At 38.0% G+C, this 115343-nt stretch carries 109 protein-coding genes and 3 pseudogenes (2 of these 112 only partly in view); 67 read left to right on the top strand and 45 right to left on the bottom strand.

Annotation, left to right across the window (positions count from 1 at the left end; genetic code table 11):
- A protein-coding gene (locus tag FTV50_RS05510) for a phosphodiester glycosidase family protein (protein ID WP_257223860.1) crosses the window boundary here: on the top strand, positions 1-473 show its 3' portion. Its footprint begins 304 nt before the window's first position; 473 of the gene's 777 nt are visible here — the last part of the coding sequence; the start codon falls outside the window, past its left edge; the stop codon is at positions 471-473.
- A 56-nt stretch (positions 474-529) separates the two neighbouring features.
- Here the strand turns inward: FTV50_RS05510 and FTV50_RS05505 are convergent, their stop codons facing one another.
- The 4 genes from FTV50_RS05505 to putA all read right to left on the bottom strand — a co-directional run bounded on the left by FTV50_RS05505 (position 530) and on the right by putA (position 6562).
- Positions 530-778 carry a hypothetical protein gene (locus tag FTV50_RS05505; RefSeq protein ID WP_180023780.1) on the bottom strand — a complete coding sequence of 83 codons (249 nt, stop codon included), beginning with the start codon at positions 776-778 and terminating at the stop codon, positions 530-532.
- A 263-nt stretch (positions 779-1041) separates the two neighbouring features.
- On the bottom strand, positions 1042-1266 hold the full coding sequence (locus FTV50_RS05500) for a hypothetical protein (protein ID WP_078188679.1): 225 nt from the start codon (positions 1264-1266) through the stop codon (positions 1042-1044).
- 252 nt (positions 1267-1518) lie between these two features.
- Positions 1519-2601, bottom strand: coding sequence for a tRNA (uridine(54)-C5)-methyltransferase TrmA (gene trmA / locus FTV50_RS05495; RefSeq protein WP_180023779.1), 1083 nt, complete (start codon positions 2599-2601; stop codon positions 1519-1521).
- Between the two features lie 229 nt (positions 2602-2830).
- Positions 2831-6562: a trifunctional transcriptional regulator/proline dehydrogenase/L-glutamate gamma-semialdehyde dehydrogenase gene (gene putA, locus FTV50_RS05490; protein ID WP_180023778.1), complete on the bottom strand. Its 3732-nt coding sequence runs from the start codon at positions 6560-6562 to the stop codon at positions 2831-2833.
- Between the two features lie 133 nt (positions 6563-6695).
- Here putA and FTV50_RS05485 point away from each other — a divergent pair, with 133 nt between their 5' ends.
- Complete coding sequence (locus FTV50_RS05485; protein ID WP_168378610.1) at positions 6696-7193, top strand: Lrp/AsnC ligand binding domain-containing protein; 498 nt, start codon at positions 6696-6698, stop codon at positions 7191-7193.
- A 415-nt stretch (positions 7194-7608) separates the two neighbouring features.
- Here FTV50_RS05485 and putP read toward each other — a convergent pair whose 3' ends face one another.
- Entirely contained in the window at positions 7609-9111 is a 1503-nt protein-coding gene (gene putP / locus FTV50_RS05480) for a sodium/proline symporter PutP (RefSeq protein WP_168378609.1), read from the bottom strand.
- 423 nt (positions 9112-9534) lie between these two features.
- Here putP and aspA point away from each other — a divergent pair, with 423 nt between their 5' ends.
- The 5 genes from aspA (at position 9535) to FTV50_RS05455 (ending at position 17508) form a co-directional block, all read left to right on the top strand.
- On the top strand, positions 9535-10983 hold the full coding sequence (gene aspA / locus FTV50_RS05475; protein ID WP_180023777.1) for an aspartate ammonia-lyase: 1449 nt from the start codon (positions 9535-9537) through the stop codon (positions 10981-10983).
- A 335-nt stretch (positions 10984-11318) separates the two neighbouring features.
- Entirely contained in the window at positions 11319-11675 is a 357-nt protein-coding gene (locus tag FTV50_RS05470; protein ID WP_078193486.1) for a hypothetical protein, read from the top strand.
- Between the two features lie 179 nt (positions 11676-11854).
- The gene (gene mfd, locus FTV50_RS05465; RefSeq protein WP_180023995.1) at positions 11855-15322 is read left to right on the top strand and encodes a transcription-repair coupling factor; all 3468 of its coding nucleotides are present in this window, start codon (positions 11855-11857) and stop codon (positions 15320-15322) included.
- Between the two features lie 223 nt (positions 15323-15545).
- Positions 15546-15980: an HIT domain-containing protein gene (locus FTV50_RS05460; RefSeq protein WP_067762788.1), complete on the top strand. Its 435-nt coding sequence runs from the start codon at positions 15546-15548 to the stop codon at positions 15978-15980.
- 61 nt (positions 15981-16041) lie between these two features.
- A complete protein-coding gene (locus FTV50_RS05455) occupies positions 16042-17508 on the top strand; it encodes an adenylate/guanylate cyclase domain-containing protein (protein ID WP_180023776.1) in 1467 nt (488 codons plus the stop codon).
- Positions 17509-17684: 176 nt separating this feature from the next.
- Here the strand turns inward: FTV50_RS05455 and fdx are convergent, their stop codons facing one another.
- The 8 genes from fdx to FTV50_RS05415 form a co-directional block, all read right to left on the bottom strand.
- Positions 17685-18023 (bottom strand): ISC system 2Fe-2S type ferredoxin, encoded by a 339-nt coding sequence (gene fdx, locus FTV50_RS05450; protein ID WP_078193483.1) that lies wholly within the window; start codon positions 18021-18023, stop codon positions 17685-17687.
- 16 nt (positions 18024-18039) lie between these two features.
- Positions 18040-19899 (bottom strand): Fe-S protein assembly chaperone HscA, encoded by a 1860-nt coding sequence (gene hscA / locus FTV50_RS05445; RefSeq protein ID WP_180023775.1) that lies wholly within the window; start codon positions 19897-19899, stop codon positions 18040-18042.
- A 39-nt stretch (positions 19900-19938) separates the two neighbouring features.
- Positions 19939-20454 (bottom strand): Fe-S protein assembly co-chaperone HscB, encoded by a 516-nt coding sequence (hscB, locus tag FTV50_RS05440; RefSeq protein WP_180023774.1) that lies wholly within the window; start codon positions 20452-20454, stop codon positions 19939-19941.
- 104 nt (positions 20455-20558) lie between these two features.
- Positions 20559-20879, bottom strand: a complete 321-nt coding sequence (gene iscA, locus FTV50_RS05435; protein WP_180023773.1) for an iron-sulfur cluster assembly protein IscA — start codon at positions 20877-20879, stop codon at positions 20559-20561.
- Positions 20880-20916: 37 nt separating this feature from the next.
- Positions 20917-21303 (bottom strand): Fe-S cluster assembly scaffold IscU, encoded by a 387-nt coding sequence (iscU, locus tag FTV50_RS05430; protein ID WP_078188667.1) that lies wholly within the window; start codon positions 21301-21303, stop codon positions 20917-20919.
- Positions 21304-21407: 104 nt separating this feature from the next.
- Positions 21408-22625 (bottom strand): IscS subfamily cysteine desulfurase, encoded by a 1218-nt coding sequence (locus tag FTV50_RS05425; protein WP_078188666.1) that lies wholly within the window; start codon positions 22623-22625, stop codon positions 21408-21410.
- Position 22626: 1 nt separating this feature from the next.
- Positions 22627-23100, bottom strand: a complete 474-nt coding sequence (locus tag FTV50_RS05420; protein ID WP_078188665.1) for an Rrf2 family transcriptional regulator — start codon at positions 23098-23100, stop codon at positions 22627-22629.
- A 112-nt stretch (positions 23101-23212) separates the two neighbouring features.
- Positions 23213-23860, bottom strand: coding sequence for a hypothetical protein (locus FTV50_RS05415; RefSeq protein ID WP_078188664.1), 648 nt, complete (start codon positions 23858-23860; stop codon positions 23213-23215).
- Positions 23861-24067: 207 nt separating this feature from the next.
- Between FTV50_RS05415 and FTV50_RS05410 the strand changes: the two genes are divergently transcribed.
- The 4 genes and pseudogenes from FTV50_RS05410 to FTV50_RS05395 all read left to right on the top strand — a co-directional run bounded on the left by FTV50_RS05410 (position 24068) and on the right by FTV50_RS05395 (position 28155).
- Positions 24068-24538, top strand: coding sequence for a phasin family protein (locus FTV50_RS05410; protein ID WP_111883718.1), 471 nt, complete (start codon positions 24068-24070; stop codon positions 24536-24538).
- Between the two features lie 166 nt (positions 24539-24704).
- Positions 24705-24977: an HU family DNA-binding protein gene (locus FTV50_RS05405; RefSeq protein ID WP_078188662.1), complete on the top strand. Its 273-nt coding sequence runs from the start codon at positions 24705-24707 to the stop codon at positions 24975-24977.
- 132 nt (positions 24978-25109) lie between these two features.
- On the top strand, positions 25110-26975 hold the full coding sequence (locus tag FTV50_RS05400; protein WP_180023772.1) for a SurA N-terminal domain-containing protein: 1866 nt from the start codon (positions 25110-25112) through the stop codon (positions 26973-26975).
- A 263-nt stretch (positions 26976-27238) separates the two neighbouring features.
- Positions 27239-28155: pseudogene (locus FTV50_RS05395) on the top strand (alpha/beta fold hydrolase).
- A 79-nt stretch (positions 28156-28234) separates the two neighbouring features.
- Here the strand turns inward: FTV50_RS05395 and FTV50_RS05390 are convergent.
- Positions 28235-29104, bottom strand: coding sequence for a DUF2797 domain-containing protein (locus FTV50_RS05390; RefSeq protein WP_180023994.1), 870 nt, complete (start codon positions 29102-29104; stop codon positions 28235-28237).
- A gap of 34 nt (positions 29105-29138) precedes the next feature.
- Between FTV50_RS05390 and FTV50_RS05385 the strand changes: the two genes are divergently transcribed.
- Both FTV50_RS05385 and FTV50_RS05380 read left to right on the top strand, forming a co-directional pair.
- Positions 29139-29609 (top strand): DUF6231 family protein, encoded by a 471-nt coding sequence (locus FTV50_RS05385; protein ID WP_078188659.1) that lies wholly within the window; start codon positions 29139-29141, stop codon positions 29607-29609.
- A 111-nt stretch (positions 29610-29720) separates the two neighbouring features.
- The gene (locus tag FTV50_RS05380; RefSeq protein WP_180023771.1) at positions 29721-30347 is read left to right on the top strand and encodes a YidB family protein; all 627 of its coding nucleotides are present in this window, start codon (positions 29721-29723) and stop codon (positions 30345-30347) included.
- Positions 30348-30443: 96 nt separating this feature from the next.
- On the opposite strand, the gene FTV50_RS05375 is transcribed toward FTV50_RS05380, so the two are convergent.
- From FTV50_RS05375 to FTV50_RS05365, 3 genes are read right to left on the bottom strand one after another with little or no spacing between them, the layout of a single operon-like run.
- The gene (locus FTV50_RS05375) at positions 30444-31052 is read right to left on the bottom strand and encodes an OB-fold-containig protein (RefSeq protein ID WP_180023770.1); all 609 of its coding nucleotides are present in this window, start codon (positions 31050-31052) and stop codon (positions 30444-30446) included.
- A 16-nt stretch (positions 31053-31068) separates the two neighbouring features.
- Positions 31069-31395 carry a Rieske (2Fe-2S) protein gene (locus FTV50_RS05370; protein ID WP_078188656.1) on the bottom strand — a complete coding sequence of 109 codons (327 nt, stop codon included), beginning with the start codon at positions 31393-31395 and terminating at the stop codon, positions 31069-31071.
- A complete protein-coding gene (locus FTV50_RS05365) occupies positions 31395-32399 on the bottom strand; it encodes an adenosine kinase (RefSeq protein WP_180023769.1) in 1005 nt (334 codons plus the stop codon). The genes FTV50_RS05370 and FTV50_RS05365 overlap by 1 nt, the downstream gene beginning before the upstream one ends.
- Before the next feature lie 277 nt (positions 32400-32676).
- Here FTV50_RS05365 and FTV50_RS05360 point away from each other — a divergent pair, with 277 nt between their 5' ends.
- The 4 genes from FTV50_RS05360 to FTV50_RS05345 all read left to right on the top strand — a co-directional run bounded on the left by FTV50_RS05360 (position 32677) and on the right by FTV50_RS05345 (position 38324).
- Positions 32677-33126: a GNAT family N-acetyltransferase gene (locus FTV50_RS05360; protein ID WP_180023768.1), complete on the top strand. Its 450-nt coding sequence runs from the start codon at positions 32677-32679 to the stop codon at positions 33124-33126.
- 173 nt (positions 33127-33299) lie between these two features.
- Positions 33300-34067: a hypothetical protein gene (locus FTV50_RS05355; RefSeq protein ID WP_180023993.1), complete on the top strand. Its 768-nt coding sequence runs from the start codon at positions 33300-33302 to the stop codon at positions 34065-34067.
- 141 nt (positions 34068-34208) lie between these two features.
- Positions 34209-37148, top strand: coding sequence for an insulinase family protein (locus FTV50_RS05350; protein ID WP_180023767.1), 2940 nt, complete (start codon positions 34209-34211; stop codon positions 37146-37148).
- Between the two features lie 18 nt (positions 37149-37166).
- Complete coding sequence (locus tag FTV50_RS05345; RefSeq protein ID WP_180022830.1) at positions 37167-38324, top strand: phospholipase A; 1158 nt, start codon at positions 37167-37169, stop codon at positions 38322-38324.
- A 64-nt stretch (positions 38325-38388) separates the two neighbouring features.
- Here FTV50_RS05345 and FTV50_RS05340 read toward each other — a convergent pair whose 3' ends face one another.
- From FTV50_RS05340 to ilvA, 4 genes are all read right to left on the bottom strand, one after another.
- The gene (locus FTV50_RS05340) at positions 38389-39726 is read right to left on the bottom strand and encodes a TrkH family potassium uptake protein (RefSeq protein WP_180023766.1); all 1338 of its coding nucleotides are present in this window, start codon (positions 39724-39726) and stop codon (positions 38389-38391) included.
- A gap of 51 nt (positions 39727-39777) precedes the next feature.
- Positions 39778-40437: a TrkA family potassium uptake protein gene (locus FTV50_RS05335; RefSeq protein WP_078188649.1), complete on the bottom strand. Its 660-nt coding sequence runs from the start codon at positions 40435-40437 to the stop codon at positions 39778-39780.
- 199 nt (positions 40438-40636) lie between these two features.
- Positions 40637-41029, bottom strand: coding sequence for a hypothetical protein (locus FTV50_RS05330; protein ID WP_180023765.1), 393 nt, complete (start codon positions 41027-41029; stop codon positions 40637-40639).
- Between the two features lie 173 nt (positions 41030-41202).
- On the bottom strand, positions 41203-42741 hold the full coding sequence (gene ilvA / locus FTV50_RS05325) for a threonine ammonia-lyase, biosynthetic (RefSeq protein WP_180023764.1): 1539 nt from the start codon (positions 42739-42741) through the stop codon (positions 41203-41205).
- A gap of 107 nt (positions 42742-42848) precedes the next feature.
- Here ilvA and rpiA point away from each other — a divergent pair, with 107 nt between their 5' ends.
- From rpiA to FTV50_RS05285, 8 genes are all read left to right on the top strand, one after another.
- Entirely contained in the window at positions 42849-43520 is a 672-nt protein-coding gene (gene rpiA / locus FTV50_RS05320) for a ribose-5-phosphate isomerase RpiA (RefSeq protein WP_180023763.1), read from the top strand.
- Positions 43521-43649: 129 nt separating this feature from the next.
- The gene (locus tag FTV50_RS05315) at positions 43650-44324 is read left to right on the top strand and encodes a SprT family zinc-dependent metalloprotease (protein ID WP_180023762.1); all 675 of its coding nucleotides are present in this window, start codon (positions 43650-43652) and stop codon (positions 44322-44324) included.
- A gap of 147 nt (positions 44325-44471) precedes the next feature.
- A complete protein-coding gene (locus tag FTV50_RS05310; protein ID WP_180023761.1) occupies positions 44472-45098 on the top strand; it encodes a PDZ domain-containing protein in 627 nt (208 codons plus the stop codon).
- Positions 45099-45290: 192 nt separating this feature from the next.
- Positions 45291-46337, top strand: a complete 1047-nt coding sequence (gene argC, locus FTV50_RS05305) for an N-acetyl-gamma-glutamyl-phosphate reductase (RefSeq protein ID WP_180023760.1) — start codon at positions 45291-45293, stop codon at positions 46335-46337.
- A gap of 79 nt (positions 46338-46416) precedes the next feature.
- Entirely contained in the window at positions 46417-47166 is a 750-nt protein-coding gene (locus FTV50_RS05300) for a hypothetical protein (RefSeq protein ID WP_180023759.1), read from the top strand.
- Between the two features lie 18 nt (positions 47167-47184).
- The gene (gene clpS / locus FTV50_RS05295; RefSeq protein ID WP_078188641.1) at positions 47185-47598 is read left to right on the top strand and encodes an ATP-dependent Clp protease adapter ClpS; all 414 of its coding nucleotides are present in this window, start codon (positions 47185-47187) and stop codon (positions 47596-47598) included.
- 12 nt (positions 47599-47610) lie between these two features.
- On the top strand, positions 47611-49887 hold the full coding sequence (gene clpA, locus FTV50_RS05290) for an ATP-dependent Clp protease ATP-binding subunit ClpA (RefSeq protein ID WP_180023758.1): 2277 nt from the start codon (positions 47611-47613) through the stop codon (positions 49885-49887).
- Positions 49888-49963: 76 nt separating this feature from the next.
- The gene (locus FTV50_RS05285; RefSeq protein WP_180023992.1) at positions 49964-50317 is read left to right on the top strand and encodes a YnfA family protein; all 354 of its coding nucleotides are present in this window, start codon (positions 49964-49966) and stop codon (positions 50315-50317) included.
- Positions 50318-50364: 47 nt separating this feature from the next.
- Here the strand turns inward: FTV50_RS05285 and FTV50_RS05280 are convergent, their stop codons facing one another.
- The 3 genes from FTV50_RS05280 to FTV50_RS05270 form a co-directional block, all read right to left on the bottom strand.
- Positions 50365-50841 carry a hypothetical protein gene (locus FTV50_RS05280; RefSeq protein ID WP_111883704.1) on the bottom strand — a complete coding sequence of 159 codons (477 nt, stop codon included), beginning with the start codon at positions 50839-50841 and terminating at the stop codon, positions 50365-50367.
- A gap of 90 nt (positions 50842-50931) precedes the next feature.
- Complete coding sequence (gene argF, locus FTV50_RS05275) at positions 50932-51852, bottom strand: ornithine carbamoyltransferase (protein ID WP_078193464.1); 921 nt, start codon at positions 51850-51852, stop codon at positions 50932-50934.
- A 112-nt stretch (positions 51853-51964) separates the two neighbouring features.
- Positions 51965-52618, bottom strand: a complete 654-nt coding sequence (locus FTV50_RS05270) for a TetR/AcrR family transcriptional regulator (protein ID WP_180023757.1) — start codon at positions 52616-52618, stop codon at positions 51965-51967.
- A gap of 239 nt (positions 52619-52857) precedes the next feature.
- On the opposite strand from FTV50_RS05270, the gene prpB reads away from it, so the two are divergent.
- Positions 52858-53742, top strand: a complete 885-nt coding sequence (prpB, locus tag FTV50_RS05265; protein WP_180023756.1) for a methylisocitrate lyase — start codon at positions 52858-52860, stop codon at positions 53740-53742.
- Between the two features lie 3 nt (positions 53743-53745).
- Complete coding sequence (gene prpC, locus FTV50_RS05260) at positions 53746-54882, top strand: 2-methylcitrate synthase (protein ID WP_111883699.1); 1137 nt, start codon at positions 53746-53748, stop codon at positions 54880-54882.
- A 64-nt stretch (positions 54883-54946) separates the two neighbouring features.
- Here prpC and FTV50_RS05255 read toward each other — a convergent pair whose 3' ends face one another.
- Positions 54947-55564: an aminotransferase gene (locus tag FTV50_RS05255; protein ID WP_180023755.1), complete on the bottom strand. Its 618-nt coding sequence runs from the start codon at positions 55562-55564 to the stop codon at positions 54947-54949.
- A gap of 78 nt (positions 55565-55642) precedes the next feature.
- Complete coding sequence (locus FTV50_RS05250) at positions 55643-56119, bottom strand: CinA family protein (RefSeq protein ID WP_180023754.1); 477 nt, start codon at positions 56117-56119, stop codon at positions 55643-55645.
- Between the two features lie 236 nt (positions 56120-56355).
- On the opposite strand from FTV50_RS05250, the gene FTV50_RS05245 reads away from it, so the two are divergent.
- The 8 genes and pseudogenes from FTV50_RS05245 (at position 56356) to FTV50_RS05210 (ending at position 61554) form a co-directional block, all read left to right on the top strand.
- Positions 56356-56586 carry a hypothetical protein gene (locus FTV50_RS05245; RefSeq protein WP_078190858.1) on the top strand — a complete coding sequence of 77 codons (231 nt, stop codon included), beginning with the start codon at positions 56356-56358 and terminating at the stop codon, positions 56584-56586.
- 1191 nt (positions 56587-57777) lie between these two features.
- Positions 57778-57986, top strand: a pseudogene (locus FTV50_RS05240) (cold-shock protein).
- A 932-nt stretch (positions 57987-58918) separates the two neighbouring features.
- The gene (locus FTV50_RS05235) at positions 58919-59140 is read left to right on the top strand and encodes a transposase (RefSeq protein WP_180023752.1); all 222 of its coding nucleotides are present in this window, start codon (positions 58919-58921) and stop codon (positions 59138-59140) included.
- 124 nt (positions 59141-59264) lie between these two features.
- Positions 59265-59480 (top strand): cold-shock protein, encoded by a 216-nt coding sequence (locus tag FTV50_RS05230; protein WP_180023751.1) that lies wholly within the window; start codon positions 59265-59267, stop codon positions 59478-59480.
- Between the two features lie 3 nt (positions 59481-59483).
- Positions 59484-59696 carry a hypothetical protein gene (locus FTV50_RS05225; protein ID WP_180023750.1) on the top strand — a complete coding sequence of 71 codons (213 nt, stop codon included), beginning with the start codon at positions 59484-59486 and terminating at the stop codon, positions 59694-59696.
- Positions 59697-60261: 565 nt separating this feature from the next.
- The gene (locus FTV50_RS05220) at positions 60262-60558 is read left to right on the top strand and encodes a hypothetical protein (RefSeq protein WP_180023749.1); all 297 of its coding nucleotides are present in this window, start codon (positions 60262-60264) and stop codon (positions 60556-60558) included.
- Between the two features lie 334 nt (positions 60559-60892).
- Positions 60893-61102, top strand: a complete 210-nt coding sequence (locus FTV50_RS05215) for a cold-shock protein (protein WP_111883687.1) — start codon at positions 60893-60895, stop codon at positions 61100-61102.
- A 314-nt stretch (positions 61103-61416) separates the two neighbouring features.
- Positions 61417-61554: a hypothetical protein gene (locus FTV50_RS05210; RefSeq protein WP_180023748.1), complete on the top strand. Its 138-nt coding sequence runs from the start codon at positions 61417-61419 to the stop codon at positions 61552-61554.
- A gap of 324 nt (positions 61555-61878) precedes the next feature.
- Here FTV50_RS05210 and FTV50_RS05205 read toward each other — a convergent pair whose 3' ends face one another.
- Positions 61879-62112 carry a DUF2171 domain-containing protein gene (locus FTV50_RS05205; protein WP_078190806.1) on the bottom strand — a complete coding sequence of 78 codons (234 nt, stop codon included), beginning with the start codon at positions 62110-62112 and terminating at the stop codon, positions 61879-61881.
- Positions 62113-62441: 329 nt separating this feature from the next.
- On the opposite strand from FTV50_RS05205, the gene FTV50_RS05200 reads away from it, so the two are divergent.
- Positions 62442-62639 carry a hypothetical protein gene (locus FTV50_RS05200; protein ID WP_111883685.1) on the top strand — a complete coding sequence of 66 codons (198 nt, stop codon included), beginning with the start codon at positions 62442-62444 and terminating at the stop codon, positions 62637-62639.
- A 138-nt stretch (positions 62640-62777) separates the two neighbouring features.
- Here the strand turns inward: FTV50_RS05200 and FTV50_RS05195 are convergent, their stop codons facing one another.
- Positions 62778-63338 (bottom strand): lipocalin family protein, encoded by a 561-nt coding sequence (locus tag FTV50_RS05195; RefSeq protein WP_180023747.1) that lies wholly within the window; start codon positions 63336-63338, stop codon positions 62778-62780.
- A 524-nt stretch (positions 63339-63862) separates the two neighbouring features.
- Between FTV50_RS05195 and FTV50_RS05190 the strand changes: the two genes are divergently transcribed.
- Positions 63863-65833, top strand: coding sequence for a choline BCCT transporter BetT (locus tag FTV50_RS05190; protein ID WP_180023746.1), 1971 nt, complete (start codon positions 63863-63865; stop codon positions 65831-65833).
- Between the two features lie 45 nt (positions 65834-65878).
- On the opposite strand, the gene FTV50_RS05185 is transcribed toward FTV50_RS05190, so the two are convergent.
- The 5 genes from FTV50_RS05185 to FTV50_RS05165 all read right to left on the bottom strand — a co-directional run bounded on the left by FTV50_RS05185 (position 65879) and on the right by FTV50_RS05165 (position 70270).
- Complete coding sequence (locus FTV50_RS05185) at positions 65879-67957, bottom strand: catalase (protein ID WP_180023745.1); 2079 nt, start codon at positions 67955-67957, stop codon at positions 65879-65881.
- A gap of 126 nt (positions 67958-68083) precedes the next feature.
- Positions 68084-68779 carry a DUF421 domain-containing protein gene (locus tag FTV50_RS05180; protein WP_078193447.1) on the bottom strand — a complete coding sequence of 232 codons (696 nt, stop codon included), beginning with the start codon at positions 68777-68779 and terminating at the stop codon, positions 68084-68086.
- Positions 68780-68822: 43 nt separating this feature from the next.
- Positions 68823-69119, bottom strand: coding sequence for a hypothetical protein (locus tag FTV50_RS05175; protein ID WP_078193446.1), 297 nt, complete (start codon positions 69117-69119; stop codon positions 68823-68825).
- 84 nt (positions 69120-69203) lie between these two features.
- Positions 69204-69608 carry a hypothetical protein gene (locus FTV50_RS05170; RefSeq protein ID WP_180023744.1) on the bottom strand — a complete coding sequence of 135 codons (405 nt, stop codon included), beginning with the start codon at positions 69606-69608 and terminating at the stop codon, positions 69204-69206.
- 188 nt (positions 69609-69796) lie between these two features.
- Positions 69797-70270, bottom strand: a complete 474-nt coding sequence (locus FTV50_RS05165) for a CinA family protein (protein ID WP_180023743.1) — start codon at positions 70268-70270, stop codon at positions 69797-69799.
- A gap of 247 nt (positions 70271-70517) precedes the next feature.
- Between FTV50_RS05165 and FTV50_RS05160 the strand changes: the two genes are divergently transcribed.
- Together FTV50_RS05160 and FTV50_RS05155 are read left to right on the top strand one after the other, a co-directional pair.
- Entirely contained in the window at positions 70518-71915 is a 1398-nt protein-coding gene (locus tag FTV50_RS05160; protein WP_180023742.1) for an iron-containing redox enzyme family protein, read from the top strand.
- Between the two features lie 262 nt (positions 71916-72177).
- Positions 72178-73338, top strand: coding sequence for an MFS transporter (locus tag FTV50_RS05155; RefSeq protein WP_180023741.1), 1161 nt, complete (start codon positions 72178-72180; stop codon positions 73336-73338).
- A gap of 24 nt (positions 73339-73362) precedes the next feature.
- Here FTV50_RS05155 and FTV50_RS05150 read toward each other — a convergent pair whose 3' ends face one another.
- Complete coding sequence (locus tag FTV50_RS05150) at positions 73363-74793, bottom strand: GGDEF domain-containing protein (protein ID WP_180023740.1); 1431 nt, start codon at positions 74791-74793, stop codon at positions 73363-73365.
- Positions 74794-75044: 251 nt separating this feature from the next.
- On the opposite strand from FTV50_RS05150, the gene FTV50_RS05145 reads away from it, so the two are divergent.
- Positions 75045-75527: a hypothetical protein gene (locus FTV50_RS05145; protein WP_078190792.1), complete on the top strand. Its 483-nt coding sequence runs from the start codon at positions 75045-75047 to the stop codon at positions 75525-75527.
- 70 nt (positions 75528-75597) lie between these two features.
- Here FTV50_RS05145 and accC read toward each other — a convergent pair whose 3' ends face one another.
- From accC to aroQ, 3 genes are read right to left on the bottom strand one after another with little or no spacing between them, the layout of a single operon-like run.
- The gene (gene accC, locus FTV50_RS05140; protein WP_180005521.1) at positions 75598-76959 is read right to left on the bottom strand and encodes an acetyl-CoA carboxylase biotin carboxylase subunit; all 1362 of its coding nucleotides are present in this window, start codon (positions 76957-76959) and stop codon (positions 75598-75600) included.
- A gap of 17 nt (positions 76960-76976) precedes the next feature.
- Complete coding sequence (gene accB / locus FTV50_RS05135) at positions 76977-77393, bottom strand: acetyl-CoA carboxylase biotin carboxyl carrier protein (protein WP_078190790.1); 417 nt, start codon at positions 77391-77393, stop codon at positions 76977-76979.
- Between the two features lie 15 nt (positions 77394-77408).
- Positions 77409-77864, bottom strand: a complete 456-nt coding sequence (gene aroQ / locus FTV50_RS05130; protein ID WP_078190789.1) for a type II 3-dehydroquinate dehydratase — start codon at positions 77862-77864, stop codon at positions 77409-77411.
- A gap of 1119 nt (positions 77865-78983) precedes the next feature.
- Here aroQ and FTV50_RS05125 point away from each other — a divergent pair.
- Together FTV50_RS05125 and FTV50_RS05120 are read left to right on the top strand one after the other, a co-directional pair.
- Positions 78984-79352, top strand: a complete 369-nt coding sequence (locus FTV50_RS05125; RefSeq protein WP_078190788.1) for a hypothetical protein — start codon at positions 78984-78986, stop codon at positions 79350-79352.
- A 3-nt stretch (positions 79353-79355) separates the two neighbouring features.
- Positions 79356-79748: a hypothetical protein gene (locus tag FTV50_RS05120; protein WP_257223857.1), complete on the top strand. Its 393-nt coding sequence runs from the start codon at positions 79356-79358 to the stop codon at positions 79746-79748.
- Between the two features lie 224 nt (positions 79749-79972).
- Here the strand turns inward: FTV50_RS05120 and FTV50_RS05115 are convergent, their stop codons facing one another.
- Complete coding sequence (locus tag FTV50_RS05115) at positions 79973-80164, bottom strand: hypothetical protein (RefSeq protein WP_180023739.1); 192 nt, start codon at positions 80162-80164, stop codon at positions 79973-79975.
- A gap of 167 nt (positions 80165-80331) precedes the next feature.
- Here FTV50_RS05115 and FTV50_RS05110 point away from each other — a divergent pair, with 167 nt between their 5' ends.
- From FTV50_RS05110 to FTV50_RS05090, 5 genes and pseudogenes are all read left to right on the top strand, one after another.
- Positions 80332-80592, top strand: a complete 261-nt coding sequence (locus FTV50_RS05110) for a hypothetical protein (protein WP_180023738.1) — start codon at positions 80332-80334, stop codon at positions 80590-80592.
- A 27-nt stretch (positions 80593-80619) separates the two neighbouring features.
- The gene (locus FTV50_RS05105; protein ID WP_180023990.1) at positions 80620-81351 is read left to right on the top strand and encodes a zeta toxin family protein; all 732 of its coding nucleotides are present in this window, start codon (positions 80620-80622) and stop codon (positions 81349-81351) included.
- A gap of 43 nt (positions 81352-81394) precedes the next feature.
- A complete protein-coding gene (locus tag FTV50_RS05100) occupies positions 81395-81556 on the top strand; it encodes a hypothetical protein (RefSeq protein ID WP_180023737.1) in 162 nt (53 codons plus the stop codon).
- A gap of 412 nt (positions 81557-81968) precedes the next feature.
- Positions 81969-82652, top strand: a pseudogene (locus tag FTV50_RS05095) (MBL fold metallo-hydrolase); the annotation flags it as partial.
- Positions 82653-82829: 177 nt separating this feature from the next.
- Complete coding sequence (locus FTV50_RS05090) at positions 82830-83591, top strand: alpha/beta fold hydrolase (RefSeq protein WP_180023736.1); 762 nt, start codon at positions 82830-82832, stop codon at positions 83589-83591.
- A 43-nt stretch (positions 83592-83634) separates the two neighbouring features.
- Here the strand turns inward: FTV50_RS05090 and FTV50_RS05085 are convergent, their stop codons facing one another.
- The 6 genes from FTV50_RS05085 to tssH are packed head-to-tail and all read right to left on the bottom strand — an operon-like array spanning position 83635 to position 91277.
- Positions 83635-84591: a M15 family metallopeptidase gene (locus tag FTV50_RS05085; RefSeq protein WP_180008112.1), complete on the bottom strand. Its 957-nt coding sequence runs from the start codon at positions 84589-84591 to the stop codon at positions 83635-83637.
- Positions 84588-85259, bottom strand: a complete 672-nt coding sequence (locus FTV50_RS05080) for a hypothetical protein (protein ID WP_180023735.1) — start codon at positions 85257-85259, stop codon at positions 84588-84590. Before FTV50_RS05080 ends, FTV50_RS05085 begins: the two co-directional genes overlap by 4 nt.
- A 12-nt stretch (positions 85260-85271) precedes the next feature.
- Positions 85272-86075: a type IVB secretion system protein IcmH/DotU gene (icmH, locus tag FTV50_RS05075; protein ID WP_180023734.1), complete on the bottom strand. Its 804-nt coding sequence runs from the start codon at positions 86073-86075 to the stop codon at positions 85272-85274.
- Positions 86076-86084: 9 nt separating this feature from the next.
- Positions 86085-87449, bottom strand: coding sequence for a type VI secretion system baseplate subunit TssK (gene tssK / locus FTV50_RS05070; RefSeq protein WP_078190777.1), 1365 nt, complete (start codon positions 87447-87449; stop codon positions 86085-86087).
- Between the two features lie 5 nt (positions 87450-87454).
- Positions 87455-88585: a type VI secretion system protein TssA gene (tssA, locus tag FTV50_RS05065; RefSeq protein WP_180023733.1), complete on the bottom strand. Its 1131-nt coding sequence runs from the start codon at positions 88583-88585 to the stop codon at positions 87455-87457.
- 19 nt (positions 88586-88604) lie between these two features.
- Positions 88605-91277 carry a type VI secretion system ATPase TssH gene (gene tssH, locus FTV50_RS05060; RefSeq protein ID WP_180023732.1) on the bottom strand — a complete coding sequence of 891 codons (2673 nt, stop codon included), beginning with the start codon at positions 91275-91277 and terminating at the stop codon, positions 88605-88607.
- 465 nt (positions 91278-91742) lie between these two features.
- On the opposite strand from tssH, the gene FTV50_RS05055 reads away from it, so the two are divergent.
- The 14 genes from FTV50_RS05055 (at position 91743) to FTV50_RS04990 (ending at position 110063) form a co-directional block, all read left to right on the top strand.
- Entirely contained in the window at positions 91743-92354 is a 612-nt protein-coding gene (locus FTV50_RS05055) for a hypothetical protein (RefSeq protein ID WP_180023731.1), read from the top strand.
- A 15-nt stretch (positions 92355-92369) separates the two neighbouring features.
- The gene (tssB, locus tag FTV50_RS05050) at positions 92370-92873 is read left to right on the top strand and encodes a type VI secretion system contractile sheath small subunit (RefSeq protein ID WP_078193364.1); all 504 of its coding nucleotides are present in this window, start codon (positions 92370-92372) and stop codon (positions 92871-92873) included.
- Entirely contained in the window at positions 92866-94350 is a 1485-nt protein-coding gene (gene tssC, locus FTV50_RS05045) for a type VI secretion system contractile sheath large subunit (RefSeq protein ID WP_111885474.1), read from the top strand. Before tssB ends, tssC begins: the two co-directional genes overlap by 8 nt.
- Before the next feature lie 48 nt (positions 94351-94398).
- Complete coding sequence (locus FTV50_RS05040; protein WP_078190771.1) at positions 94399-94902, top strand: type VI secretion system tube protein Hcp; 504 nt, start codon at positions 94399-94401, stop codon at positions 94900-94902.
- A 70-nt stretch (positions 94903-94972) separates the two neighbouring features.
- Positions 94973-95449, top strand: coding sequence for a type VI secretion system baseplate subunit TssE (gene tssE / locus FTV50_RS05035; protein WP_180012026.1), 477 nt, complete (start codon positions 94973-94975; stop codon positions 95447-95449).
- A gap of 15 nt (positions 95450-95464) precedes the next feature.
- Complete coding sequence (tssF, locus tag FTV50_RS05030) at positions 95465-97273, top strand: type VI secretion system baseplate subunit TssF (protein ID WP_180023730.1); 1809 nt, start codon at positions 95465-95467, stop codon at positions 97271-97273.
- On the top strand, positions 97237-98229 hold the full coding sequence (tssG, locus tag FTV50_RS05025; RefSeq protein WP_180023729.1) for a type VI secretion system baseplate subunit TssG: 993 nt from the start codon (positions 97237-97239) through the stop codon (positions 98227-98229). The genes tssF and tssG overlap by 37 nt, the downstream gene beginning before the upstream one ends.
- Before the next feature lie 2 nt (positions 98230-98231).
- Positions 98232-99677 carry a hypothetical protein gene (locus FTV50_RS05020; protein ID WP_180023728.1) on the top strand — a complete coding sequence of 482 codons (1446 nt, stop codon included), beginning with the start codon at positions 98232-98234 and terminating at the stop codon, positions 99675-99677.
- Between the two features lie 28 nt (positions 99678-99705).
- Positions 99706-103536, top strand: coding sequence for a type VI secretion system membrane subunit TssM (gene tssM, locus FTV50_RS05015; RefSeq protein ID WP_180023727.1), 3831 nt, complete (start codon positions 99706-99708; stop codon positions 103534-103536).
- Between the two features lie 57 nt (positions 103537-103593).
- Positions 103594-104553: a type VI secretion system-associated protein TagF gene (gene tagF, locus FTV50_RS05010; protein WP_078190765.1), complete on the top strand. Its 960-nt coding sequence runs from the start codon at positions 103594-103596 to the stop codon at positions 104551-104553.
- Between the two features lie 20 nt (positions 104554-104573).
- Complete coding sequence (locus tag FTV50_RS05005; RefSeq protein ID WP_249679969.1) at positions 104574-105320, top strand: OmpA family protein; 747 nt, start codon at positions 104574-104576, stop codon at positions 105318-105320.
- Between the two features lie 405 nt (positions 105321-105725).
- Positions 105726-107354, top strand: coding sequence for a long-chain-fatty-acid--CoA ligase (locus FTV50_RS05000; protein ID WP_180023725.1), 1629 nt, complete (start codon positions 105726-105728; stop codon positions 107352-107354).
- 241 nt (positions 107355-107595) lie between these two features.
- Positions 107596-108483: a DMT family transporter gene (locus tag FTV50_RS04995; protein WP_180023724.1), complete on the top strand. Its 888-nt coding sequence runs from the start codon at positions 107596-107598 to the stop codon at positions 108481-108483.
- Between the two features lie 281 nt (positions 108484-108764).
- Complete coding sequence (locus FTV50_RS04990) at positions 108765-110063, top strand: MgtC/SapB family protein (protein WP_180023723.1); 1299 nt, start codon at positions 108765-108767, stop codon at positions 110061-110063.
- Between the two features lie 23 nt (positions 110064-110086).
- Here FTV50_RS04990 and yddG read toward each other — a convergent pair whose 3' ends face one another.
- Entirely contained in the window at positions 110087-111010 is a 924-nt protein-coding gene (gene yddG / locus FTV50_RS04985; protein ID WP_180023722.1) for an aromatic amino acid DMT transporter YddG, read from the bottom strand.
- Between the two features lie 265 nt (positions 111011-111275).
- Between yddG and FTV50_RS04980 the strand changes: the two genes are divergently transcribed.
- The 6 genes from FTV50_RS04980 to FTV50_RS04955 all read left to right on the top strand — a co-directional run.
- Entirely contained in the window at positions 111276-111671 is a 396-nt protein-coding gene (locus FTV50_RS04980) for a hypothetical protein (RefSeq protein ID WP_180023721.1), read from the top strand.
- 959 nt (positions 111672-112630) lie between these two features.
- Positions 112631-113197, top strand: coding sequence for a hypothetical protein (locus FTV50_RS04975; RefSeq protein ID WP_180023720.1), 567 nt, complete (start codon positions 112631-112633; stop codon positions 113195-113197).
- Between the two features lie 96 nt (positions 113198-113293).
- Positions 113294-114256, top strand: coding sequence for an allantoinase PuuE (gene puuE / locus FTV50_RS04970; protein ID WP_180023719.1), 963 nt, complete (start codon positions 113294-113296; stop codon positions 114254-114256).
- Positions 114257-114399: 143 nt separating this feature from the next.
- A complete protein-coding gene (gene uraD, locus FTV50_RS04965; RefSeq protein ID WP_078190752.1) occupies positions 114400-114903 on the top strand; it encodes a 2-oxo-4-hydroxy-4-carboxy-5-ureidoimidazoline decarboxylase in 504 nt (167 codons plus the stop codon).
- Entirely contained in the window at positions 114900-115220 is a 321-nt protein-coding gene (uraH, locus tag FTV50_RS04960; protein ID WP_180023718.1) for a hydroxyisourate hydrolase, read from the top strand. Before uraD ends, uraH begins: the two co-directional genes overlap by 4 nt.
- Before the next feature lie 31 nt (positions 115221-115251).
- Positions 115252-115343 carry the start of a nucleobase:cation symporter-2 family protein gene (locus FTV50_RS04955; protein WP_180023717.1) on the top strand. Its footprint extends 1288 nt past the window's final position, so 92 of the gene's 1380 nt are visible here — the first part of the coding sequence; it begins with the start codon at positions 115252-115254; its stop codon lies off the right edge, out of view.

The raw sequence follows: 115343 nt of genomic DNA, 5'->3' as shown, positions 1-115343 counted from the left end.
ACGTTGAAAATGGGCTGCAGAAAAAAGCCTTGAATCGTGCAACACGAGGCTTTGGTAATTTTTTAATTCAGCCGAATGGTGTTCTAGCATGGAATGACAAGCAAGCGGTGATATTAACTACACAAAAATATGCTTCCACAAATTTTAATGCACGTTATGCGACGCAGTCAGGTCCAATGCTGGTGGTAGATGGAAAAATCAATCCAAACTTTATCCCACAGTCAGATTCATTGAAAATCCGCAATGGCGTGGGGATCAAGAACAGGAAGTTGTATTTTGTGATCAGTCGTGAAGGCGTGTCGTTTTATGCATTTGCACAATATTTTAAGCAGCAATTATCGATTAACAATGCCTTGTATTTAGATGGATCTGTGTCTAGTGCAGATATTCAAGCATTGAATAGACATGATTCAAGTTTGAAACCTTTAGGGCCAATTGTAGCGTACACAACAGCATCTCAGTGCGAATCATAAAAGCCCGAATATTCGGGCTTCATCTGTACAGTGTTTAGATTGATAGAATCTACTGTTTATTTGCCGACTAAACCTAAAAAGGTACTTTGGGTTTGGCACATTTGAATGGCATGTTCTTTAGATTGTTTTTTAATACTTTCTTCAAACTGTTTTTTCTGTTCTTTGATTTGTTCTTCGTTTAAGCCCATTTGTTTCGATAAGGCTTCGAGTTTATCCCAGGATTCTTTGCATTCTTTGGGAATTTGGCTACAAGCACTTAGACTAAGTATGCAGCAGGCGATTAGGCAAATTGTTAATTTATTCATGTTCATTCCTTTAGTTTTTATATCAATCCAGTTTAGTGGTTATCTGCTTTTTATTTGATGCAATATTAGGTTTTATTGTCGTGTGTTTAAAAATTAGACATCACTGAGTTGCCTTGGAGCATAGCATAAAAGCTGTAAATAGCGATGTGGCAAATCCACAAAACCTGATCTGTAAATAAGCGGCATACTTTTGATTAGACTAAAAAATGAAAAAGGCACTCTGTAAAACAGAATGCCTTGTTTGAACATTGAATGTTCAGACTCTACTGTAGAGGTAGATGCTGGATTTCATTTAATTCCTTACGGCTATAACCGCGCGAAGCGAGTACTTTTTTAATACCGAGGATAACATCTTCATCCGTTGCCTTTGTAAGAGCAGCAATAAGCTGTTCATTGGTTTTACAAGAGCAATCATTTTCAACACAGGCAATTTGATTCTTATGCCCGTTTTGCTGTTCTTTAGCGAACAACTTATGCCAAAAACTCATAGAGCCTTCATTTGCGACCTAACATAGGACGAAATATAACCAATCCAATAAATAAAGCAAGACTACTAAAGTGATATTTTAGCCAGTTGAATGATCATTTTTTCGATTGGACTTTTAGAATCTTTGTCTAATTGATATAAAAAGGCATCCATTGCACTGCATGTGGCGAGAAAATAAAGCTTTTTTAGCATATAAAAAAGGAGCTTTTAGAAAGCTCCTTTTATGACAACAACATGACTTGAAATAATTTGTTTAAAACTTCTCAAGAAACACACCAGACTCTACATGGTGTGTATAAGGGAATTGATCAAACAAGGCGAATTTGCTGATTTTATGCGTTTGTGAAAGCAGTTTAAGATTGTCATGCAAAGTATCTGGGTTGCATGAAATATAGATAATGCGTTCAAAACGTTGCAACAGTTTTAGTGTTTCATCATCGATACCTGCACGCGGTGGATCGACAAATACCGTATCGAAGTTATAGCTTGAAATTTCAATCTCAGCTTCTTCAAGGCGGCGGAATGTACGTTCAGCATTGTAGGCTTGGGTAAACTCTTCAGCTGAAAGACGAGCCACTTGGATATTATCAATACCATTTTGCTCAATATTCCACTGCGCGGCATAAACTGAAGACTTGGCTAATTCTGTTGCCAAAACGCGATTAAAGCGTGTTGAAAGAGGCAGCGTGAAATTACCATTACCACAGTAGAGCTCAAGTAAGTCTTTGTCTGAGTGATCCGCAACCTGACACGCCCATTCCAGCATTTTTTGACATACGCCGGCATTTGGCTGTGTGAAGCTACTTTCAATTTGTTTATACTGATATTTACGGTCAAATACTTGGAGTTCTTCAACCACATAGTCATCAGTTAAAATCACGCGCTGACCACGACTACGACCATAAATCTTGATATTGAGCTTTTCAGACAGCGCTTTGGCAGCAACTTCCCATTCAGCATTGAGCGGGCAGCGGTAAACCAATGAAACCAGCATTTCACCTTTCAGCGTTGCTAAGAAATGAACTTCAAATAATCGGCTAGATAAGATCTCTTGTGCCTTGAGTTCATTTAATAATAGGGGCATTAAATCATTAATGCTTTTATCTGCAATCGGGAAATCTTTAATTTCGACAACTTGTTTTTCATTGTCTGCATTGCGTTCAAACATTGCATAAAACATATCATTTTCAGTATGCCAAATTCGGAATTCCGCTCGCATACGAAAGTTTTGTTCAGCAGAAGGAAAAACTTCTAAAGAGGGAGGGTTGTATTCTGAAAATTGAGCCGTAATGCGGGCAACTTTGGCATCAAGTTGTTGCTGATAAGTTGAAGTCATATGCAGTAAAAAATCGCAAACATATTAAAAAAAGTCATGTTAGCAAAATTCACCTTATAAGACTAAATTAATTCCACTTTTGGCTGTATTTATCTGTCGAGAAAATGAGTCTGAATGCGCTAAACAGAATATTTATCTAGGGGTAGTTAAAAAAACGCTCAATCTTTATGGAACATTCATAAAGATTGAGCTAAGTGAGGAACTGATTAGTTGGAGTTCATTCGAATGTTTAATTCATCGTCATTAAGCTGGCATTACCACCGGCTGCCGCAGTATTGACACTGATTGCCCGCTCAATCACGAAACGTTCTACAGGGATGTCATATTGGCCTGAAGCTAAATGCGTAATGCCAATAATTGCACCTTCACGAGAAGCGATAACCTGTTGAATCTTTAATAACTCAGTTTGTTCACCATGGTGTAAAACCGCATCAAAATTGCCATGATAAATATCCGTGATCACTTTAAATTGGTCCACGAGGATTTTCGGCATGCTATTTAAGTGTTTTAACACAAAAGTATTGTCTGCAAGTACCACGGGTTGACTACCCACCGATAAAATCGCAGCAATTTGATTCAGTTGATCTGCATCATTATTGGCTAGTGAAAGTACACCTTTACGTGCCAAAATGGCATATTGGTTGTTTTCACCAGTAGGGCCTTGCAGTTCAAAACTTTGTCCTGCGGCTATGGCCTGCGGTGCTTGAATGGCAATGCCTGCAAAATGTTGCTTCGCCCAAGCGTTAAAAGCTTCATATGCAGGGAAGTGTGCAGCTTGTGTTTCTGCCTGAGCAGCATAAGGTGTAGCCAATTTTTTCTCAGAAATTTGATGCATTAAACGGTAAAGATATAAAGGACCGCCAGCTTTTGGACCTGTACCTGATAAGCCTTCGCCGCCAAAAGGTTGTACACCAACCACAGCACCTACAATATTACGGTTAATGTACAGGTTGCCGACTTCTGCATGACCGATAACTTTTTGAATCGTGTCATCAATACGTGTATGCAAGCCCATGGTTAAACCATAACCTTTGGCATTAATTTGTGTTAATAGGTTTTCAATCTCACCATATTTGTAGGTAATTAAATGCAATACTGGCCCAAAAACTTCGCGTTCTAAATCATTTAAATTTGGCAGTTCAATCAAAGTTGGTGCAACGAAAGTTCCCGTACTTAAGGCATTGCCATCAGCATTAAACATGATTTGATGTACTGGATAGCCTTTGCTACGCATCTTCTCAATATGTTTTTCAATATTTTGCTGTGCTTCAAGGTCGATCACTGGGCCAATGTCAGTTGCTAAAAGTGCAGGATTTCCGACACGAAGTTGCTTCATCGCACCTTGTAACATGGTACGGACAACGTCCACATTATCTTCTTGTACACAGAGAATACGTAGGGCAGAACAGCGTTGACCGGCACTATCATAGGCAGAGTTAACGACATCCAATACCACTTGTTCTGTCAATGCTGATGAGTCAACAATCATGGCATTTTGACCGCCAGTTTCAGCAATCAATACCACGCTTTCGCCAAATTGGTTTAAGCGCTGTGCCACGGTTTTTTGCAAGATACGTGCGACTTCCGTTGAGCCAGTAAACATGATGCCTTGGACACGTGAGTCCGCGCTGAGTTTGGCACCAATGGTTTCGCCACGGCCAGGAAGGAGTTGCAATACATCGAAGGGAACACCTGCTTCCCATAAAATATGTACAGCTTGAGCAGCAATCAGTGGCGTTTGTTCAGCAGGCTTGGCAATCACGGTATTACCTGCAACCAAGGCCGCCGCAATTTGACCTGTGAAAATAGCAAGCGGGAAGTTCCATGGACTAATGCACAGCACAGTGCCAAGAGGTTCAATTTGCGTATTTTCTGCTAGATCAATCATTTGAGCTGCATAATAACGTAGGAAATCTACAGCTTCACGGACTTCAGCAATAGCATTGGCATAAGTTTTACCACTTTCACGTGACAACAACACCATGAGAGATTGCAATTGTGCTTCCATCAAATCTGCCGCACGATTTAAGCATGCTGCACGCTGATCTTTGTCTAAAGTTTTCCATGAAGCTTGGGCATTTACCGCATTATTGAGAGCGATTTCCGCTTGCTCTAGACTAGCTTCACTGACACTGCCGACCACATCATTACGGTTTGCAGGGTTTGTAATGTTGATACTTGCAGTATGAATTTCTTCTAAATTAGCGCCCATTGCACTAGCATGCCACTGGGTATGTGCATGCTGTACTGCCGTGGTATTGAGCTGAGATAAGTCGCGATCATTGGCTAAATCGAGTCCTTTTGAGTTGCGACGTTCTGTGCCATACAAATCTTGCGGAAAAGGGATAGAAGGATGCTTCGCTCCAGTGATACCTTCTTTTTCAGCCGTCGCTAATATCGTCTGTCTTGGATTTTCAATTAAATCTTCAATTTTTAAATTTTTATCTGCAATACGGTTGACGAAAGAGGTATTCGCACCATTTTCCAGTAAACGTCGAACCAAATAGGCCAATAAGGTTTCATGGTTACCCACTGGTGCATAAATACGACAAGGCACACCCAGTTTGTTATCAGACTTCGAACCCACCACTTGTTCATAGAGGGGTTCACCCATGCCGTGAAGGCACTGAAATTCATACTGGCCTGGATAGTAAAGCTCTGGCTGTGCTAATTGGTAGATCGTAGCAACGGTTTGCGCATTGTGTGTTGCAAACTGAGGATAAATTTGCTCAGGTGCTGCTAAAAGTTTTTTAGCACATGCAATATAAGACAGGTCGGTATGAACTTTGCGCGTAAATACAGGATAGTCACTCATACCTTCAATTTGCGCTTTCTTAATTTCGCTGTCCCAGTATGCACCTTTCACTAAGCGGATCATTAAACGTTTTTGGCTACGCTTAGCGAGGTCAATAATATGGTCGACCACATAGAAACAGCGCTTTTGGTAGGCTTGAATCACAAATCCAATACCTTTCCAATCCGCTAATTTAGGCTCAAAACATAGGCGCTCAAGTAGTTCCAAAGAAATTTCAAGGCGGTCAGTTTCTTCAGCATCAATGTTTAGACCAATATTGTAATGCTTGGCTAATACTGCAAGTTCAAGCACTTTGCCATAAAGTTCGTTATGCACACGGTCGATCTGTGAACGTTGATAGCGCGGGTGTAGGGCAGATAATTTGATCGAAATGCCTGCTCCGTTATAAACATCCTTACCTTCAGAAGCTTGACCAATCGCGTGGATCGCATCGGTATAGTCTTGATAATATCGTTCAGCATCAGGTTCAGTTAATGCTGCTTCACCCAACATGTCATATGAATAGCGGAAGCCTTTGTCTTCTAAAATTTCTGCATGTTTAAGTGCTTCATTGATGGTCTCGCCTGTAACAAACTGTTCGCCCATCATACGCATAGCCACGTCGACAGCTTTACGGATAATGCCACGACCACTGCGTGCTAAAATACCCGTCAATAGACTAGACAGACTTTTTTGTTGAGGGGTTTCCATCAGTTTGCCCGTCAGCATTAATCCCCAAGCAGCAGCATTAACGAACATGAGGCTACTTTGGCCAACATGATCTTTCCAGTTACCTTGGTTGATTTTATCTTTGATCAGTAAATCACGTGTTGCTTTGTCTGGAATACGGAGTAGCGCTTCAGCTAAACACATGAGCGCGATGCCTTCCTGTGAAGACAATGAAAACTCTTGTAGCAAGCCTTGTACAATGCCTGCTTTACCTGTACCGCTTTTACGTTCACGTAATGAATGGGCTAAGTCAAAAGCCAATTGTTGAATTTGATCGCTGATCGGGGAAGGGATTTCACTGTGTGCTAATAATTTTTCAATGCACTCAGTTTCAGCACGACGCCATGCTGTATTAATCGATTGTTCAAAGCTATTCTTGTCTTTAAATTCAGTGATGTAGTCATCGCTTCCCGTGACTTCAAATACTTTTCCATTCATGTTTCAATTTTCCGTGTCAAAGTTCTATGACGAGCAAATAAATCTTGAGCTTGATCCTTTATTTAATTTATCATCACAGAATATTTAACGAATAACTCACTATAGTTTTAATAATATTTAGAGAAAAATTCAGATGAGTAGCCCATATTTGAGCTTAGACCGTATAGATATTCGTATTTTAGAGTTGCTGCAAGAAGACGGAAAACTGTCCAATATTAAGCTTGCGGAAATGGTGAATTTATCACCGACTGCGGCGTTGGCACGTGTGCAAAAATTATCTAAAGAAGGCTTTATTTTAGGCTATGAAGCACGTTTAAATCCGGTCTTACTCAACAATGGATTTGTGGTTTTTGTGGAGATTTTACTAGATAAAACCACGCCCAATGTATTGGAAGATTTTTCGGATGCAGTACGTCAAATTCCAGAAATCGTAGAATGTCACATGATCAGTGGTGGTTTTGATTTTGTAGTGAAAATACGCTGTGCAAACATGGAAGAATTTAGAAAAATTTCAGGGCAGGTGCTTTGGCAATTACCTGGTATCAAGGAAACGCGTAGTTATCCTGTGATGGAAGTGATCAAAGAAAGTATGCAAATTAAGCTGAAACCTGCGGCTCGATCAATTAAGTAACGGCTCTTATGAGTGTAAATGTAATTGCGCATTTTAAAACGTTTTTTAAGTTTATTCGACGGAGTCTTGCATCTTGGGTTTGGATAAAGGGTTTAGCCTTCGGCTGGAGGCACTTTTACGAAACGTTGTTTCTCATTCGGCAAAATGAGAAGCGTGCTTCGCAAGGAAACCATCTTGCGGTGCAATGCACCTCACCGACAAAACTCGTGCGCTTCCGTCAAATTATTAAAAATGTCGCAAAAACATTTTTGATGAAAATTAATCCTGTCTCAAACACTTGTGGATGACTTTATCGCATATCGTTTTCTTATTTGAATCAAATTGCGCATCTGATGTTACTGCGTAACATAAATTATGTAATAGAAAATGTGAGTACTAAAAAGGGGCATTTAGCCCCTTTTTAGTGTCAAAAATTTTAGATTTCAGACATTTCTTTTTGATATTGCGCTTCGGCTTTTTCAAAGCGTTCAACCACATCCGCCTCTGGTGCTTTGCCCAATAAGCTCACGACAACGATACTGATTGCAGAGAAAATAAAGCCTGGAATGATTTCGTATAAACCAAGGTGGCCTAAGTAGTTTTTCCACACGATGACAGTCACAGCACCCACGATCATGCCAATGATTGCTCCGTTAAGCGTCATACGTTTCCACAGCAATGAAAGAATAATCAGTGGGCCAAATGCAGCACCGAAACCTGCCCATGCATAAGCCACTAAGCCTAAAACTTTACTTGCAGGGTTCATTGCAAAGGTGATTGCAAATACGGCAATTGCCAAAACCATCGCACGTCCAATCCAAACCAACTCTTTTTGCGATGCGTTTTTACGAATAAATCCTTTGTACAAATCTTCCGTCAAGGTTGTTGAACATACCAATAACTGACAGCTAAGTGTGCTCATCACCGCAGCTAAAATTGCGGCCAAAATAATCCCAGCAATCCACGGATTGAATAGAATTTTAGTCAATTCCATAAATACCGTTTCAGGGTTAGCATTAACGACGCTTGCCAGTTCTGGGTGAACTTGGAAGTAAGCAATACCGATATAACCGGCTGCTACAGCACCGCCTAGACATAGGATCATCCATGTCATACCAATGCGTCGTGCATTCGGAATGGATTTAACAGAATCGGCTGCCATAAAGCGAACCAAAATATGCGGCTGACCAAAATAGCCTAAGCCCCACGCCATGCTGGATAAAATCGCAACTGTACTTAAGCCTTCAAATAAATTGGAAGCTTGCGGGCGAGCTGTTTCCAAAATAGCAGCAAGATTTTGACTGTTATCCCCTAAAGCAAGGTAGGCGATGATCGGTGTGATCAGCAGTGCAAAGATCATCAGACCCGCTTGGAAAGTATCGGTCCAACTGATCGCTAAGAATCCACCAATACAGACATAGCTGATGGTTGCAATGGCACCAATCCACAGTGCTGTTGTGTAGTTCCAACCGAATAAACTTTCGAAAAGTCGTGCGCCAGCCACCATGCCAGAAGCACAGTAAATCGCAAAGAACACTAAAATCACTACAGCTGAAATGATACGTAAAATCTTTTTACGGTCTGCAAAACGGCTCGTGAAATAATCGGGCAGGGTCAGGGCATTATTTTGATATTCGGTATGAACACGCAAGCGACCAGCAACGATCAGCCAGTTCAACCAAGCACCTATAATTAAGCCGATTGCAATCCAAGCTTCGGAAAGACCAGATAGATAAATTGCACCAGGGAGACCCATGAGTAGCCAACCACTCATGTCGGATGCACCTGCTGAAAGTGCAGTCACAACACTTCCTAAACTTCGTCCACCTAAAATGTATTCGTCAAAGTTATGCGTAGCTTTGTAGGCATACAAACCAATGGCAAGCATTGCAAGAATATAAAAAATAAAGGTGACTAATGTCGGGTTTAAATGGCTCATAGGCGGTTCGTCCTTAATGAAAGCAAATCATCTCTGTCCTAGATGAAAATTTGTACTTCTGTCGTAAGTCGCAGATTCAAGCACGATTTAAAAATTACACTCTGTAACCTTTAAGCATATTTTATGTATGTTTTGCGTAAATGATATTTTTTCTTATTACAAATCGAATTTTTTATTGTGCTGCTGAAATGTTGTCCAGAAGGGAATTTAAATTTTGAAATGTAAATCTACTAAAGACTTTTCATCACAAAAAGAGAACTAATGAAAATAGGTAAAAATTACACAATGTTACATATTGAACAAGAAATGTGCATTTGAAATATTTGGTTGCAAATGTGCATCACATCATCTGTAGTGAGATGATTTGAACAGGTCGAATATGAGGTATGCACAGTCTTGGTGCGTAATTAGAGGGAATGCGCAGTGACAACGGTTCAAATGGAAAAAACGAGAATAGAGCATGATTTATTGGGGGATAAAGCAGTCCCGCAGTCATGTTATTACGGTATACATACATTGCGTGCCATCGAAAACTTTCAAATATCAAAGCAGCATGTCGGACAAAATTTAAACTTTGTACGCGCTATTGCTCAGGTAAAAAAAGCGTCAGCAGAAACCAATTATCAATTTAACTTAATACAAGATGATATTCGCCAAGCGATTCAGCAGGCGTGTGATGCATTGATTGATCATCCTGAACAATGGGCAGATTCATTTCCAATTGATATTTATCAAGGTGGAGCAGGTACATCGATCAATATGAATGCCAATGAAGTCATTGCCAATATTGCCCTTGAGTTGCTCGGAGATGCTAAAGGCAGTTATCAACGGATTCATCCAAACGATCATGTCAATAAGTCACAATCGACTAATGATGTCTATCCAACAGCGCTGCGTCTAGCGACATATAGTGCTTTTAATGCTTTATTTGTGGTTTTAAATCAGCTAATTGGAAGCTTACATATTAAAGCCGATGAGTTTAAACATGTCATCAAAATGGGGCGTACACAGTTACAAGATGCTGTTCCGATGACTTTGGGGCAAGAATTCCGTGCATTTGCAACATTATTAAAAGAAGATTTAAAGTTGATTGAGCAAAATCGACAGCTTCTATTGGAAATTAATTTAGGTGCGACGGCAATTGGCACTGGCGTGAATTCTCCTGCGGGTTATGCAGCGAAGGCCGTTGAAAATCTAGCTCATTTGACCGGTCTAAAATTGCAAGGTGCAGAAGACTATGTCGAAGCAACCAGCGATTGTGGCGTATTTATTTTATTATCAAGTTGCTTAAAACGTTTAGCTGTCAAACTTTCTAAAATCTGTAATGACTTACGTCTTTTAAGTTCGGGGCCACGAACAGGTTTAGCGGAAATTCGTTTACCTGAGTTACAAGCAGGTTCGTCCATTATGCCTGCAAAGGTCAATCCTGTGATCCCTGAAGTGGTCAACCAAATTGCATTTCGAGTGATGGGCAATGATTTAACCATAACTTTGGCCGCAGAAGCGGGGCAATTACAATTAAATGTCATGGAGCCGGTGATTGCATTGTCCATGAATGAATCAATTGAGCTTTTGGTGAATGCCGTAAAAACATTAGACAGCAAATGTATTCAAGGGATTCAGGCAAATGAGCAAGCATGTTTTGATGCTGTGATGCGTAGTGTAGGTATTGTGACCTTACTCGATCCATATTTAGGTCATGCAAAATGTGATGAAATCGGTAAGCAATGTATTGCCGAAAATAAAACCATTCGCCAAGTGGTTTTAGAGCAAGAGCTGTTAACTGAAAGTCAATTGGATGAAATTTTCTCGATTGAAAATCTAGTTTCTGAAGTGACACCATTTAGTATGCCACTCGCTCAAGTGAGTTAAATGCTTATTTAGGACTTTTAAATAGCTAAATGGTGGGTAAATGACGAAGGTTAATCCTTCGTTTTTTATTTGAAGAAATTAGTGGTAAATCTAGAAAACTAATCTGATGGCAGTGATGTTTTAGGTTTATAAAAGTAACTTAATTTCTAAAAGAAAGTATTGGGTTGAAAATAAAATGCTATATTTGCTTAAGATCGTAATTATAGTTCTATATATAGTCATGAAGGTTTGGATGAAAAATTTAGCTTGTAGATCAAGTCAGAACAGCTTTAACTTGCCCAAATAAGGACGTAATCGAAGTACAATAGGTTTTTTATCATGTTGTAGATAGTCAGATGTTTAATAAGTTAGTCGATTTATTCAAAGGCGCTAAAGAGTCGCCTGAGCAACTTTACTTAGAACAACACCACATTCAATATGATGAAACTCAGGGCTATATCATTGAAGGCGTAGTTTTAAATACTTTGTCTGAACGTATGGAATATTTGTCGAATAGAAAAATGACAAATTTCGATGATTTAAAACAGCTCTATGCAACTGCAATGATTATCAATGAAAAAATAGACTTGGAAATTGCAAGTCAACGCTTTGTTGCACGATTAGGCAATACTGAAGAAAATCTGTTGCAGTTTAAACTCTATGTCAAACTATTGAATGATTATTATCGTCAATTCATCCGTGATCGTAAGTAAGTGAATGGACTGCAGTGTTTGAGTTTGATGGGTGCGTTAATGGTACTCATCAATAGAAAATACAATCGCAAATCCATATTGGTTAAAACACTGTATATAGTTGCTTAAATCTCGGAATGTAAAAAGCATCGTGTTAATATGATCACTAAGTGATTAAAACATTAAAAGCTATTTACATCATGTTCCAGCAAGAAATTTCACAACTCAATCTTAAACAGCTCAAAGCTGGCGAAAAGCGGTGGGTCGGAAACTTACAAGGCTCATCTGCTGCATTATTATTTAAAGAAATTAGCAAACAATCGAAACAGTTGTTTGTGATTGTAGCACGTAATAATCAGCATCTCGGGCAGTTAGAAAGTGAGCTGGAATTTTACGGAATTAAGCCGACTATTTTCCCAGATTGGGAAATTTTACCTTATGACCGGCTGTCGCCACATCAAGACATCGTTTCTGAGCGCTTGGCGATTTTGTCCAATATGCCACAGCAAGGTGTGTTGTTGGTTTCAGCAACAACTTTAGCGCAGCGAGTTGCGCCTGCATCTTGGGTATTAGGTGAACACTTTGATATTAAAGTAGGTCAAAAATTTGATATAGAACAACAAAAATTAAGATTAGTACAAGCGGGCTATCACTTGGTGGATACCGTTTATGATCATGGTGAATTTGCAGTACGCGGCAGCATCATGGATATTTACGCTTCGGGGCAAAGTTCACCGATTCGTATTGACTTATTTGATGATGAAATCGATACCCTCAAATTCTTTGATCCTGAAACTCAGCGAACCACCCAAAACTTAGATCATTTTACGGTTTTACCTGCAAAAGAATTTCCATTAAAAGAAGCGCGCTCACTGTTTCGTGATCGATATGCGGAAAATTTTCCAACGGCAAATCCAAAGAAAAATCCAATTTATCAGGATGTACAAGATGGCATAGCTTCACCGGGTATTGAGTTTTATTTTCCGTTGTTCTTTTCTGAACAAGCCATGAGAGAGCAAAGTACGCTATTTTCGTACTTACCAGAGAATGGCATTGTCATTACAGATAAAGCTATTGATGACACATTGATTCAGTTTTGGTCGGATATTGTGCGTCGTTATGAAGACCGCCGTCATAATGTCGACCAACCGATTTTGCCGCCAGAGCAGATTTTCCTACAACCAAATCAAGTGTTAGAACAATTAAATCTTTGCCGTCGTATCGTGGCTTCGCCTGAGGCTTTTGATGAACGCAATGGCGTAATCAATCTTGCTGCTGAGATTCCACCTCGTTTACCTGTCGATCCTAAACGTGAAAAGCCATTTTCTGCGGTTAAGCAATATATCGATGCGGCAAATAATCCAGTACTTTTGGTGGCTGAAAGTGCAGGTCGACGTGAAACCTTAAAAGATGCATTGCGTCCGAGTTTGGGTGATATCCCGACGGTCGAAAGTTTTGATGATTTTATGCATTCTATGCATGCGATTGCGATCACCAATGCGCCCTTAGATCGTGGTTTATTGCTAACTGACAAGCTTAGTGTAATTTCTGAAAATCAGCTTTATGAACACCGTGTGGTTCAACGTCGTCGTAAACGCCAACAGGAAGTATCAGAAGAATTTCTTGTTCGTAGTTTAACCGAGCTAAGTATTGGCGCACCTGTGGTTCATATTGATTATGGCGTGGGACGGTACGCAGGTTTAATTACCTTGAGTATCGATGACCAAGACCATGAATTTTTGCAGTTAGACTATGCCGATGCAGCCAAGGTGTATGTCCCTGTAACAAACCTGCATTTAATTAGCCGATACAGTGGTGGTGACCCAGATCTAGCACCATTACATAAATTGGGTACAGATGCATGGTCTAAAGCGAAACGCAAAGCTTTAGAGCAGATCCATGATGTGGCGGCAGAACTTTTACATATTCAAGCCCGTCGTCATTCGAAGCCCGGTTATGGCTTTGAACTGGATCAAAGTCTCTATATGCAGTTTGCCAGTGGCTTCGCCTATGAGGAAACTTTAGATCAAGCCAATGCTATTGAAGCGACACTCTATGACATGCAACAAGCGAAGCCGATGGATCGCTTGGTTTGTGGTGATGTCGGTTTTGGTAAAACAGAAGTGGCCATGCGTGCTGCATTTGTGGCAGTACAAAATAACAAACAAGTGGCTGTACTTGTTCCAACCACGTTGTTGGCGCAGCAGCACTACGAGTCTTTCAAAGATCGCTTCGCGGATTGGCCTGTACGTATTGAAGTCCTTTCACGCTTTGGTTCATCAAAATCACATACCAAAACCATTGAAGACCTCGCAGAAGGCAAAGTGGATATCGTGATTGGCACACATAAAATCTTGCAGGAAAGTGTGCAATTTAAAAATCTCGGCCTCATGATCGTGGATGAAGAGCATCGTTTTGGTGTACGTGATAAAGAGAGAATTAAAGCCTTACGTGCCGATGTAGATATGCTGACGCTAACTGCAACGCCTATCCCACGTACGCTGAATATGGCTTTTAGTGGTATGCGTGATCTATCTATTATTGCAACGCCGCCTGCACGTCGTCTTGCTGTGAAAACCTTTGTGCAAGAACACACTGGAGATTCGATCAAAGAAGCCATCTTGCGTGAACTGTTACGTGGCGGGCAAGTGTATTTCTTACATAATGAAGTGGAGACCATTGAACGTACGGCAGAAACTCTACGTGAATTGGTTCCTGAAGCCCGAGTTGCGGTAGCACATGGTCAAATGCGTGAGCGTGAGCTAGAGCAAATCATGCAGCAGTTCTATCACAAAGAATATAACGTGCTGGTGTGTTCAACCATTATTGAAACTGGGATTGACGTGCCAAACGCCAATACCATTTTGATTGAGCGTGCAGATAAACTGGGACTAGCACAGTTGCATCAATTACGTGGTCGAGTTGGACGATCGCACCATCAAGCCTATGCTTATTTACTCGTGCCTTCGCTTAAAGGCCTAAAAGGTGATGCTGAAAAACGCCTAGATGCCATTTCTCGTGCATCGACTTTGGGTGCGGGTTTCATGTTGGCTACAGAAGACTTAGAAATTCGTGGTGCAGGTGAGTTGCTAGGTGAACAGCAAAGTGGCTCAATGCAAACCATCGGTTATAGCCTGTATATGGAAATGCTTGAAAAAGCCACCAAAGCCATTCAAAAAGGTAAAACGCCAAACTTTGACTCTCCATTGTCATTAACGGCTGAAATTAGCATGCATATGCCAGCCTTAATTCCAGATGATTATTTGGGCGATGTACATCAACGGTTATTGTTCTATAAACGCATTAGTAATACGGATACTCAAGAGAAACTCGATAACATTCGTATGGAGTTGATCGATCGTTTTGGCTTGCCGCCGCAAGCAGTCAAACAGTTATTCTCTGTCCATCAGTTGCGTTTAAAAGCGGAGCAATTGGGTATCACTAAAATTGATATCAGCTCACATGGCGGCAGTATTGAGTTCTCACCAGATACACCAGTTCAAGCCATATCCATCATCCAAATGATGCAAAAGCATCCGACTTTCTTCCGAATGGAAGGTGGACAGCGTCTAAAAGTGATGGTCATGCTCGAAGAATATGACAAACGCATTCAATTTATAAATGACTTATTAGGCAGTTTACTGAAGGAATTAGCGCCAAATCACTAGATTTGGCGTATAAATTGCTTGTATAGAATGAATAGATTTTCATGCGTGTTTTTTATATAGAAGAAACGCTTGATTTTTTTGAAAAATTTATTAGAGTCATAAGCAAGCAACGTTTTATTCAAATGCAGTTTATTTGTAATGAAACGTTCTGTACAGAATATTCACACCCATAAGGATGTGATAGTATTAGCCATCATTCTAATTTTGCATCATTTATAAAGATATGTTTAGTTTACATCCACAACTTGCTCAAGATACGTTTTATGTAGGCGACTTTCCTCTGTCAACATGTCGTTTGATGAATGATATGCAATTCCCGTGGCTTATTTTGATTCCACGTGTTCCGGGGATTACAGAGCTTTATGAATTAAGTCAGGCAGACCAAGAGCAGTTTTTACGTGAGTCAAGCTGGTTATCAAGCCAATTGTCACGTGTATTCCGTGCAGACAAAATGAATGTAGCTGCATTGGGTAATATGGTTCCACAATTACATTTTCATCATGTTGTTCGTTATCAAAATGATGTGGCTTGGCCGAAACCAGTTTGGGGTACGCCAGCAGTTCCTTATAATAATGATGTCTTGGCACACATGCGCCAAACACTGATGCTTGCACTACGTGGTCAAGGTGATATGCCTTTTGATTGGCGTATGGACTAATCCCGATTTACGGACAATATCAGGATAGTAGAAGAATGAGTGTCCGTATGGGGGCGATCGAGTGCCGTTAGACAATTTAATCAGCAAAGAGCCTAAACAGTTTGAATATTTTCATCGTTTGATGGGATATATCATGCTGTCTTTGGTGATTGTTGTCTATCATTACACTCAGCCAGATACGCAATATCAAATCTATATTCCTGCATTTTTATTTTTTCTGATTTTAGTCGTTCCTAAGTTTTCTCATTGGTTAATTTATCGATATAGCAATCAACTTAAGCGCAATGTGCTTTTTCTGATCGATATCATAGTAATTGCTGTACTAATGTCTGCAGTACATTTAAGCCTCGTTTTAACCTTTCTTGCGGTCTTTGCGCTGCTATATACAACCATTTATAACAAAATTAATTTCTTAATGATGTCCTTAGCTGGGATTGTTGGTGTCACTGTATTTTATTTATGTAATATTTATATCTTTGGTTTTCAAGAATATTTTGAGTCAACCAGCAGTGAGTTAACCGTTCTAGGTTTTTTGTGTCTTATTACATATTTCAGTGTGGGGACATTTTATCAACACACCCAAGTTCAGTCTTTGAGCAATAAAAAGAACCACTATTATGATCAGATGAATCGTTATATGGAATTCGCTAATCAATTGAGTCGTTATGCGCCAATGCAGCTTTGGCAATCGATTATGAAAGGTGAGTCTGAAGCTAAAATCGAATATAAACGTAAAAAACTCACGATTTTCTTTTCAGATATCCAAGGGTTCACAGAACTTTCTGAAACATTAATCCCAGACGATTTAGCATTTCTACTCAATGACTATTTGAGTCATATGACTGAGATTGCCAAACAGTATGAAGCGACTGTCGATAAATTTATGGGTGATGCAATTCTAATCTTCTTTGGTGATCCACATAGCCAAGGTGTAGAGCAAGATGCAAAAACTTGTTTAGAGATGGCAATGGTTATGCGTCAGCAAATGAAGTTACTGCGTGAACGCTGGATTAAAATGGGTTATCCGCCGCTACACATTCGTATGGGTATTTCTACAGGGTATTGCCACGTTGGGAACTATGGTGCAGCTCACCGTATGGCATATACCATCGTGGGTCGTGATGCGAATTTGGCTGCACGATTGCAAAGTGCGGCCGAAGTCGATGAAATTTTGATTTCAGATGACACGCATCATTTAGTGAAAAATGACTATTTATGTGCACCTAAAGCACCGATCTTCTTAAAAGGCATCAAAGGCCCAGTACGTACTTGGCAAGTGATGGAAAAATACACCTCACAGAAAACAGATTATCAACGTTGGTTCGATTACGAATATAAAGGCTTTAATCTATTATTGAACTTAGATGAAGTACAAAACTTTGAATATCCTGAACTAATACATGTTTTAGAACGCATGATTCAACGCCTACAAACACAGCAAAAAATGACTAACTCTGCCGGTATTGTAAAACTGAATTTAGAAGATGAAGTGATTGAAGAAGTCAAAAAAACTGAATCTCACTCTTAATTTCACATATACATTGTAAAAATTAGATCTAATCGTATCACGTAAAATTTTAACAATAACTCAGTTCATGCTTTTATAAAAACTTCTTATTTTTTTTTGAAATGTTGAATTTATTTATGCATAAAAAAGCCAGTGACGATGAACTGGCTTTTTGATTATAGAAAATTATCTATAAATTAATGATTTTCTGAAGCATGGTTGATAGTGTATTTAGGAATTTCAATTTCCAAATCTTCATCTTCAATTTTTACTTGGCATGATAGACGAGAGTCTGGTTCTAATCCCCAAGCACGATCGAGAAGATCTGCTTCGACATCATCCATTTCATCTAGACCATCAAAACCTTTACGTACAACCACATGGCAAGTGGTGCATGCTTTAGACATATCACATGCATGTTCAATTTTGATGCCGTTTTTTAACATGCTTTCGCAAAGGTTAGCATTTGATTCGACTTCAAACTCAGCGCCGTTTGGGCAGATTGTTGCGTGAGGCAGTACTTTAATACGTGGCATAATCTTGACCTATAAATTAATTTGAGTTTGACCAGTCATCGAGTTTTGTGCCTTTCAATGCGGCATCAATGTGCTGATTCATACGAGCTGCAGCAAATGCATCGCTATGTATTTTAAGCTGTTCTACAGCATGTTCAATAGCTTTAATATCTGTCGTTTCAAGTGCAGCATCTAAAACAGTGCGTGCTGCAGTGAGGGAACTGAGTTGCTCTTGGCTGAGAAGTTGAGCATCCACTTTAAGTGCTTGATCAAGTGCTTCAAGTTCACGTTTTGCTTCCACTTTGGTTTCTTGAAGATGACGTAAGTTTTTATCTTCTTCAGCAAACTTATAACCATCAATCAGTAAGCGTTCAGTGTCGGCATCAGATAAACCATAAGAAGGTTTGATGTCAATTTGGGCATGCACACCAGAAGTGGTTTCTTTGGCAGACACCGTGAGTAAACCATCTGCGTCAACTTGGAAAGTCACTTCAATGCGCGCTTGACCCGCAGTCATCGGTGGAATACCACGAAGCACGAAACGACCTAGACTACGGCAATGTTCAACTAGATCACGTTCACCTTGTACAACATGAATCAACATCGCTGTTTGACCATCTTGATAAGTTGTGAATTCTTGGCGACGCGCCACTGGAATGGCTGTATTACGCGAAATAAGGCGCTCAACCAAACCGCCCATGGTTTCTAAACCTAAAGAAAGCGGCGTGACGTCTAAAAGCAATGAACCATCTTTAGAGTTGCCAATAAGTTGGTTCGCTGTAATCGACGCTCCAATGGCCACAACTTCATCAGGGTTAATGGTGCAAAGTGGTTCTTGATTGAAGACATCTTGAACAGCTTTTTGTACAGCATACGAGCGAGTAGAACCACCGACCAATACTACATTTTGAATCTCGCTGAGTTCAAGCTTGGCATCACGCATGACACGTTTACAAACGCTGATGGTTTTATCCAAAGCAACTTTGATGATGGATTCAAAAGTAGGGCGGTCTAAAGTCAATGATTGATCAAGAACTTTAAGCTCTACAGATTCAGCCTCGGTTAGAGCTTCTTTTGCTTTACGAGCAGAAACGATGAAATGTGCATATTCAGCATCATCTAAAGTTTCAATATTCAGTTGTTTTTTTACCCATTTTACAATCAGACGGTCTAAGTCATCACCACCAAGCGCCGTGTGGCCACCCGTTGCTAGAACTTCAAAAACACCTTGAGAGAAACGTAAAATTGAAACGTCAAAAGTACCGCCACCTAAATCATAGATCACATAGTTTTGATCATGTGCAAGATTGGTGTCTTGGTCTAAGCCATAAGCCACTGCAGCCGCAGTAGGTTCATTTAAAAGACGCAGTACATTTAAACCTGCAAGCTGCGCTGCATCACGCGTTGCTTGACGCTGTGCTTCATCAAAATAGGCAGGCACTGTAATGACAGCACCATTTACTGGATTATTTAAGCTGCTTTCTGCACGGTCTTTTAGTTGTTTTAAAATTTCAGCAGAAATTTCAACGGGTGTTTTACGACCTTGTGCAGTTTCAAAAGCAGGCATTTCATTCGCTTCACCGACTAAGTTGTACGGGTGTTGGAATTTGATATCTGCTTTAGAGCGACCCATAAAGCGTTTTACAGAAACGATGGTGTTTTTAGGATCAGTCGTTAAGAATGCCTTTGCATCGTCACCATATTGCGTAGTGGATTCGCCATAGTGTGCAATAGAAGGTAGTAACACACGACCATGTTCATCGTTAAGCACTTTCGCTTTACCAGAAAGTACCGTGGCTACTAAAGAGTGTGTAGTCCCAAGATCGATACCAATTGCAATGCGGTGTTCATGCGGCGCACTTGATTGACCAGGTTCTGCAATTTGCAAGAGAGCCATGTGTGTTACATCCTTTGAACGTCAAATATAAAAAATAAATTAAAAATCATCGTCTAAATCAAAGCTATCGTCGTCTAAGAAGCGATCTTCAGCTTTATCGATGTCAGCCATTACTTTTTGGAAGAAGCGTAATTTACGTACGGTATCACGTGCTTCAGCCCAGTCTTCGTCGTCATAATCAATTTTAAATTCACGAACCAAACCGTCAATCCATTGCTGAACTTCAGTTTTAAGTGAAGTGAGGTCATCAGCAGAGCCTGCCTCATCTAACTGTTCACGAATTTCTAAGGCATCTTGTAGGAACTCAAAATCACTAATCGATTGATCAAGGTGATAATCTTGTTTTTTGAGACTTAAAAGATATGCAGCGCGGCTATCAATATTGGATAAAGCTTTAAATGCTTGATTAATCTCACTAGATTTAATCAGGGCTAGATCTTTGTCTTCGGCTTTATCTGGATGATATTGTTGCTGCAACTTTAAAAATTCAGCTTTTAAAACTGCTAAATCAATATCGAGTGCTACAGGTAAGTTAAACAACTCAAAATGATTCATGGGAGATGGTGTCCGCAATAGAGGTGCAAAAAGTGTTGCTTTAAATGCAATTAAAACAGTGAATTTTACACTGTTTTAATGCGAAAAAGGAGCGTGGAAATGGCTTAAACCGTAAACGATTCGCCGCAGCCACATTCGCCTTTTTTATTTGGGTTATTAAATTCAAAACCTTCGTTTAAACCATTTTTCACATAGTCCATCTCCATACCTTCAAGATAAACTAAGCTTTTTGGGTCAACGAATACTTTTACGCCAAACTGATCGAATACTTGGTCATGCGTGTCAATTTCATCGACAAACTCAAGTACATAAGCTAAACCAGAACAGCCAGAAGTTTTCACGCCAACGCGAATGCCTTCACCCTTACCGCGATTCTTGATGTAATTGCTGATATGAGTTGCAGCATTTTCAGTTAAATGAATCATGAAAACTCCGTTAATCTTTTTTAAAACACGTAAACAATTAAGCTTTTACTTTCTTGCTACGGTAGTCTTCTACAGCAGCTTTAATTGCATCTTCAGCAAGTACAGAGCAGTGTACTTTTACTGGTGGAAGTGCAAGTTCAGTTGCAATATCAATGTTCTTAATTGCTTGAGCTTCATCAAGAGTTTTGCCTTTTAGCCACTCTGTTACTAATGAGCTAGATGCAATTGCTGAACCACAACCGTAAGTTTTGAAGCGAGCTTCTTCAATTACGCCGTTGTCATCAACTTGGATCTGTAGACGCATAACATCGCCACAAGCTGGTGCACCGACCATACCTGTACCAACGTTTTCTGCATTTTTGTCTAAAACACCAACATTACGAGGGTTTTCGTAATGATCAATTACTTTTTCGCTATAAGCCATGATGCTTCTCCAAACCTCGGGGTCAGCCTTAAGATTAATATGGGGGTGAAATTACGTTAATCAATGAGATAGCCTTAAAATAAAAGCTATCTCACCGGGATGAATTAGTGTTCAGCCCATTCTACAGAATTAAGGTCGATACCTTCTTTGTACATGTCCCAAAGCGGTGAAAGATCACGTAGTTTTTCAACTGCTGCTTTGGTAATTTCAAGTACGTGGTCAATATCGGCTTCAGTGGTGTATTTACCAAAGCTGAAACGAATCGAGCTGTGAGCCAATTCGTCTGAAAGACCCAATGCACGAAGTACATAAGATGGTTCTAAAGTTGCTGATGTACATGCAGAACCAGAAGATACTGCGCAATCTTTAAGTGCCATCATTAACGATTCACCTTCAACGAAGTTAAAGCTGACGTTTAGATAGTTTGCAACGTTGTATTCTGGGTGACCGTTCAGGAAGACTTGTTCAAGACCTTGCAAGCCATTCCAAAGTTTGTCACGAAGTACACGAATACGAGTTTGTTCGGCATGTAGGTTTTTGCCTGCAAGTTCGAACGCTTCGCCCATACCCACGATTTGGTGAGTCGCTAGCGTACCTGAACGCATACCACGTTCATGACCGCCACCGTGCATTTGCGCTTTAATACGTACACGTGGTTGACGACGTACATAAAGAGCACCAATACCTTTAGGACCATAGATTTTGTGGCCAGAGAAACTCATCAAATCAACTTTCATTGTTGAAAGATCAATTTCTACTTTACCAGCAGCTTGCGCAGCATCTACATGGAAATAAGTTTTGTTTGCACGAGTCAATTCACCGATTGCAGCTACATCTGTAGTTGTACCGATTTCATTGTTCACCATCATCAAAGATACAAGAATTGTATCTGGACGAAGGGCAGCTTGAACCATTTCAGGTGTGATTAAACCTGTTTTTGCTTCTGGCTCAAGATAAGTAATTTCGAAGCCTTCTTCTTCAAGCTCGCGGCAAGTATCAAGAATTGCTTTATGTTCAATTTTACTTGTAATAATGTGCTTGCCTTTAGATGCATAGAACTGAGCAATACCTTTAAGCGCAAGGTTGTCAGATTCAGTTGCACCAGATGTCCAAACGATTTCGCGTGGATCAGCTTTTACTAGATTAGCAACTTGTTCACGTGCATATTCTACTTTTTCTTCTGCCTGCCAGCCGTAAGCATGAGAACGAGAAGCTGCATTACCAAAAGTACCGTCAAACGTTAGACATTCCATCATACGTTCTGCGACTTGAGGGTCTACAGGTGTAGTTGCTGCATAGTCAAGATAAATAGGACGCTTCATGTCAAATACCTGTAACCGATAAAAGGGCTGAATCAAAGTTTGCTGAATTTTGACGAATTGATACGGTTTGAACGTTATCGCGTGCTACAAGGTCAGCAAGGGTGATTTTTGCAAGATAATCGGCAATGTGGTGGGAGAGTTCCTGCCATAAATCGTGAGTCAAGCACATTGCACCATTTTGGCAGTTGCCTTTGTGGTCACAACGGGTTGCATCAACTGTTTCATTTACAGCTTCAATAATTTCCAAAACAGTGATGTCTTCAGCACTACGAGCAAGGTGGTAACCACCGTTTGCTCCACGGATGCTGGAAACTAAGCCGTGACGCTTTAATTTTGCAAATAACTGCTCAAGATAGGCCACTGAAATGGTTTGACGAGCTGCAATTTCTGCAAGAGTGATCGTTTGTTCAGTTGGCTGCAAAGCTAGATCAAGTAGAGCAGTCACTGCGTAGCGACCGCGAGTTGTTAAGCGCATGATTCGATACACATGTTAAGTCTAGATGTGCAGATTTTATGAATCCTGACTAAAATAGTCAAGTTTTTTTGAGATTGTTTATTTGTTTTATTTTGTCTGAAAAATTATGTATTTATTTGAACCACACATTATACACTAATAACGTTATTAAAAGAACAGATATTAGACTAAAAGCGATATTAATCCGCTTTTGACGACGTTCGATACGCTTAATACGGTTTTTGTATTGTTTAACTTCAACTTGTAGCGTGTTTATTTTAGAGCGTTGCTGTTCAATTTTTTCTAAAAGTGGGGCAATACGTTTTTTAGATGCAACGATATCGTTTTCTTCGACAGGTTCAGACAACCAGTGTTTCCAGTCAGATAAAATTTTCGGCACACTAAATAAAGAAACCAAATCACGAAATTCATCTTTTAAAACTACATCGCCATCGATACGCATGGTTTTGATGCTCTTACGATTACCAAATACAAAAATTTTCACCAAATCCATTAGTGTCGTGCGGACATCAAGGTCGATGGCTTTATCTGGAGATTTAGTGTCGAACAGAATGCCGTGCTCAGTAAACTGAACATAAAAGTCAAAATAAGGGATGTAGCTATTTATTTTTAGTGCGACTTTTTGATCAACAAATTTTTTAGCTTGTAATGCTACAACGCGGTCATGTTTTAAAATGAAGGTAAAAATAGTTTCTAAAACAATCAGGGTCATAGTAAGCAACAAATGTGGTTGAGCTTGTGTTTGTTGCGTATCGCTCATAAAAAAATGTCCTTGTTAAAATCTGAAAAGCACTGGAAACTGAGCGTCCTGCTCTAGAGGAACTTAGAATATACCAAAAATTTGGTAATTCACTAGCTTTGTAGAACAGTTTAATCAATCTATCAAGTTATATGTTTGCTATTATGTTGTTAAAATGAAGAATCACATGTTGATGTGCACATAAAATAATCAGGAGAAGTGCGGATTATGGAGAATACAGAAAGCATAATTGACGATGCACAGGAAACATCAGAAAAGCTGGCTAAACCTCGGGTACGTAGTCATTCTGATCGTCGCTCTAAAATGGATTTTCGTAAATATACCAAACAGATTTGGTTGGCTGGATTAGGTGCTTTTTCACGTGCTGAGGGAGAGGGAAATAAGCTTTTTGACTCTTTAGTCAAAGTTGGAGAGGAGCTTGAGTCCAAAACGATTGATATTGCAGATCAAACTGTCGAAAAAGTTTCAGAAAAAGCCAAGGAATCTGTAACCGATACGAAAGATAAGGTAGAAAAAATTTTAGATAATGGTGTTAATCATTCTTTAAACCGTTTAGGATTGGTGACTGTAAAGGATTTACAGCACTTAGAAAGGCTTATACTTCAATTACATACTAAAGTTGACCAATTGGCCGAAGAGAATGCCCAACTGAGGGCCGAAATATTAAAAAAGCACTAACTTTTTTAATATTATCGAATTTTCAAGGTTTTTTTCGTCAAAAAATTCTATAAAAAGAGGTTGAGGAGTATTGCGTTTAACCCTAAAGCATTGCTATAAAGGCGTTATGGCGTTTTATACAAATTCTTGAACCTTAAATAAACGATATTAAGAGGACGTAATTTTCATGAATAAATCAGAATTAATTGATGCAATTGCCGAAAATGGGGGATTATCTAAGGCCGATGCCGGTAAAGCTTTAGATGCTACAATTGCTGCAGTTACCAATGCATTAAAAGCTGGTGATACAGTTACTTTAGTTGGTTTCGGTACTTTCAGCGTTAAAGAACGCGCTGCGCGTACTGGTCGTAACCCACAAACTGGTGCGACTTTAGAAATCAAAGCAAGCAAAGTTCCTAGCTTCAAAGCGGGTAAAGGCTTGAAAGATTCTGTAGCTTAATCTTATTAAGCACATGAGACGCGCCATAAATTGGCGCGTTTTTTATTGGTAAATGTGATTAATTGATATATCGCATTCATTCATCTCGGGTTTTCGGTTAAAATTCACCGCAAATAAAATATTGGAATACTTATGGAATCGTTTCGTAAAGTCATTAAGGGTTGGCTGGGCAAGGTCTTGCTCGTTTTGTTTTTGACCCCTTTAGCACTTGTAGGTATTGAAGGATATTTTAGTGGTGGATCTAAAGATGCAGCAAAGACTGTAAACGGTACTGAAATTTCTCAAAAAGAACTCGAAGCACTGACGAACTCATTAAAAGAACAATATCTGGCATATGCTCAGGGTGATGAAACATTATTGAATCAAAATTTCATTAGCAAAAAAGCGATGGATACTTTGGTTTCACGCCAATTGCTATTGCAACAAGCTGATAAATTAGGCATTAGCTTAAGTGATGCACAAATTGTGCAAATGATTCATCAGCAGCCAAGCTTTCAAGTCAATGGTCAATTTTCTGATGAAGCGTTTGCGCGATACCTTGAATCGATTGGTATGACGAATCGCACATTCATTGATAATTTACGTAAAGACCATGCTTTAAAAATGTTGTCTACAACATTTATGGAATATGCATTGGTGAGTAAGCTTGATATCTTGCAAATTGCGAACTTACAAACGGAACAACGTAGTATTCAGTTGGCGAGCATTAATCTTGAAAATTACAAGAAAAATGTAAAAGTATCTGATGCTGAAATTGCCGCTTATTATGAGCAGCATAAAAACAAATTTAAGCAACCAACCAGTGTTGATGCAGATTTTGTCGTATTAACACCTGCCAATATTACTGCACCTATAGAGGCTGCAACTGATGCTGAACTGAAAGAAGCGTATAACAGCTTTGTTGAGAATGCACAGAAGTCAGTTAAACCTATCGTTAAGCACATCATGATCACTGCGGACAATCGTTCAGATGCCGAAGCTAAAAAACTGGCTGAAAGTGTTCAAGCTAAAATTAAAGCGGGTTTAAGCTTTAACCAAGCTGCTGCGCAATTCTCTGAAGATCCTGAATCTAAAGCGAAAGGTGGTGAACTGGTTGCTTATGAAAAAGGTGTATTTGGTGATGCATTTGATGCAGCAGTTGAAGGTGCTCAAGCTGGTCAAGTGACTGCTCCAGTGAAAACAGACAGTGGTTATCACTTGATCGAAAAAGTGGCGCCAGCTGTAAAAGTGGCTTCATTTGAACAGGAAAAGGCACGTCTACAAGCAGAAGTCGCTGCTTCGAAAAAAGCCAATGTTTTTTCTGACACTGTAAACAGCCTCAATGATATGGTTGTGAGCAGTGATGCCCTTGATGTCGTGGGTCAAGAAGTGAAAGGTGTAAAAGTTCAATCATTGAATGGCTTAACATTAGCATCGCAACATCCAGTTTTAAGTGATGCAAATGTCAAAGTTAAATTGTTTAACGATGATGTTAAAAATGGTGAACGTAATGTTTCATCTAGCATTCAGTTGAAAAACGGTGATGTAGTTTGGGTAAAAGTGCGTAACTATCATGCTGCAGGTGTTCAAACCTTAGCTGAAGCGAAAGCGCATGTGAAAACTCAGCTGATTGAAAAGAAAGCGTCTGATGCTGCAAAAGCCCAAATTCAAGCGACATTGAAAGAGTTTGCTGCAAAACCTGCTGCTTCAGTCGCGAAAGGCAATTTAAACTTTGAAAATGCGGGTACCTTCACTCGTGCTGATGGTTTGTTGAAACGCGAAATTCAACGTGCTGCATTTAGTGTAAAAGCGCCGAAAGCAGGTCATTGGTCTGTTACGACTACAAATCTACCAAATGAGTTGGTTGTGGTAGCTGTGACTGCAGTGAACAAACAATCTGATGAGGCATTAACGGGTGAGCAGTTAGATGAGTTAAAAAAACTTTATCAACAGCTTCGTGGTCAGCAAGAATTTGATGACTACACACGTTATCTAAAAGATCATGCCAAAATTAAATAATTAAGGCAGCTTTAAAAAAACCAGCTTCTGAGCTGGTTTTTTTTGACTTAAATTGACAGATATAATTTTTATTTAAAAGATTTGGCAAATGAAATATCGGCTCTAGCATCGTAGATTGGTGTTCTCAAAAAAATAATATGAAGAAGAAATAACTCATCACGACAAGGATTAAGCGGATGATATCTATGTATATGCCTCAATTTAAACGTTTAAAGAACCCGTTATTGCTATGGATAGATCAATATTTTAAGCACATGATATTGATGCTATTAACCATTTGTGTTGCGAGTAGTATTCAAGCTGCAGAACTAAACTTTCAAAATGTTCTAGAGCAGGAAAGAGCTTGGGCGGGCTTGACCAGTAAAAAGTCAAAAATAATGAAATCGAATGGACATACAGTGAAGGCGGAAATCCACAAAAACCGACGCTGTTGTTGCTGCATGGTTTGTCAGGCACGCGTGATAATTGGAACCGCGTTGCCCGTTATTTAACGGCCAACTATCATGTCATTATTCCAGATCTGCCAGCACATGGAGAAACTATTGTCGCAGATCAATTTGATCTATCGATTCCAAATTTAACTGAAAAATTACGACGATTTATTGATGCTACAAAGTTAGATCCAAATTTACATATCGCAGGGCATTCGATGGGTGGTGCAATTGCCATGCTATATAGCGCTCAGTATCCCTTAGAAGTGAAATCTTTATTGTTGGTGGATTCGGCAGGTGTCTTTAAGTCGAGCAATACAGCGTATCTAAAAGATACGGCAAAGCTTGCAGAGCTAGTGGTCAGAAAAACTGGTGATTTTGATCGCGTGATGAAGATCGTGATGCAATCCCCGCCTTTTATTCCACAAGAATTAAAAATTGGGCAAGAAAAGTTGATGATAGTTCAGTCTAAACAAACCAATAAAATGGTGGAGCAACTGCAAAAAATGGCCACCTTGTATACGCCGGAGTCCTTTGCTTTGGCTGCACGAGGCATTGATGCACCTGTGTTTATTATCTGGGGGAAGCAAGATCAGATTATCAATGTTGAAGTGGCAGAAGAACTGAGACGCTTATCTAAAAAAGCCGAAAAGCCTCTGATTTTAGACCATGTTGGTCATATGCCTATCTTAGAAGCGGAGCAGTTAATGGCGTTGCCATATTTAAAGTTTCTTTCAACTGTTCAATGAATCAAATCGGTAAAGTGTGTGAAAAAAAAAGCGAGAAATATCTCGCTTTTTTAAACTTAATTAGACACGTTAAGTCGATTTAAGTACGTACTTTAATTTCATAGCCCGTGTATTTACGAATATTGATCACACCGGTATCCAAAATCAGATACTGACCTTTAATCCCTTGTAATTTTCCTCGAATAATCGGTGTTTTGTCCAAATTATGTGATTTGATTTTTTCAGGATATTCTTCTACCGGGTAGATAAATTGGCGTGGTAACTCATCTTCTAACAGTTCGACGGTTTCATTAAACTCTAAATTTTGGCTAAATTCTTCGCGAATGGTCTGAATTTTAGGTGCGAATTCTTCTACCAATTGGTCTCGAATTTCGATCAGGTTGATGGGTTCTGCTTCACCTTTTAGCAATTTACGCCAATCAGTTTTATCGGCCACTTGCGTTCCAAACATGACTTCAAGCTGACCAGATAGACGACGTGAACCAACTTTCATAATAGGCAAAGCTTGCGTCGCACCTTGGTCCAGCCAACGTGTAGGCATTTGACCAAGTCGAGTAATCCCCACTTTTAAGGCACTCGAATTGGCTAAATAGACAATATGCGGTTGAAAGCAAACTTCATGGGCAAAATCATCTTCACGGCAAGTCCCGAGATGATAATGACAGGTTTCAGGCTTCATAATGCACATATCACAAGAAGCCTTAGTCTTCATGCATTTGAAGCAATGACCTTGTGAATAAGATTTAGGTGTTTTTGCGCCGCAAGAAATACAGTAAATATTTCCCGTGGCTTCGATTTCAATTTCTTGGCCAAGGCTAAACGGTAGATCAACTTCTGAGCGATCTAGAATAAATTTATACTCAACATTTGCCTTGTGTGTATGTTGATCAGTTACACTAAGGTCTTTAAGACCTGCATGCATTTTATGGCAAATGCCTTGTAGTTCCATACGAATACTCACTTCATTATTAAGGATGCGGTCAATGGCTGAACAAAATGTCATCACTTCTATGCTAGACGATTTGTCAAAAGAGCAGCCCATTTCAACCGCAATCTGTATTGGTCAGGATCTTGAGCAATACAATCAATTTCATCCAATTCAATGGCAACATTTTAACGTAACTGAGTTTTTAAATCTGCCTTTTACCCAGCGTTTTGACCTTGGATTTGTGATTCTTGATACTGAAACCATGTTGAGTTTGGATCAGCAGCAGAAAACGCAGATGTTGGTAAAATTGCGTGACCTATTTGCCAAACGCATCGTGGTGGTGAGTAAGTTACACGATGAACAATTATTACGTGCTTTAGGCTTTACTCAGCTCATTGATAAAACCACGCATGAAAGTGATTTTGCTTTATGGCAGTTTAATATTTTGACTTATAAACATATTCCAGATTGGTTTAACTCTAAATTTTGGGCAAATCCTGAAAACTGGGATAAATTCCGTTGGTAACAAATACTTAGCCTGCGAGAAATTGCAAAAATTAACAAACATTTATGATAAATCTGTGTTTTCCCACGTATGCTGTAATGAATTTATCTAGGTTTCACTGGGAAAAATAAAATGACAAATTTAAATAATATTGTTGAGATTTTAGCAAAGCAGGCCCTTGGTGGTGCAAACAATCAAAATCAACAAGGTGGTCTGGGTGGTATTTTAGGTTCGGTGCTGGGTCAATTGGGCGCAAATGCAGGCACTCAAAATAACCAAACCAATGCTCAAAACCAAGCGGGTGGTTTGGGTGGAATTTTAGGCTCTGTGTTGGGCCAACTGGGTGGTGCAGCGCAGCCGCAGCAACGTAGTAGCGGGGGTAATGCATCAACCATTTTAGTAGCAGTGTTACCTCTAGTGTTGGCTTGGATTCAAAAACAAGGTGGCCTACAAGGTGCTTTGGATAAATTACGTGGACAGGGCTTGAGCAGTCAGGTTGATGATTGGGTATCTACAGGCCCTGGTGATAATGCTGCTGTGACTAATCAACAAGTACAAAATTTATTTGATGATGCCGAAGTGGAGCAAGTTGCACAAGAAACACAAACCCAGAAACAAGATGTATATAGCGCAATTTCAACGGTATTGCCGCAAATTATTGACTCATTGACGCCACAAGCTGGACAAACCAATCAGCAAGAAGCGAATGCTGATATTCAACACGTGATGAATTTGGTCTCAGGTTTTCTTAAGCGTTAATCAAAATATCGCTTTAGGTATTTGATTGAATACAAGCCAGTGAACACTGGCTTTTTATGATTTGAAAATGATAACAATGTGACGCTTAGATTGTCACTAGGATGGATTAAATAGACGGTTCGACACACTGATTTTTTTGCCAATATAGTGTGATTTTTTTTGACGAATCAAAATGATTTTCGACTGAAACTCTAACTCACCAAATTCTGGCTCAACTTGCACATAATGTAGTTGACCAAACTCATCACGCACCCGCGCTTGAGCTGAAAAACCGGGACGGGCATTTCCACTTGAAATGGTGGCTAGACGACCCAGTAGGTTAACGGTTTGTTTTTTATATTTGGGTGGGACAACCTGATCCAAACAATGAATCATAAATACCGTAAAGAATATGGCAATAATTAACGCAGGTAAAATCAGATAATAAGCGGGAACGAATTGACCTTCTTTGGCATGTATACAGAACTGAAGTACATAGCCTGCAAAGCTAAAATTCATCAGTAAAAAGAACAAAATCAGAGACTTGGAAAATTTGACATTCAATAATGCCAACTCTTGTATGCGCTGAGGGGCAATTTTTTGTAAAACTTGGCTAGGACTAATATTGATATAGTAGCCAATGGTTTCAACCATGCCCAATAACAGTACGGCTAATAAACTTAAATGAAAGGGTATTAAGTTATAGTCTGTTAAAAATGCGGACATGGTTGTATTCCAGTGTTTATTCTTCTGTGAGGTAGATTCCACCATCAGAATGCACGTTAATGTTCACTTTTTCAAGGGCTTGACCTTGGCATGGACCAGAAATACATTCCCCAGATTCGACCATAAACAGGGCGCCATGTGTTGAGCACTCAATAAATTCTTGGTCACGATCTAGAAATTGATTTTCTAGAAACTCAAGTTCTACGTGCAAGTGTGGGCAGTTATTTTGATAAGCGTAAAACATGCCATCACGTTGGGTGATAAAAATCGTTTCACCTTCAGGTGTTTCGAATGATCGTGCTTCACGTTCAGGCACATCATCCGTCATGCAAATTTTAAACATTAAGCACATTCCTTTTGAAATGATTGTAAAAGCTGAGCATAGTCTTCAACTGCTAGGCGTGGACCAAACTGAGCCACAACTTCACTTGAAATCAAGATGGCAAGTTCAGCAGCCGTTTGATAGTTATGACCTGCATTCAGTGCATATAGGAAAGCACCCGCAAATGCATCACCAGCACCATTGGTATCTACTGCGGTAACTTTACGACCTGGCACGGTAAATGTTGCTGCTTCATTATGGATTAAGGCGCCTTTGGCACTTAATGTAATGACAATGTGTTTGCTTAGTGATTGTAATTTAGCAAGTGCAGCATCTAAATGATCTGTTTCTGTGTACATCAGCGCTTCTTGTTCATTACAGAACAATAAGTCCACGCCATCATCGAGTAACTCATCTAGACCTTGACGTGCATATTGCACCATTGCTGGATCAGATAAGGTCAATGCAATTTGTACACCATTGGCTTTGGCGATTTGACGTGCTTGTTTTACCGCAAGACGCGCGCTATCTGATGTTGAAAGATAACCTTCGATATATAACCATTTCGCAGTATTTAAGCTGCCAAAATCAATTTGGCTATCAGTTAATTCAGCAGTAATACCGAGGTAAGTATGCATCGTACGTTCAGAATCAGGGCTGACCAATACCATACATGTGCCGGTTACACCTTCACTGATTGATTGAGTTGCAGTTTGGATACCTGCGTCGTTTAAACCATTTAGGTAAATTTGACCTAAGTCATCATTGCCGACACGACAACCATAAAATGCAGTTCCGCCTAAAGCACTAAAAGCAACCGTTGTATTTGCTGCAGAACCACCAGAAGCTTGACCTTTATATTCTTGAGTCGCTTTTAGATTGTTATAAAGGGCTGCTTGAGTATCGCCATCAGTCAGTTGCATCGTACCTTTTTGCAGATTGTGTTGAATTAAGAATTCGTCAGAGACTTTAAATTCTTGGTCAATAAGTGCATTACCAATTGCAAAAAGGTCAACAGTTGCCATGTTGTATGTTCACATCAAAAAAATGAAAGTGCTAAGTTTACACGAATGCTCAGGATTGCTGTAGTTTGTTGAAGAAAATTCAATTAAAGGACAAGTGTGTATAAAAATTGGGCAAATCCATTATATTTTTACATTTTTTTTGAATTAGTTGCCGTTTTAATCAGCTTTGCTATTGTGCAAATCGAAAAATTTTACTTTTATAGAGCTATAGGGTGTTCAGACTGAATCAAGATGATTTGGTCATCATAAATAGATAACAGATTAAAAGTGTGAATATATGGAAATTACGATTCGTCCAGCAGAGCAACTTCCTGCTCAAATCGAAAATATTGCTGCTTTGGCGCAGCATGAAGGCTATACATTTATACACCGTTTAATTGAAGAATATCAAAGTGGTAAAAATCGTTTTGACCAAACCGGTGAGCAATTATTGTTTGCTTATGATGGCGATAAATTGATTGCTTGTGGCGGTTTAAATCAGCAATGGGGTGATACTGGTGTAGAAGAACGGATTGGTCGTGTTCGCCGTTTCTATGTGCATCCGCAGTACCGTCAGCATGGGGTGGGTAAGCAGTTATTGGTGGAATTGGAAAAGGGTGCAAAAAAACACTTTTCTGCACTGTGCTTAAATACAGAACTTAAAAATGCTGCAAAATTCTATCAAAAACAGAATTATGTCTATGTTGAAAGCCATCCAAATTATAATTATTTCAAATATCTGGTTTAGTTTTCAATCCAAAAACAGACAGTAAACACTCTAAATGAAGCATCCGATATCGGGTGCTTTTTTCATTTAGTATTTCAAAAAAAGAGTGCTTTATTTTAAGCCAAGTTTTAAGCAAAAATTCATTTTAGTTATCGAAGATATAAGCATCAACATAACTGCATTGAGTGATGCATATGCAAGTGTCTGAGCTACAAGACTCCGTTAAAAAAGTCCCTGAGATTACCGCACTGTTTTGGTTGACCAAAATTTTTGCGACCACCTTTGGTGAAACCAGTGGTGATGCATTGTCCATGTCCTTAAATTTGGGCTATCTACTCAGTACCTTTATTTTCGCAGGCATATTTATCAGTTTGCTGTATTTTCAAATAAAGTCCAAAGCCTATAAACCTTATTTATATTGGGCCACGATTATTGCCAGTACAACGGTAGGTACGACTTTAGCGGATTTTGTAGATCGTTCTTTAGGGATTGGCTACTTGGGTGGTAGTTTGCTGTTGCTGAGTTTGGTGCTCATATCGCTTTTTAGTTGGTATCGAGTCGAAGGATCGATCAATCCAAGTGTAGTGAATTTGCCGCGAACACAGATCTTTTATTGGTTGACGATTACATTTTCTCAAACATTAGGTACGGCTTTGGGGGACTGGACTTCCGATAGTGCAGGATTAGGCTATAGCGGTGGCATTTGGCTATTTGGTGGTTTAATTCTATTGATGGCGTTGTTGTACTTTTTTAGTCGGGTCTCAAAGACGTTTATATTTTGGGCTACTTTTGTTTTGACACGTCCATTGGGCGCTGTTGTTGGTGATTTTTTAGACAAGCCAATCAGTTCAGGTGGATTGGATCTAAGTCGCTTTATGGCTTCTTTTGTATTGTTGTTGGCGATTGTGATTTGCGTCTATTGGTCAACACGAAATGATAGGCAATCCATAAAACTAGTCTAAATGTTTTAGAGCTAAAACAAGTGATTTTTAAAATTAAAGTTCAAGTTGATTAAAACAGTTGGAAATGTTGTTTCGGTGAATCTAGTTGTGATTTTTTAAGGTATACTTTGCCTAATTTAAATGAATAGATTAGGAGCACACATGACTGTAGATGTCACTGAAACCATTTCTCAAACTGTACATCCCGCGTTTCAGTTGATTCGTCAACATCATGTTGAAGCTTTAGACATTTTAGTGTCTGAATATAAACACAAAGTGACTGGCGCAGTGCATTATCACTTAGCCACAAACCATGACGAAAACGTATTTTTAGTTGCCTTCCGTACGCAGCCGATGGATTCAAAAGGTGAGGCGCATATTCTTGAGCATACAGCACTGTGTGGCTCAGAAAAGTTCCCTGTACGTGACCCATTCTTTTTAATGATTCGTCGTTCACTCAATACATTTATGAACGCGTTTACCGCAGCGGATTGGACGGCTTATCCATTTGCAACGCAAAACAAAAAAGATTTCCAAAACTTGTTAGAAGTTTATATGGATGCTGCTTTTGCTGCGAATTTGAACCCGCTTGATTTTGCGCAAGAAGGGATTCGTATTGAGCTAGAAAATGGCGAAGCTGTATATAAAGGCGTGGTATTTAATGAAATGAAAGGTGCAATGAGTTCACCTTCAGATCAGTTGTATCACCAACTTGCCCATCATTTATTCCCAGAAACAACTTATCATTACAACTCAGGTGGTGATCCGAAAGACATTCCTGACTTAAGCTATGAAGAGTTGGTCAGTTTCTACAAATCACATTATCACCCAAGTAATGCGGTGTTTATGACCTTTGGTAATGAGCCTGCATATAATTTACAAGAACAGTTTGAAACGCTTGCTTTGTCTAAATTTGAAAAAGGTCAAACGCTGTATTCAAAACCTGAACGTCGTTTAACTGCGCCTGTAACTGTAACTGAAACGTATGCAGTTGATGCTGAAGACCTCAAAGACAAAACCTATCATGTGCTTTCTTGGTTATTGCCAGAAGCAAGTAATATCAAATTACGTTTAGGTATGCGTTTGGTTGAGGGGGTATTGCTTGAAGATTCTGCTTCGCCATTACGTCATTACTTAGAAACCTGTGGTTATGCACAGTCTACTGGTCCATTCATGGGCGTAGATGACTCAAACTATGAAATGACGTTCTACTGTGCAATTCAAGGTTCAAACCCTGAGCATGCAGAACAATTTAAAGATGGCGTGTTTAAAGTATTAGAAGACGTTGCGGCTAAGCCTGTTGACCCGGCTTTAGTTGAGGCGATTTTGCATCAAATTGAATTGCATCAGCGTGAAATCAATGGTGATGGTACACCATATGGCCTAAGCTTAATTCTGAATGGTTTAAGCAGTGCGATTCACCATTCAGACCCTGTGGATGTTTGGGATGTGGATACGGCCATTGAACAAGTGAAGGAAGAGTTGAAAGACCCAATGTGGTTATCTAACTTAATCAAAACTTACTTGCTTGATAATCAACATCGTGTGCAATTAACTTTGGTTCCAGATGCTGAAAAAAATGCGTTGGAAGCGGCAGCAGAAAAAGCACGTTTAAAAGAAATTGTTGCGAACTTAACTGAAGCGCAAAAAGCAGAGATTATTGCGCAGACTGAAGCACTGAACATTCGTCAAGATACCCCAGATGATTTGAACCTATTGCCTAAAGTAGGTTTAGAAGACGTTCCTGCACAATTACAGATTGTACAAGGTCAATTACGCGAAATTATCAGTAATGAATTAGATACACCGTTAAATCTTTACCACGCAGGCACCAATGGTCTTTATTACCAACAAGTTTTGATTCAGATTCCTGATGAAGTGGTGCAATCGCCGTATTTCAACCTCTTGTCGATTTTGATGGGTGAAGTTGGTGCAGGTGAATACGACTACTTAGAGCTACAACAGTTGCAAACAGCTGTGAGTGGCGGTTTAGGTATGGGTGCATCCCTGCGTTCAAAAGTGGACGATAAAGGTCAAATTAGTGCTTGGCTAACGTTGACCACTAAATCATTGGTGAATAATCTTGAAGCAATTCGCTTATTGAAATTGGCTTTTGAACAGCTACGTTTTGATGAAAAAAATCGTATCGTAGAGTTATTGCAACAACGTAAAGCACGTTGGCATTCACGTGTTTCTGGCTCTGGTCATAGCTATGCAATGCAAATTGCAGGTCGTCAACATAGTGCATTGGCGTTACGTGATTATCATAATACAGGCCTAGGCGCGCTGAACTGGTTGTCAGAACTTGTCAGCAAAATTGAGCAAGACGACACGGCTTATAATGCCTTGATTGATGAGCTTAAGTTAATTCATAACCGTTTGCTTAAAGCACCAAAACAATTCTTGGTGGTGTGTGAAGAACATCATTCAGACCGATTGGTTGAGGAAGTTCAAACCATTTGGGATAAAGTGGCGATTGACGATAACCCGCATGCTTTAACTCAAGTGAATTTTGCAGATAGCAACAATGACGAAGCTTGGCTCATTCAAACCAATGTTCAGTTCTGTGCTTCAGCATATCCTGCGGTGGAAGTGTCGCATCCAGATGCAGCACCATTAATGATTTTGGCGGCTTATTTACGGAATGGCTTCTTACATAGCGCGATTCGTGAAAAAGGTGGCGCGTATGGTGGTGGTGCAAGCTATGACGGCAATGCATGTTCATTCCGTTTCTATAGCTACCGTGACCCACGTTTAGCTGAAACGTTTAAAGATTTTGATGCAAGTGTGCAATGGCTACTGAATGCTGAACAACAACCGCATCAGCTTGAAGAAGCGATTTTGGGTCTAATTGCCAGCATGGATAAACCGGGGTCACCAGCGGGTGAAGCCATTACAGCTTGTTATGCTTTATTACATAAACGCACGCCAGCTTTCCGTCAAATGTTACGTGAACGTCTGTTGAATGTGACTTTGGAAGATCTAAAACGTGTTGCTGTGGCGTACTTGGTTGAACAACAACCAACAAAAGCTGTGGTTGCACCGGTGGCTAAGCGAGATGCTTTGGTTGAGCTTGGTTTCGAAATAAAACAAGTGAATTAAAACAAAAAAGGGGTTTTTATGGCGTTCAAATCTCTTGAGCGTACGACATTGCAACTGAGCCTCATTGCGCTCAGTTCAATGTATGTCAGTACTGTAAATGCACAAAATGCGGATGTGGCTGCTAAGCCTGCAACCGCAGAAGCATGTGTGGCACTTGAGTCAAATGCAGAGCGATTATCGTGTTATGACGCTTTGTTTAAAGTGCAACCTGCTGAAAAAGAAATGTTGGTCTCTGAGCGTCAAGCCGCACAAGAAATTAAGCCTGAACCGACAGAGAAGCTAACTTTCAAAGAAAAAGTCAGTCATGCGTTTACGGACCGTTTATTTGCTGTAGAAGCACCGAACCTCAATCCAAATCTTTCATTATTGGATAGTCGTTGGGAACTTTCTCCAGAGAGTAAATTAGGGACGTGGAATATTCGCGGCTATCAACCTGTGTATTTAATGCCGGGATACTGGACTTCAGATAAAAATGAACGTCCATCAAGCCCGAATGAAAACAACACGGTACAAGCCGATCAGGAACAAAACCTGAAATCGATGGAAGCCAAGTTCCAATTGTCATTAAAAACCAAAGCTGTTGAAAACTTATTTGGTGATAATGGTGATATCTGGTTGGGCTATACCCAGTCTTCTCGTTGGCAAGTCTACAACGAAGATGAATCTCGACCATTCCGTGAAACCAACTATGAACCTGAAGCCAGTCTGGTTTTTCGTACCAACTATGAACTCTTGGGTTTGAACTGGCGTATGCTGGGCTTAACTTTTAACCATCAGTCTAATGGGCGTTCTGATCCCTTATCGCGGAGTTGGAACCGTGTCATGTTAAATCTAGGATTTGAACGTGACAATTTTGCACTGATGTTACGTCCTTGGTATCGTTTCGAAGAAGATACCAAAGATGATAACAACCCAGATATTACCGATTATGTGGGACGTGGGGATTTAACAGCATTTTATCGTCATAAAGATCATGACTTTAGTTTGATGTTACGTCATTCATTGAAAGGTGGTGATGATTCACATGGTGCTGTGCAGTTCGATTGGACTTTCCCAATCAATGGTAAATTGCGCGGCACAGTTCAATTGTTTGATGGCTATGGTGAAAGCCTGATTGACTATAACCATCGGGCAACCTATGTCGGTGTCGGTGTGTCATTAATGAATTGGTTCTAAAGATTCGCAAATAAAAAAACCACGCTACGGCGTGGTTTTTTATGACTGAGAGAAAATGTATAAATCAACCGATTTGGATCTCAGAAGGCGGGTGTTTTAAACGACTCTTCATTGGTGTAGCAATCAGATAAGCCAGTGTTAAGGGGCCAAGACGGCCTGCGAACATTAATAACATCAGGGCAACTAAACTGGCGGGTTGTAAGTTACTGGTGATGCCACGAGATAGGCCAACGGTGCAGGCAGCGGATACTGCTTCAAAGAGTAAGTCTAAAAAGCGTTTATCAGGCTCGAGTAGCAATAGACTGAAAAAACCAATGAATATCAACGTCACTGTAATGAAAATCACCGCTAATGCTTTGAAGGTGGTTTTTTCAGAAACAGAATGGTTAAACACACGCAGTTCGTCTTCACGTCTTAAAAAACTGACAACACTGAGCACAACAATAATAAACGTTCCAACTTTAATGCCACCGGCCGTACTGAGAGAACCACCACCAATAAACATCAGTAACATCGTTACGAGTGATGATGCATCGCTCATGCTTTCCATAGGTAAGCTGTTAAAACCCGAAGAGCGCGGAACAGTTGCATGGAACCACGCGTTGAGGGCTTGGTCACCAAGTGACATCGTGGCTAGGGTAGCCGCATTATTGGCTTCTAATAACCAAATGGTGATGAAGGCAAAGACATTTAAGCCTGCAATGGTCGATAAAATCAGCTTGCTATTGGTACTGAGTTTTTTCCAACTTTTATTGCGCTTAATGTCCATTAGTACCAAAAAGCCGATACCCCCAATAATGTAAAGCATACTGATGGTAAACGTAATGAAATAACGGTCAGCAAAGCTCATTAAACTATTGGGAAATAATGAAAATCCACCATTATTAAATGCAGAAACACTATAAAAGGCAGCATAAAATAGGGCCTGGTTAAAATTGTATTCTTGCATCCAAGCGATGGTCAAAATAACCGTTCCCACCATTTCAAAAAATAGCGAATACAGCAGTACGCCTTTGATGGTCATGGTCACTTTGGCAAGGCTGGTTTGTCCAATGGTTTCTTGAGCCATAATTTGTTGTTTTAGCCCAATTTTAGGGGACAAACTCATAGCGGCCAATATCGCAAAGGTCATAAAACCGAGACCACCGCATTGTAGTAACCCCATAATCACGACTTTACCAAACACCGTATAGGCTTCGCCGACATTCACAACTGAAAGTCCTGTAATGGTCACGGCAGAGGTCGCTGTAAAGAGGGCATTGATCCAACTTAAATCACCATGATGTGAATATGGGAGCTTTAACAGCAAGGTGCCAATGATAATTAGCCCAAGAAAACCCAATGCTAAAATACTGGGTGGGCTGAGATTAATGGTATTACGCTGTTTATTGTGCAGTTTCATGTTTTTTACTGTCATCTTGCGTGATTATGTGCAAAAGCAACTCGACGCTGATTACAAAGTTGCTTTAAAGTGTTTAGCGAGTCGACGTAAATGTTCGAGTAAACCTTCAACCACTAAAATATCGCCTGTTTGTAAAATCAGGTTCGGATCTAAACTATATTGAAGCTCGGTGCCACGTTTATGCAGAATCGTCTTCACTTCAGGGACATGATCCATTATTTGATTTAAACGCGTGCCTTGTTGTGACTCTTTAATTTCAACTTTCACCAAATAATGGTCATCTTCGAGCACCATGTAGCGGCTCACCATTGGATAACTTAGTGACTGAGCAACACGGACACCCATATCTTCTTCAGGATGGATGATTTTGCTGATGCCTAAATGGGTTAAAATCATGTGATGCGCTTTGGACTTGGCTTTGGCCCAAATTTTGTTGATCCCCATGTTTTTAAGATGGAGCACACATAAGATGCTGGCTTCAATATCTTCACCAATTGCGACTACGACGGCTTCACAATTTTGAATATTGAGTTCTTGTAAAACGTGCTCATCTGTTGCATCAGCAATCACTGCATGGGTCAGTTGGTCCGAAATACTTTCAACAAACTTTTTGTTGCTATCGATTCCAATGACATCGTGTTTTAAACCCATGAGTTCTGTGGCTACAGTTGCGCCAAAACTTCCTAAGCCAATCACAGCGAATTGAGCCATGCCGTATTCCTAAATTATTCTAAAGTTCTTGAATATGTTGATGTTAGCTTGTTCAGCCTAGAGCGGCTATGAAAATTTACATAATCCATCTAAACCGAAAAGCTCTAATTTTTAATTTCTTCAGTGTTTTGATAGGCATAAAGTTCAGCAATATTGGGGCAATTATCCATAACTTGTTGATATTTAAAAATTTCATAACCTAATTTTTTTTTAGAATGTATTGAAATTGATGCTGATCTTCTTTAATGACATTTAGGGTAGCTTTACGAACGAGCTCGGAATTGTTCTTTAAACGGTTTAAGCCATCGCATGAAAATTCACGGATAATGGCTTGAACAGATTCGGGAGCGGTTTGATCACTTAGCTCATCAAAGCGAATATATACAATGTAATTTGGATATTGATTCAACATTTCAGCCTGCGCGGTATAGCCGTAAATATTTTCTAGATTTTGCGTACGTGACTGATTTGGAATTTGTTTCATACTTTGACGAATCTTATCTTCCTCTTGCTTAAGTTGATAAGCCGGATATGCATAAAAATATCCACCTAAACCCACAATGGCGATCATAAATAAGGCATAAATATTCAATTTTAATTATCCATTTTGTTTTATTTTCAATGGATTATAGGGTATGGTGAATTTAACAACAATGACGGCGTTGATGAATTAAATTGATGAATATATTCTTTTTGATGTAGAAAAGAATTGATGCAAATAAAAAAGCTGGAATCTAGATTCCAGCTCTTTTATAGAAGTCTCATTTATTTCAAGAAACGTTGATAACCAAGGTTATTGGTAATCTCAACATATGGGTAGGTAATATTTTCCAATGTTTCAATTAAACCATCTGGGTTTTGTTTCGCATCCGTTGCTTCCATACCCACCAATACACGACCTTCAGCAGCACCGTGGTTACGGTAATGGAATAGGGTGATGTTATGCGTTGGGCCTAGACGTTCTAAGAAAGTCAGTAATGCGCCCGGACGTTCAGGGAATTCCACGCGGAATAGGCGTTCATTTTCGATATCGGCATGACCGCCAATTAAATAACGGATATGGAGTTTAGCCACTTCATCATCGGAGAGATCGTCTACATCGTATTGGAATTTTAAAGTTTCAAAAATTTCCTGACGTTCTTTTTCGCCATTTTTGAGACTAATACCCACAAACACTTGAGCGGCACTTGAATTGCTTGCACGGTAGTTAAATTCAGTGATATTACGGCCTTGTAGTGCGCGGCAGAATTGAAGGAATGAACCTTTTTCTTCTGGAATAGTCACAGCAAAGATCGCTTCTTTACGTTCACCCAGTTCGGTACGTTCTGCAATGTAGCGCAGACGGTCAAAGTTCATATTGGCGCCGCATACAATCGACACCATATTTTTGCCTTCTAGACCATGCTCTGCAACATACTTCTTGATACCTGCAAGCGCCATTGCACCTGACGGTTCTACAATGCTGCGGCATTCATCAAAGGTATCTTTAATCGCTGCACAGATTTCATCTGTATTTACTAGTACAACTTCACGCTCAACAATTGGGCCTGAGTTATCTGATTTTTGTAGCTGAATCACTTCAAATGGTTTTTCACCAATTTGAGCAACGGCTGTACCATCGGCAAAAAGACCGACAGATGGAAGAATGACACGTTCATTGGCTTCAAATGCTGCTTTTAAACATGCTGATTCATCATATTCAACAGGAATGACTTTAACGTGAGGTGCCACATCACCTAAGTAAGCGGCTACACCGGCAATGAGACCGCCACCGCCCACAGCAACGAAGACATAATCCACATCACGCCATTGACGCAAAATTTCGTTGGCAATGGTTCCTTGACCGGCCATAACGAGTTCGTCGTCATAAGGTGGAATAAAGGTCATACCTTCATCTTTTGCACATTGGATTGCGTATTTATTGGCTACGTCAAAAGAATCGCCATGCAGAACCACTTCACCGCCTAAGCGTTTAACCGCTTGTACTTTAATGTCTGGTGTGGTTTTAGGCATAACGATAATGGCGCGAATACCCAACTTTTTACCAGATAACGCCACGCCTTGAGCATGGTTACCTGCAGAAGCAGTAATAACGCCACGTTCCAACTGAGATTTCGGTAATTGACTAATACGGTTGTAGGCACCGCGTAGCTTGAAAGAAAAGACAGGTTGTAAATCTTCGCGTTTAAAGCGAATGTTATTGTTTAGTTTTTCACTAATTCGTGGCGCTGCTTCGAGTGGGGTTTCGATTGCAACGTCATAGACTGTTGCCTGTAATATTTGTCGAACCAAACGAGACAGCATGTTAATTTTCCATCTAACAGTTTAAAATAGGCGTTCATTGTAACAAACACCCGGACATTTGGGCTGTAAAATCAGCAACAAATGTCAAAAAATAGTTGAGCCAAGTTATGAGTCTGTATGCTACCCAAGATGAAAAGAAACAAGCTGCCGCAAAAGCTGCGTTAAAGCATTTGCCAAAGGGCGGCATTTTGGGTGTTGGTACAGGAAGTACTGTGAACTTCCTCATCGAATTATTGCCAGAGCTTCAACTTGAAGCTGCTGTTGCAAGTTCTGAAGCAACTGCACAACGTTTGAAAAAATTAGGCATTGAAGTGGTTGATATGAACCACGTTGGCGGTTTAGATGCCTATGTGGATGGCGCTGATGAAATCGACCGTCATATGCACATGATTAAAGGCGGCGGCGCTGCGTTGACTCGTGAAAAAATCGTTGCATCAATTGCGAAAAAATTCGTTTGTATCGTAGATGATTCTAAATGGGTTGATCAGTTGGCACGTGAATTTCCGCTTCCTGTAGAAGTGATTCCAATGGCACGTTCTGCTGTGGCACGTAAAATCGTTTCTTTAGGCGGCGACCCTGTGTACCGTGAAGGCGTAGTAACTGATAACGGTAATGTAATTTTAGACATACACAACTTAAATATCTTAAATGCTTTAGAGCTTGAAAAGACTTTGAATGACATTCCGGGTGTAGTGTGTAACGGTATCTTTGCTCTAAACAAGGCGGATATTGCTGTTGTTGCGACCGATAACGGTATTGAAGAGCGTACTGCGGTTTAATCTGTTCTATTAGAATCCCCCCTAAAGTTCCCCTTTGATTAAAGGGGGACTTTTCACCTGAATTTATTTAGGTGATTTTCCCTCCTTTGTAAAAAGAGGGTTAGGGAGGATTTAAAATTAATAAAAAATATGATCCCAAACCTTCCTGAAATTCAAATCACCCGAAAATTACGTGCCACACGCTTAAGGCTGCGTGTAGAACCAACTCAAATTAAATTAACGGTTCCCCAGTTTTGTACACAGCGCCAAGTTCAAGATTTTCTTAAACAATCGGAACAATGGATGATTGAGACATGGCAGAAGCAGCAGGAAAAAACAGGGCAGATTGATAAAACGCTACCAGTAGAATTAAAACTATTCAATTTAGAGCAGCCTCTAAGCATTGTTTATAAAGTACAAAAAAACTCATTCATCTTAGATGAAGAAAAGCATCAGCTTTTCATCAGTGTTCGGCAGCCTGAGCAATATTTAAAAAGCTTTGTGATTGCTTATGCCAAAGAGTATTTACCAATTTATTTAAAGCAAGTGAGCAGTGAAACAGGCTTGAAATATGGTGATTGCTCAATTCGTCAGCCCAAAACTCGCTGGGGCAGCTGTTCTGCAAAGCATGACATTATGTTGAATAGTGGGCTGGTACTTTTTCCGTTGGAAATCACGCGTTATGTGGCTGTACATGAGTTAGCGCATACTCAGCATTTTGACCATAGCCCAAACTTTTGGGCAGAAGTCCAAAAGCATGATTCAAACTATAAAGATCATCGGAAAACTTTAAAAAGTGGTGTGATGCCGTGGTGGTGGTGCTAGTATATTTTTCATAAAACCTAAACTGATTGGGTGTATAGTTATGAAAAATAGAAAAATTCTGGGATTAATTTTACTTGCATATTCAGCACCAATTTTTGCAAATAGTTTTCAAGATCGGGATAGCTGGCAAAAAAAACCGAAGTAATGATGGTTGATGATATTGATCTTAAAACAGATGAGCTGATTGAGCAGGGCTATGTTCCTGTGATGAGTGAAACATTTAAAAGTGTATCTACAAATAGGGGCTACAGCGATAGCATGTGGGACCTGAAAAATAAAGGAAATCAATTGGGGGCACAAATCGTTATTTTCACTAATACGCCTGTAGAGAGTGGAAATTATTATAGGTATAGAAATTCAAAGCCAGATTCATATCCGTTTTTAGTTGGTGATAATCAAAAAAGTGATTTAAATATTTATCCTGTAGGAACTATTGAGGCAGTTCCTCATCGTCTTGCGAACAGGACAGAATATTCCTCACGATATTTTTATAAATATAATTCAGTAACAGGAATTTATCCCACCATATTGTCTTCTAAGGATAAAATTAATAATGGCCTTCAGGGCGGAGTGATTGTACAAAAAGTTCAAGCTGGCTCTCCAGCCAAAGGCGTTATTTTGCCGCAGGATATTATTATAAAAATGAATGATGATAATATTAATGATGTCAGTGCATTTGTTGAAAGTTCAAACTATTTAAGAGGAAACGTTGTAAAGTTTGAAATTCTGAGAAATGGACAGAAAATACCTTTAGAAATTAGTTTGAAACAATAATATTTGGCTGGAAGGTGGGACAATTGCACTTTTCATCCAATTTAAGTTTGGTGCTCTCTGAAAATATGTTTTTTCTTAAATTGATAAAAAGATCCGAATTGCAATAAACCCAAGCAAAACAGTTCAGAAATCCTAAACTTCCTGTCATACTACGCAGTCATCAAATGGATACTTTGAATAGAGGTAAAGAGCGTGATTTCAGTAGGTATTGTCGGCGGTACAGGTTACACAGGTGTTGAATTACTGCGTATTTTACTGCGACACCCAAATGCGGAAGTGAAAGTTTTAACTTCGCGTACTGAAAATGGCCGCCGTGTGGATGATATGTTCCCAAGCTTGCGTGGACATACAGACCTTTGCTATTCAGATCTTAATATTGAAGAACTAAAACAATGTGACGTTGTATTTTTTGCGACTCCGCACGGTGTAGCAATGAAACACGCAGAAGAGTTAGTTGCTGCAAATACTAAAGTGATTGACCTTGCTGCTGACTTCCGCTTGCAGGACTTAGCCCAATTTGAAAAATGGTATGGCCTAGACCATGCATGTCCAGAGCTATTAAAAGATTCAGTTTATGGTTTGTCTGAATTAAACCGTGAAAAAATTCAAAAGGCTTCAGTGGTTGGTAACCCAGGTTGTTACCCAACAACTGTTCAGCTCGGTTTAGCGCCAGTATTAAAAGCTGAAGGATTAGTGAAACCTGAAAGCATTATTATTGATGCAAAATCAGGTGTGTCTGGTGCAGGTCGTAAAGCCAGCCTAGGTATGATCTATTCTGAAAATGCAGATAACTTTAAGGCATATGGAGTTGCAGGTCACCGTCATCATCCCGAAATAGTAGAAGCCTTAGAAAATATTTCAGGTCAAAAAGGTGTGTTTAACGAAATTTTATTCGTACCGCATTTGGTACCAATGATTCGTGGCATGCTCAGCACTATCTATATTGATTTGACAGACGCAGGTGCTTCTGCGGATTTACAAAGCATATATGAACAGTTCTATGCCAATGAGCAGTTTGTAGATGTTATGCCGGCAGGTAGCTCACCTGAAACACGTACTGTGCGTGGTGCGAACCAATTACGTATTGCGATTTGCAAACCTCAACCGAAAAAATTGGTGATTTTGGTGGCTCAAGACAACTTGGTGAAAGGTGCAGCAGGTCAAGCCGTACAAAATATGAACTTGATGTTTAGTTTTGCTGAAAATGCAGGACTTCAAGGCATTGGTTTATTACCATAAGAAACGATTTAAAACTTCACACACATTTAAAACTGGATTTAAATGTGTGCCTTGAGTGAACTAAAAATAAGAGATGACGATGTCGAATACAGAATCTAATTTCAAGTCAGAACCTGAAAACAGTGAAAAAACGCCTTTTATGAAGACGAATATGCCACTGGCGATTGGTGCAGTTGTACTTGCATTGAGCAGCGGTTTGCTCGGATATAGTATTGGTCATCGTCAGGGCTTAACTGTGGTCGGTTATGATGCAGATGCAGAGCAACTTGTTGATGTGGTGCAAAAGCAAAAAACTGAATTAGCAGGCCTGAATAAAAGTTTGAATGCGGCAATCCAAGAGCGTGATGTCGCTGTAAGTAATTCAAATGATTTATATTTGGCTGTTAAAAAAGCACGTGATGATCAAGAGTTAACAGGTAATTTGGGTGTTTTGTATCGTGAAGTATTGCGCCAACGTGGTGGTATGCCGCTTGCAGTACAACATTTAGCGATTAAACCATTACCTGAAAATGCGTATGAATACCAACTTGATCTCGTTCAAGTAAGTCCGTCAAAAAGTAATGTATCTGGAAGTGTTGAGCTGCGTCTAATTAAGGGTACAGAAGTACTTGTAGTGCCTTTAGAAGACAAAAACTTTAACTTTAGCGAAAGTGAGCGACTCACTGGACGTTGGACCATGCCAAAAGGCTTTAGTCCAGACTTTATTGAAGTGCGTTTAAGCGGTTCTAAACCCGTTATTCGCCGTTTTAGCTGGTCGAAAGGTCAGCCTGTTGAAAATCAATCTGCCTTCCTTTCAGAAATTCCTCAAACTGAAGCAAGTGCAAACTAAGTGTGAAACCTAAATCCTATGCGAACCAATAAGCGTCAAACGTGTTTATCTGACATTAAAAATTCATTTTACCAATCTGGTTTAGTGGACTGGCATCTAAACCCGACTCTCAGCCAAGGTACGCAGGATGATGGTGATTCAGACATTCAAGTATTGACTGCGCCACCTGAGTTAAAGCGTCCTCCTATGTATGCTGTCGTTTTAATGAACGATGATTACACCCCAATGGACTTTGTAATTGAAATTTTACAACAATACTTTGCTTTGAATCTTGACCAAGCCACTCAAGTAATGCTAACTGTACATTATGAAGGAAAGGGTGTTGCAGGGGTTTATCCGCGAGACATCGCAGAGACTAAAGCAAATCAGGTCAATAATTACGCTCGGTCGCAAAGTCATCCATTACTTTGTCAGATTGAGCCAAAAGATTAATAAGGGGATTACATGCTCAGTCGTCAATTAGAAGTATCACTACGTTTGGCTGTCAGCATGGCTCGTCAAAAGAGACATGAATTTTTGACGGTAGAACATTTATTATTGGCTTTACTGGATAATGATTCCGCTGTTAATGCATTGAAAGCATGTGGCGCAGACATTATTGTACTTCGCAAAGAACTTGAAGAATACGTAGAACAACATACCCCTAAGCTTGGCGAAAAAAGCGATCAAGCGCCACATCCTACAGAAAGTTTTGATCGTATTTTGCAGCGTGCAATTTTCCATGTGCAATCGAGTGGTAATGACCGCACTGTAGAAGGTGCAGACATTTTAGTTGCGATGTATTCAGAGCGTGATTCATTTGCAGTGTATTTACTTAAACGCCATCAAATCAACCGTTTGACATTAACGCAGTACTTGTCTCATGGCACACGTAAAGATGAAGTCCAAGCTGAAGAGGAAATTGAAGAGCTCGATGGTGAAAACACCACGTCTTCAAATTCTGGCCCATTAGAGCTATATACGACCAATCTGAATGTTGAAGCTCAAAAAGGCAAAACAGATCCACTGATTGGTCGTGAAAAAGAGATTGAACGTACAGCTCAAATTCTATGCCGTCGCCGTAAAAATAACCCACTTTTGGTGGGTGATCCGGGTGTAGGTAAAACTTCGATTGCTGAAGGTTTGGCTTGGCTCATTGTAAATGGCAAAGCTCCTAAACCGCTTGAAAATGCAGAAGTATTTAGTTTAGACATTGGTGCTTTAGTTGCAGGAACTAAATACCGTGGTGATTTTGAAAAGCGTTTAAAACAACTGTTAAATGCATTGAAGAAAAAGCCCGAAGCTATTTTATTTATTGATGAAATTCATATGATCATCGGTGCAGGCTCAAGTATGGGCAGCACGATGGATGCATCGAACCTCATCAAACCAGCTTTGGCGAATGGTACTTTACGTTGTATCGGTTCAACGACTTTCCAAGAATACCGTCAAGTCTTTGAAAAAGATCATGCATTATCTCGTCGTTTCCAAAAAATTGATGTCAATGAACCATCTATTTCAGAAACAATTGATATTCTTCGCGGTTTAAAAGGTAAATTTGAAGAATTCCATCATGTGAAATACGAAGATCAAGCGTTGGTTTCTGCGGTTGAACTATCAGCGAAATTTATCAATGATCGTTTCTTACCTGATAAAGCCATTGATGTGATTGATGAAGCTGGTGCGCAGCGTCGTTTAAAAGCTGAGCAAGATGATACGGTCATTTCAGTTGAAAACATTGAAGATATCGTTTCGAAAATTGCCCGTATTCCACCGAAAACTGTGTCTAAAGATGACAAGAGCGTTCTTGAAAATCTTGAGCGTGATCTGAAACGTGTGGTGTTTGGTCAGGATGAAGCGATTGAAGCGCTTGCATCTGCGATTAAATTATCTCGTGCAGGTCTTAAAGCACCAGATAAGCCAGTGGGTAATTTTGTCTTTGCGGGTCCTACAGGTGTGGGTAAAACTGAAGTCACTAAGCAATTGGCGAAATTATTAGGCGTTGAACTTGTACGTTTCGATATGTCGGAATACATGGAACGTCATGCAGTATCTCGTTTAATTGGTGCGCCTCCGGGTTATGTTGGTTTTGATCAAGGTGGTTTGTTGACCGACGCGATTCATAAAAATCCGCATTGCGTACTTTTACTAGACGAAATTGAGAAAGCACATCCAGATGTCTTTAATTTGTTACTTCAAATTATGGATCATGGTTCATTAACGGATAACAATGGTCGTAAGTCTGACTTCCGTAACGTCGTGTTAGTGCTGACTACCAATATTGGTGCAGAATCAATTTCACGTGTGAGCATTGGTTTCATGGATCAAGATAACAGTAATGATAACCAAGACGCGATGAAAAAAGCCTTCTCTCCAGAGTTCCGTAACCGTTTAGATGGTGTCATTCAATTTAAAGCATTGCCAACAACCGTTATTGAAAGTGTGGTTGATAAGTTCTTAACAGAGCTTCAGGCACAGTTAGATGATAAGAAAGTGGTTCTTGAAGTTGATCAAGATGCACGCGAATGGATGGCCGAGCAAGGATATGATCGCTTGATGGGCGCGCGTCCAATGCAGCGTTTAATCCAAGAGCATTTGAAAAAACCGCTTGCTGAAATGATTTTGTTTGGTGAACTTGCGGAACATGGCGGCAATGTTGCTGTTTCAGTGAAGAAAGAAAATGGCAAAGCTGTGGGCTTAAAACTCGAAGTGTTTGAAGACCAAACCGCTGAACCTGCTTAAGCAATTTATTTAACAAAAACCCGTGCTTGCACGGGTTTTTTATATTTATTCGACACTAGATTTGGATTTTTCAATGATGGACATATCATTTACAAAAGTGCTGACCACATTTGGTTTATTTGCACTGACAGCACTGATGGAAATTTTAGGCTGTTACTTCCCATATTTGATTTTAAATCAGCAAAAATCGCAGTGGTTGTGGATTCCAACAGCGCTTGCATTGGCTACATTTGTTTGGTTGTTGACGTTGCATCCAGCAGCTTCGGGTCGTATCTATGCAGCCTATGGCGGAATCTACATTTTCTCTGCATTGCTGTGGTTGCGTTTTGTCGATCACGTAGTTCTAACACGTTGGGATATGTTGGGTGGCGTCATTGTGTTGGTGGGTGCAGCTGTGATTGTATTACAGCCTCAAGGTTTAATTCGTTAAGTTAAACAATGCAAAAGTTAAACCAAGAGCTGTAAGAAATTAGATATTTATTTAAATTTGCACTCTGTATTTTTAATGATAATTTCGTATTGATTGCTACCCGAGCTTAGATCCATTTCAATTTTATATGGATTAACACGTTGAAATTGATGCTCGAATAGTAATTCACAGTTTTGGAGTGAATTATGCTTGATGAGTTGCTTCACCTTATGTTCACCGACTGATTGTTCAAATTGCGCAAAATCAGGGATGGTGATAATACCATCAATTTCAATCTTATCCGCTTCAATTTCCATTTTTTCCATCAACATATTCTGATCAACTTGATAGGGAAGAGTGCGTGAATCTTCATCACTAATGGCAGCCAGTATTTCGTTTAAACCTGTTTTATTTTTAATTTTAAAATTGCTATCTAAAATCTGATTTTTCACCAAGTATTGATCTAATTCACTTGGTTCACCAGCAAAGCTAAAAGTAGATAAGCTCAATCCAAGAGCCAATAAGCAAATATTTTTTAAACGCATAATCTTAATCACTTATAAAAGTTATGGTTTTATTAAAGCATGCAAAAACAAAAAAAGCACCCGAAGGTGCTTTTTTATCTAAGTAAAACCTTAGTCTTTTTTAAGATTTTCGTTAATTAAGAATTCAACAAGTGCTTTTTGTGCATGTAAGCGATTTTCAGCTTCATCCCAAACCACAGCATTTTTGTGGTCAAGCATATTTTCAGAAATTTCTTCGCCACGATGCGCAGGTAAGCAGTGCATAAATAGGCAGTCAGCGTGAGCAAGATCCATCAGGCGTTCATTCACTTGATAATCAGCAAACGCTTTTTCACGAATTTTTTGCTCTTCTTCTTGGCCCATACTTGCCCAAACATCTGTAACGATTAAATCTGCATTAACTGCAGCATCTTCGGCAGAATCAACAAGTTCCACACAGTGTGCAAATTCAGATAAAAATTCTGCTTTAGGTTCATAGCCCTTAGGTGCAGCGATTTTTAATTTAAAGCCCCACATATGAGCAGCTTCAATATATGAGTTACACATATTGTTGCCATCACCAATCCAAGCAACCGTTTTACCTTCAATAGAACCACGGTGTTCAACAAATGTTTGAACATCGGCAAGTAATTGGCAAGGGTGGTGATCATCTGTTAATGCATTGATTACAGGAACTTTTGAATAAGAAGCAAAACGTTCAACAATGTCATGACCAAAAGTACGAATCATCACAATATCAAGCATGCTTGAAATCACACGTGCAGAATCTTCCACTGGCTCACCACGACCTAATTGAGAGTCGCGAGATGAAAGGAAAATTGCGCTACCACCAAATTGGCTCATTCCTGCTTCAAACGATACACGTGTACGGGTGCTCGATTTCTCAAAAATCATGCCCATAACTTTACCAACGAAAGGTTGGAAAACTTCATTGTTATGCTGTTTGCGCTTGAGTTCGATACCGCGCTGTACAATTTGATTAAGTTCTAAAGTCGATAAATCGCGTAAAGTTAGAAAGTGACGTAGAGCCATTGTTACTCCACAATAATTGCTGAATCAAAAAACAAAACAACAATTAGTTGTTGGTTGGTTAGAGAAAAAGGAATCGATTAATATACTATAAGAGAGGTAAATTGCAAAAAATCTAGCGCTTTTGGTGACCGTCTAGGAAACGATCGACGCAATAACTGATGTAATTGATGGTTTCTTGATCATTTTCATCAATGGTGATGCCCATGAGAACGCGCCATTCTAAATTACGCAAAATTCCAAAATAAAATTGAGCCGAAAACAACGGGTTTTCACAATACAGCAAACCGTGTTGATGCGCTTGATTTAAAATTTCTGCAACGGTGTTCTGAATTTGTTTTGGGCCTTGCTCATGAATATAACGTGCTATTTCAGGATTACGTCCTGTTTGTTCTAAGACTAACCGCATAAATGCCGCATTTTCAGGCATCACAATATGCTGATGAAAGTCACTTAAAGTATTGATGAGATAAGCACGAATATCGGTGTCAGGGCTGACTGTAAATGGTAGGCAAATATCTTTGAAAAATAAGCAGCGACGATAGTCACAAATAGCCTTAAATAACCCGTCTTTATTACCAAAATATTTATAGATTGACGCTTTTGAACCACCCGCATGATTCACGATGTCATCTAATGAAACTGCATCAAACCCATGTTTTAAAAAAAGCTCCGTAGCACTTTCTAAAAGCGCAACACATCGTTCATGTCCGCGCCGCGTTTGTGGCTGGTCATGCGTTAAAGGTTCAATGTGTATTAAATCTTGCATAAAGTGATAATATTTAACAAAAAAAGAGCTGATTTGATGATAATTATAGCAAAAAATTCAGTACTTTTCTGCTTTGCTCATAAATAACGGATCTTTGACTAAAGAATAACAACAGATAGGTGACAAGTGAAATATTTGACTAAAGTTTTAGAGTTAATATTCTACAAAGCCATAGAGTTGGAAAAAAATATGGATATACTCAAACTTCGAAAATTAAAGTAAATGCCGTGGAAAGGAATATGACACAACAAACGTCTGCAGGCTTAAGATTTAGACAAGCATTGGAAATCGAAAAACCATTACAAATCATTGGCACAGTAAATGCCTATGCAGCAATGATGGCAAAAGAAGTTGGCTATAAAGCCATATATTTATCTGGTGCAGGTGTGGCGAACTATTCATATGGTTTACCTGACTTAGGCATGACCAGTTTAGACAATGTTTTGGAAGATGTTCGTCGTATTACTGAACGTGTAGATACGCCATTACTCGTCGATATCGATACAGGTTGGGGCGGTGCATTTAACATTGCTCGTACTGTGAAACAAATGATTGCTGCGGGTGCAGCAGCGGTTCATATCGAAGACCAAGTCGCGCAAAAACGCTGTGGACACCGTCCGAACAAAGAAATTGTGACGCAGCAGGAAATGGTTGACCGTATTAAAGCGGCTGTCGATGCAAAAACTGATTCAAACTTTGTGGTGATGGCACGTACAGATGCTTTGCAGAAAGAAGGTCTGCAAGCAGTGATTGACCGTGCATGTGCATGTGTAGAAGCCGGTGCTGATGCGATCTTTGCTGAAGCAATGACTGATATTACCATGTACAAAACTGTCTGCGATGCAGTCGGTGTCCCTGTACTGGCAAACATTACAGAGTTTGGTGATACCCCTTACTACACCAAAGAAGAACTAGGCGAGCAGGGTATTGCAATGGTGCTTTACCCATTATCACCAACACGTGCAATGCAAAAAGCGGCACTCGAAGTAATGCATGCGATCCGCAATGAAGGTACACAAGTCAATGTACTGGATAAAATGCAACAACGAAAAGAACTCTATCAATTCCTCGATTATCACACTTTTGAAAACACCTTAGATAAATTGTTCACTGAAGGAAAATAAAAAATGGCTGAAGGAAAAGTACTCACGGGCGCAGGACTGCGCGGACAAGTAGCTGGTAAAACTGCATTGTCAACTGTAGGCAAAAGTGGTGCGGGCTTAACCTATCGTGGTTATGACGTTCAAGACTTGGCAGAAAACTGTCAGTTTGAAGAAGTCGCGTACCTGATTTTCTTTGGTGAATTACCAACAACAGAACAGCTTGCAGCATACAAAGCCAAACTCAAATCATTGCGTCAATTACCGCAGGCGTTGAAAGAGGTGTTAGAACGCATTCCTGCTGACTCGCACCCAATGGATGTGATGCGTACAGGCGTTTCAATGCTTGGAAATTTAGAAACTGAAAAATCGTTTGAAGAGCAACAAGATGTTGCAGACCGTATTTTGGCAACACTACCGGCAATCATCTGCTATTGGTACCGTTTCAGCCATGATGGCGTACGTGTAGAAGAAAACACTGATGATGATTCAATCGGCGCACAATTCCTACATTTACTGCGTGGTGAAAAACCAAATGAATTGCATGAGCAAGTGATGAACGTGTCACTGATTCTATATGCAGAGCATGAATTTAATGCCTCTACATTCACAGCGCGTGTATGTGCATCAACATTGTCTGATATGCATTCTTGTATTACAGGTGCAATTGGTTCACTTCGTGGTCCATTACATGGCGGTGCAAACGAAGCTGCAATGGAAATGATTGAAAACTGGACGTCTCCAGAAGAAGCTGAGCGTGAAATGTTGGGCAAACTTGAGCGTAAAGAAAAGATCATGGGCTTTGGTCATGCGATTTACAAAGATAACGATCCACGTAATGGCATTATCAAGAAATGGTCTGAACGCCTAGCAAAAGACGTCGGTGATACTGTACTTTATCCTGTATCAGTGCGCTGTGAAGAAGTGATGTGGCGTGAGAAGAAATTATTCTGTAATGCTGATTTCTTCCATGCATCTGCATATCATTTCATGGATATTGCAACCAAGTTGTTCACGCCAATCTTTGTAATGTCACGTGTAACAGGTTGGGCTGCACATGTAATGGAGCAGCGTGCGGACAATCGTATTATTCGCCCAAGTGCGGACTATACAGGTCCGGAATTACGTAAAGTTGTGCCAATTGCAGAGCGTTCTGCAGCATAATTTTAAGTGTAATAAAAAAGCCTCAAAAGAGGCTTTTTTATTATTTGTTATTTAATTTAACAATCTATTTGGTTAATAAAACTGGATCTTCAACGCTATATCCTGTTTCAAATGGAATCCCTAGATATTTAACAGTCACTAAATAAAAGGGCTTTTGCATTACACGATAAGTTTTAGAGATTTTTAAACCTTCTTTATAGGTCTCAGCCTTTTGTACAGCGCTTTTATACTGCGAATTTTTAACACGATATTGATAGGTCCATTTATCAATGGTTTCATTCGGGTCATACCATGATTTTGCAGTGCCATTCATGGTTGTTAATAACTGTATTCGAGCATTATTGTTATTTACTGGTGTTAATTTGACTATACGTTTTTTTATTTTCGCGATTTCTTTATCAAACTGGGTGCTGTCTTGATCGTAATCAATCCGTTTTGTCTTTGGATTAATATACAAAGACTTCACTGTAATTAATTGCGTCGGTTTTTTGCTATCTAATTGATAATAATATAATTGCGGTAAACGACCACGACCATCTTCAAAATGACGCATTAAATAGATTTTTTGGTCTTTTTTATCAAAACCTAAAACCTCAATGGTTTGAGGGCCGCCTACCGTCGCGAAAGCAGAGCAGGACAGTAGGGTGCTAATTGCGAATGCATTGAAATGACGTAGCTGCATTTTCTTGTCCTGATAAGTAAATTCCTCAATACAGTATGCGATGCAAAATGATATTTAAATATGAAGATTATGTATGTTTTATTCTGCATTTACGATGTCTAATACACTGTGAGCAACATTTTCAGTTAACTGATCTAAGCGTTCTAAAGCCGTACCCAAAATAAAATAATGATAATTATAGATACGACCATCATGTAAGATTGAAATATAAAATGTTCCTTCGGGTTTTTCTACTGTTGCACTGCCACCGGGTTTGAGTAATCCGGTGCAGGCCACCACGAAGTCCGCATGAAAAAATAGTTGTTGTCCTTGCTCAGCCATCGCTTGAGTCACTTCTGCGGATTCGGCCGTAAATTTTTCTATTAGTAGAGGATCTACTTTTAAAATTTCACGCTTGATCGATGGATCATAGCTGACAAGACCACCTAACAAGATATCTGCACCACTATTCTTATAAATTGAAAATTGGCTACATAAATAACCAGAGCTCGCACTCTCGATAAACGCGATAGTCATGGATTTTTGTTCTAAAGCATCGCAACACAGTTTAAGCATGTGCTTACCCCAAAGTAGAATGGTGAATGATCATTAGTATTCTTAAAATTTTAGCATTGATTCCGCTCGCCTGTAATTTCACTAAAAGTCTAAGTTGGCACTGTGGATGTTGATGAATTCACAAAAATAGCGTGATTGTTTAGAAGCTGTACGAAAATATGAAATAAAGGTTTCTTCGGAAGGAAAACGATGTTAAAACTTAAAATAAAGAGCGTAACAAAAGTAGGTTTATTTCAATGAAAACGACTGTTAAATATGTAGTATTAAAAAGCCTAGACTATCAATTGGGCACGCCACTTTTTCAAGAAGAATTAGACGCAGATAGCCTGTATTTTGATCAAATTCCGGCTGTAATTCAGTATCAAAATCATCAATTCAAAGTGAAAAGTAAAGAGTTAAAGCGTGTTTATTTGGCGGAAGAAAATGAAGACATGCAAACCATTATTGTGAAAGTACTTGCCGTTTAATTTCGATCAATTTTTAGTATTAAAAATACAGTTCTCATTGAGTTAGGAGCTGTATTTTTGTATTTGATAGACTCAAACTATAGATTAATCTAGATTTAAAGGAGATATATATTTTTAATGATCACTTGATCATATCGATTTAGCTATTCAACCAACAGCTATTTAATCCCCCAAATATTATTTAGTATAATTTATCTGTTTTTTCATGGGGGGAAGAAATGATGGACTTATTTAAATTTCTAAAAAGCTTCAATACAACGGGTACTTATCTTTTAATTTCAACGATTTCGCTAGTTTGCTTAGTTGTGTATTTCTATTTTATTAATCCAAACTGATCTAAGTTGGTTACCCACATCTTTGGCTTTAAATAAAAAGCTTAGTAAATAAAACTATATAATTAATTTTTTTATCAAAAATATTGATATAAATTTTTGAATAAATTTAAAATAGAGCTGATAGTTTTAATTCATTTGTGTATGGGTAAAGCCAAAACAATAGCAAAGTTTTTCTATGCAAGATGTTATGAAAGAAGAAGCGCCACGTACGAAAGATTTTGGACGTAGGTTTGTTCATCTAGGAATTATATTGCGGAATAAGACCTTACCGGTAGGTTTGTGCAACAAAGCCTTTAACGATATAAAAACTTTAATTTTTTAAAATTGTAACAAAAATAACTTTTAAGACTTTCAGGTTATGTGTTTTAATTAAACTTAACAATGGTTTAGCTAGATATTTAAAATGGATAAAATTAATATGTTTAATTTACATTAATTTTTATTTTTTGAACTATTTCGCACTTTTTAAATTTATACAATTTAGTTAGATTTATAGAACAACAATTCTAAATCGAGCAATCAAAATGCCCAATCTATATGATCATCATGTTTTAAGGCAGATCAATGATTTTATAGTCGAACGGGAAGGATTCGAAAAATTAACACCCTATAACCAAGCTATGGAGTTTTTCAAAAAACTTTCTCAAGGAGATCAATCGGACGTCATACAAACGGAGCCAAATATCCTTTATGGAAAATTTGGGAGCATATCTAAAATCAATCTTAGATTAGTACCCTTATTTCGAGAAAAGGATAAGTTCTTAAAATGGGCTTATGAGCAACTAAACTAACTAAATAACTTACTAAGTATTACTAAAGAGTATGAAATAACAAACTCAAACATTAGGAATAAAAAATGACTAACAATACCAGCGGTATAGTGAAATGGTTCAATGAAAGTAAGGGATTTGGATTTATACAATCTGATAGTGGTGAAGATTTATTTGCACACTACAGTAAAATAAATATGAGTGGATATAAAGTACTGAAAGAAGGGCAACGTGTACAATTCGAAATTACTCAAGGAAAAAAGGCCGACAAGCTAGCAATATCACAGTTATGTAAGGCAACTGTGTTGGGGTGCTAAACGCAGTTAATATACACGATAGTTTGGCCGTAAAAAATTTTTGAGGTTTCTCCATATGCGTAAAAGCTTCAAAATACTTATTACAATATTTCTATGTAGTTTAATCGTTGTCTGTTTTGTGGTTCATAAACAGAACACGGAAATAAGGTTAAGTGAAATGAAACGATTGGTTAAATAATATTTATGTTATTAAATTTAAATAATTAATTTAATATATCAAGGGCCATTAAAATGTTACAACTTATAAAATGTATGATTAGTATACATAGTGAGATGGTTACACGAAAGTGCTTTGATGGAAATTTAATTTTTTTTGTCAGAGTTGTTTAAAAGTAAAGAAATAACGACTCAAAATAATTTAAAGTTTCAGAAAATTCCGCTAGGAAGTAGCGGGATTTTTTTGGTGACTATATGACAGACAAAGTACAGGCAAAACACGACTTAGAAATTTACATAAAGTATTGCAATGATTATCACACAAATATTGGATAGCTAGCAGGAAGAGAATATAAAAATCACAAATATAAATAAAATTGAAATAATGTTAGGTGAATATTAGTATATCTGATATAGTGTGTTTGATCGAATCCGTAAGCGGAACGGTAGTGTTTGAGTTGTTAACGGAATTGCGTATTCCCTCCATTCTGATGTTCAAGCATCAAATTCGAACAGTTAACGCATAGCATGAATTCGCATCATGCCGATCAAGGGAAGCCTGCAGCTATCCGTGGGTTTTCCTTAAATCATATTTTTAAGATAATGATTTAATTTTTATATCTTTTCTTAAATTTCACAGCTACTGTAAATATCATAAGTTTAAATTTTTCTTAAGTGAACAATCTCCAAAATTAAAGTTGGTTTTATTTTTAATACTATTCTGTTTACAAAAGCTCATTATATGAGTCAATAAATGAACATATCTAACGGCTGGACTACTGCTTCAGCAACTAACGGTGATGAAATTCGAGTGAAGATTATTCCGTTAAAAAAAATTCAAAGCAATTTGAATGGTAAAATCTTAGTTGAAGTTGCTAAACAAGTTGTCTTGGAATCAGGACAAAAGTTAACTTTAAATATTGATGGTAAATCTTTTTATACTGAACTAAATAAACTATATAAATTGTATTTTTAAACTCTCACTCTTAAACCTGAACAACTTAGAGCTAAAATTTTTTAATTAAATTATTTATAAATTAATTATTTATTTTCTTAATTTTTTCAAGAACTCTATATTAAATATTATTAAAGGAAATATTATGTCAAATTTAACTACAGGCACTGTTAAGTGGTTTAACGATACTAAAGGCTTCGGTTTCATCGCGGCTGATAACGGCGAAGAAGTTTTTGCTCATTTTTCTCAAATCATTTCAGGTGGTTTCAAATCACTTGCTGAAGGTCAGCGTGTACAATTTAGCGTATCAAAAGGTCAACGTGGTTTCCAAGCGAGTGAAATCATTGGGATTGATGGATAATACATGGATACTTTACTAAACAAAGTAATGTTAGATGTGGTTGATCAACATGGCGCTGTTTATACACTTGAAGCTATGTGCGAAAAATCCTCTGATGAGCCAAATAGTTATGGTGATTGCGTCCGATATTTAAATATTGATGATGAGATAATTAAGCCTAGCTTTGATATGCATTTTTACAGTAATAAAACTGGGAAAATATTTAAATTATTTTAATTGTTATATCTAGTTGAATAAACCTCCTCCGGGAGGTTTTTCGTGAGTGAAATATGGAACCTAATGCATATAAAAAACCTAACCAAAAAGGATACCTCCTAAGAATAAACCACGCTCCAGACCATTACCTAAAGCCAGTGAAAAATACTGAGAAGCACTCGAGCGACTAAAATAAATATTAGACCGAATGAAAATGAAGTATGAGGAGTACTTTCATTTCAATATTACGAAGCATTGGCGTTTTTACTTTTACACCTCCTTGAACATCAAATGCAAATTGAAATCGCAACATGTTCTGGTGGTCGTAAAGGCAAATTTGCAACAAAAGCCTAAAGTGTTGATCTATATGACCATGCTGAAAAAATGGGTTGTCGATTTCACAGATTTGAAATTGCAGATATCAATATGGGGCGGGCAAAGGCCTGGCTAAAAGCTTAAAAAAAACATGAGTTATCTTAAATTAGATATTTCAAAGCATATTGTTTCAGGATGTTAGATTACTTTAATTTTCTCATAATAACCGTTAGTTTGGGATTTCAACCTTAACAATTATGAGAAGAAAGTCATGAATAAAAATTTTGAATTACATGTTTTAAGCCAGATTTATGATTTTCTGATAGAGCGAACTGAACATTCACAGCAAGGTTTGCATAACAAGGTTCTGGAGTTTTTCAAAGAACTTAATTTAGGTAATGACAATGATTTTGAAATTGTTGATCCTAAAAAGATTGCGGGTAAATTTGGAGCAGTGAGTTTTATTCACTTAATCAATGTACCAAACTTTCATGATAAAGATAAATTTTTAAAATGGGCATACACGCAGTTGAATTTTATATTAATTAGCTTTAAAGATATATTTTGAATACATATTTTGATTAAAGTGCTTTATAATTTACTGGCTCATATCAGCGCAAATGAATTGGGTGAAGCCCCACATGTATATGTGGGGCTTTTTTCATTCAATTTATGGAAAATGTGAATGATCGAATATTACAATCTATATCTGATTATTACCTTAATATGAGAGAAATTTATCACTTTTGTGCGTAATTGCAAAATAAAACAAGAACTTGATTCACATAGATCTAACAGTTGTATCCTCATATTTAAGGATTATTGGTTATATTGAATATGCTTGTTAATTAATCAATATTTACAGCAATTTCTAAACTGATAATTACTTAAAGGAAATATGAATGTCTAATTTAACAAACGGTACAGTGAAGTGGTTCAACGGTACAAAAGGTTTTGGATTTATTGCTTCCGATACTGGTGAAGAATTATTTGCACACTATAGTGAAGTACGAATCGATGGCTATAAAGTACTAGAGGAAGGTCAGCGTGTAATGTTTGAAATTACAAATGGCAAGAAAGGCAAGCAAGCCAGCAATATCCAAATTCTCTAAAAAAATATTTACTAAACATGTAATGACATGTCATGTCTTGACCCGTCAATAATTGACGGGTTTTTGTCATTAATTGCCATTAAGTTTTAATATTTAAATGCTTAATTTAATTAAATGAAAACTACATGATAAGAGCAATAAAAAATGGCCTTTACAAGACTACAAGTACTGATTGGCGGACTAATTATAAGTGTGTTGATTTCTTCTGTGTGGATTTACCATGAAAAGAAGAAACAACGACGGGAAGAAATTCAAAAAATCATCGTCAAAGCTAGAGCAGGATTAAGTCACGCTCAATAATAGGAGCTAAACTTATGGAATACTTTAGACCATTCCCACCTTCAGATCTGATTGATCAGGCCGAGGAAAAAGACGCCATACGTCTTGCAGCAGCACAAGAATTATTGGCCTGGGTGAAAGATAATTATTTGAATGTAGGGATAACTTCATAATCTAGACAATCATTAATATATGAAAAACTTTATTTAAAGACTTTCTTATTATTTATCTCATCAATGATTTTCATAAATTTACACAGTAACCGTCATACTTTGTTAGTGTAGAGGTTTAGCAAATATATAGGCCTAAGTATGAAAGCGTTAGCAATTATAAGCGTAGTACTAGTAATTGGGCTGGTAGGTTGCCAGCAAAAAGACAGTAATGAAAATGAAGAGACGACAACACCTCACACATTAGATAAAGACTAACTTACTCGAATGATTTCACCAGATATAAAAAAACCCTCACTAAGAGGGTTTTTTTATAGAATAGAGGTTTTAAGCTTCAACCCAAGTATCTTTAACTTCTTGAGAGTCTTTAGTCAGTACAATTTTATTGTCTGTAATTTCACCAACCCATGAAACTGGAATTAAGTGGTGATGGCCGTCACCATGTTTAGTCAGTTTAATTTGATCTGAACCTTGCAAGTGGTCTACTTCACCAACTTTAGTCCCACATGAAGCAATTACATCTGCATGGCTCTTAATATTTTCAACATTAATAGTAGTCATTAGAATATTTTCCTATTTCAATGTGAGTGAGCATTCAGCCTATCGTAAATAGACGCTGATATCAGGGATTGAAATAGAAGGGATACAAAGGGTCTTATGTTCTTACGTTCTTGGCCAGATAAATTACATTGTATTATTTAGAAATAAGTTTTGATTTGGGCGTTTTACGACCTTTTTATAGTTTTTTTGGATACTTTTTATCTCTTGGAAATACGAAAACTTGCAAATATTATCTTAATTTGTAATCCTTTCGGCCAAGGGTGTCTAGCTAAGCTAAGGCAGGTATTTGTTGTAGTCGGGCCGCTATAACGCGGATAACGAGTGCCTGTATGTTTAACTTAAAGATTTTTAACAAAGTCTCTACGGAAGTATTGACTATAAAAAATGATCTCCAGCTTAATTCAGAGCTGCAACTTATTAATAAATATAAATCTTCTGATTCTGATGTGTATAAGCAAGCAATTGTTTTAATTTTCAAAGATCGTGGATATTCAAATTTAGAAATTGGTCAATTATTAGAAAGATAAATTTATTTGTAATCAGTTTAGGAAAAGAGCCTTTGCCTAGCGCAGAAAGCATATATTGTTCTAAGCACTTATATTTAAATTTAATACAAATAATGGATCATTAAATTAAAAAGCCCTCAATAAGTGGGCTTTTAAAGCTTATTTATGTTTAGTCTTAATTAGATCTGATAAATCAAAACCGATGGATTTTGCATAATCTAAGTATTCATCAACTGTGGCCTGGTCAGGGTTAGCAGTTCTGCTGAGTACCCAAAGGTATTTTTTATTTGGTGACCCAACTAGTGCAGTTTGATAGTCATCATCAATTTTTAGAATCCAATAATCACCACGTCCTACTGGCAACCAACGAATTGCTTTTGGTAAAAAGCTTACTTTAAGTTTCGAGTTAGCAGGAGCGTTCTGAACATAAGCTTCACCCATTGATTGGTTGAGTTTACCGTCTGCGCTATAACAACTGTTATCAACTTTGACGTTACCATTTTCATTTAAAGAATATTTAGCTGTGACGTTATAATCACATTTATTTTGGAAATATAGTGGCTTACGTGCAATTTCATGCCATGTACCAAGATATTTATTTAAATCTACCTTTGATACCGCTTGGACTTCCGTAGTGTTTGCATTTGCAGTTGAGAGCATTGAACCAGCTATAAGTACTGCACCACCAGCTAAAAGGAGCTTACGGGTTTTTGAATTCATGTTATAAGCCTACTTTAATTTGAAAGTGAATTAATTACTATAAATTGCTTTTAGGGTCATTTTGTTTTTTTATGTATTAAGTATTTGATCTTTAATCATTGTTTAACTTTTCAAGTTTTATTAATCCTTTTACTACCATTTTTAACAGATAAATAATATTACTTATATAAGCCCAAAAACTAAGTGAAAAAATGCTTACATTAAGCAAAATTATAATTACTTTCTAAGAACTCACTTACTTCTAAAGCACTTCAAGAGAGTATTGAATAAGAAAATTAATTGACGAAATAAATAGTTTAGTAATGGTCTTAATTTGCTTTACTACTTAATATTGGATTATATATCTAAAAATATGATAACATGATCAAACTCTAAGCAATGGCTTTGAATGAGTCAGCCTTAAATTTTCAAACGAAAATGAAAATGCCAGCACTTTTCAATACAAGCCTGTTTCTTCCGCAAATAGCGGATATCTCTTTGATCAATTTAGATCTGTCTTACAAATAAAACGGAATAGGGAAGGTATGTCTTCATTGAAACCGTCATGGTATTCCAATGTGAATCCAAATGTGTTTATTAGCACAGTTGTTATTATTGGCATTTTTATTGCCATTGTATTTTTAGCTCCCAATGCTTTTGATTTAATAACTAAACAACTGAATCAATGGGTTACAAACTCATTCAGTTGGTTCTATGTGCTATCTGTAGCCATTTTTCTAATAGTGCTTATTTATATTGCCTGTTCAAATATGGGTAAAATTAAACTTGGTTTAGATCATAGTCAGCCAAAATATAGTAATAGCTCCTGGTTCGCCATGCTATTTACAGCTGGTATGGGCATTGGCTTAATGTTCTTCGGCGTCGCGGAACCAGTGATGCACTATGTTTCACCTCCAACTGGTGAACCTGAAACAATTCAATCAGCGCAGCAAGCTATGCGCGTAACATTCTTCCATTGGGGACTTCATGCTTGGGCAATTTACACAATTGTTGGCTTGGCGTTAGCTTACTTTGCATATAGACATAATCTACCACTAAAAATTCGCTCTGCTTTATACCCGCTCATTGGAAAGAAAATTTATGGTCCAATTGGAGATGGTGTGGATACTTTTGCGACCATCGGTACAGTATTTGGTGTCGCAACGACATTAGGTTTTGGTGTAACCCAAATTAACTCTGGCTTAAATTATTTATTCGGAATTGAATATTCAACGACGACGCAGCTTATTTTAATTGTCATTGTTACAGCTATGGCATCTTTATCTGTATTTATAGGCTTAGACAAGGGTATTAAACGATTATCAGAGATTAATCTGGGCTTAGCTTTAGTGCTGTTGCTATTTGTATTTTTTGCTAGTTCAAGCATTTTTATATTGCAAACGACTATCCAAAACACGGGGCAATACATTTCAAATTTGTTCAATATGACCTTTAATTTATATGCCTACCAGTCTGATGGTTGGATCGGTGGTTGGACCATTATGTACTGGGCATGGTGGATTTCATGGTCACCATTTGTAGGTATGTTCATTGCCCGTGTGTCTGAAGGCCGTACTATTCGTGAGTTTATTGTAGGTGTTTTACTTATTCCAACAGGCTTCACGCTGATCTGGATGGGAGTCATGGGGAATGCTGCACTCTATAGTATTTTAAACGAAGCGAACACCTCGCTGATTTCTGCAGTGCAACGAGATTCATCCGTTGCGTTATTTGAATATTTAGGGACCTTGCCATTCTCAGGCGTAATGAGTTTTGTAGCGACCATTCTGGTCATGTTGTTTTTTGTGACATCGGCAGACTCTGGGGCTTTAGTTACAGACTATTTAACAGCAAAATCGGAAAATTCTCCGACCTGGCAACGATTGTTTTGGACAACTATAATGGCAGTGCTTGCGATTGTTTTGTTGTTCGCTGGAGGTTTAGGTGCTTTGCAATCTGCAACAATGTTGAGTGCATTACCATTCACCTTCGTAATGCTTTTAATTTGCTGGGGCTTAGTCAAGGCTCTACATTTAGATGCAACCAAGATGCAAGCATTACAGGATGCGCGTATCACGCCTAGAGCAATACATAATCCGAGAAGTTGGCAGCAACGTTTAGGATTGATTATGCATTATCCGCATACACGGAAAGAAGTTGAAGATTATATTGAAAAAACGGTAAGCCAGGCATTTTTAAATCTACAGAAAGAGTTTAAGCGTCGTCATTTAGATGTGACAGTAAACACGATAGATGATGGCTTGCAGCTACGTGTAAACCATCAAGATGAGATTAACTTTATCTACCAAGTGGTTGTCCAAGAAAAAAATACACCAAGCTTTATGATTGATTCAGCAGAAATTACGCAAGATTATCAAGCTGAAGTGTTTTTGAGGGAAGGTGGTCAAAATTATGACATTATCGAATGGACGCAAGAAGATATTTTACAAGATGTCATTGATCAATACGAACGACATCTGCATTTTTTAAATCTAGTTCGAACCAAGAGCCAATAAATAAAAAAAACCGCCCAGAAGGGCGGTTTTTTATTCTTGGTTAAATTAAGCCGGTATAGAAGCAACTTTATCTTCACGATCCCAATATCGGTGATTCTGTATCGCTGTTTTAAATTGATCACTGACATCTTTGAAACTTTGTGAAGTGAAAAGCGCAGCATCTTGAGTCAGATTAAGCTCTTTAATTAAAGCCTCTTTATCACCCAATAAAACTATAGGTTTAAGATGCTTAAATGTTTCCAATACATAATGTTTAGCTACACCATCATTCAGGAATTCATCTAGATTATCACCATCAATAACAACGACAGCATCGTAGGTAACCGAAGGTTCGCCATTCTGACGTCCATCAACTGCAATTTCTTTACCATCGTTAGATTTCACCGGCGCGGCATTAGGGGCTAAAACTTCAACTACAGCGCTTTCTGATTCGCCCCAAGTCTTGATTGCATCGATAGAAGAAGCATTAGCACCGTTGTGTACCAGCAGTGCAATTTTACGTTGCTTAATATTAGATGCAGGGTATGCCAATGTACTTAAGTGATCAGATTTAGCAACGGCAGCTTTCTTAACCGATTTATTTTGCTTAGTCGGAGCAGCTAACCCTAATTCATTTGCAACAAATTTCGCTAAATCCAAGTCAATATTTGCAAGCACCTCATTTACGACCCGTTCCCTAATTTCAACAGCTTTCACTTTTGAAAGTTCAAATGCATAGGCATCCTTTATATGTTGCTGTTCGTGCTTAGCAAGACTTTGGTAATGCATGGTCGCTTGCGAGAAATGATCTGCGAAGCTTTCTGGTCGGATTCTTAACTTGCTGCCTTGGATTTGTTCAGGATGGGTTCGAAATGCATGCGGATCATTATTAGATTCTCTAGGCCAATTTTCATCTACAGAGTTAGGCTCATAATTCGCTTTACCTTTATAGACTTCATGGTTTGCATAGCCGCCACGTCGATTGGTATGGAAAGGGCAGACCGGTTTATTAATTGGAATTTGATTAAAGTTTGCAGTACCTAAACGGTGCAAATGGGTATCTGTATAGCTGAACAGACGACCTTGTAATAAAGGATCATTACTAAAATCAATTCCTGAAACAATATTGGCTGGACTGAAAGCAACTTGCTCTGTTTCAGCGAAGAAATCATCTGTATTTCGATTTAGAGTAAATTTACCTAGTGGAGTAATAGGTACAAGCTCTTCAGGTACCAGCTTTGTAGCATCTAAAACATCAAAGTCCCATTGAGCCGCTTCTTCTTCAGTAAAGATCTGTGCCCCTAATTCCCACTCAGGATAATTTCCACGTTCAATGGCATCCAATAGATCGCGGCGATGGAAGTCGGGATCTTTACCATTAAGCTTTAAGGCCTCATCCCAAACGACTTGGGCTACACCTTGTTTCGGTGTCCAGTGGAATTTAACCAAATGCGCCTGATTTTCTTTATTGATTAATCTGAAGGTATGTACACCAAAACCTTGAATCGATCGTAAATTTCTCGGGATAGCACGATCTGACATCACCCAAGTTGTCATGTGAGAGGCTTCGGTATTTAAAGAAATAAAATCCCAAAAGGTATCATGTGCAGATTGCCCCGTAGGAACTTCGTTCGGATCTTCAGGCTTTACAGCATGAACAAAGTCAGGGAACTTGATTGCGTCCTGAATAAAAAATACAGGAATGTTATTACCGACTAAATCGTAGTTTCCATCTTCGGTATAAAATTTGATGGAAAATCCGCGTACATCACGGACTACATCAGCTGAGCCGCGTCCGCCTTGTACTGTAGAAATTCTGACAAAGATTGGTGTTGGATTTTGAGTATTAGTCAAAAATTTAGCCTTAGTCCATTTTTCGTTGCCTTCATAAGCTTCAAAATAACCATGCGCTCCAACACCACGAGCATGCACAACACGCTCAGGGATACGTTCACGGTCAAAGTGAATTAACTTATCTCGTAAGAGAAAATCTTCTAACAGAGTAGAACCAGTCTGATTTATTTTTAAACTGTTTTGATTGTCAGCTACAGGTACACCCAAAGATGAGGTCAGTGTTTTACCTTTAGGGTCTACATATGCCTCTTTTTCAAACTGATCAATTTTAGGATTATTTGATTTTTTCATGAGCTACATCCCTTTGTCTGATGTTATTTAGTACATGTGCTAGATAAGGTTTTGCTATTGCATAAAGCTAATATAGACAATAAAGATGCTTGGCAAAATTAAAGTAAAAAATTGTCTACTTTATGTTCAATCTGATGGTTGATTGGAGCTACTTTCACAATAAAAAGCAGATTCAGCCCAGCGGTCACATTTGCAGCGGGGGCACTGAGCATTTAGAGAACTAATAAATTGTGTTTGACCACACAGCATGCACGAATAGTATTTTTTGGAATCAAAACGCTGTGCTTTTTGGTAGTGATCAGGAAAAATTGGTAGTCCCCATTTAATATTATCCTTGGCATAAGGGATTACACTTAGACACCCATCTGTTTCAAGTAAGGCTGATTTGACTTGCCCTAAGTGTTCTATTTTGTTTTGCCTTAACTCAGCAAAAAATTCGTCATATGAATACTTTTCCTGTTTGATATCTTCAACAATCAATAAGCCATCTTTGACGATATACATTGGCCTACCTTCTAACATGGTTTCAAATGAATCTGATTTCATGATGAGGTATGTAGTTAATCTATAGAGAAGAATAATGACTGCAAATACAATGAGTGCTTGAATGATGGGGATATCATCATTAAACATGGGGTCGCCTGCTGCAGATCCCAAACTTAAAATAATAGCTAACTCAAATACTGAAAGTTGCCTAACACCTCTTTTACCTGAAAATCTTAAAAAAATAATAATTAAGATAAACATAATGATGCATCGGAAAATAATTTCCAATGCAAAGTTAAAAGAGGTGTCATGCAGAATTATTTTTATGAAGTCCATATTTGATACAATTTATTAATTCTAGTTTTACATACATACAGGGTTAAATTTTATCCCAAGCATCCTTAATCGCATGCTTAGCATGTTCCCATTTCAAGCGAGAATCTGCTTTAAACTCTTCCCATTTGGTTTGTAAATCCGGCTCAGAATCTTCGAAACGCGCATTTTCACCGTATAAATGACGTTCCCTCTCTCCAAGCTCATAAGCTGACCTTAGATCACGGTCATAATCTATATCTGGCACTTCGCGTTGCAGATCTCCATAGTACGGTCTATTGGAGTAATCCGTGCGCCAGTCATGATGTATTGGATGTTCATTTTGATGGTCGTTCATAGTAATAACTCCGATAAATTATTTAATAAATTGCAAAAGTAGAGATCCCTGAGCTACTTCTGCAAATAAAAATTAATGTTGTTACTTTGACTATTGGTCTTGCTGATCATTCTGCTGACGCTGTTGATCAGATTGCTGATTTTGTTGGCGTTGGGGTTGCTGCTGTTGCTGACCATTCTGCTGACGCTGTTGATCAGACTGCTGATTTTGTTGATGTTGGGGTTGCTGCTGTTGTTGACCATTCTGCTGGCGCTGCTGATCAGATTGTTGGTTTTGTTGATGTTGGGGTTGCTGCTGTTGTTGCTGATCATTCTGCTGACGTTGTTGATCAGATTGTTGATTTTGTTGATGTTGGGGTTGCTGCTGCTGTTGCTGACCATTCTGCTGGCGCTGTTGATCAGACTGCTGATTTTGTTGGTTTTGAGGTTTTTGAGTATCGCCACGTTGGTGCTGTAAGCGAATATCATTATTTTGATCTTGGTTATAATTAGACATAATACTGTTCCTTTAAAGATTAATTAGATAATCTACTCAATTACAGTAGATCATTTATTATTAACATGAATATTGCTAATATGATTATTAAAGATGTTACATAATCTTTATTAAGTTTCAATTTGTTTAAAAGTAAAACTTTGGGGCTGTTTTATATACATAAATAGTCCTTTTTTAATTACATGAAACTAACAATAATAATTTTTTAATATTTTAGTGAGTGACTTGCATAGAGCTTTATATAGTATTTTTAATTTTTTGATAGGCTTACCTTTAGTTAAAATTTTGAAATTATAAAATTTTTTCTTGAAGTAAATGCAATAGAAAAAAGTACCTACAGGTTTCTTTTTGTTTTCGGATCCTCCGCGCTTTAAAAGTCCAGTGCAAGATATATAAATATCTGATTTAAATAATTTTTTCCCATTTATAATCATTTGATTGGTTACTTCTGGGGATTCAGCAGTATATTTATCTATAAGTGATTGTTTTATATTTAAAATACGCTTCTTGAATAGTAAGTCATAACTAACAATAGAACCATCCAGAAGTATTCCAGAGTTTTTATCTTGTGAAATTCTATATGCTAAATAACCTGCACTCGCACTTTCAAATAGCGTTATCGATAGGGATTTTTTAGAAATAAAGTCAAAAATTGATTTCATATAAATTATCCTATGAATATTTTATATAAGAATCATAGTTGATATTTAAATATGAATATGTGAATTAAGTCACATCAAAAAAATGATGATTTTTAAAAACTTGTTAAAAATTATGCTAAAGGTGTGTTTTATATATTAAAATTTTTAAAATATTACATTGCATTAAATTTTATTAAAAAAAATTAACAAATACTACTTATTTTCTGAACTATGGTTAAGAAGAATCATTTACCGCGTGAGAATTATAATGCCTACAGCAGTAAAAGAAAGAATCTTAAATTTAATAACCAAAGATCATCAGAAATATTTCGAAATTGTTGAGTTCTTCTTAGATGCTTCAATACCTAATTCTGCCAAAGAATTAAAGGCATTTAAGGTTTTAGAGAATGAAATTATAACTCTCGAACACATTGATGAGATGCCAAATGAGATAGACCATCTTGTCGATTGGATTCATCATAATAACCGTACACAGTGTGAATATTATAAAGAATATCTAGATAGAAGAAAGCAAGGTGGAGGAAGAGAGTATTTTTCATCAGTTAGTAAAGCTTATGAGTTTTTATACAAGGTTGCACCCACAAAAAAAGTGGATGGTTCATGGCTATATAGCTTTACTCAGTATTGGAATGATCCAGTATTTAGAGATTTTATTCAGATATATTTAGAGGAACTTGGTCTCGGTTCAGAAAAAGCCAATCACGTGAGAATGTACGACAACCTACTACTGGCACATGGTTTGAATCAACTATCTTTAAACTTATCTGATGCCTATTACCATCAGGCAGCAATACAGCTTGCGCTTGCATATGCACCTTCAGAGTTTATACCAGAGATAGCAGGTTTTAATTTAGGCTATGAACAACTTCCTTTACATTTGCTAATTAGCAATTACGAGTTAAAAGAACTTGGAATTGATGCACACTATTTTAATGTTCATATCACGATAGATAATTTTGATAATGGGCATGCGCACCTTGCGACCAATGCCATTAAAAAACTTTCTACAAGGTACAGATCTAAAGAAGAGTTCATTCGTAAACTCAAAATCGGCTATCTCCTAAATAACAAAGGAATGAGTTCAGTTCAGATAATTAAAAATTTAAGCACTGAAAAGATGGTGCTAGAAATATTTAAGAAAAAGGCGATCGTTGGTAAACACATGCATAGCAATAAGTGCATGTTTAATAATAAAACAACGAATGAATGGCTGTCTGAAGATGATAGTGTTGAAGAGTTTATTTTTGAACTTGTCCGTATGGGCTGGATAAAATTGAATCGACCACCTGAAGAGAGTAGGTTTTGGCAGATGATTCACGACGAAGACGGTAAAATGTTTGGAGTGTTTAATGCTGTTGAAAAAACTTTTATTTATGACTGGATTGCAGGTAAATCAGTAGATTCCAAACAAAATCAAGTAAATAATGAGTTTGTAAAAAACTTCCTAAAGACCAATTCATTTAGTTATTTAGCGAACCATGAAATGGCTGAGCTTAAGAAACAATTTGATGGAAGTACGAATACAGGATACAAGATCAACAAACTTCTAAAGTATTTAGCACCTCATATGCATCATCAAGAAATTGGTTTATGGAGTACCCAGCGTATCGTAGAGAGTTTATTTCCATCTCTAGCCCGCCAATAAAATAAATACTCCAAAAGATTTATAACTTTCATCGTCAAAAATAACCGCCTTCGGGCGGTTTTTCTTTTATGCAATAAACAGTGATAAAATAGTGAAAATTAATGAGTTTTTAAAGCAGTCTACAAAAAATCAAAAAAAATATTTTTTTGCAATTTGTAGACTCATTTGTAGACTGTTGGGCTACAAATATAGCCAAATGACTGCAATCTTATACAACCATTAAAATTTTTAAGTGTTTGAAAATACAAGTGAATACAACCAAATGCAATCAATTCCAATCCAAACAAAACTAGGTGGATTCTACTTTTTCTATTATTCAATAGTGGGTACATTCATGCCGTATTGGAGTTTGTATCTAGAGGATCAAGGGTTTAATTATCAAGAAATAGGTATTTTATCTTCGATTGCAATTGTGACACGTTTTTTTGCCCCATTTATTTGGGGTTGGATTGCAGATAAATCCGGCAAGCGCATGCTTTTAGTCCGAATAGCAACATGGATGGAAGCCTGTATTTGGTTTCTGATTTTTATAATTCCAAACAGTTTTCAGTCTGTTGCATTACTCATGCTGGTTTTTAGTTTCTTTCAAAATGCTATATTGGCTCAGTTTGAAGGAGTAACTTTATTTTGGTTAGCTGAGCGGCGTGCAGAACTTTATGGAAAAGTCAGAAAATGGGGATCAGTTGGCTTCATTATTGGAGTATTTGGAATAGGGGCTTTGCTAGAAATAATACCTGTTTCAATGCTGCCTATCATGTTGTTATGCATTGCATTTCTCGCATTTATTTGGTCATTTACGATTAAAGAGCCCGCTACTGCACCATCTTCACAGAAAAAACTTGAACCACTTTGGCCTATCTTAAAACGACCAGTTGTAGCGAGTTTTTTTATCATTGAATTTTTTCTGCTCTTTTCGCATGCACCGTTTTATAGTTTTTATAGCAATTACCTTATGCAGGCTGATTTTTCGACGAGCCAAATCGGTTTTTTATGGTCTGTCGGAGTCATTGCGGAAATCATTATGTTTGCCTATGCCAATGTCTTTTTTAATCGATATTCTTGGCGTAACTTAGTGCTCATTTGTTTGGGGCTAACAGGGATGCGATGGTTGATTGTAGGCTTATATCCGACGGTGTTTATCACTCAATTTGCTGCGCAAACGATTCATGCCTTTAGTTTTGGATTATTCCACTTAATCGCTATGCGAATCATTTTTCAAAATTTTACCGCAAGTCAACAAGGGCGTGGTCAAGCGCTATACAGTACCATGTGGGGCTTAGGTGTTGCGAGTGGCAGTATTTTAGCAGGTCGATATTGGGACATGCTTTCGGGACCCGTTATTTTTATGATCGCAGGACTGGCGGTTATACCTGCCATGTTTTTGGTCGTGGGCTTGCCTAAAACGAACCAAAAGCCAACTTAAAACAATTCAGTATTTTGATAATTCTCAATTGACTAAAATCACTTGATTACGGCCGAGTTCTTTAGCTTGATATAATGCCTGATCGGCTTGATTAATCATACTTTGCAAACTTGGAGCATTGGGCAAAGACTGATGAATCAGACCAATACTCACCGTAATATAAATCGTATTTTGTTCATCAATGATGATAGGCGTAGTTTCAACGACTTTTCGGATACGCTCAGCAATACCTTGAGCTTCAGGTGCTGCAATGTTCGTGAGTAATATACTAAACTCTTCACCACCAATACGTGCAAATAAATCTGTTTCACGTAAATTCTTACGCACAACGCTCGAAAATTCTTGTAAAACTTGGTCACCGACATAATGCCCATATTGATCATTCAATTTTTTAAAATGATCAATATCTATCATGATAATGGAAAAGTTAAGCTGAATTTGGTTTTGTAGGTAAAGCTCACCTTGCTCGAAAAAATATCGACGATTCATCGCATGCGTTAAACTATCATGATTTGCAAGGTATAAAACCTCTTTATATAGTTCGTGCCGATTTCGGCTAATAATACAAAGAATCAACGGCGAGAGAATCAGCATGGCTAGGCCAATACGAACTGAAATTGCTGTCGATAAATAGGCTAATGAAGAATCGTGTAAGTAGAACGCATTTAAATTGTAATAGGTCGCTAAAATTACCACGGCATTAATTAGGGATAAGGTAAATAAGCGATAGGTTAATGCTGCCCAAATTAGAGCCGCTAAAGGGTAGAGAATTGCCCCTGGACCTGCAGAAACGGCTGTTAAAAATACACAGAAGACAACTGCAATTGCCGGAAATATTTTATTGATCTGAAAGCTTTGATGACGTCGATCTTTGAAATAAAGTTTAAGATCGGCCAGTTTAGGAAAAGATAGAATAAGCGGTAATATAATCAGCGCATTTAATATTTCAGTAATCCACCACATACCAAAATCAATCGACAATCTATCGGTCGACATAAACGTGTTGGGGATATAAGGCACGGTGAAAATAGCAAAAAGAGCACCTGCAAGGCATCCACCACAGGCGATGATGACAATCATGGTCAGAAAGGTGAAACCTTTATTATAGTTTTGATAGTTCACCTGAAAATATCGCATAAAAAATAGCGATACCATGCTGTTGGTTAAGTTTGAAAAAGTGAGAAATAAAGTGAGTTGGAAATAATTGCCCGTCACTAAATCTGCGAGCATATAACCGGTAAATGCACCTAACCATCCTCCCAGATTACTCAGTTTAGGGAACCTTAAGAATATTGCTAACAATACTGCATTCGCAGGCCAAAAAATCGCTAAATAGCTTAATGGGCGGGTGAAAATACCGATTAAGCAGCAGCAAAGAATAACTGCAGCGACTATTACAAAAGCCATGCTGTGGCGTGCATTAAGCGGAGCAAGACTATTCGAATGCAGTTTCATTAGCTTATGTAAGCCTAGGTTAAATATGGGAGAATTCGTTTTTTTCGTATATTAAACGATAAAAAAGATTTTATATTATTTTATTGTAAACAGTGTGATTTGTTTGGCATTTAGCTGATTTGTAGTTTCGTTAACCGAGATTGATTTTTTGGATAAATAGGAAAAATGATTGTTATGAAAATGTGATAAACCGCGGATTTGTAAAAAAATGTGTTACTTTAAGAGCATGATTTATATGACTGATTAAATGTATGAAAATAGCATATCTTACAGTTTTACTCATGTTGAGTTCATCGTTGGTGATGGCGGCAGATAATAAGAATACAACTCAAAATTCAGAGGCTAAAAATCAAGTTGAAGCGGTGAATAGCTTTAGGGTGACAACACGTTCTGAATTGGTCGGCTTATGGGGTATGGAAATTCCGACCAATAAAAAGTGCGTTGAATATTATAATTTTAAAAGTAATAATGATGTTGTAATCAAAAGCGGTGAAGAGTGGTCATCTGGGGTATATGACTATCAACCCGCGCAAGATCCGAATGTGCAAATTCCAGCACTGATTTTACAAGTGAAATATGACAATAATCAGATGGATTGTTCGGGCAATATTCAAGATCAAACCGGCGAAATTTCACAGTACTTTGTAAAGTGGAAAAGTCCATCGGTCATTAACTTCTGTGCTAACGATCAGGCTCAGCAGTGTTTTGCGACATTGCGTCGAGTTTTGCCTTAAGCATGACTATAGATCTTTCTTATGAAAATAAAAAACCACTCATTTGAGTGGTTTTTTTGACGCTGAAGTTTTATTTCTCTTCATGTCCTTCGACTTTCTTTAATAGATGTTTTTCAAGATAGTGAATATCCATTGCTTGTTCGCAGAAATTTTTATCTTGAAGAATCAAATCTTTATGTAGCGGAATATTGGTTTTCACGCCAGTTAAGATAATCTCTTCTAGAGCTTGTTTCATGCGCGCAATAGAGGTTTCACGATCCTTACCATGCGCAATGAGTTTTGCAATCATTGAATCATAGTATGGCGGGATGCTATATCCTTGATAGATATGAGAATCTAGTCGGATACCTGCGCCGCCCGGTGCATAGAAATGATCGATTTTGCCCGGTGAAGGCATAAATGTAGATGGATCTTCTGCATTAATACGACATTCAATCGCATGACCTTTAAGTTGAATATCTTCTTGTTGAAGATCCAAACCTAAGCCAGCAGCAATGCGTAATTGTTGCTCGATAATATCTACGCCAGTCACTTGCTCAGTAACAGGATGTTCTACTTGTACACGAGTATTCATTTCAATAAAGAAGAATTCACCTTCTTCAAATAAGAACTCGAATGTACCAGCACCACGGTATTGCATTAATTTACAAGCATTCACACATGCTTCAAGAATATGCGCACGTGCTTCTTCAGGTAAACCCGGTGCAGGCGCTTCTTCAAGCACTTTTTGATGGCGACGTTGCAATGAACAGTCACGATCATAAAGGTGAATTGCATGGCCATTACCATCTGCAAGAACTTGCACTTCGACATGGCGTGGCTTTTGAAGGAAACGTTCCATATAAACGGTGTCGTCACCAAACCACATTTCCGCATCACGTTGAGCAGCTTGTACAGATTCGAGTAGCGTGTCTACACGTTCAACGATACGCATACCACGACCACCACCACCTGAGGCAGCTTTTACAATCAATGGAAAGCCAATTTCTTTGGCTTCTGCCAATGCATTGTGAATCGTTACAGCATGGTCACAACCCGGAACAGTCGGTACACCAGCTTTTTTCATCGCAATAATGGCAGAAACTTTGTTCCCCATTAAGCGAATGTGTTCAGGACGCGGGCCGATAAAGATAAAACCTGAGTTTTCTACAATTTCAGCAAACTCAGCATTTTCAGATAAGAAACCATAACCTGGATGGATGGCATCTGCACCGGTGATTTCAGCCGCTGTAATAATGGCAGGTATATTGAGATAACTTTCGCTGCTGGCACCTGGTCCAATACACACGGCTTCGTCACAGAAACGTAAGTGCATTAGGTCTTTGTCGGCATCGGAATAAATCCCTACGGTTTTAATTCCTAAAGTTTTGCAAGCGCGGGTGATGCGGAGCGCAATCTCACCACGGTTTGCAATTAAAACTTTTTGCAACATTGTGATTCCCCGTGGTCTTAAGCGCGATAGCGGAATAATGGTTGACCGAATTGGATCACTTCGCCATTTTTAACCAAAATTTCTTCAATTACACCGCTTTGAGTTGCTTCAATTGGGTTCATGATTTTCATTGCTTCGATAATACCGAGTGTTTCACCAGCAGATACAGTTTGACCAACTTTCACAAATGGTGCTTCACCTGGATTTGGCGCAGCATAGAACACACCAACCATAGGAGACGGCTCAACAGCACCACGTGGTGAACGAGGTGCAGCAGGCGCAGCGGCAGGTGCAGCCATAGCAGGCGCAGCGGCAGCAACTACTGGATTGCGACGAGTTAGAGCAATCGATTGATCGCCTTCTTTAACTTCAATCGCCTGTAAGTCAGATTCAATCATCAAATCGATGAGTTTCTTGATTTTACGGATATCCATGAACAGTATTCCTAATTAAGATTGAGAAGTTGGTTGAATTTTTTCGATGGCGAAGTCTAGTGCTGCGGCATAGCCTTTTGCACCTAAACCACAAATAACGCCAACGGCTTTATCAGATAGATAGGAGTGATGTCTAAATGCTTCGCGAGCGTGGACATTTGATAGATGTACTTCTATAAACGGAATGGCTACACCAAGAAGGGCATCACGCACAGCAACCGAAGTATGTGTTAGGGCTGCTGGGTTAATAATGATGAATTGAACGCCTTCTTGTTGCGCTTGATGAATTCGGTCGACGACAGCGCCTTCCCAATTACTTTGGAAAGTGTCGAGAGAAATGGAAGCGTTTTGAGCCTGTGAAATCAGTTTTTGGTTGATATCTTCAAGTGTCAGATAGCCATAAACTTCGGGTTCACGTTTTCCCAGTAAGTTGAGATTCGGTCCATGAATGACCAAAATGGTCGAGCTCATTCAGCCTGCTCCAATAAAAAGTTGCAAATTTACTTTGCAAGATACCTGCAAAGTTTGCTCATTATGGCATAAAATTCCACATTTTTTTTATAATTTCTTTGAATTGACGTGAAAAGCATGTGCCGAGAATGGGCTATATAATGCGAATTTTGCAGAGAATTGGCAATGTTAAAAGATTACATTTTTATCATTATATTGTAGTACATCATTTTAAACCCAATTGGCTAAAACTGTTGATATCTTTTGTGTAAACTTGCTTTATCGTGGTGCGTACGTTTAGCAATAACCAGTGCGAATGATCTAAAAGGTGTGCTGATTTGTGTATCCGCCTTGTAGGTCGTCAGTTGAACAGCCTACGCATGCATAGTCGTAAAGATGGTATTTATACAGCGACTTAAAAAATTCTAAGGTTTAACTTATTTCACGCGTAAAGGAATCTAAATTGCTCTCAGCTTTCAAGCGAGTTATTTAAAAGAATAAAGCAAGTCTGTATGCTAAGTATATAAAAATTAAAAGATAGTTTATTTTTTTATGATTGATACAGCATATTTCCAAACCAATGAAATGTTTTCATAAATGATAGGGCTCAACCTAGATATTTTGTTTGCCTCAGTGAATTGAATTTTCTGTGGGAGCATTTCCTTATAAGTAGGCAGCTTTAGATATGATGAACATTTATTGCGTAGCTAAGTCATACTTTATAGACCTATATATAAGCGTTTTAACCATCTTGTGTATTTTCTAGTCAGTGTTTTGAATGTATAAAGCGTGTAAGGCATTGACGATTTCTTTCATAAATCATGCAAGTTTGGAAAATTGGGTATTTGTCCAAATTTGTACAGGTATTGGCAAAAGTTAAATCTGTGGTGGTAAAGAAGCTTGCTGTTTGCATACTGATTCTATTTTTTATTCGTCTATTTCTGTGTTTGAACGGTATATGTCTTGAATTAAGTCTCCTTTATTCCTGTTTATATCTTTGCATGGAATCTACTGCATTGAGTCTTTTGCTATAAATGAATTAATAAAACAAGGCACGAATGCTTTCGCACGGAAAAAATTTATCTATATACGTGTAATTCACGGTAGAATGCCCGAAACCTATATGGCCTGAGAACAAACATGGCAAAACATACGCAAAATTCATCACCTTTGGCAGAGTTGATTGCAGAACAAAAACTTTTATGTGAAGAAGTGGGTTCTGCATATGTAGAAGTGCAGGGCGATGATGTAATTGCTGTGGCTGTCCATACCTTAAATAAAGATCCAATAGTTGGTATTCGTAAGCCTGCAGAAGGTGATGAAAATGTCAGTTGGTATATTTATGGTGGCGAGCTTGAAGGCGCAGATAACTTTGAAACAATGACTGTGCGTAAACTGCAAGATGTCGTGCCTGAAGTGCTACCGTATTTAGCTTTGGATGTAGGCTATCGTTTTATGATAGATGCTGATGATTATGAAGATGTTTGGAAAGAAGGTGATGAGGCTTAATTTATGCATTCTCCATTGATGTATAAACTTTATGTCCTTATTTTCTCTGTGTTTACTGCTTCTGCAGCATGTGCAAATGTGAATGAAGCGGTTACTCCACAACTGACTCAAACTGAATATAATGCTCAGATACAAGCATATACTGAGCAAATTAATTCAACCAAAGCCATTTTAGATGACCCTACATCTACTGCAACGGGTCAGCAGCAAACTCAAGCTTTTTGTTTAAGATTGAATGCATATCGACAGATTTTAGAAATTTCTCAGCAAAACTCAGCTCTTGAAATGGCCAATCTAATGCGAGTGGCTTCACAGCACTATTTACAACAACAGCAACAGAGTATGCAGTCATCTGGCTTAAACGAAAGTGCATTTTGTTCGAGTCCTACAAAATAATTTAGGTTTAAATTTCTCTTCTAAAACTTTTGGGCTCTCGTCTAACTTTCTTTCATTTTGTTCTATTTTTCATAATTCGAAATGGTCTAATATTTCAAAATTATTACAGCATTATTCACTATAGGTGCAGTTTCTAATAATATTAGAAATTGAAAATGCAGATTGTCAGGAAATGATATGAAATATGCTTAAAATGATAAGTCCATCACATTATTATGATCAAGTTAGAACGATTTATATGCAACAAACATCCCTGGTCCTGTTGCATAGGTCAGTCCTAATACATCAACTTGTTGATGTCGTTCTCTTTTAGCCACTGAATAAGTGGCTATTTTTTTGTGAAAAATTAAATGCTTAATCAGATTATAAATCGAATTTGGATAAAATTTAAATTTTTCATGATGTGGCATCCCCATACATTGACTCATATGTGCAGTTTGGTTCGAGGAATACAATCAAATGATTAAATCACTTTGTATTTTATCATTTCACTCTCGGTATGACTGATGGATAAATAGACAAATATTGCAAGTATGATAAGATAATTGAACACATTATTTTTGATGTTTGAGGAGTTGTTTACATGACAGCTTATACTTCAGTAATGAAAGCAAGCCAATATGAGGACGATATGATCCCGAGCCTTGCTATCAATGCATTTCGCCATGCTTTTGAACAAGCAAGTGCGTCATCCACTGTGGTTTATGTAAAAGGTTTACAACTGGTTCAACGTCTGCAAAATGGTCAAGAAGTACAATTAAAAGATGTATCAGCCGATTTTGTACAAGTGGATGATCTACCAAAAATTTTAAAACGTAAAAAGAAAACAGAGGAAATTGTTTAATACATGCCTCCACAACCTCGCATTAGAATGTTCGCGGGTCCAAATGGTTCAGGTAAAAGCACAGTTAAAGAATATTTATTGCCCCATCATATTGGGGCATATTTAAATGCGGATGAACTCGAAGCTCAACTGAAACATTCACACCGGCTCAATTTGTTGGATTACCATTCCGCTTTAAAATCACAAGCATTAATTGACTTTCTCGATACGAAAAAACGTCCCGCGAATGGAGAATTTATTCCGCTATTAGCACGAAAACCTCAGATATTAGATCCGTGGAAAATTGAATTTCATCCAGATCAGATTGATTCATATCTTTGTGCAAGAATTATCGATTACATCCGTTTGCAGTTTTTAGAACTAAAAATTAGTTTTACCTTTGAAACGGTGATGTCCCATATTTCAAAGGTGGAGTTTCTACGCGAAGCAAAAAGAAAAGGCTTTCGAACCTATCTATATTATGTTTCCACTATTGATCCTGTTATCAATATTTCACGTGTTCAGTACCGCGTGAAAAAGGGTGGACATGGTGTGCCAGAACAAAAAATTCGCGAACGTTATTATCGAAGTATGGATCTGTTAATGCAGGCGGTAGAAGCAACGGATCGTAGTTATTTATTTGATAACTCTGCCGATGGACAGCATGCTTCTTTCATTGCGGAAATTGAACAAGCTGAAATTTTAAAGATGAATTCAGGTATTCAGCGTTTACCTTGGTGGTTTGTAAATAAGGTGCTCAAAGAGTTTGAGCCAAATTAATATCAACTAAACGTAATAAAAAACAAAATAACAGGATGAACCAATGCAAAATAACGACTATGAATTACAACAACATTCAAACTCATCTCCATTAGATCAAACTCATCTTGAGGAAGCCATTGAGCAGCAAGCTGAACAAGAACAGCAAAAAAATAGTACATCATCTGATCCTTTATCTTCTCTAGATTTGACTGAACTTAGCTGAAATTGGTTCGAATATTATAGAATTGGGTTCAGATGCTTTAACGTGGGTGAGCGATGCACTCAGCGATATCAGTATTGATCTATAAATTATCTATTATTTCAATTAACTTCATAATAAACAGCCTTTATTGAAAAATCTCCGAGGATATATTTCGTGATTTTTCAAGTTTATCAATTAATTCTAAATAAATTAAACACTCTTGAAACGTAAAATTTTTCAATCAGGAAAGGCATGTCAGAATGAATATTTAGACTGGCGAGCTTGCATCTTTTTTTTAATAATATGTTATAAAAACATATATTGTTTTATGGCTGATAAATATGCATCCATTTCTAACCGCTTTTATTGGCGAGAACTTTATGGGTCTGGCAGCAGTTGGCTACTTCAATAAAATAGCCTAAGTATATAATAGGTTTTAGAAATGCATGTGCACGCATATCAATTAACCTCATCTCAATATTTAAAACAGTTTTTTGGTGGCAAAATTACAATGATCTATAAGATTAAGATTGTGCAGTAAAAATTTAGCGCCATTTATAATTTTGATGTGAAATATTTTAATTCACATCAGTCTTTTGATTATTTATTTGCAGATCATGAGGTATTTAAAATCGGTGAGCTAAATGCGTATAACATTCCAACGCCTGGACATACACCTGCTTGTCTGAGCTATGTGGTTGGTGATGATGCTGTTTTTGTCGGTGATACCTTATTTATGCCTGATTATGGCACAGCACGCTGTGATTTTCCCAAGGGCAGTGCGGCAGTATTATTCGACTCTGTACAAAAGATTTATCAGTTAGCACCTGAAATGCGCGTGTTTTTATGTCATGACTATTTACCAGAAAACCGGTCAAAATACTGCTGCTAAAGCAGTGTGCATGCGCAAAAACAGCAGAATATTCATATCCACGTTGGTACGAAAAAAGAAGATTTTGTCACAATGCGAACTCAGCGTGATGCAAATTTGGCTATGCCCAAACTGATTTTACCTGCCATACAAATTAATATGGATACAGGTAAATTTCCAAAACCAGAAGGGAATGGTATCCGCTATTTAAAAATTCCTTTTAATTACTTTAAATCTGCAAATTAAAGACAAAGAACCTTTAGGTCGAATGCGGTTGGCTATTTCATTTTATAAAATAGCCTAAGCAATTTAAATATTTACTACCTACAAATAGCCTAAGTAAGACTAATAATTTTTTAACTGTCATTTGATTTCATTCATTCAACTAGGCATCATAATATCAACATAGCAAAGTATTCAAAAATGATCCTAAATTACGAATATCATCAAAAATTAGAAGGCGAAACACACCCCCTTGTCTTTATTCACGGTTTATTTGGAAGCCTCAGTAACTTAGGGATGCTTGCCAGAGCTTTTCAAAATTCATATTCTGTCATTCAGCTTGATTTACGAAACCATGGTAAATCACCTCAAAGTACAGAAATGAATTATCGTGAGATGGCAAACGATGTACTCGAAACATTAGATGCGATTGGCATCGATAAGTTTTCAGTGATTGGCCATTCCATGGGTGGCAAGGTCGCAATGCAATTGGCTTTAATTTCAGAGCGGGTAGAACAACTTGTTGTATTGGATATCGCGCCCTTTGCATATCAAGAACGTCATCATGATGAAATATTTAAAGCTTTGATCGCTGTACAAAATGCGCAAATTCAATCTAGACAACAAGCGGTTGAAATTATGCGTGAGTATATTCATTCAGATATGGTGATACAGTTTCTACTCAAATCGTTTAGTAAAGGACAATGGTTGTTTAATGTAGATGCGTTGTATAAACAGTATGACCAAATTATTGGTTGGGAAAATATCGGAAATATTTGGCAACAGCCTGCATTGTACCTCAAAGGTGGACAGTCACCTTATATTTCAAAAGCAGAACATATCAATGCGATAGAACAACAATTTCCACATGCGAAAATTGTAGAAATAGAAGGTGCAGGCCATTGGTTACATGCTGAAAAAACAGCTAAAGTTGTAGAAGAAATACAAAATTATCTAGAATAATACAGTGTGCCTTCAATTATATTTTGAAGGCACAACATCGAAATTACTCAATCGAAATGTTATTGGCTTGAAGCTGACCTTCAGAGGTCAGTAGTGCCGCCATCTCTGCAGTTTTTTTCAGGCCTGGCATACGATATTCTGTATGACCATAATCTTGAATAGATTTCCAGCGTCCGCCCCATGTTAAACCAACAGACTCAGCGGCTTGACCATAAAGTTGATAACCACGCATAGCCCAAGGGTCTCGTTCAGTAATGACCACTTTGCCATTGCGTTTAAATGCAACATCGGCTGCTAAGCCAAACTGATGATAACTTTGGAAACCACGGGCACGAGTGGTATTTTTATTGGTAGCTAAATTATTTTGACGCTCTGGACTTCGATAACCTTCAAGCAAAACCATTTCATAGCCATGCTGTTCACGCATAATTTTAAACACCATCAATAAACGTTGTTTATAACGTGGGTTCATTTTATGCCATTTACGATCTGCTGAAGGCACATCTGTAGAATATGAATGCGTATGGATATCTTGAACTTCTGGGTTAAAGCTTGATGCCATAACAGATGGCTGCTCAATCATTGCTGCTTCTTCAGCGATCGCTTCTTGAACAAGATATTCTTCAACCTCAGGAGGCGCATCTAAAACCTGTCCATCAAGCATGGCGTAAATTTGTGGGTCGACTTTACGCAAATAATCAGCTTCCACTTTACTTGCAGTAATCGGGCGAGTAAAAGCAAATAATAAAATACTGGCAAACAGTAAGAAGCCTGCAAATAAAATCCACCATTGTTGTAAATGCCAGTGTGATTGAATTTGTTGTGGTGCTGCTGCATAGTTCAGTTCATAAGCAAAATTTTTGGCGTGTTGAATTCTTTTTTTACTTTGTGGAATGATTTGAAAGAAAAAATCCTGAACTTTAATTCTGAGTTCATAAGAAAAACAAAGCACTGTCACCAGTGCTAAGACAAAGAAACAGCTAACCAAAAAGATGATCATGGGGAAACTGTAGCGCTCACAGTCGCATTAGCAGTGTTTGTTGCAGCAACCACTTTCGGACGTTTGGTTTCAGAAATTTGCGTTCCACCCATCGGTTCTTCAAAGTGTTCTTCTTCTTTTGCTGCTTTCGTAGAAGGCTCTGTAGGTTTGGTCACCTTAGCTGTTGTTGGCGCAGCTTTTGGTTTTACTAATGTAGTTGGAATATGTTGTTTAACGGTTGTTGTAGCTGCTACAACAGGGCGCTGCGGTTGGGTAATTTCAAAAGGCGAACGGTTATTCGCTACAGCTTGAACAGGCTGAGTCACTTTAGCCGTATTGCCATGATTGAAAGCAGTAGCTAAATCATTCGAATATAAACCATTATCCTGATCTTTTTCGTCCGTAGCATGAACGCTTTGCAGTGCTTTTTCAGCTGAAGATTGCTCATTTTCACTTTGACGGGGTGCAGTGGTTGCCTCAGTTTCAGCTTTATCTTCAGTTGGGGCAGAAGTAGTCATTTCTGTATTTGCAGGCTGATCGTCAGAACTTAGATAAAAATATCCCAGGCCAACAACAATAATGACCGCAGCACCAACAAGAAAGCCAATCGCAGCATGAGCTAAAGGCGGTAAATTATTCTTTTGAGTTGACTGTAAAATTTTAACGTTATTCGATTTTTCGTTTGCCATGGTGTCTAAGTCTTATGGTAAATGAATGGTGATATAAGCCTGTTCCGATGGTGCAGTTATGACATTTTGATATTGTGATAACGCCTGATTATTTTGGTTGGATAACATATATTTCAGTCCACCAAATGCTAATACAGCAAACAATGCCCAAAAGATAATGATCCAAAAAAATGGTAATTCACGGTGAATAATATTTTTAATTTGATCCGGCAGTGCCGCGAAAGGCGAAAACGCCTTTTTACCTTTCATATAATCAATTTCATCGCCGACACGTGCAACGAGTGAATTGAGCATTTCAATCGATTCAAGTCGGTATTTACCATGAAAACCAAGGAGCATGCAGTAATGATAAACTTCAAGTGCTGCTAAGCGATCTTTATTCTTAGAACGAATTTGCTCTAAATTTTCAAAAAAACGATAACCTGCTAGCTGTGAACCAAAAAGACTTAATTGCAGTGGATTCATCATCCAATTGTTTTGTAAATCAAAAAAACGTGCATCTTGTTGGGTGACAATGGTTTCATCTAATAAAGCGCAATAGGCATATTTTGCGTCCGTGATATCTTCATTGCTGAATTGAAGCTTACGGGCTTGGCTTTCAAATCGGTTTAATAGATCCATAATTTTTGTCCTGAAACTTTCAGGGCTGGATGGAACATATTGATTTTTGAGTAAAAATACGATGTAAAAACCATCATGCAGTAGATCAACTAAATTGGTTGAACTGTTGATTTTCGGTTCAGCACTTGGTTTTGAAGAGCCTAATCCAATTTGACCATCGTCAAAAAGTGAAGGGGCATTATTTGAAATATTCATGATTGCTCCTTAACCATTCATCACTGCAATAAGTTCAATCGAGATATCTTGGAAGCCAGCTGGTATGTAAACGCAGATCGATTCAGAATCAAGCATACGTTGATACAAATCATTATTTGGCTCAACTTCAAAATAACTCACACCTGAACGTACTGGAATTGCTGTTGGCACTTGCATCATATGTTGCAATGGAACAGCAGGTAATGCCGCCATGACACGCTGTTCAACATCGACAGTGTTGCCGACTTTAAAGCGCAGCGGTACATAAGAAATAATGTCATGTGTCGGCATCACGCTACTTGAAACAGCTAAATACAGGCGAGAATCGCGAGTAATTTTGTCACTTTCAAGGCTGCCCACCCAGTAGGATTGACGGGTTTCTTTCAAGTTAATACTGATATATCGATTTGAAATAATCGTATCGAGCAACTCACGTAAAATCACATCTAATTGAGCAAAACTTTCTTGCAAATTATGATGTTGATACTGTGGGAGTTGATCTACTTCGTAAGCTGTCGAGAAGGTCAGTAACGAACCTGTCAGACGTAATAATTCAAAATACAAACGTTCAGGATGAATCATTGGATATTGCAATAAATGATTTAAGGTCGCATGCGCAGTATTTAGCGCATTAACCAACCAAAATGAAACGATATCACCAGAACGGAATTCAATTAACTTTTGTTCGTTTTCACGATTATTCGATTGAATGGTTTTAATTTTAGCTTTGATAATATTGAGCGTTCGTTTAAGCCCGGTAATCAGTGAATCACACGAACTAATATGTAATATTGGTGGGATAAATTGATAATCTAAAACAAAATTACCTGAACTTTGGCGCTTAATTCGGCCTATAGGCATGTAAAGAAAACCATCAAGATTGTGCTGGGGTTCTTGGCCTAATTCAAAGATTTTGAACTCTGCACGGCGGCGTAATAAGGTAATTTCAGCAGCCGTTGCATCTGTAAACAAATCATGAGTTTCAGTCAAATGTGAATGATAGCGACTCGATTGGGTATTTTCTTCAAAATTGACGTTTCGTTTATTCGGTTGAACGATTGGTAATGCTAAATAAATTTGCATTTCACCGCGTAAATTTAATGAATCAAGTAGTACAGGCTCAGGTAATAAGTCTTGTGCAGGTGCTTGATAAATCTCGCCATCTTGCCAAATCATTTCAACTTTATTCAAAGCCAAAGTATTGGTACTGAGTTGTGATTCATCAAAAATTAAACTTTGAATACCATAAGCGAACGGTATTGTTGCGCGAACCGTATGGTTTAAACGCTGTTCATGATAAGCATCTTGTAATTGAAAGTGTTGCGGGCGTAAAAATAATCCTTCACCCCATAAAATTTTTTCTGCTTTAAACATTGTTTTTACCAGTCGCTATTCGATTCATTACTTTGTTGCTGAACACCTAACATTTCTTGTACAGCTTCAAGAGGGTTTTCATCCTTAATCACATGAGTTAACCATTCATGCAGTGGCATTTGTGACCATTTAATGGTTTTTTGCAGCATATAACTGACAGGGCTATGCGGCTCATTCACTTGGAAATAGTCCGCAATATCTTGCAAGACTTTCATGGCTTGTTCACGATTTTCAAGATGATTTTGCACTTGAGGTTTAAATTGCTGTGTATGCTGTTGTTGTATTATTTGCATATCATTCTGCACGGAAGTTACAGTGGAAAGTGTCTGGCTTTCAATTGGAGAATTTGATTGAACCTGTTCAGCGCTCGATGAATTGATAAAAGCATCTGCTTTATAGATTTTTTTTAAGCTCAAGTGAATCATTTCGATTTGAGAGTCAATGCCAGCAAAGCTTGGCGCATCTAAACCCATCAAATCATCAAGAGTCGTTTTTAAGTTTTCCCAATGGTTTAAAATATCTAAAAACTGTTGGTAATACTGGTATTGAATTGATTTTGACGTATTGAACAAGGCATGTTCAAACTGTTCCATACCATTAAAAGACTCTTCTTGATCATCATCTTCATGGTTGGATTTACGTCTTTGGTTTTGAACATGAAGTAGTCGATCATAGTCGGATAGGGAATAAGCTGCTGCGCCATAAACGATTGAAACTGATTTAATTAATGTTGGGATTTGATTAATTATCCCTTGTAATAGCCCTAGACGTTGATCAAGGTCATCATCTTCAATTTCAGGATGAAGTTGCAGCCAAAAGTCTTGCAAACTTTTTTGTGTAAGTTCAATCCCTTTGGCAATCCCTTCAAAACCATGGATGTGAGTCCACGCTTCAAGCAACCAACCATATAAGCGAATATCTTTTGTATGTTCGCGAAGTAGATCTGACGATTTTTGGTGCACAAAGCCCCAATCTGCCTGTTTCGGTTCTGCGATCCAGTCGCCTTGATCCAATAGCGGGTCATCTTGTGTTTTAGCTTTTTTAATTGCATGAAAATCATTTGAAAATGAAAAATCACTACCGCAAGGTAAATCATCCGTAATCGGTTGCAATAAAGCGTCGAGCTCTAAACTCATATTCTACATCGTTCCTAGCTTATGCTTCTAAGGTTTTAGTCTTTTTGCTGCTGCGTTTTTTTGCAGGTTTACTTTTAGGATCTAAAACATAAATAATTTCATCGTCTTTGACATCGATTTCAATGAATGATGGAATCTTTTGTTCACTCATCGCCATCAACAATTCAGTGGCTAAAGCAGGTAAGACCGTCGCATTTAAAATGTTGTCGACATTACGCGCACCACTATCGACCTCAGTACAGCGACTTAATAATAATTCGACTAAATCATCGGTATAACGTGTTTGCGTACCATATTGTTTTTCAATACGCGCGGTGATTTTGCCTAATTTATGCTGAATAATGCGTACGAGCAGATCATCGTGCAATGGGAAATACGGCACAATACGCATACGACCTAAAAATGCCGGCTTAAATTGTTTATATAAAGCTGGTTTTAATACATCTAGAAGTTCTTCTGCTGACGGCCATTCTTCTACTGGCTGATTTAAACAAGCCTGCATAATGGCACTAGAGCCAGCATTTGAAGTCAGCAGGATAGTGGTATTTTTAAAGTCAATAACACGACCTTCACCATCTTCCAAAGTACCTTTATCGAATACTTGGTAGAATAGCTCTTGAACATCGCTGTGTGCTTTTTCAATCTCATCGAGTAAAACCACACTATATGGGTTACGGCGAACTGCTTCTGTCAGTACGCCACCTTGGCCATAACCGACATAACCTGGAGGAGCACCTTTTAAAGACGACACGGTATGTGCTTCTTGATATTCAGACATGTTAATGGTGATTAAATGAGACTCACCACCATATAACTCGTTTGCTAACGCAAGTGCAGTTTCGGTTTTACCCACACCACTTGGGCCAACCAGCATGAAAACGCCTTGAGGTTTATTTGGATCTTCCAATTTTGCCTTGGAGGTTTTAATGCCTTGTACCAGTTGATGCAGTGCATAATCTTGACCCATCACACGTTGTTCTAACTGTGCTTCAAGCTTCAAAATTTGCTGAATTTCATCATTCACCATTTTCCCAACAGGGATACCGGTCCAGTCTGAAATGATTTCATTAATAATTTGTGCATTCACACGCTCAAAAACAAGCGGCGTTTGACCTTGTAACGTTGCCAATTGGTTACGAATATTGCTTAAAGTTTCAATATTTTCTGGTTTTTGCTCGGACTCTTGTTCAATCGTTTTAATCTGTTGAACGAATTCGAGTTCTTTTTTCCACTGCGTTTCTGTCGACTGAATTTCCTGTTCAAGCGCGGATATTTGTGTTTTTACACTTTCAATGCGTTCGTGGTGAATAGGAATATTCTTATGTTCATTTTCAAGAATCGCCAATTCAAGCTTCAAATTATGTAATTGAGCATGAAGTTGATCCAATTTTACAGGTTGTGCATTTTGCGTTAACGCAACACGCGCAGAAGCCGTATCTAAGACACTAATCGCTTTATCAGGCAATTGACGGCCAGTGATATAACGGTGCGAAGCATGGACTGCAGTAACGATAGCTTCATCGTCAATTTGTAAATTGAAATGTTTTGCCATCACGGGAATCATGGCTCGTAGCATATCGATTGCGACTTCTTCAGTCGGTTCTTCAACCTGAATTACTTGGAAGCGTCGGCTTAATGCGGCATCTTTTTCAAAATACTGCTTATATTCAGCCCATGTGGTTGCGGCAATAGTTCTTAACTCACCACGTGCAAGCGCCGGTTTTAACAGGTTTGCTGCATCATTTTGACCTGCTTGACCACCCGCACCAATCAACGTGTGTGCTTCATCAATAAATAAAATGATTGGATGTGCAGAGGCTTGAACTTCATGAATGACTTGTTTTAAGCGATTTTCGAATTCACCTTTAACACTGGCACCCGCTTGTAGTAAGCCCATATCTAAAGTATGAATGCTGACATTTTTTAAAGCATCTGGAACTTGGTTGGTTGCAATTTTTAATGCAAGACCTTCAACAACGGCCGTTTTACCAACACCAGGCTCACCCGTTAAAATCGGATTGTTTTGACGACGACGCATCAAAATATCGAGCATTAGGCGGATTTCAAACTCACGACCAATCACAGGATCAATGCCACCATTTTTAGCTTTTTCAGTAAGATTAATGGTGTATTGGTCTAGAGCTGGTGTTTTAACTGGCGTAGTTGCATTCGTTTGTGCTGCTGATTTTTCATCAAGTGATTCTGTTGCTAAATCTTCATTTTCAATGCTTTTTAGGCAAAGATCTAAAAATTTATGTTTAATCGTATCTATAGGTAATAAATCGAATAGAGAAGAAGCTCTTGCTGCGATTTGGTATAAATCTGGCGCGGTAAGCAGTGCAACAAGTAAATGACCACTACGAATTTGTGGATTTTGTTCAGCAGATGCTAATAACCAAGCTTGTTCAAGTAAGCGCACAATGGATTGGGCAAAAATCGGGGTGCGCGTATTTCCTTTTGGAAGTTGAGCGATACTTTCTTTGAGGTCATCTGCCAAACCGTCTGCAGAAACTTTGTATTTTTCTAAGAGTATTTGAAGGTCATTTTTATTGTTATAGGTTAATAATTCGAGTAAAAAATGTTCAATTTCGATTTCATAATTTTGCTGTGAAATACATGTATTGGCTGACTTTTCGAGTGAAATGCGGGCGTGAGGTGAAAGTTTAGTAATTAAAACTTTTAAATTATTCATAAATAACTCATCAAATTTAGAATCCACAGTACGAAATTTTACAAGTTTGACTGTGATCTCTTTTTTCTTGCTATAAAAATAAAAACTTTAAAATCAACACCTTATATATTTTTAGTGTCTTGCTTTAGGCGATATAATACAGACTAAATAAAAAAAGGAAAAAGATTTTTTTATAAAATGAAACAAAAAAAAACAAATCGTCGACAAACTTTGGAGTATTTGGCACATTTTTGTATTGACTCTATGTGCTTATTTTTTGTTAAATCTGCAGCATATTTTTAATTTTGATAAATGAAGAGAAAACCCACGGGAAAATAAGTGGTGATTTCTCCACATATCCACATAAATTAAGTTTTAGCACGTAGAAATACAGAGGCAATTTTGAATAAATTTAGTGTTTTATTACCTATAATTTTAGCAGCTAGTTTAACACAAACCGTTTTTGCAAAAGATAAAGCGGCATCTGTGAAAAAATCCTGTTTAAAGGATTATCCACTGGCAGTAGGTGATACAGATCCAGAGATTATTGGTTTTTATAATCAGTTATGTGACAAAAAAAATAAGAAAAATGAGAACTTAAAAAATGAAATTTTTGTAGATATTGCCAAAAAATATCAAGCTAATGGTTACAATTTAAAAGCATTGCAAGCGGTCAATCTGCTGCGAGAAAAGAACTATCAGTCGCCTGAACTTACTGATGTCACTTTTTTAGCAGGTATCGCTATTTCTTATAATGCGCTGAATCATATGCGGAGTAATGAAAATCGTACTCTAGATGAACAGACCTATTCTCCTGCCAAAGTGTTGTCGGATAATATTCGTTATATTCAGCCGACGATTGATAAATCTACGTCTGCTGCAGCAGATGTTCGTGAAAAAAGTACAGAATCTTCGAGCAATGTGAAATCTAAACAGACAACACCAGCTAAAAAACGAACCAATACAGCGTCTACCAAGTCTAAACAAACGACTACAGCAGCAAGCAAAAAGAAAACTACCACGACAGCAAAAACGCAGACTACAGCGAAAAAACCTGCTGCCAGTGGTTCACCTTTCGATACATTAAAAAATAAATAACAAGGAAAAGCACTCATGGCAAAACGTGAAAGTGTACAGAAAAAACTTCAACGAATTCGTCCTCCTCGTGTTCAATTGACTTACGATGTTGAAGTTGGCGACGGTAAAGAAATTAAAGAATTACCATTCGTTGTAGGGGTGTTAGGTGATTTCTCAGCGGCATCTGAAGTAGAGAAAACCAAATTAAAAGACAAGAAATTCATTAATGTTGATTTAGATAATATTGATGAAGTAATGGAGTCTTTAGCGCCACGTGCTAATTTTCAAGTTGAAAATACCTTGACTGAAGACGGTGGAAAAATGTCGGTAGATCTTACATTTAAGAGCATGGCCGATTTTACTCCTGAGCAAGTTGTACAACAGGTTGATCCACTACAAAAGTTAGTTGCTGCGCGTGAGCGTCTGTCTGACTTGCGTAATAAAATTTCAAATAATGAACGCTTAGAAGATTTATTGGATGAAGTGTTACATAACACTGATCAAATTCGTAAGTTGAGCGTGGAGGCAGAAAATGAGTAATTATAATACTGCAACTGCTGTAAACGTTGAAGCAACCGAAGAATATTCACTTTTAGATTCAATTGTCGAACAAAGTCGTATCGCGCGTACAGATCAAGAACATGATCGTGCAAAAAGTTTGATTGGTGAACTTGCTAAAGAAGTGATGGCAGGTACCATCACCGTTTCAGACAATATGACTTTATCAATTGATAAGCGTATTGCTGAAATTGATGCGTTGATTTCATCTCAGTTAAGTAAAATCATGCACCATGCTGAATTTCAAAAAATTGAATCGACATGGCGTGGTTTGTATTATTTCTGCCAAGAAACACCTTCAAATTCTTTAACAAAAATTCGTATGTTAAATACGACGAAAAAAGAATTGATTAAAGATTTCCAAGGTGCGACCGATTTTGACCAAAGCACGTTGTTCAAAAAAATCTATGAAGAAGAATATGGATCATTCGGTGGTGCGCCTTATGCAACATTGATTGGTGACTTTGAGTTTGACCGTACTCCATCTGATATGTATTTGCTTGAGCAAATTTCACATGTCGCTGCGGCTGCACATGCACCGTTTATTTCGGCTGCTAGCCCGAATATGTTGGGACTAGAGTCTTTTACTGATATTGATCGTCCGCGTGATGTATCTAAAATCTTTGAAACAGCAGAATATGTACAATGGCGTTCATTCCGTGAAAGTGACGATGCACGTTATGTTGCGTTGACAATGCCACGTGTATTGGGTCGTTTGCCATATGATCCAAAAGAAGGCATTGCCACTGAAGGATTTAACTTCGTTGAAGAAGTTTCAGGTGAAAATCATAATGAATATTTATGGATGAACGCGGCTTATGCCTTTGGTACGCGTTTAACCAATGCATTTGATATGCATGGTTGGTGTGCTGCGATTCGTGGTGTAGAAGGTGGTGGTTTAGTTGAAGGCTTGCCTGTCCATACGTTCAAAACCAATGATGGCGAAGTGGTCTTTAAATGCCCAACTGAAATTGCCATTACTGACCGTCGTGAAAAAGAACTGAGTGACCTTGGTTTTATTCCGTTGGTACACTGCAAAAATACGGATTATGCAGCATTTTTCGGTGCGCAATCGACGCAAAAACCTAAAAAATATGACAGCGATACAGCAAATGCCAACTCTGCATTGTCTAGCCAGATCCAATACATCATGGCAGTTTCACGTATTGCACATTATTTAAAAGCAATGATGCGTGACAAAGTGGGTAGTTTTGCATCAGCGGGTAATGTTGAGACCTTCTTAAATGAATGGTTATCGCAATATGTATTACTCGATGATGGTGCATCTCAAGAAGCTAAAGCTCAGTATCCATTGCGTGAAGCTTCTGTAAAAGTTGTAGAAAATCCAGCTTTGCCTGGTCACTACAAATCTGTGGTTTTCTTAAGACCACATTTCCAGTTGGATGAGTTGTCTGTTTCATTACGACTTGTGACCGAGTTACCTCAGTCCTCAAATTAATTTTGGGTCAACACTATAATAACTTTAAATAAATAGGTATTCAGAACAATGAAAGATATATACATTCAATTTCGTGGTAAGTACAAAGTAGACGGCGAATCTCGTGATGCAGAGCACAAGAGTTGGTTAGAAGTTAACTCTTGGACGCATAACATCCGTCAACCTAAATCTGCGACTTCTTCAAGTGTGGGTGGTCACACCGCAGAACGTGTAGAACATTCTGACATGGTTTTTGTTAAAGATTTAGATGCGACAAGCCCTAAACTTTGGGAAGCATGTTCAGCAGGTTATACATTTGATGAAGTTCAAATTGATTTTTACCGTGCGAATGGCGACAAACGCATTAAATATCTTCAAATCAAACTGAAACATGTGTTGGTTTCTAGCGTGACACCAACTGTAAATGATGAAGGTGTTCCACACGAATCATTTGGTTTGAAATATGCTGCAGTAGAGTGGACATATAACCAACAAGATATTAACGGTACTGCGAAAGGTGCTGTTACTAAGAAGTGGTCATTATCTAACAACACTGCTTCATACGCAGCGTAATAGATGGATTCAGATAGAGGCTTACTTGGGTAGCCTCTATTTTCATTTTTTTAAATATTTATAAGAAGATATGAATCTCGATCAGCTTTATCCTTATGGTTTTAGAACGACTTTATTTGACCGCTTATTACCAGCAGATGCTCAGCAGACTCAAGGTCTGTCTTTGCAAGAACTTCGTGAATCTGTTGCTTCCGATTTAGAGGATCTCCTCAATAGTAGGGTGGCAAAGTTAGATGAACTGATTGATGACTTTCCATTAGCAAAAAAGTCTATTTTGCAATTTGGCATTATCGATTTTGTGGGCTTATCGACAGCAAATCCATCGGATCGCGACAAAATTTGCCAGTCAATTGAGCAATCGATTGCTGCACATGAACCGCGTTTAAAACAGATTCGAGTCGAAATGCTCATGGATGGCCATAATATGGGGGCACTATGTTTAAGTATTCAGGCATATTTAAATATTCATCCTTTATACGAACCAGTTATTTTTGATGCCTTATTAAAACCAACAACACAACAATATGTTATTTCTCCAAGAACTTAATGAAGTGGGTTATCTGTGATTGAAGAGCTGTTACCGTATTACGAAAAACAACTACAGGAATTTGGACAACAGTCCCGTGAGTTTGCCAGTAAATACCCCAAAATCGCCCAGCGTTTGTCTTTAAACCAAGAACAAATAGATGACCCGCATATTGAGCGTTTAATTCAAGCATTTTCTCTAATTTCTGCACGGATTGATAAAAAACTTGCAGATAGTTATGACGTTTTTACCCGTTCAATTTTTGAGGTGATGTTTCCTCAATATTTAAAACCATTTCCTGCATGTTCTGTGGTGAGCTTCGAAGATATAAATAAAATTAAGCAATTAACAGATCGACACGTTATTCCAAAGGCGACCAGTCTAAAAGCCAAAAGTACGCGCGGTGTTCAATGTGAATATCAGACGGTACAAGAAGTCACATTATTACCGATTCAATTAAAACAGCTCAATTTCAAAACTCATCCATCGGCACATATGCATTTAAATCAAAATGCTACATTGAGCTTAGGATTTGAAATTTTTTCGAATAAGCACGCTTTACTCAAAAATGAAACTTTGCCGATATTTTTAGACGCTATTTCTAATTTTCCTTTGCAGGTTTTAGATAGTATTTTTAAATCGACTACAAGTTTTTCGATTCGTGTGGGGCAGCTCATTTTTGATATTGCCAATCCATTTGAAATTATGGGCTTTGATGAAGTTCAAAGTGTTCTACCTATCGATCAACATACACATCATGCATATCGTTTACTGATGGAATATTTTTGTGTTCCTGAAAAATTCAATTTTTTAAATCTAAATCTAGATTTCATTAAGTTTTTAAGTTTAGAACATAGTGAATTTGATGTTCAAATGCACTTTAAACTCAATTTAAATGATCAAGCAGCGATTCGAAATTATTCTGAATTAAATGCTGCAAATTTTAAATTGTTTGCTACACCAATTGTTAATCTTTTCAATAAACAAGCAGAGCCGCAAAAGATTAATCATAAGCGAATGGAATATCCATTGGTGACAGATGCACACCATCCTGAATATTTTCAAGCCTATAGCATTTTAAAAATGAATATGGTGCGTGAAAAAAGTAACCAAGATGAGGTGTATTATCCGGTACTGCCTTTTTTTGCAATGAGTCATTATCATCAGGATAAAGTGCAGTTTTTTTATAGTTTAAATCCGCAGCAGATGAAGAATAAACATCAGGAATTAAACTATTCAATCATATCTCGTGCTTTAGCCCCACATAGCACTCAGTCCGATTTTATTAGTACTGAACTACTATGTAGTAATCGTGAGTTACCTTACGAAAGTTATAATAAAGATCAAAATGCATTAACTCTGAATGATAGTAATTTGGCCCGTCGTGCCCTGATGCTCAAACGACCGTCGTTACCGTATTATTTTGAGCAAAATAAACAAGAACAGTGGCGGGTCATTTCACATTTATCTTTGAATAATATGTCTTTAATGAAAGGCGATACGGTCTCTCATATTAAAGAACTTTTGGAATTGTATAATTTACCTAAATCGAAAGAAAACCAAATTATTATCGACTCCATAAAAAATATTCAGTTTTCTACCACACAGAAACTTGTAGATAGTAAACCGTTTCCATTATTTGTCAGAGGTTTAAAAGTACAGCTCGATATCGATGCGGATATATTTAGAGGGCATAGCCTGTATATATTTAGTCAATTGCTAGCCCATATCTTTAATTTAAAAGTCAATATGAACAGCTTTGTCGATGTCTCGGTTTTTGATGCAAATAGTCAACAGGAGTTATACCAATGCGTGCAGAACGTTGGTGGCAAGAAAGCTCTGTAATTGACGGACTTTTCCAAGAACCGAAAGCCTACGAGTTTGTTCAAGCTACTCGTTTGTTAAGACATGCACCTTATGGAGCAGCTCAGGTCCATTGGGCCAATGACTTTGAGTTTAATAGTTCACTTAATTTGAACTTCCCGAACACTGAAATTGAAAGTTTAGAGTTCAACGATGAGAAAGTTGAACTGACAAATTTAATGGTGGGTTTAACGGGTATTCAAGGTGCATTACCTTATAGCTATACCAATAAGATTAAGCTCAGCGGGCGACATCAGCGACACGAAACACAAAAGTTTTTAGGGCTGTTTAATCATAAATTAACAGCACATTATGTTGATGCCAGTTTAAATTATCATTTACCTATTCGTTATGAAATCGAGCAGGATAATCACTATCTTGATATTTTACATGCATTAAATGGTTATATCCGTAGCCAGCATGATCAGCCAGATTTAGATGATTATTTTGCTGAATTCTCAGGTTTAATGCAGGGGCAAAACAATACAGCTTATGCATTAAAAACCATGCTGAATTGTATCTTTAAGCAGAAATTTGATATTCGAGAATTTATCCCTGAAACTTTTGTATTTGAAGAAGATCAGAGAACATGTTTAGGTGGATCTCAGCCAAGCTTATTGGGGCTGAATACTTTTTGTGGTGAGAAGATTCAACAGATTGACGAAAAAATTGAAATCGTGATTGGACCTTTAAATCATGAAGATTATTTAACATTTTTACCGAATCAGGCACGCAGCCTAAAATTAAAACAAATGATTCAAACTTGGTGCAGTCCAACATTAATGGTGGATGTGCGCTTAATTTTACAAAAAGAAGAAATAAAACCGGTGTGTTTAAATTCTTTGAGCGGAATTGGTTTAGCTCAGGGAGCATTTTTACAGCCGAATAAACAGGTCGATAATACAGAAACCTGTTATGCCTTAATGGGGAATGCATAATAATGCTGAAATTAATAATTGGAACCTTTAGTACGCTTTTTGTTTTGTGTACTGCTTTCGTGATTTTTTACTGGCGAGATACAGGCTATGACCCGACAGCTTTTGATCTGGTCACCTATTTTCTAATTCTTCCTGTCGCTTTATGTGCAATTATTTTATCGCCTTATTTGATTTATAAGGGCATTCAACATCAAAAAGAAAAAAAACTTGAAGCTGAAAAACGTGCAGAAGAACAAGCTGAGCAACAACAAATTGACGCCATTGAACAAGCAAAACCGAAGCCTGTCGATGTACAGCAATTTCGTTTAAATGTTTATTCTTCAGCGGCTTGGCATAGTTTTGGTGAAAACGAACAAATTATCCAAGATATTCAACAATTCAAAAGTCCTGAACTCGATGATAAATTATTCAATGCATACGGTTTGCCTGTTCTTTCATTTCGAATCAAAGATTTAGATGAACTTACTAGTGAAGAAGCAGATGATGAATTTAGTGCCATCACCATGCGTGAAAAACGAATCCAGTCACTTATTCAGCAACAACTAGAGCAACACGTTGAAAGTCTATTTTTAATTGCTGAGCATCTGAAGCTATCAGCACTCTTTTATGATAGTGAATTGGCATATCAGTACCGTATGCATCCGGGTTGGGTGGATCCAGATTATACGCAAGATGAAAATCCAGAACATTTGGCGAACAATGCACAGCAAGTTTCACGTTTAAATCGTTTAAATGTCCATATTTTGCTTGCTGATAATTTGATTCATCAATGGAATGATGATTATGCTCAAATTATTCAGCAGTATCTATCTGACGGATTTTCGATCATTCCCGAACAAATTCATATCGAGCCACATTTTATCGGCACTCAAGTCGCTTATTCAGAATGGTTAAGCATTTTAGAGATGATTTCAAAACAAAAGTTTGAAGTCAGTTTGATTCTGAATGCTGACTCTGAAATCGACCAAGAATGGATTGATGAAAAGATGTGGTTACAAGAAAAATACATTGCTGCAGAGTTTGCATCGAGTTGGTGTTTGGCTGCTTCAGACGTTCAAGTTCGAGGTTTAACTCCAAATAAAGTGCTACAAGTGGTGGCACATGAGCCTGAGTTGAAACGTAATTTAGAGCTTAAAGCACTGAATAATTTAGATCAGTATGATCAAGAACAACCCTTTTTATTGATGTTAGATGATGCAACGGATATGAAAGTGGTGAAAAAATTACAGTATAAATTTAATGAAACCGCGATTGAAACCTATCATTTTTTATTTACAAAACAGAATCTTGGAAATACCCAGCAATTGGCAAAAATTTTTGGATTCATGTTGGGTATGCACTTGCCAGAAGAGTTAACTGCCATGATTTATAGCACAGACCAAGAATCGACATTTGCTTTTATTCAAGCATTTTCAGTAGAAGATGAACTTGAACAAAAAACTGTTTAATTAGAATTAAGACGAAATTGAGAACATTGTGAACACACTATTTTATACGATCCTCGGTTATGTTTGGCAGTACGTCACCAATCCTAAAGCGATGGTGGCTTTGTCATTTTTTGTGGCCATTGTGGCTATGCATAATTCGATTCCACAAAAGACTTTTTACATTGTGGTTGCTGTTTATATTCTCGGATTAATTCTGTGGGGTATTTATGAAGTAGTGCAGCATTATCGTCATAAACAGCAAGGCGAAGAGCTAGCTGAGGCGATTGCCAAAGATAATGAAGCTGAATACGGCAAACAAAAGAATAAAGAAGAACTTGCGCTGATCAATCAGCAAATGAAAGACTCGATTCAACTTATCCGTAAATCAAAACTCGGCGACAAAAAGGGTAATGCAGCCCTATATGAATTACCTTGGTACATGGTGATTGGTAACCCAGCAGCGGGTAAAAGTTCAGCGATTTATAATTCTGGTCTTAGATTTCCATTTGAAGAAACCCATCAGAAAATGGTGTCGGCAGGTCTAAGTGGTACTCGTAACTGTGATTGGTTTTTCTCTACAGATGGTGTGTTACTCGATACCGCAGGTCGATATTCAGTTTATGCCGAAGACCATTCAGAATGGTTAGGTTTCTTAAATATTCTCAAGAAAAACCGTTCTAAAGCACCAATTAACGGTTTAATCGTGATTGTTTCTGTGGCGGAGCTTGTTAGTCAAAGTCCTGAAAAATCAATCAAATTAGCCAAAAACTTACGCGCACGTATACAGGATTTGACGGAACGTTTAGAAATTTTTGCGCCAGTGTATATCGTTTTTTCAAAAATGGATTTGATTGCCGGCTTTACTGAATTTTTTGATTGTTATGATAAGGATGAATTTGATCAAGTTTGGGGTGCAACACTGCCTTATGATCCAGACTCATCTGAGCATGCCGTTGAGATGTTCGAAAAGCATTATTCAATTTTATACGATGGTTTGAAGAGCGTCAGTACTACGCACTTGAGTCGTCGTCATTCGCAAAATATTTCTCCAAGTGTAATGACATTTCCACTTGAGTTTAAAAGTTTAAAGCCAGTGTTAAAAACTTTTATTGGTACGTTGTTTCAAGACAACCCTTATCAGTTTAAACCGGTATTCCGTGGGTTCTATTTCACCAGTGCGTTGCAAGAAGGTGTGATTGAAAGTCCAATGACGGAGCAAATCGCTGAAGATTTTCATTTGGTGAAAAGTACGGATAGTGAGTTTGGCATTCCTACGAATTCTGTTTCGCAAGACCATGGTTATTTCTTAAAAGGACTCTTTTCAACCGTCATTTTAAAAGATAAAAATCTAGTTAAACAACATATCAATCCTGCACGTAAACGTCAGCGCTTTATGGCATTTATTGCTGCATTGTTATTGGTTGCTGTGGTGCTTGGGTTATGGGTTTGGTCGTATCGTAATAACCAACAACTCGTGGCGGAAGTTCAAGCTGACTTAGACAAAGTTGTGCAAATGGAAAGCCGTAGCGGAAGTGAGCTTTCGACTCAATTGGATGCATTGCTGATATTACAAGGACATTTACAGCAGCTCGATCATTTTGATGAAGATCGTCCATTGAAATATAGTTTTGGTTTATACCAAGGGAATAAAATCCGTGAAAAACTCAAAGTTGAGTATTTACGTGGTATTCAACAAATTGTATTGGCACCATCTCAACAAAATATGGCGCAGTACTTACAACGTGTCAAAGCCAATGAAGCGACGTTGAAAGAAAATCACGTCAATGTGCAAATCACTCAAACTGTGAAATCAAATCAACCCTATTTAGAACCATCGGATACTAACCCTCAGGATGCATATAATGCACTGAAGGCGTATTTGATGATGAGCAATCATAAATATATGGAATCGAGCCATTTGAGTGATCAAGTTACTCGTTTCTGGCGTTCATGGTTAGATTCAAATCGTGGTCAAATGCCACGCGGGGAAATGATTCAAAAAGCTGAACAAGTTTTATCTTATGCAATGACTTTAGCCGCTGATCCTGCTTTCCCGCAAATGGAATCTGATCCTTTATTGGTTGATCAAACACGTCAATTATTAACAGCTGTTACCATGGGTATTCCTGCACGTGACCGCGTTTATAATGAAATTAAAATGCGTGGTTCAGTACGTTTCCCAGCAGTGACAGTTAAGCAAATTTTAGGTGAAACAGGTCAAAACAGCATGTTGGGTAGTTATGCCTTGCCGGGTATCTTTACTTACCAAGCTTGGAATGATTATGTAAAAGATGCGATTAACCAAGCTGCGAATAATCCGACGGATACCCAAGACTGGGTACTCAATACCAATCGTTCTGATGATCTAACGTTTAGTGGTAGTCCAGATCAGATCAGTAAACAGTTAACCGAACTTTATAAGCAGGAATATATCGCTGAATGGCGTAAATTCTTAAATGCTGTGCATTATGGCAAAGGCGCAGATGTCGCTCAGCAGTCACGTTTTATCGATATTTTAGGTGAACCTGAGAATTCGCCAATTCGTAAAGTGGTGGACCGTATTGCGAAAGAAACCAGTTGGGATAATCCAATTGTTCAAGCAGAACTGGCTGCGCCTCAGAAAGGTTTTATTGCGTGGTTTAAACGTAAAGTCCTCAGCCGTGATGATGCGCAGCAGGCACAGCAAGTTGCTTCTAAAGCCGGTCAAGGTGTTATTGCAAAAGAGTTTGATGTGTTCTATCAACTAGTTCGTAAGCGTGATGATCAGCAAAACAAATCTATTTTAGATGAATACATGCTGTCTTTGAGTCAAGTACGTAGTAAGTTCAATGATTTGAAGAGTGGCGGTGATATGGGACCTGCAAGCATGACATTGGTGAAACAAACCATCAATGATCAAAGCTCTGTCTTCAATAGCACGCAAAAATTTGTGGATGAAAAAATGTCTGTGGGTCTGAATGAATTAGACCAGCAGTTGATTCAAAAGCTCTTTATGCAGCCGGTGACCCAGTCATTTGAAGTATTACTGATCCCAGCTCAAAACGAAATTAATAAGTTATGGGCAATGCAAGCGTATCAACCATTTACAACCAATCTTGCACCTAAATATCCATTTAATAGCAATGCTACTTTACAAGCGACCAGTAATGAAATTAGCCAAATTTTTGGTGAAAACGGAAGTATCGCTCGCTTTGTAAAAGAATATTTAGATCCATTGGTGATTCGTCGAGGCTATACCTTAACCACGAAAACATGGAAAGATTTGGGCATTGGTTTAAATCCACAATTTGTAGCGAACTTCCAACGCTATGTTGCGCCAAGTAATGGCGTTGCTACAGGGGAATTGAGTCAAGCAGCACCTGCGGCAACCAATCAATCGAACTTCCAGTTCTTCCCATTAGAAAATACACAGTTGCTTTCATATACCATTGATATTGATGGTCAGCGTATGGTGTATGAAAACGGTGTTCAGCAATGGGTGAACTTCGTTTGGCCAAATAAAGGGGCAATTCCGGGTGCACGTATTACTGCAATTGACTTGGAAGGTCAAATGCATACGATTTTTGATGAGCCGGGTGAATATGGTATTAACCGATTGGTTGAAGGCGCTCAGCGTACACAAAATGGTAATTCATTTGAAATGGTGTGGCGTAGCAAACAAAATCCAAAAGTGTTTGTTAAAGTGAATTTCCGTTTAATTAGTGGTAACGCATCTGGCCCAACTACAGGTTCAGGCTATTCAGGTATGACTCTTGTTGATCAAGTGGTGACGAATAAAGGTGTTCGTGTCGTCGCAGCGCAAACGATGCCTGCAGGACAAGCGCCTGTAGCGCCAGCGACTTCACCGATGAGTGTTGTACAAGGAACAGCAACACCATGATGATGAATTTAAAAATGAGAGCGGTGGCATTCGTGCAAAAGAACAAGGAGTGTGACGATGTATGAAGTGAGAACGACACCGCTGTATTATGGAAAATGTCCAGCTCGTGGTGACTTCTTAAAGAGCCGTGAACAATATTCACTGATTCAGTTAATCGATCAGTGGATCACGGAGGCGCTTGAGTTCGCTATGCGTTCAGACAATTTTAATGCAGCGTATAACTCACTGCCTTCATTAGATTTCTTTATTGCCAGTCCAAAAGATAAGCGTTTTTTGGTTGCCAATTTGATTAGTAGTGAAGACAGTTCAAAGCGTCAATTTCCAATGGTGCTCGCTCATCTGCTAGAAATCGATGATCCTTTCGATAATATTTTGTATGCACCTTATCGTTATAAACAAACCTTAATTGACTTATATCAGCGTAACCGAGTGATGCGTTCTATTCGCGATCCCGATATTTTGCTCGATAAATTAGGCAAACTGAATAACGAAATTCAAGTGTTCGGGACAGAAGAAACCTCTTCTTTTTATGAGCATCATACGTTGCATTCATTTGCACGTTTATTGAATTTTACGCCTTATCAGTTGGCGCAAAGCATGATTGGTCTCGGTTTGCTGCTACAACCGATTATTCATCAGGGTACGTCTCGGTTGAATAAAGTGCTGATCTTACCAATCAATAATATTAGTTACTGCTATGAAATTGCGGCTTTTTGGGTCAATTTAATTAGTCGTTTTGTCGAAAACCAAGATGCTGAGTTACTCATTGGCATCCTACACAGTGATTCACCTGTTTTACTGTTTGGTTTTCAAGGTGCTGATATTACTGCACTCAGTGATGTTTTTACCCAAAATATGCAAAGTGATCATTGGGTTTCCCTGATCGATGCCAGTTGGATTGATCCTTATCTTGAACAAAATGCAGGCTTAGCCGTTTTGGAACAGTCTTTGAGTGAGCGTCAGATCAGCCTTATTCATGGCATTAAACTTTTTAGACAGACTTTTATAGAAGAATAATGATGCAAAGAATCTTACCAATGTTGCCCAAATTTATTGCGAGTGTATGCATTTTAGGTTGTTCGACTTTGCTTTGGGCAGAGCCTATTGTGATTGAAGGTGCTGTACCGAATGAAGCAACCAAGCAAGAAATATTAAATAAAGCCTATTTGACCTATGGTCAGGCAAATGTGGTTGATAAAATTCAGGTTCGAGCGGTTACAGCACCTAATGGTTGGGGTAATAGCGTAAGCCAAATGATTAATGATGACCTAAAAAAAGTAAAACAGGGGAAACTCTCTGTACGCGGAACGCAAGTCGATTTAAGTGGCAAGATGTCAAATCAAAATGATATCCAACCCACGACCACCAAGTTTCAGTCTTTGGTCACAGCACCTTTTCGTTTCAATGCACAGCTTTCTGTCAATCAGGCTGAACAAGCCATTATTGATGCGGCTTTACGTAATCGTATTATTGAATTTGAATCGGGCAGTGCTATTTTAGCGCCATCTGGGGTACAGATCTTAGATGAAATGGTTGTCGCACTGAACCGCGTCGGTGGGAAAAAAGTACGAATTATTGGTCACACAGACAGTTCGGGCAATCCTGAGAAAAACTTAAGTTTAAGCCAAGATCGTGCTAATGCGGTTAAAAACTACCTGATTTCAAAAAATATTGCGGCGGCGAATTTAAGTACTGAAGGGATGGGATCAAATAAGCCTGTAGCAGACAATGCTACGCCTGAAGGTCGTAAGAAAAACCGTCGTATTGAGTTTGAAGTACTGTAACTATGTTAACTTAACTACAACGGCTAATACTATGAATGAACCCAGTGTATCTAGACTGGGTTTTTTTATGCTAATTGACTCAGTCAATTATTTGATAACTGAAAACGACATTTTTTAAAGCAGCAGTGTTATAACTAAATAAGACTATATTTTGAATAGGGCTAAAGCTTTAATTTTTGCATTTTATACCACTAAAGCATTCATATTTTGAGCAATAAAACAGTGGATTCTAAAATCAATTAAGGTTAAAACATAAGAATCAGTTTTGGATATGCGTTTCATATCTACTGCTTTCAACCTTGCCGATGAAGAATAATCACTTTTGACATGGTGCAAAGTTTTAAAAAATCTGCAGGACAGTGCGGAAAAACAACAACTCAATATGGATGAATGTGGGAGCAAAGAATGCTTGGTAATATGATGTTTAAACCGCTTTTGATTAGTAGCATGATTGAACATGCAGGTCGCTATCATGCGGATAGTTTAGTAATTTCAAAAAATACAGACACGACGATTACGAAAACCACTTGGGGGGATGTCCATAAAAATTCAAAACGATTTGCTAATGTTCTTGCTTCACTCGGTTTAAATTTAGGAGATCGTGTTGCGACCATCGCTTGGAATAACCATCGTCACTTAGAATCTTGGTACGCTATTTCAGGTAGTGGTTATGTATGTCACACCATTAATCCGCGTTTATTTCCAGAACAATTAATTTTTATCATCAATGATGCCGCTGACCGCGTGATGTTATTTGATAAAACCTTTTTGCCTTTAATCAAAGCAGTAAAACCACTATTAAAATCTGTTGAACATTTTATTTGTTTAGATGCACCGGATGCAGCAATTGTCGAAGCGGTGCCAGATGTTAAATTTTATGATGAACTTATCGCGGGACAATCTGCAGACTATACATGGCCAGAATTAGATGAATTATCGGCTAGTTCTTTATGTTATACCTCGGGTACCACAGGCAATCCAAAAGGCGTGTTGTATAGCCATCGTTCAACAGTCTTACACAGTTATGCGATTTGTATGCCGGATTCATTAAATATCTCAGCGCGAGATATTATGATGCCCGTTGTACCGATGTTCCATGTCAATGCATGGGGTACGCCATACGCTGCGGCAATGGTGGGATGTACTTTAGTGCTGCCAGGCCCAGGTTTAGATGGTGCGAGCCTAACGCAAATGATTGATGACTATAAAGTATCTGTTGCATTGGGCGTTCCAACGATTTGGCAAGGTTTAATTAATGCTGCGCAGCAAGCGGGTAGTCAGCTCCAGAGTTTAGTGCGTAATGTAGTTGGTGGATCTGCTTGCCCACCTGCGATGTTAAAAGTATTTAAAGAACAATTTAACTGTGAAACGATTCATGCTTGGGGAATGACCGAAACCAGTCCATTAGGTTCTTCAAACCAATTTAAAGCCAAACATTTGTTATTATCTGAAGAAGAACAATTACAAGTACGATTATCACAAGGTCGTCCGCCATTTGGAGTTGATTTACGTATTACCGATGAAGAAAACGGTACACACGAAGTTGCACGTGATGGAGAAACGACGGGTAATTTGCAGATCCAAGGGCATTGGATTATTGGCAATTACTTTGGCAAAACAGAGTCTGCATTAACCTCAGATGGTTGGTTTGATACAGGGGATATTGCAACCCTGAATGAGGATGGTTTCTTAAAAATTAGTGACCGTTCAAAAGATTTGATCAAATCTGGCGGTGAATGGATTTCTTCTGTTGAGTTAGAAAATTTAGCTATGGGACATCCTAAAATTGCAATGGCGGCAGTGATTGCAGCAACCCATCCAAAATGGGATGAGCGTCCTGTATTGATTGCAATTAAAAAGCCAGATGTCGATTTATCTGATACAGAAATTTTGGATTATTATGCAGATAAAGTCGCTAAATGGCAGGTGCCAGATAAAGTGATTTTCGTGGATGCTATTCCATTGAGTGGAACAGGTAAAATGCTGAAAAAAGATCTACGTGAGCAATTTGGTGCTGTATTACTAGAAAGCTAACTTAATATAAGTCACTAACTAAATGTTGGTAAGGAGCAAAACGCAAAGGTAACATGCCTTTGCGTTTTTTTATAAAAACTTAAATTTTGATAAATACCATATGCTTAATATGAGGTTTTTAAATAAATTTTTTTCAACGAATCCATAACCAAGTTCAATGAATAATCTAGCCGTGTTGGGTCGCATTCAATTCAATAAAAGCGTAAATTGATGAGGCATCCACCGTTAAACCACCTTTCTTATGTTTCCAGTTTGGATCTTATTCACTTTAATGGCTGCTTTTATGCAGTCATGGCGCAATGCATTTCAAAAACAACTCAGTACCACTGTTGATGTGTATGGTGTCACCCTTGCACGGTTTATTTTTGGGCTCCCATTTGCCTGCATTTATTTATTTGTGCTGTACCAACAACAGCCTGTGACTCAGGTGACCACATTTACACCTATGTTTTGGATCTATGTGATGATTGCAGGACTAAGTCAAATTTTAGCGACGATTTTAATGGTCTTACTTTTCAAACAAAAGAATTATGCCATCGGCGTCGGTTTAGCGAAAAGTGAAGCCATCTTTGCGGCCATAGTGGGGGTGATTTTCTTAAGTGAACATTTAAGTTTATTTGGTTGGATTGGTGTTTTGGTTGGTGGTATAGCCGTTTTTCTTTTAAGCAAAGGTTCTCAACGACAAAAGTTATCTTTGCCAACTTTATGCATCGGTGTAGGGAGTGGATTAAGTTTTGCCATTACCTCTTTATTGGTTCGTGAAGCCAGTTTAGAGCTAAGTGATTTACCGACTTTGCATCGTGCGGCGTGGGTACTGTTGAGTGTAATTGGCTTTCAATGTGTGATTATGCTGCTGTACCTCAGTCTATTTAGCCGCAAAACGCTCATTGCCATGTGGGAGAGAGTCGGTCTGACCTTTCGCGTTAGTGTCTGTAGCTTTCTAGCGTCCTTGGGCTGGTTTACTGCTATGAGCATGCAAACGGTTGCGATTGTTAAAACCCTAGGTCAAATCGAAATCTTATTTAGCCTCTTAATCTCTGCATATTTCTTTAAGGAAAAACTCGCAAGAACCGATCATTGGGGATTAGCTCTTGTGGTGATTGCGGCGATTATGGTGATTTGGGCTTAGTATGTTTAGAAACAGCCAATAAAGCAAAAGCAGCTATAGGTCGAATCTGAATTGGATTGAATACGTTTTTCAATCCAAAGATGAGAAAAATTAATGTTTACTAAGATATTTATCATGGAATTGTTTATGATTTAAAAGATGATTAAACTTTGAACATGATTGAAAATGCTCAAGTTGTTCAATTTATATATTTATTTTTCTAATTTTAGCGTTAAATTTATTTTAATTATTTTTTATTTATATTGCCAAAATAAACAATGTATTGATGGGAGGGCTTAAATTTGGAAATACTCATACAAACATTATCCTTCCCAGCATTGTTAACGATTTTAGCTTCGGCTTTAGGCTGTGGATTGCTCATCGGTTTGGAGCGTCAACGTAACAACAATTTGGACAGTGAACAGAGCTTTGCCGGTTTACGCTCATTTACCATTTGTGCGCTGTTTGGAGCATTGTGTTTTTTAATCCATTTAGCTGTTGGTGTGATCGGTGCAATTGTCGTCAGTATGTTTAGCTATTATGGATTAAGCCAGCAAAAACAAGATATTGGCACAACCACAGAACTTGCTTTTGTTATAACCTATTTAATCGGCGCAGCTTGTGTATTTAATATTCCACTGGCTGCGTGTTTGGCTGTGGTGCTGACCCTCATATTAGTTGGAAAAAAAGGCTTACATCATTTTGCAGCGCATTGGATCAAAGACTATGAGTTAAGAGATGGTGTATTTTTACTGGCATTGATCCTAATTGCCTTACCTTTAACGCCGAATCAGGCCTATTGGGGTTCTGTATTAAATCCCTATGTGATTTTAAAATTACTGATATTGATCTTGGTGGTGCAGTCATTAGCGCACATCGCCAAGCGGCTTCTATCTTCTGATAAAGCGATTATCTTATCGGCCTTGGCATCAGGTTTTGTGTCGAGCACAGCAACAATCGCAAGCTTAGGCATGGAAGTGCGAGCAGGAAAAGCCAGTGCCAAAAGTAATGCAGGGGCAGGACTTTTTTCATGTGTTGCGACATTGGTTCAACTTTTGATCATTGTCCTTGGGGTGAGTTTTGTTTGGTTTAAAATATTAGTTATACCAAGTATCGTCGGCATCTTGATATTAGTCCTTACTGCGTTATATCTGATTTATGGCTCATCTCAAGTTCAGCATAATAAAGAGTCAGAACCTGAAATGCTTCGTGTAGAGGCGAATGAAACAGTGCCGTTAGAAAATACTGATAGTCGAATGTTTAGCTTAAAACAGGCGGCAATCATTGCCATCACGCTTACTTTGATCCAAGCACTTGTTTATGGATTAAATCTCGCTTTAGGTGATAAAGGCTTAATTTTAGGGACATTATTAGCATCACTCTTTGAAGTCCATGCAGCTATGGCAACCGTGGTGATGCAAGGTAATATCGACAATTTAACATTGGTTTATGCTGTGGTGATTGGATTATCAGCCCATGCAATTTCAAAATGTGTGAATGCATTTCTCACAGGTGGTTGGAAATATTTTCTATATTTTGCACCAACACAGTTACTTCATATGCTGTGCCTAATCGCGGTTTTGTTATTCAGTTTAAGATAAATGAGCCAAGTGACTACTTCATATTATTCATGGCGCAATTGCATTAATTTGGCTTTTATTTGTGGCCAACTGGTTGAAATCCAACATACCAGCGAACCGAATGTCACTAAAATGGCACCATGCCAAAAACTTAAACTCAGTGGTGTCTGTAAAATAAACATTGAAATTAATGAAGAAAAAATCGGACTAAAATAAGATAAGGTCACCAATATCGTAATATTGCCTTTTATAATACCTACATTCCACGCTGCATAACCCAAAGCGGTCACGATGGACACGATTAACATATACTTACCGGTATGTAAGTCTACGGCAGGCATTCGCGGGATACCGTGAAATATCAACATTTTTAGCCATAGCACAATGGTGATCACGACGAAAAAGAATGAAATAGGGTTATGTCCATGACTGTATTTACGGGTAATCACACAGTAGAATGACCATAAACTCGCGCCCATAAAAGCAAGAAAATAGCTTAATGGATTGGACTGAATGTTCGTAAAGACTGTAGACCAGTTAAAACTTCCGTTACCAGTTTGGATCAAAATGATGCCACCCAAACAAATGGCTAAACCAATGATTACGAAAAAGTTAAACTTTAATTCTTTAAATAAGATTAACGCGGCAATTGTCAGACTCGGCCATAAATAATTGACTAAACTGATTTCAATCGCTTGTTGAGCAGTTTGAGCCAAAGCAATGGCATACGAAAAACACAACTCATAAATCACAAATAGAATAGTGGCGTATATCAAAAATTGGCGCGGAACCAGTTTAAGGTTTGGAATTTTAAATAAGAGCAATAGAATAATTGCACTCAATGTATACATAAAGAGCACTGCAAGATCAGGGCCAATACTGAAACTAATTTTCTTAAGTAAACCAACAATAGAAGACCATTGTAAGATTGCACTGAATCCAATCAGCGTTGCAAGATTTTTGGACATGATTGCTCGAAGATTTCGCAAATGGCGAATGAATTTTTAATTTTTATTATAGTCTTTATTCAGTCGTTTAGTATAAGCGTGAAATTATCAAACTCTATTTAATTAAAAAGATTTAGAGCTCGTCGTACGTCAAGAGCAGCATGGCGATGAACTAGGTTTAGGTTCTGGCTTATTAACGCACGATTTAAAACTTGGACAATGTATTCATGCCTATATTCGCGCGAATCCAAATTTTCACTTAGCAGAGGGCGTTAAGTCGGCAATTATGATTGGCAATGGCTCAGGAATGGCGGGTTTGCTTTCACATCTTAAGCAACGTGTCGCAACAGAGCACTATCAAAACTGGTTAATTTATGGTGAACGTCAACAAGCTTTCGATGCAATTTTTGCTGATGAACTGCATGAATTACAAAACCAAGGTAAAATTGCAGAAATCGATCGGGTATTTTCTCGTGATGGATTTGCTGAAAAGTATGTGCAAGATGTCCTAGTTGTGAAAAAAGTTGAATTGATTGATTGGCTAGAGCAAGGGGCATGTCTCTATATCTGCGGCAGTTTGAATATGGCCAAAGCAGTAGATGCAACTTTGCAAGAGATACTAGGCATTGAACAACTGCATACTCTGCGTAAAGCAGGTCTTTACCGCCGTGATGTGTATTAAATAATTGATGTCTACTGAAGAAGTAAAGTAATGATGCAGTTCGTAATGAGATGGATCGATAGTTTAAAAAGGAATAATAATGGATAAATTTGTAATTAGAGTTTATCACGATTATAAAAGGCTAATTATAGCTATTTTTTTTATTATTGAGTTTTTGATTTTTTTAATAAAGTATTACTTTTTTGGGATAGGTTTCTGGAGTTTTATTGGTGCAGTAGTTTTTTTTATTATTTTTGTTGATCTAATTTATAATGGGAGTTATTTGTTGATCGGGAAGATAAAAAAAGAAAGTGAAGTTTATGAATATTATATTAGGTTTATCTATATTTTTGTAATTTATTTATTTTCAATATATTGCATTGTTGAGTGAAGAGTAAAATTTAAAAATTATGAGTAAATATTTTTTTTAATATTTTGTATAGTTTTGCTCGTTTATGGCTCTATTGCATAAAGATTCTTAAGGCAGACCACCATAAGTCAGTAAAAATTAAGTAACTTACTTGGATATGAAGTGGGCCTAATCAAAATCTTTTGTTTTCTCCAAAGCATGGATTAATCAATTACTAGCCAATCTTATTGTTTGAATCTTTTATTTGGAACTGAGTGAAAGTGACTTATGAATATAAATTAATTTTCAGAGTTAGGTGTGTTGATTTTACAAAGAATATTTGATCATGACGCTTTAAATTTATCAATAATTAAGTATAGTTATACCATTAAAAAATTACTAGATTAAACAAACAATGAGAATGCATATTTTTTTAAATTCCTTACTTACGATGTATTGTTCAATTTCAATATTTATGGTCATTTTTATATATTTTTTATCTAATTGGCAAATATGGGAAAAACATTTTACATTCATTAGTTTAATGTCATTCTTAATACTGGCAATTTGTTTTTACTTTAAATATAACGAAAAATTGAATGATGGTAATATTTTATTCAAGCAGTTGCCAATGAAAGTACAACTACCAATAAGAACTTCAACTATATTATTTTTAAACCTAAATTTGGGTTTTATCTTATTTATATTGGCAGTGCTTACGATAGTAATTACAGCTAATATATGGTTTTTTACACTTTGTATTTTTATTATTTGGAATGCAATAATTTGTCATCCTCATATTTGGTTTGTAGATTCAATTGATTTAAAACAAGATATAAAAAATAAAACAAACGAATTTGAAATTCTAAGACAGGATAAAGGTGATTTTGAATATTTTAATGATGGTTTCACATACACTATAACTGGGCCTGAACTAAGCACTAAAACTATATTATGGAAAGATATTCAAAGTATAGATGTCGTACGCCAAAATATTGGAACCATTGATGAGATTCAACTCTATATATTGTGTTCAAATACAATCATTTATATTACGGAAAATACACCAGGTTATTACTATTTCATTGATCAACTGCATCAGAATTTTCCAGAAATAGATGAAATTTGGCAAATTTCAATCATTGCAGATGATTCAGGGCAACCATTCAATATTTTAAAAAAAGGCAATGGTCATTGATATGAAAAGTTATTTAGCCGTCTACGATATTGGCGCATAATTTGCTTGCTTCTACCTAATTTTTTACTGTTTGATATAACAAATTAGGAAGTTGAAGTGACTACAGGCTACTTACGCGGGCAAGACTTAATTGACCAGATCCAACAACAGGATTATTCCAGAGATCTAATTGGATATCATGGCGATGTACCTCAAGTCGTATGGCCTAATCAGGCACGTATCGCAGTGCAGTTTGTGTTGAACTATGAAGAGGGTGGAGAAAACCATATCGAACATGGGGATGCAGGATCAGAACAATTCTTATCCGATATTATTGGAGCGGCCAGTTTTCCTGCCAAACATATGTCGATGGACTCGATGTATGAATATGGCTCCAGAGCCGGTTTTTGGCGGATTCATGAAGAATTTAAAAAACGTGATTTACCCATGACAGTCTTTGGCGTTGGTATGGCTTTAGCGCGCAATCCTTATATTGTCGAAGCGATCAAACAAGCCAACTATGATGTCGTTTCACATGGTCAACGCTGGTTACATTATCAAGATATGCCGATAGAGCTGGAACGTCAGCACATGGATCAGGCAATTAGTGTGTTTGAAGCTTTATTTGGAAAGACGCCTATTGGCTGGTACACAGGGCGTGACAGTCCCAACACACGTCAGCTATTGGCTGAATTTCCGCAAATCAAATATGACTGCGATCACTATGGTGATGACCTGCCTTTTTGGAGTCGTTTGACAAATGAAAATGGTCGAACCCGTCCACATTTAATTATTCCTTATACACTTGAAAGCAATGATATGAAGTTTTGTTCACCGGGTGGTTTCAACAGTGGTGAACAATTTTATCAATACCTTAAAGATGCATTTGATGTGCTATATGAAGAAGGTGAAAGCGCGCCAAAAATGTTATCGATTGGGATGCATTGTCGTATTTTAGGGCGACCAGGCCGTTTTAAAGCACTACAACGATTCTTAGATTATGTGCAATCACATGAAAAAGTCTGGATCTGTCGCCGTGGTGATATCGCGGAACATTGGTATACACATCATGCAGTCTAATAAAAAAATATTTGGATAAAGAGGAGCTTAGCTCCTCTTTTTTTAGGCCTGAACTTAGGTAACTGACATCATAGACCTAGGTTGGCACTGATATTGCAAAACTAAATTTGAACAATCATTCAATAATTTTAGGCGATTTTATAGTGCAACTTGTTGAATTTAATAAAGCATCCGAAGCAGATGTAAAAACTTTTTTAAAGCACTGTGTGCAAATTGAAGGCTGGGCAGAACACATTGTGGCGCAGCGTCCTTATACCTCTGTCACGCAAATCACAGAGCAAGCAGTAAAAGCTGCAAATGCGTGGACTTGGGATGAAATCAAAAATGCTTTGGATAACCATCCGCGGATTGGTGAAAAAAAGGCACAGGCTGAATTAAGTAGTTTGGAGCAACAATTTTCTAATCGAGAACAGTCTGAAATTTCAGCAGATGAAGAAACTCAGTTTGCATTGCTCAAAGGCAATATCGCGTATGAGAAAAAGTACGGATATCTCTTTTTAATCAAAGCTTCTGGCCTCAGTAGTGAAGATGTACTACAGGCGCTGCAATATCGATTATTGAATGATCCTGAAACCGAAAAACGAATTGTTCATCATCAACTGGCTGAAATTGCCTTATTAAGATTAAAACAGGAGCTTAGCGCATGATTAGCTCACATATTTTAGATACCAATCTAGGCAAACCCGCCGCAAACGTCAGCATTCAATTATTTAATGCACACGGAGAGTTACTAGGTTCAGCCCAAACCAATGCGGATGGTCGCGTTAATGATTTTGCGCTGAAGGACTTTACAGCAGGTGCTTATAGCCTTGAATTTGCGACAGCTGAATATTTTCAGACTTTAAATACCGAAACCTTTTTTCCAAAAGCTGTGATTCATTTTTATGTAAAAGATGCCTCGCAGCATTTTCATATTCCTTTACTCATCAGCCCATTTGCATATTCAACGTATCGTGGCAGTTAAGAGCAAAGTTAAAAAAATAGGGGATATAAAAATGACAGAACAAGATAAAACAGTTTCACCAGAACATGAATATTTAGGCGCAGGAAAAAGCCTTGCCTATGGTCTACAGCATGTATTAACCAT

Origin of the sequence: Acinetobacter sp. YH1901134 (assembly GCF_013416965.1) — a bacterium.
Classification (GTDB): domain Bacteria; phylum Pseudomonadota; class Gammaproteobacteria; order Pseudomonadales; family Moraxellaceae; genus Acinetobacter; species Acinetobacter amyesii.
This window is presented reverse-complemented; position numbering and strand designations above follow the sequence as displayed.

Coding starts and splice junctions, on each gene's coding strand:
- FTV50_RS05505 (WP_180023780.1), bottom strand. CDS start 778: ATGAATAAATTAACAATTTGCCTAATCGCCTGCTGCATACTTAGTCTA.
- FTV50_RS05500 (WP_078188679.1), bottom strand. CDS start 1,266: ATGAGTTTTTGGCATAAGTTGTTCGCTAAAGAACAGCAAAACGGGCAT.
- trmA (WP_180023779.1), bottom strand. CDS start 2,601: ATGACTTCAACTTATCAGCAACAACTTGATGCCAAAGTTGCCCGCATT.
- putA (WP_180023778.1), bottom strand. CDS start 6,562: ATGAATGGAAAAGTATTTGAAGTCACGGGAAGCGATGACTACATCACT.
- FTV50_RS05485 (WP_168378610.1), top strand. CDS start 6,696: ATGAGTAGCCCATATTTGAGCTTAGACCGTATAGATATTCGTATTTTA.
- putP (WP_168378609.1), bottom strand. CDS start 9,111: ATGAGCCATTTAAACCCGACATTAGTCACCTTTATTTTTTATATTCTT.
- FTV50_RS05470 (WP_078193486.1), top strand. CDS start 11,319: ATGTTTAATAAGTTAGTCGATTTATTCAAAGGCGCTAAAGAGTCGCCT.
- mfd (WP_180023995.1), top strand. CDS start 11,855: ATGTTCCAGCAAGAAATTTCACAACTCAATCTTAAACAGCTCAAAGCT.
- FTV50_RS05460 (WP_067762788.1), top strand. CDS start 15,546: ATGTTTAGTTTACATCCACAACTTGCTCAAGATACGTTTTATGTAGGC.
- fdx (WP_078193483.1), bottom strand. CDS start 18,023: ATGCCACGTATTAAAGTACTGCCTCACGCAACAATCTGCCCAAACGGC.
- hscA (WP_180023775.1), bottom strand. CDS start 19,899: ATGGCTCTCTTGCAAATTGCAGAACCTGGTCAATCAAGTGCGCCGCAT.
- hscB (WP_180023774.1), bottom strand. CDS start 20,454: ATGAATCATTTTGAGTTGTTTAACTTACCTGTAGCACTCGATATTGAT.
- iscA (WP_180023773.1), bottom strand. CDS start 20,879: ATGATTCATTTAACTGAAAATGCTGCAACTCATATCAGCAATTACATC.
- iscU (WP_078188667.1), bottom strand. CDS start 21,303: ATGGCTTATAGCGAAAAAGTAATTGATCATTACGAAAACCCTCGTAAT.
- FTV50_RS05425 (WP_078188666.1), bottom strand. CDS start 22,625: ATGAAGCGTCCTATTTATCTTGACTATGCAGCAACTACACCTGTAGAC.
- FTV50_RS05420 (WP_078188665.1), bottom strand. CDS start 23,100: ATGCGCTTAACAACTCGCGGTCGCTACGCAGTGACTGCTCTACTTGAT.
- FTV50_RS05415 (WP_078188664.1), bottom strand. CDS start 23,860: ATGAGCGATACGCAACAAACACAAGCTCAACCACATTTGTTGCTTACT.
- FTV50_RS05410 (WP_111883718.1), top strand. CDS start 24,068: ATGGAGAATACAGAAAGCATAATTGACGATGCACAGGAAACATCAGAA.
- FTV50_RS05405 (WP_078188662.1), top strand. CDS start 24,705: ATGAATAAATCAGAATTAATTGATGCAATTGCCGAAAATGGGGGATTA.
- FTV50_RS05400 (WP_180023772.1), top strand. CDS start 25,110: ATGGAATCGTTTCGTAAAGTCATTAAGGGTTGGCTGGGCAAGGTCTTG.
- FTV50_RS05390 (WP_180023994.1), bottom strand. CDS start 29,104: ATGGAACTACAAGGCATTTGCCATAAAATGCATGCAGGTCTTAAAGAC.
- FTV50_RS05385 (WP_078188659.1), top strand. CDS start 29,139: ATGGCTGAACAAAATGTCATCACTTCTATGCTAGACGATTTGTCAAAA.
- FTV50_RS05380 (WP_180023771.1), top strand. CDS start 29,721: ATGACAAATTTAAATAATATTGTTGAGATTTTAGCAAAGCAGGCCCTT.
- FTV50_RS05375 (WP_180023770.1), bottom strand. CDS start 31,052: ATGTCCGCATTTTTAACAGACTATAACTTAATACCCTTTCATTTAAGT.
- FTV50_RS05370 (WP_078188656.1), bottom strand. CDS start 31,395: ATGTTTAAAATTTGCATGACGGATGATGTGCCTGAACGTGAAGCACGA.
- FTV50_RS05365 (WP_180023769.1), bottom strand. CDS start 32,399: ATGGCAACTGTTGACCTTTTTGCAATTGGTAATGCACTTATTGACCAA.
- FTV50_RS05360 (WP_180023768.1), top strand. CDS start 32,677: ATGGAAATTACGATTCGTCCAGCAGAGCAACTTCCTGCTCAAATCGAA.
- FTV50_RS05355 (WP_180023993.1), top strand. CDS start 33,300: ATGCAAGTGTCTGAGCTACAAGACTCCGTTAAAAAAGTCCCTGAGATT.
- FTV50_RS05350 (WP_180023767.1), top strand. CDS start 34,209: ATGACTGTAGATGTCACTGAAACCATTTCTCAAACTGTACATCCCGCG.
- FTV50_RS05345 (WP_180022830.1), top strand. CDS start 37,167: ATGGCGTTCAAATCTCTTGAGCGTACGACATTGCAACTGAGCCTCATT.
- FTV50_RS05340 (WP_180023766.1), bottom strand. CDS start 39,726: ATGAAACTGCACAATAAACAGCGTAATACCATTAATCTCAGCCCACCC.
- FTV50_RS05335 (WP_078188649.1), bottom strand. CDS start 40,437: ATGGCTCAATTCGCTGTGATTGGCTTAGGAAGTTTTGGCGCAACTGTA.
- ilvA (WP_180023764.1), bottom strand. CDS start 42,741: ATGCTGTCTCGTTTGGTTCGACAAATATTACAGGCAACAGTCTATGAC.
- rpiA (WP_180023763.1), top strand. CDS start 42,849: ATGAGTCTGTATGCTACCCAAGATGAAAAGAAACAAGCTGCCGCAAAA.
- FTV50_RS05315 (WP_180023762.1), top strand. CDS start 43,650: ATGATCCCAAACCTTCCTGAAATTCAAATCACCCGAAAATTACGTGCC.
- FTV50_RS05310 (WP_180023761.1), top strand. CDS start 44,472: ATGGTTGATGATATTGATCTTAAAACAGATGAGCTGATTGAGCAGGGC.
- FTV50_RS05300 (WP_180023759.1), top strand. CDS start 46,417: ATGTCGAATACAGAATCTAATTTCAAGTCAGAACCTGAAAACAGTGAA.
- clpS (WP_078188641.1), top strand. CDS start 47,185: ATGCGAACCAATAAGCGTCAAACGTGTTTATCTGACATTAAAAATTCA.
- clpA (WP_180023758.1), top strand. CDS start 47,611: ATGCTCAGTCGTCAATTAGAAGTATCACTACGTTTGGCTGTCAGCATG.
- FTV50_RS05285 (WP_180023992.1), top strand. CDS start 49,964: ATGGACATATCATTTACAAAAGTGCTGACCACATTTGGTTTATTTGCA.
- FTV50_RS05280 (WP_111883704.1), bottom strand. CDS start 50,841: ATGCGTTTAAAAAATATTTGCTTATTGGCTCTTGGATTGAGCTTATCT.
- argF (WP_078193464.1), bottom strand. CDS start 51,852: ATGGCTCTACGTCACTTTCTAACTTTACGCGATTTATCGACTTTAGAA.
- FTV50_RS05270 (WP_180023757.1), bottom strand. CDS start 52,618: ATGCAAGATTTAATACACATTGAACCTTTAACGCATGACCAGCCACAA.
- prpB (WP_180023756.1), top strand. CDS start 52,858: ATGACACAACAAACGTCTGCAGGCTTAAGATTTAGACAAGCATTGGAA.
- prpC (WP_111883699.1), top strand. CDS start 53,746: ATGGCTGAAGGAAAAGTACTCACGGGCGCAGGACTGCGCGGACAAGTA.
- FTV50_RS05255 (WP_180023755.1), bottom strand. CDS start 55,564: ATGCAGCTACGTCATTTCAATGCATTCGCAATTAGCACCCTACTGTCC.
- FTV50_RS05250 (WP_180023754.1), bottom strand. CDS start 56,119: ATGCTTAAACTGTGTTGCGATGCTTTAGAACAAAAATCCATGACTATC.
- FTV50_RS05245 (WP_078190858.1), top strand. CDS start 56,356: ATGAAAACGACTGTTAAATATGTAGTATTAAAAAGCCTAGACTATCAA.
- FTV50_RS05235 (WP_180023752.1), top strand. CDS start 58,919: ATGAACATATCTAACGGCTGGACTACTGCTTCAGCAACTAACGGTGAT.
- FTV50_RS05230 (WP_180023751.1), top strand. CDS start 59,265: ATGTCAAATTTAACTACAGGCACTGTTAAGTGGTTTAACGATACTAAA.
- FTV50_RS05225 (WP_180023750.1), top strand. CDS start 59,484: ATGGATACTTTACTAAACAAAGTAATGTTAGATGTGGTTGATCAACAT.
- FTV50_RS05220 (WP_180023749.1), top strand. CDS start 60,262: ATGAATAAAAATTTTGAATTACATGTTTTAAGCCAGATTTATGATTTT.
- FTV50_RS05215 (WP_111883687.1), top strand. CDS start 60,893: ATGTCTAATTTAACAAACGGTACAGTGAAGTGGTTCAACGGTACAAAA.
- FTV50_RS05210 (WP_180023748.1), top strand. CDS start 61,417: ATGGAATACTTTAGACCATTCCCACCTTCAGATCTGATTGATCAGGCC.
- FTV50_RS05205 (WP_078190806.1), bottom strand. CDS start 62,112: ATGACTACTATTAATGTTGAAAATATTAAGAGCCATGCAGATGTAATT.
- FTV50_RS05200 (WP_111883685.1), top strand. CDS start 62,442: ATGTTTAACTTAAAGATTTTTAACAAAGTCTCTACGGAAGTATTGACT.
- FTV50_RS05195 (WP_180023747.1), bottom strand. CDS start 63,338: ATGAATTCAAAAACCCGTAAGCTCCTTTTAGCTGGTGGTGCAGTACTT.
- FTV50_RS05190 (WP_180023746.1), top strand. CDS start 63,863: ATGTCTTCATTGAAACCGTCATGGTATTCCAATGTGAATCCAAATGTG.
- FTV50_RS05185 (WP_180023745.1), bottom strand. CDS start 67,957: ATGAAAAAATCAAATAATCCTAAAATTGATCAGTTTGAAAAAGAGGCA.
- FTV50_RS05180 (WP_078193447.1), bottom strand. CDS start 68,779: ATGGACTTCATAAAAATAATTCTGCATGACACCTCTTTTAACTTTGCA.
- FTV50_RS05170 (WP_180023744.1), bottom strand. CDS start 69,608: ATGTCTAATTATAACCAAGATCAAAATAATGATATTCGCTTACAGCAC.
- FTV50_RS05165 (WP_180023743.1), bottom strand. CDS start 70,270: ATGAAATCAATTTTTGACTTTATTTCTAAAAAATCCCTATCGATAACG.
- FTV50_RS05160 (WP_180023742.1), top strand. CDS start 70,518: ATGCCTACAGCAGTAAAAGAAAGAATCTTAAATTTAATAACCAAAGAT.
- FTV50_RS05155 (WP_180023741.1), top strand. CDS start 72,178: ATGCAATCAATTCCAATCCAAACAAAACTAGGTGGATTCTACTTTTTC.
- FTV50_RS05150 (WP_180023740.1), bottom strand. CDS start 74,793: ATGAAACTGCATTCGAATAGTCTTGCTCCGCTTAATGCACGCCACAGC.
- FTV50_RS05145 (WP_078190792.1), top strand. CDS start 75,045: ATGAAAATAGCATATCTTACAGTTTTACTCATGTTGAGTTCATCGTTG.
- accC (WP_180005521.1), bottom strand. CDS start 76,959: ATGTTGCAAAAAGTTTTAATTGCAAACCGTGGTGAGATTGCGCTCCGC.
- accB (WP_078190790.1), bottom strand. CDS start 77,393: ATGGATATCCGTAAAATCAAGAAACTCATCGATTTGATGATTGAATCT.
- aroQ (WP_078190789.1), bottom strand. CDS start 77,864: ATGAGCTCGACCATTTTGGTCATTCATGGACCGAATCTCAACTTACTG.
- FTV50_RS05125 (WP_078190788.1), top strand. CDS start 78,984: ATGGCAAAACATACGCAAAATTCATCACCTTTGGCAGAGTTGATTGCA.
- FTV50_RS05120 (WP_257223857.1), top strand. CDS start 79,356: ATGCATTCTCCATTGATGTATAAACTTTATGTCCTTATTTTCTCTGTG.
- FTV50_RS05115 (WP_180023739.1), bottom strand. CDS start 80,164: ATGGGGATGCCACATCATGAAAAATTTAAATTTTATCCAAATTCGATT.
- FTV50_RS05110 (WP_180023738.1), top strand. CDS start 80,332: ATGACAGCTTATACTTCAGTAATGAAAGCAAGCCAATATGAGGACGAT.
- FTV50_RS05105 (WP_180023990.1), top strand. CDS start 80,620: ATGTTCGCGGGTCCAAATGGTTCAGGTAAAAGCACAGTTAAAGAATAT.
- FTV50_RS05100 (WP_180023737.1), top strand. CDS start 81,395: ATGCAAAATAACGACTATGAATTACAACAACATTCAAACTCATCTCCA.
- FTV50_RS05090 (WP_180023736.1), top strand. CDS start 82,830: ATGATCCTAAATTACGAATATCATCAAAAATTAGAAGGCGAAACACAC.
- FTV50_RS05085 (WP_180008112.1), bottom strand. CDS start 84,591: ATGATCATCTTTTTGGTTAGCTGTTTCTTTGTCTTAGCACTGGTGACA.
- FTV50_RS05080 (WP_180023735.1), bottom strand. CDS start 85,259: ATGGCAAACGAAAAATCGAATAACGTTAAAATTTTACAGTCAACTCAA.
- icmH (WP_180023734.1), bottom strand. CDS start 86,075: ATGAATATTTCAAATAATGCCCCTTCACTTTTTGACGATGGTCAAATT.
- tssK (WP_078190777.1), bottom strand. CDS start 87,449: ATGTTTAAAGCAGAAAAAATTTTATGGGGTGAAGGATTATTTTTACGC.
- tssA (WP_180023733.1), bottom strand. CDS start 88,585: ATGAGTTTAGAGCTCGACGCTTTATTGCAACCGATTACGGATGATTTA.
- tssH (WP_180023732.1), bottom strand. CDS start 91,277: ATGAATAATTTAAAAGTTTTAATTACTAAACTTTCACCTCACGCCCGC.
- tssB (WP_078193364.1), top strand. CDS start 92,370: ATGGCAAAACGTGAAAGTGTACAGAAAAAACTTCAACGAATTCGTCCT.
- tssC (WP_111885474.1), top strand. CDS start 92,866: ATGAGTAATTATAATACTGCAACTGCTGTAAACGTTGAAGCAACCGAA.
- FTV50_RS05040 (WP_078190771.1), top strand. CDS start 94,399: ATGAAAGATATATACATTCAATTTCGTGGTAAGTACAAAGTAGACGGC.
- tssE (WP_180012026.1), top strand. CDS start 94,973: ATGAATCTCGATCAGCTTTATCCTTATGGTTTTAGAACGACTTTATTT.
- tssG (WP_180023729.1), top strand. CDS start 97,237: ATGCGTGCAGAACGTTGGTGGCAAGAAAGCTCTGTAATTGACGGACTT.
- FTV50_RS05020 (WP_180023728.1), top strand. CDS start 98,232: ATGCTGAAATTAATAATTGGAACCTTTAGTACGCTTTTTGTTTTGTGT.
- tagF (WP_078190765.1), top strand. CDS start 103,594: ATGTATGAAGTGAGAACGACACCGCTGTATTATGGAAAATGTCCAGCT.
- FTV50_RS05005 (WP_249679969.1), top strand. CDS start 104,574: ATGTTGCCCAAATTTATTGCGAGTGTATGCATTTTAGGTTGTTCGACT.
- FTV50_RS05000 (WP_180023725.1), top strand. CDS start 105,726: ATGCTTGGTAATATGATGTTTAAACCGCTTTTGATTAGTAGCATGATT.
- FTV50_RS04995 (WP_180023724.1), top strand. CDS start 107,596: ATGTTTCCAGTTTGGATCTTATTCACTTTAATGGCTGCTTTTATGCAG.
- yddG (WP_180023722.1), bottom strand. CDS start 111,010: ATGTCCAAAAATCTTGCAACGCTGATTGGATTCAGTGCAATCTTACAA.
- FTV50_RS04980 (WP_180023721.1), top strand. CDS start 111,276: ATGATTGGCAATGGCTCAGGAATGGCGGGTTTGCTTTCACATCTTAAG.
- FTV50_RS04975 (WP_180023720.1), top strand. CDS start 112,631: ATGAAAGTACAACTACCAATAAGAACTTCAACTATATTATTTTTAAAC.
- uraH (WP_180023718.1), top strand. CDS start 114,900: ATGATTAGCTCACATATTTTAGATACCAATCTAGGCAAACCCGCCGCA.